This window comes from Rhodococcus sp. Z13, assembly GCF_025837095.1.
Classification (GTDB): Bacteria; Actinomycetota; Actinomycetes; order Mycobacteriales; family Mycobacteriaceae; genus Rhodococcus; species Rhodococcus sacchari.
Map to the genome: position 1 here is coordinate 689,761 of NZ_CP107551.1, position 113,548 is coordinate 803,308.

At 69.5% G+C, this 113,548-nt stretch carries 107 protein-coding genes, 5 tRNA genes, 2 pseudogenes and 1 riboswitch (2 of these 115 running past the window's edge); of the genes and pseudogenes, 55 read left to right on the forward strand and 59 right to left on the reverse strand.

Annotated elements, in window-relative coordinates; all coding sequences use genetic code 11:
* The 5 genes and pseudogenes from OED52_RS03230 to cydC all read left to right on the forward strand — a co-directional run.
* Positions 1 to 255 carry the end of an aminodeoxychorismate lyase gene (locus OED52_RS03230; protein ID WP_264153262.1) on the forward strand. The gene continues 600 nt to the left of window position 1, outside the view, so the window shows 255 of its 855 coding nt (coding positions 601-855); its start codon lies off the left edge, out of view; the stop codon is at positions 253 to 255.
* A gap of 213 nt (positions 256 to 468) precedes the next feature.
* Positions 469 to 1,967 (forward strand): annotated as a pseudogene (locus tag OED52_RS03235) (cytochrome ubiquinol oxidase subunit I).
* 12 nt (positions 1,968 to 1,979) lie between these two features.
* Entirely contained in the window at positions 1,980 to 3,017 is a 1,038-nt protein-coding gene (gene cydB, locus OED52_RS03240) for a cytochrome d ubiquinol oxidase subunit II (RefSeq protein ID WP_264153263.1), read from the forward strand.
* Positions 3,014 to 4,762, forward strand: coding sequence for a thiol reductant ABC exporter subunit CydD (gene cydD, locus OED52_RS03245; RefSeq protein ID WP_264153264.1), 1,749 nt, complete (start codon positions 3,014 to 3,016; stop codon positions 4,760 to 4,762). Before cydB ends, cydD begins: the two co-directional genes overlap by 4 nt.
* Positions 4,759 to 6,426 (forward strand): thiol reductant ABC exporter subunit CydC, encoded by a 1,668-nt coding sequence (cydC, locus tag OED52_RS03250; protein ID WP_264153265.1) that lies wholly within the window; start codon positions 4,759 to 4,761, stop codon positions 6,424 to 6,426. Before cydD ends, cydC begins: the two co-directional genes overlap by 4 nt.
* A 290-nt stretch (positions 6,427 to 6,716) precedes the next feature.
* On the opposite strand, the gene OED52_RS03255 is transcribed toward cydC, so the two are convergent.
* The 7 genes from OED52_RS03255 to OED52_RS03280 form a co-directional block, all read right to left on the reverse strand.
* Entirely contained in the window at positions 6,717 to 7,382 is a 666-nt protein-coding gene (locus tag OED52_RS03255; RefSeq protein WP_264153266.1) for a heme-binding beta-barrel domain-containing protein, read from the reverse strand.
* Positions 7,383 to 7,565: 183 nt separating this feature from the next.
* Positions 7,566 to 7,871: a DUF1416 domain-containing protein gene (locus OED52_RS03260; protein ID WP_264153267.1), complete on the reverse strand. Its 306-nt coding sequence runs from the start codon at positions 7,869 to 7,871 to the stop codon at positions 7,566 to 7,568.
* Positions 7,872 to 7,873: 2 nt separating this feature from the next.
* A complete protein-coding gene (locus tag OED52_RS03265; RefSeq protein ID WP_264153268.1) occupies positions 7,874 to 8,710 on the reverse strand; it encodes a sulfurtransferase in 837 nt (278 codons plus the stop codon).
* A 102-nt stretch (positions 8,711 to 8,812) separates the two neighbouring features.
* The gene (locus OED52_RS03270; RefSeq protein ID WP_264153269.1) at positions 8,813 to 9,277 is read right to left on the reverse strand and encodes a DUF4395 domain-containing protein; all 465 of its coding nucleotides are present in this window, start codon (positions 9,275 to 9,277) and stop codon (positions 8,813 to 8,815) included.
* Positions 9,278 to 9,388: 111 nt separating this feature from the next.
* Positions 9,389 to 9,475, reverse strand: coding sequence for a putative leader peptide (locus OED52_RS20790; RefSeq protein ID WP_374112298.1), 87 nt, complete (start codon positions 9,473 to 9,475; stop codon positions 9,389 to 9,391).
* A gap of 45 nt (positions 9,476 to 9,520) precedes the next feature.
* Positions 9,521 to 9,940 (reverse strand): thioredoxin family protein, encoded by a 420-nt coding sequence (locus tag OED52_RS03275; RefSeq protein ID WP_264153270.1) that lies wholly within the window; start codon positions 9,938 to 9,940, stop codon positions 9,521 to 9,523.
* The gene (locus tag OED52_RS03280) at positions 9,937 to 10,719 is read right to left on the reverse strand and encodes an LmeA family phospholipid-binding protein (protein ID WP_264153271.1); all 783 of its coding nucleotides are present in this window, start codon (positions 10,717 to 10,719) and stop codon (positions 9,937 to 9,939) included. Before OED52_RS03280 ends, OED52_RS03275 begins: the two co-directional genes overlap by 4 nt.
* Before the next feature lie 166 nt (positions 10,720 to 10,885).
* On the opposite strand from OED52_RS03280, the gene OED52_RS03285 reads away from it, so the two are divergent.
* From OED52_RS03285 to pstB, 6 genes are all read left to right on the forward strand, one after another.
* On the forward strand, positions 10,886 to 11,683 hold the full coding sequence (locus tag OED52_RS03285) for a winged helix-turn-helix transcriptional regulator (RefSeq protein WP_264153272.1): 798 nt from the start codon (positions 10,886 to 10,888) through the stop codon (positions 11,681 to 11,683).
* Positions 11,680 to 12,591, forward strand: a complete 912-nt coding sequence (gene mshD / locus OED52_RS03290; RefSeq protein WP_264153273.1) for a mycothiol synthase — start codon at positions 11,680 to 11,682, stop codon at positions 12,589 to 12,591. Before OED52_RS03285 ends, mshD begins: the two co-directional genes overlap by 4 nt.
* Before the next feature lie 194 nt (positions 12,592 to 12,785).
* Entirely contained in the window at positions 12,786 to 13,910 is a 1,125-nt protein-coding gene (gene pstS, locus OED52_RS03295) for a phosphate ABC transporter substrate-binding protein PstS (RefSeq protein WP_264153274.1), read from the forward strand.
* Positions 13,911 to 13,970: 60 nt separating this feature from the next.
* Positions 13,971 to 15,023: a phosphate ABC transporter permease subunit PstC gene (gene pstC / locus OED52_RS03300; protein WP_264153275.1), complete on the forward strand. Its 1,053-nt coding sequence runs from the start codon at positions 13,971 to 13,973 to the stop codon at positions 15,021 to 15,023.
* 4 nt (positions 15,024 to 15,027) lie between these two features.
* A complete protein-coding gene (pstA, locus tag OED52_RS03305) occupies positions 15,028 to 15,939 on the forward strand; it encodes a phosphate ABC transporter permease PstA (RefSeq protein ID WP_264153276.1) in 912 nt (303 codons plus the stop codon).
* A gap of 49 nt (positions 15,940 to 15,988) precedes the next feature.
* Positions 15,989 to 16,765, forward strand: coding sequence for a phosphate ABC transporter ATP-binding protein PstB (gene pstB / locus OED52_RS03310; RefSeq protein WP_264153277.1), 777 nt, complete (start codon positions 15,989 to 15,991; stop codon positions 16,763 to 16,765).
* Positions 16,766 to 16,839: 74 nt separating this feature from the next.
* On the opposite strand, the gene phoU is transcribed toward pstB, so the two are convergent.
* The 6 genes from phoU to OED52_RS03340 form a co-directional block, all read right to left on the reverse strand.
* Positions 16,840 to 17,547, reverse strand: coding sequence for a phosphate signaling complex protein PhoU (gene phoU / locus OED52_RS03315; RefSeq protein ID WP_264153278.1), 708 nt, complete (start codon positions 17,545 to 17,547; stop codon positions 16,840 to 16,842).
* Between the two features lie 98 nt (positions 17,548 to 17,645).
* Positions 17,646 to 19,460, reverse strand: a complete 1,815-nt coding sequence (locus tag OED52_RS03320) for an LCP family protein (protein WP_264153279.1) — start codon at positions 19,458 to 19,460, stop codon at positions 17,646 to 17,648.
* Between the two features lie 808 nt (positions 19,461 to 20,268).
* Positions 20,269 to 21,411, reverse strand: coding sequence for a tRNA dihydrouridine synthase DusB (dusB, locus tag OED52_RS03325; RefSeq protein WP_264153280.1), 1,143 nt, complete (start codon positions 21,409 to 21,411; stop codon positions 20,269 to 20,271).
* 201 nt (positions 21,412 to 21,612) lie between these two features.
* Positions 21,613 to 22,566, reverse strand: coding sequence for an acyl-ACP desaturase (locus tag OED52_RS03330; protein WP_264153281.1), 954 nt, complete (start codon positions 22,564 to 22,566; stop codon positions 21,613 to 21,615).
* A gap of 225 nt (positions 22,567 to 22,791) precedes the next feature.
* A complete protein-coding gene (locus OED52_RS03335; protein WP_264153282.1) occupies positions 22,792 to 23,388 on the reverse strand; it encodes a DUF937 domain-containing protein in 597 nt (198 codons plus the stop codon).
* Between the two features lie 86 nt (positions 23,389 to 23,474).
* Positions 23,475 to 23,936: a hypothetical protein gene (locus tag OED52_RS03340; RefSeq protein ID WP_264153283.1), complete on the reverse strand. Its 462-nt coding sequence runs from the start codon at positions 23,934 to 23,936 to the stop codon at positions 23,475 to 23,477.
* Between the two features lie 168 nt (positions 23,937 to 24,104).
* On the opposite strand from OED52_RS03340, the gene OED52_RS03345 reads away from it, so the two are divergent.
* Positions 24,105 to 24,749, forward strand: a complete 645-nt coding sequence (locus OED52_RS03345) for a hypothetical protein (RefSeq protein ID WP_264153284.1) — start codon at positions 24,105 to 24,107, stop codon at positions 24,747 to 24,749.
* 54 nt (positions 24,750 to 24,803) lie between these two features.
* Here the strand turns inward: OED52_RS03345 and OED52_RS03350 are convergent.
* Positions 24,804 to 24,876, reverse strand: a tRNA-Lys gene (locus tag OED52_RS03350).
* A 362-nt stretch (positions 24,877 to 25,238) separates the two neighbouring features.
* On the opposite strand from OED52_RS03350, the gene OED52_RS03355 reads away from it, so the two are divergent.
* The 8 genes from OED52_RS03355 (at position 25,239) to OED52_RS03390 (ending at position 29,726) form a co-directional block, all read left to right on the forward strand.
* Positions 25,239 to 25,898: a TetR/AcrR family transcriptional regulator gene (locus tag OED52_RS03355; RefSeq protein ID WP_264153285.1), complete on the forward strand. Its 660-nt coding sequence runs from the start codon at positions 25,239 to 25,241 to the stop codon at positions 25,896 to 25,898.
* 100 nt (positions 25,899 to 25,998) lie between these two features.
* Positions 25,999 to 26,071: transfer RNA gene (locus OED52_RS03360), tRNA-Glu, on the forward strand.
* Between the two features lie 54 nt (positions 26,072 to 26,125).
* Positions 26,126 to 26,199: transfer RNA gene (locus OED52_RS03365), tRNA-Asp, on the forward strand.
* Positions 26,200 to 26,236: 37 nt separating this feature from the next.
* Positions 26,237 to 26,313 (forward strand) — tRNA-Phe (locus tag OED52_RS03370).
* An 85-nt stretch (positions 26,314 to 26,398) separates the two neighbouring features.
* Positions 26,399 to 26,472, forward strand: a tRNA-Asp gene (locus tag OED52_RS03375).
* Positions 26,473 to 26,687: 215 nt separating this feature from the next.
* The gene (locus OED52_RS03380; protein WP_264153286.1) at positions 26,688 to 27,923 is read left to right on the forward strand and encodes a glycosyltransferase family 4 protein; all 1,236 of its coding nucleotides are present in this window, start codon (positions 26,688 to 26,690) and stop codon (positions 27,921 to 27,923) included.
* Positions 27,917 to 28,651 carry a class I SAM-dependent methyltransferase gene (locus OED52_RS03385; protein WP_264153287.1) on the forward strand — a complete coding sequence of 245 codons (735 nt, stop codon included), beginning with the start codon at positions 27,917 to 27,919 and terminating at the stop codon, positions 28,649 to 28,651. The genes OED52_RS03380 and OED52_RS03385 overlap by 7 nt, the downstream gene beginning before the upstream one ends.
* A gap of 16 nt (positions 28,652 to 28,667) precedes the next feature.
* Positions 28,668 to 29,726, forward strand: a complete 1,059-nt coding sequence (locus OED52_RS03390; protein WP_264154564.1) for a glucosidase family protein — start codon at positions 28,668 to 28,670, stop codon at positions 29,724 to 29,726.
* A gap of 13 nt (positions 29,727 to 29,739) precedes the next feature.
* Here OED52_RS03390 and OED52_RS03395 read toward each other — a convergent pair whose 3' ends face one another.
* The 9 genes from OED52_RS03395 to OED52_RS03435 all read right to left on the reverse strand — a co-directional run bounded on the left by OED52_RS03395 (position 29,740) and on the right by OED52_RS03435 (position 37,750).
* A complete protein-coding gene (locus tag OED52_RS03395) occupies positions 29,740 to 30,402 on the reverse strand; it encodes a class I SAM-dependent methyltransferase (protein WP_264153288.1) in 663 nt (220 codons plus the stop codon).
* A 43-nt stretch (positions 30,403 to 30,445) separates the two neighbouring features.
* Positions 30,446 to 31,522 carry an ecdysteroid 22-kinase family protein gene (locus OED52_RS03400; RefSeq protein ID WP_264153289.1) on the reverse strand — a complete coding sequence of 359 codons (1,077 nt, stop codon included), beginning with the start codon at positions 31,520 to 31,522 and terminating at the stop codon, positions 30,446 to 30,448.
* Positions 31,519 to 32,628, reverse strand: coding sequence for a TIGR03857 family LLM class F420-dependent oxidoreductase (locus tag OED52_RS03405; RefSeq protein WP_264153290.1), 1,110 nt, complete (start codon positions 32,626 to 32,628; stop codon positions 31,519 to 31,521). Before OED52_RS03405 ends, OED52_RS03400 begins: the two co-directional genes overlap by 4 nt.
* Entirely contained in the window at positions 32,625 to 32,993 is a 369-nt protein-coding gene (locus tag OED52_RS03410; RefSeq protein ID WP_264153291.1) for a carboxymuconolactone decarboxylase family protein, read from the reverse strand. Before OED52_RS03410 ends, OED52_RS03405 begins: the two co-directional genes overlap by 4 nt.
* The gene (locus OED52_RS03415; RefSeq protein WP_264153292.1) at positions 32,990 to 33,889 is read right to left on the reverse strand and encodes an NAD(P)-dependent oxidoreductase; all 900 of its coding nucleotides are present in this window, start codon (positions 33,887 to 33,889) and stop codon (positions 32,990 to 32,992) included. Before OED52_RS03415 ends, OED52_RS03410 begins: the two co-directional genes overlap by 4 nt.
* Entirely contained in the window at positions 33,886 to 34,635 is a 750-nt protein-coding gene (locus OED52_RS03420) for an SDR family oxidoreductase (protein WP_264153293.1), read from the reverse strand. Before OED52_RS03420 ends, OED52_RS03415 begins: the two co-directional genes overlap by 4 nt.
* A 13-nt stretch (positions 34,636 to 34,648) precedes the next feature.
* A complete protein-coding gene (locus tag OED52_RS03425) occupies positions 34,649 to 36,121 on the reverse strand; it encodes an aldehyde dehydrogenase (RefSeq protein ID WP_264153294.1) in 1,473 nt (490 codons plus the stop codon).
* Positions 36,122 to 36,277: 156 nt separating this feature from the next.
* Positions 36,278 to 37,108, reverse strand: a complete 831-nt coding sequence (locus OED52_RS03430) for an oxygenase MpaB family protein (protein ID WP_264153295.1) — start codon at positions 37,106 to 37,108, stop codon at positions 36,278 to 36,280.
* A gap of 45 nt (positions 37,109 to 37,153) precedes the next feature.
* A complete protein-coding gene (locus tag OED52_RS03435) occupies positions 37,154 to 37,750 on the reverse strand; it encodes a TetR/AcrR family transcriptional regulator (protein WP_264153296.1) in 597 nt (198 codons plus the stop codon).
* An 89-nt stretch (positions 37,751 to 37,839) separates the two neighbouring features.
* Here OED52_RS03435 and OED52_RS03440 point away from each other — a divergent pair, with 89 nt between their 5' ends.
* From OED52_RS03440 to OED52_RS03480, 9 genes are all read left to right on the forward strand, one after another.
* The gene (locus OED52_RS03440) at positions 37,840 to 39,066 is read left to right on the forward strand and encodes a cytochrome P450 (RefSeq protein WP_264153297.1); all 1,227 of its coding nucleotides are present in this window, start codon (positions 37,840 to 37,842) and stop codon (positions 39,064 to 39,066) included.
* A 76-nt stretch (positions 39,067 to 39,142) separates the two neighbouring features.
* Positions 39,143 to 39,712 (forward strand): TetR/AcrR family transcriptional regulator, encoded by a 570-nt coding sequence (locus OED52_RS03445; RefSeq protein WP_264154565.1) that lies wholly within the window; start codon positions 39,143 to 39,145, stop codon positions 39,710 to 39,712.
* Between the two features lie 3 nt (positions 39,713 to 39,715).
* Positions 39,716 to 40,975: a cytochrome P450 gene (locus tag OED52_RS03450; protein WP_264153298.1), complete on the forward strand. Its 1,260-nt coding sequence runs from the start codon at positions 39,716 to 39,718 to the stop codon at positions 40,973 to 40,975.
* Positions 40,968 to 41,753: an SDR family oxidoreductase gene (locus tag OED52_RS03455; protein WP_264153299.1), complete on the forward strand. Its 786-nt coding sequence runs from the start codon at positions 40,968 to 40,970 to the stop codon at positions 41,751 to 41,753. The genes OED52_RS03450 and OED52_RS03455 overlap by 8 nt, the downstream gene beginning before the upstream one ends.
* A complete protein-coding gene (locus OED52_RS03460; protein WP_264153300.1) occupies positions 41,750 to 43,108 on the forward strand; it encodes a cytochrome P450 in 1,359 nt (452 codons plus the stop codon). Before OED52_RS03455 ends, OED52_RS03460 begins: the two co-directional genes overlap by 4 nt.
* A gap of 10 nt (positions 43,109 to 43,118) precedes the next feature.
* Positions 43,119 to 43,313: a ferredoxin gene (locus OED52_RS03465; RefSeq protein ID WP_264153301.1), complete on the forward strand. Its 195-nt coding sequence runs from the start codon at positions 43,119 to 43,121 to the stop codon at positions 43,311 to 43,313.
* A 14-nt stretch (positions 43,314 to 43,327) separates the two neighbouring features.
* Positions 43,328 to 43,879, forward strand: a complete 552-nt coding sequence (locus tag OED52_RS03470) for a nuclear transport factor 2 family protein (RefSeq protein ID WP_264153302.1) — start codon at positions 43,328 to 43,330, stop codon at positions 43,877 to 43,879.
* On the forward strand, positions 43,873 to 45,147 hold the full coding sequence (locus OED52_RS03475; protein ID WP_264153303.1) for a hypothetical protein: 1,275 nt from the start codon (positions 43,873 to 43,875) through the stop codon (positions 45,145 to 45,147). The genes OED52_RS03470 and OED52_RS03475 overlap by 7 nt, the downstream gene beginning before the upstream one ends.
* 19 nt (positions 45,148 to 45,166) lie before the next feature.
* Positions 45,167 to 46,762: a GMC oxidoreductase gene (locus OED52_RS03480; protein WP_264153304.1), complete on the forward strand. Its 1,596-nt coding sequence runs from the start codon at positions 45,167 to 45,169 to the stop codon at positions 46,760 to 46,762.
* Positions 46,763 to 46,817: 55 nt separating this feature from the next.
* On the opposite strand, the gene OED52_RS03485 is transcribed toward OED52_RS03480, so the two are convergent.
* Both OED52_RS03485 and OED52_RS03490 read right to left on the reverse strand, forming a co-directional pair.
* Complete coding sequence (locus OED52_RS03485; RefSeq protein WP_264153305.1) at positions 46,818 to 48,281, reverse strand: FAD-dependent oxidoreductase; 1,464 nt, start codon at positions 48,279 to 48,281, stop codon at positions 46,818 to 46,820.
* Between the two features lie 54 nt (positions 48,282 to 48,335).
* Positions 48,336 to 49,181 (reverse strand): LLM class F420-dependent oxidoreductase, encoded by an 846-nt coding sequence (locus tag OED52_RS03490; protein WP_264153306.1) that lies wholly within the window; start codon positions 49,179 to 49,181, stop codon positions 48,336 to 48,338.
* Positions 49,182 to 49,346: 165 nt separating this feature from the next.
* Here OED52_RS03490 and OED52_RS03495 point away from each other — a divergent pair, with 165 nt between their 5' ends.
* The gene (locus OED52_RS03495; protein ID WP_264153307.1) at positions 49,347 to 50,000 is read left to right on the forward strand and encodes a TetR family transcriptional regulator; all 654 of its coding nucleotides are present in this window, start codon (positions 49,347 to 49,349) and stop codon (positions 49,998 to 50,000) included.
* 36 nt (positions 50,001 to 50,036) lie between these two features.
* Here the strand turns inward: OED52_RS03495 and OED52_RS03500 are convergent, their stop codons facing one another.
* The 6 genes from OED52_RS03500 to OED52_RS03525 form a co-directional block, all read right to left on the reverse strand.
* Entirely contained in the window at positions 50,037 to 50,858 is an 822-nt protein-coding gene (locus OED52_RS03500) for a hypothetical protein (protein ID WP_264153308.1), read from the reverse strand.
* Between the two features lie 167 nt (positions 50,859 to 51,025).
* Positions 51,026 to 51,136, reverse strand: a complete 111-nt coding sequence (locus OED52_RS03505) for a methionine/alanine import family NSS transporter small subunit (protein ID WP_264153309.1) — start codon at positions 51,134 to 51,136, stop codon at positions 51,026 to 51,028.
* Complete coding sequence (locus OED52_RS03510; RefSeq protein ID WP_264153310.1) at positions 51,133 to 52,707, reverse strand: sodium-dependent transporter; 1,575 nt, start codon at positions 52,705 to 52,707, stop codon at positions 51,133 to 51,135. Before OED52_RS03510 ends, OED52_RS03505 begins: the two co-directional genes overlap by 4 nt.
* Before the next feature lie 99 nt (positions 52,708 to 52,806).
* Complete coding sequence (locus OED52_RS03515) at positions 52,807 to 53,946, reverse strand: lysylphosphatidylglycerol synthase transmembrane domain-containing protein (RefSeq protein ID WP_264153311.1); 1,140 nt, start codon at positions 53,944 to 53,946, stop codon at positions 52,807 to 52,809.
* The gene (locus tag OED52_RS03520; RefSeq protein WP_264153312.1) at positions 53,947 to 55,377 is read right to left on the reverse strand and encodes an HAD-IB family hydrolase; all 1,431 of its coding nucleotides are present in this window, start codon (positions 55,375 to 55,377) and stop codon (positions 53,947 to 53,949) included. It abuts the gene before it with no gap.
* A complete protein-coding gene (locus OED52_RS03525; RefSeq protein ID WP_264153313.1) occupies positions 55,374 to 57,719 on the reverse strand; it encodes a glycerol-3-phosphate 1-O-acyltransferase in 2,346 nt (781 codons plus the stop codon). The genes OED52_RS03520 and OED52_RS03525 overlap by 4 nt, the downstream gene beginning before the upstream one ends.
* Before the next feature lie 243 nt (positions 57,720 to 57,962).
* Here OED52_RS03525 and OED52_RS03530 point away from each other — a divergent pair, with 243 nt between their 5' ends.
* Complete coding sequence (locus OED52_RS03530; protein ID WP_264154566.1) at positions 57,963 to 59,402, forward strand: bifunctional aminoglycoside phosphotransferase/ATP-binding protein; 1,440 nt, start codon at positions 57,963 to 57,965, stop codon at positions 59,400 to 59,402.
* 75 nt (positions 59,403 to 59,477) lie between these two features.
* Here OED52_RS03530 and OED52_RS03535 read toward each other — a convergent pair whose 3' ends face one another.
* Complete coding sequence (locus OED52_RS03535; protein ID WP_264153314.1) at positions 59,478 to 60,371, reverse strand: universal stress protein; 894 nt, start codon at positions 60,369 to 60,371, stop codon at positions 59,478 to 59,480.
* Between the two features lie 92 nt (positions 60,372 to 60,463).
* A complete protein-coding gene (locus OED52_RS03540) occupies positions 60,464 to 61,996 on the reverse strand; it encodes a CYTH and CHAD domain-containing protein (RefSeq protein ID WP_264153315.1) in 1,533 nt (510 codons plus the stop codon).
* A 167-nt stretch (positions 61,997 to 62,163) separates the two neighbouring features.
* Here OED52_RS03540 and OED52_RS03545 point away from each other — a divergent pair, with 167 nt between their 5' ends.
* A complete protein-coding gene (locus OED52_RS03545; RefSeq protein WP_264153316.1) occupies positions 62,164 to 62,754 on the forward strand; it encodes a flavodoxin domain-containing protein in 591 nt (196 codons plus the stop codon).
* A gap of 55 nt (positions 62,755 to 62,809) precedes the next feature.
* Here OED52_RS03545 and OED52_RS03550 read toward each other — a convergent pair whose 3' ends face one another.
* Positions 62,810 to 63,316 (reverse strand): SRPBCC family protein, encoded by a 507-nt coding sequence (locus tag OED52_RS03550; protein WP_264153317.1) that lies wholly within the window; start codon positions 63,314 to 63,316, stop codon positions 62,810 to 62,812.
* 28 nt (positions 63,317 to 63,344) lie between these two features.
* Positions 63,345 to 64,265: a pseudouridine synthase gene (locus OED52_RS03555; protein WP_264153318.1), complete on the reverse strand. Its 921-nt coding sequence runs from the start codon at positions 64,263 to 64,265 to the stop codon at positions 63,345 to 63,347.
* 197 nt (positions 64,266 to 64,462) lie between these two features.
* On the opposite strand from OED52_RS03555, the gene OED52_RS03560 reads away from it, so the two are divergent.
* Both OED52_RS03560 and OED52_RS03565 read left to right on the forward strand, forming a co-directional pair.
* Entirely contained in the window at positions 64,463 to 65,407 is a 945-nt protein-coding gene (locus tag OED52_RS03560) for an alpha/beta hydrolase (protein WP_413247709.1), read from the forward strand.
* On the forward strand, positions 65,397 to 66,263 hold the full coding sequence (locus OED52_RS03565) for an oxidoreductase (protein ID WP_264153320.1): 867 nt from the start codon (positions 65,397 to 65,399) through the stop codon (positions 66,261 to 66,263). Before OED52_RS03560 ends, OED52_RS03565 begins: the two co-directional genes overlap by 11 nt.
* Positions 66,264 to 66,346: 83 nt before the next feature.
* Here the strand turns inward: OED52_RS03565 and OED52_RS03570 are convergent, their stop codons facing one another.
* The 4 genes from OED52_RS03570 to OED52_RS03585 all read right to left on the reverse strand — a co-directional run bounded on the left by OED52_RS03570 (position 66,347) and on the right by OED52_RS03585 (position 69,943).
* Positions 66,347 to 66,781, reverse strand: a complete 435-nt coding sequence (locus OED52_RS03570; protein ID WP_264153321.1) for a GNAT family N-acetyltransferase — start codon at positions 66,779 to 66,781, stop codon at positions 66,347 to 66,349.
* A 21-nt stretch (positions 66,782 to 66,802) separates the two neighbouring features.
* Positions 66,803 to 67,537 (reverse strand): aspartate/glutamate racemase family protein, encoded by a 735-nt coding sequence (locus tag OED52_RS03575; RefSeq protein ID WP_264153322.1) that lies wholly within the window; start codon positions 67,535 to 67,537, stop codon positions 66,803 to 66,805.
* A 6-nt stretch (positions 67,538 to 67,543) separates the two neighbouring features.
* Positions 67,544 to 69,061 (reverse strand): NCS1 family nucleobase:cation symporter-1, encoded by a 1,518-nt coding sequence (locus tag OED52_RS03580; protein WP_264153323.1) that lies wholly within the window; start codon positions 69,059 to 69,061, stop codon positions 67,544 to 67,546.
* A 135-nt stretch (positions 69,062 to 69,196) separates the two neighbouring features.
* A complete protein-coding gene (locus OED52_RS03585; protein ID WP_264153324.1) occupies positions 69,197 to 69,943 on the reverse strand; it encodes a GntR family transcriptional regulator in 747 nt (248 codons plus the stop codon).
* 207 nt (positions 69,944 to 70,150) lie between these two features.
* Here OED52_RS03585 and OED52_RS03590 point away from each other — a divergent pair, with 207 nt between their 5' ends.
* On the forward strand, positions 70,151 to 71,038 hold the full coding sequence (locus OED52_RS03590) for an oxidoreductase (RefSeq protein WP_264153325.1): 888 nt from the start codon (positions 70,151 to 70,153) through the stop codon (positions 71,036 to 71,038).
* 7 nt (positions 71,039 to 71,045) lie between these two features.
* Here the strand turns inward: OED52_RS03590 and OED52_RS03595 are convergent, their stop codons facing one another.
* The 3 genes from OED52_RS03595 to OED52_RS03605 form a co-directional block, all read right to left on the reverse strand.
* Positions 71,046 to 73,337: a DEAD/DEAH box helicase gene (locus OED52_RS03595; protein ID WP_264153326.1), complete on the reverse strand. Its 2,292-nt coding sequence runs from the start codon at positions 73,335 to 73,337 to the stop codon at positions 71,046 to 71,048.
* 109 nt (positions 73,338 to 73,446) lie between these two features.
* A complete protein-coding gene (locus tag OED52_RS03600) occupies positions 73,447 to 73,869 on the reverse strand; it encodes an organic hydroperoxide resistance protein (protein WP_264153327.1) in 423 nt (140 codons plus the stop codon).
* Positions 73,866 to 74,330: a MarR family winged helix-turn-helix transcriptional regulator gene (locus OED52_RS03605; protein ID WP_264153328.1), complete on the reverse strand. Its 465-nt coding sequence runs from the start codon at positions 74,328 to 74,330 to the stop codon at positions 73,866 to 73,868. The genes OED52_RS03600 and OED52_RS03605 overlap by 4 nt, the downstream gene beginning before the upstream one ends.
* Positions 74,331 to 74,480: 150 nt before the next feature.
* Here OED52_RS03605 and OED52_RS03610 point away from each other — a divergent pair, with 150 nt between their 5' ends.
* On the forward strand, positions 74,481 to 76,934 hold the full coding sequence (locus tag OED52_RS03610; RefSeq protein WP_264153329.1) for an ATP-dependent Clp protease ATP-binding subunit: 2,454 nt from the start codon (positions 74,481 to 74,483) through the stop codon (positions 76,932 to 76,934).
* A gap of 98 nt (positions 76,935 to 77,032) precedes the next feature.
* Here the strand turns inward: OED52_RS03610 and OED52_RS03615 are convergent, their stop codons facing one another.
* Positions 77,033 to 78,424, reverse strand: a complete 1,392-nt coding sequence (locus tag OED52_RS03615; RefSeq protein WP_264153330.1) for a maltokinase N-terminal cap-like domain-containing protein — start codon at positions 78,422 to 78,424, stop codon at positions 77,033 to 77,035.
* The gene (gene treS / locus OED52_RS03620; RefSeq protein WP_264154567.1) at positions 78,421 to 80,142 is read right to left on the reverse strand and encodes a maltose alpha-D-glucosyltransferase; all 1,722 of its coding nucleotides are present in this window, start codon (positions 80,140 to 80,142) and stop codon (positions 78,421 to 78,423) included. The genes OED52_RS03615 and treS overlap by 4 nt, the downstream gene beginning before the upstream one ends.
* 320 nt (positions 80,143 to 80,462) lie before the next feature.
* Here treS and OED52_RS03625 point away from each other — a divergent pair, with 320 nt between their 5' ends.
* The 3 genes from OED52_RS03625 (at position 80,463) to OED52_RS03635 (ending at position 83,831) form a co-directional block, all read left to right on the forward strand.
* Positions 80,463 to 81,647, forward strand: a complete 1,185-nt coding sequence (locus OED52_RS03625; RefSeq protein ID WP_264153331.1) for an acyl-CoA dehydrogenase family protein — start codon at positions 80,463 to 80,465, stop codon at positions 81,645 to 81,647.
* Between the two features lie 118 nt (positions 81,648 to 81,765).
* Complete coding sequence (locus OED52_RS03630; RefSeq protein WP_229580977.1) at positions 81,766 to 82,497, forward strand: siderophore-interacting protein; 732 nt, start codon at positions 81,766 to 81,768, stop codon at positions 82,495 to 82,497.
* A 233-nt stretch (positions 82,498 to 82,730) separates the two neighbouring features.
* Positions 82,731 to 83,831, forward strand: a complete 1,101-nt coding sequence (locus OED52_RS03635; RefSeq protein WP_264153332.1) for a 3-deoxy-7-phosphoheptulonate synthase — start codon at positions 82,731 to 82,733, stop codon at positions 83,829 to 83,831.
* A 195-nt stretch (positions 83,832 to 84,026) separates the two neighbouring features.
* On the opposite strand, the gene thpD is transcribed toward OED52_RS03635, so the two are convergent.
* The 3 genes from thpD to OED52_RS03650 form a co-directional block, all read right to left on the reverse strand.
* Positions 84,027 to 84,917, reverse strand: coding sequence for an ectoine hydroxylase (gene thpD / locus OED52_RS03640; RefSeq protein ID WP_264153333.1), 891 nt, complete (start codon positions 84,915 to 84,917; stop codon positions 84,027 to 84,029).
* Between the two features lie 189 nt (positions 84,918 to 85,106).
* Positions 85,107 to 86,111 (reverse strand): AraC family transcriptional regulator, encoded by a 1,005-nt coding sequence (locus tag OED52_RS03645; protein ID WP_264153334.1) that lies wholly within the window; start codon positions 86,109 to 86,111, stop codon positions 85,107 to 85,109.
* A 3-nt stretch (positions 86,112 to 86,114) separates the two neighbouring features.
* Positions 86,115 to 87,308 carry a pyridoxal phosphate-dependent aminotransferase gene (locus OED52_RS03650; RefSeq protein ID WP_264153335.1) on the reverse strand — a complete coding sequence of 398 codons (1,194 nt, stop codon included), beginning with the start codon at positions 87,306 to 87,308 and terminating at the stop codon, positions 86,115 to 86,117.
* A 114-nt stretch (positions 87,309 to 87,422) separates the two neighbouring features.
* On the opposite strand from OED52_RS03650, the gene OED52_RS03655 reads away from it, so the two are divergent.
* Positions 87,423 to 88,034, forward strand: coding sequence for a carboxymuconolactone decarboxylase family protein (locus OED52_RS03655; protein WP_264153336.1), 612 nt, complete (start codon positions 87,423 to 87,425; stop codon positions 88,032 to 88,034).
* Between the two features lie 4 nt (positions 88,035 to 88,038).
* Here OED52_RS03655 and OED52_RS03660 read toward each other — a convergent pair whose 3' ends face one another.
* Entirely contained in the window at positions 88,039 to 88,986 is a 948-nt protein-coding gene (locus OED52_RS03660) for a sigma-70 family RNA polymerase sigma factor (RefSeq protein ID WP_264153337.1), read from the reverse strand.
* 73 nt (positions 88,987 to 89,059) lie between these two features.
* On the opposite strand from OED52_RS03660, the gene OED52_RS03665 reads away from it, so the two are divergent.
* The gene (locus OED52_RS03665; protein WP_264153338.1) at positions 89,060 to 89,692 is read left to right on the forward strand and encodes a GyrI-like domain-containing protein; all 633 of its coding nucleotides are present in this window, start codon (positions 89,060 to 89,062) and stop codon (positions 89,690 to 89,692) included.
* A gap of 10 nt (positions 89,693 to 89,702) precedes the next feature.
* Positions 89,703 to 90,194 (forward strand): NUDIX domain-containing protein, encoded by a 492-nt coding sequence (locus tag OED52_RS03670; protein ID WP_264153339.1) that lies wholly within the window; start codon positions 89,703 to 89,705, stop codon positions 90,192 to 90,194.
* Here the strand turns inward: OED52_RS03670 and OED52_RS03675 are convergent.
* On the reverse strand, positions 90,179 to 90,865 hold the full coding sequence (locus OED52_RS03675) for a TetR/AcrR family transcriptional regulator (protein WP_413247743.1): 687 nt from the start codon (positions 90,863 to 90,865) through the stop codon (positions 90,179 to 90,181). The genes OED52_RS03670 and OED52_RS03675 overlap by 16 nt on opposite strands.
* Before the next feature lie 208 nt (positions 90,866 to 91,073).
* On the opposite strand from OED52_RS03675, the gene OED52_RS03680 reads away from it, so the two are divergent.
* From OED52_RS03680 to OED52_RS03710, 6 genes are all read left to right on the forward strand, one after another.
* A complete protein-coding gene (locus tag OED52_RS03680; protein ID WP_264153340.1) occupies positions 91,074 to 92,300 on the forward strand; it encodes an oxygenase MpaB family protein in 1,227 nt (408 codons plus the stop codon).
* Between the two features lie 368 nt (positions 92,301 to 92,668).
* Positions 92,669 to 93,754 (forward strand): ABC transporter substrate-binding protein, encoded by a 1,086-nt coding sequence (locus OED52_RS03685; RefSeq protein ID WP_264153341.1) that lies wholly within the window; start codon positions 92,669 to 92,671, stop codon positions 93,752 to 93,754.
* Positions 93,751 to 94,578 carry an ABC transporter ATP-binding protein gene (locus tag OED52_RS03690; protein ID WP_264153342.1) on the forward strand — a complete coding sequence of 276 codons (828 nt, stop codon included), beginning with the start codon at positions 93,751 to 93,753 and terminating at the stop codon, positions 94,576 to 94,578. Before OED52_RS03685 ends, OED52_RS03690 begins: the two co-directional genes overlap by 4 nt.
* Positions 94,565 to 95,434: an ABC transporter permease gene (locus tag OED52_RS03695; protein WP_264153343.1), complete on the forward strand. Its 870-nt coding sequence runs from the start codon at positions 94,565 to 94,567 to the stop codon at positions 95,432 to 95,434. The genes OED52_RS03690 and OED52_RS03695 overlap by 14 nt, the downstream gene beginning before the upstream one ends.
* A 34-nt stretch (positions 95,435 to 95,468) precedes the next feature.
* Entirely contained in the window at positions 95,469 to 96,821 is a 1,353-nt protein-coding gene (locus OED52_RS03700) for an LLM class flavin-dependent oxidoreductase (protein WP_264153344.1), read from the forward strand.
* Between the two features lie 387 nt (positions 96,822 to 97,208).
* The gene (locus OED52_RS03710; RefSeq protein ID WP_264153345.1) at positions 97,209 to 98,195 is read left to right on the forward strand and encodes an LLM class F420-dependent oxidoreductase; all 987 of its coding nucleotides are present in this window, start codon (positions 97,209 to 97,211) and stop codon (positions 98,193 to 98,195) included.
* Here the strand turns inward: OED52_RS03710 and OED52_RS03715 are convergent.
* Positions 98,188 to 98,772, reverse strand: a complete 585-nt coding sequence (locus tag OED52_RS03715; RefSeq protein ID WP_264153346.1) for a GNAT family N-acetyltransferase — start codon at positions 98,770 to 98,772, stop codon at positions 98,188 to 98,190. The two genes, OED52_RS03710 and OED52_RS03715, sit on opposite strands and share 8 nt — an antisense overlap.
* A gap of 35 nt (positions 98,773 to 98,807) precedes the next feature.
* Entirely contained in the window at positions 98,808 to 99,476 is a 669-nt protein-coding gene (locus tag OED52_RS03720) for a DUF3239 domain-containing protein (protein WP_264153347.1), read from the reverse strand.
* Between the two features lie 162 nt (positions 99,477 to 99,638).
* Here OED52_RS03720 and OED52_RS03725 point away from each other — a divergent pair, with 162 nt between their 5' ends.
* The 3 genes and pseudogenes from OED52_RS03725 to OED52_RS03735 all read left to right on the forward strand — a co-directional run bounded on the left by OED52_RS03725 (position 99,639) and on the right by OED52_RS03735 (position 103,371).
* The gene (locus OED52_RS03725; protein WP_264153348.1) at positions 99,639 to 101,009 is read left to right on the forward strand and encodes a CitMHS family transporter; all 1,371 of its coding nucleotides are present in this window, start codon (positions 99,639 to 99,641) and stop codon (positions 101,007 to 101,009) included.
* 48 nt (positions 101,010 to 101,057) lie between these two features.
* A pseudogene (locus tag OED52_RS03730) lies at positions 101,058 to 102,727 on the forward strand (ATP-binding protein).
* Entirely contained in the window at positions 102,709 to 103,371 is a 663-nt protein-coding gene (locus tag OED52_RS03735) for a response regulator (protein ID WP_264153349.1), read from the forward strand. The pseudogene OED52_RS03730 and the gene OED52_RS03735 overlap by 19 nt, the downstream one beginning before the upstream one ends.
* A gap of 18 nt (positions 103,372 to 103,389) precedes the next feature.
* Here OED52_RS03735 and OED52_RS03740 read toward each other — a convergent pair whose 3' ends face one another.
* The 3 genes from OED52_RS03740 to OED52_RS03750 form a co-directional block, all read right to left on the reverse strand.
* The gene (locus OED52_RS03740; RefSeq protein WP_264153350.1) at positions 103,390 to 105,048 is read right to left on the reverse strand and encodes a DNA repair helicase XPB; all 1,659 of its coding nucleotides are present in this window, start codon (positions 105,046 to 105,048) and stop codon (positions 103,390 to 103,392) included.
* Between the two features lie 198 nt (positions 105,049 to 105,246).
* Positions 105,247 to 105,405 (reverse strand): hypothetical protein, encoded by a 159-nt coding sequence (locus tag OED52_RS03745; protein WP_264153351.1) that lies wholly within the window; start codon positions 105,403 to 105,405, stop codon positions 105,247 to 105,249.
* A 23-nt stretch (positions 105,406 to 105,428) separates the two neighbouring features.
* A complete protein-coding gene (locus OED52_RS03750; protein WP_264153352.1) occupies positions 105,429 to 105,596 on the reverse strand; it encodes a hypothetical protein in 168 nt (55 codons plus the stop codon).
* 327 nt (positions 105,597 to 105,923) lie between these two features.
* On the opposite strand from OED52_RS03750, the gene OED52_RS03755 reads away from it, so the two are divergent.
* Together OED52_RS03755 and OED52_RS03760 are read left to right on the forward strand one after the other, a co-directional pair.
* Positions 105,924 to 107,531, forward strand: a complete 1,608-nt coding sequence (locus tag OED52_RS03755) for a GMC oxidoreductase (RefSeq protein WP_264153353.1) — start codon at positions 105,924 to 105,926, stop codon at positions 107,529 to 107,531.
* On the forward strand, positions 107,528 to 108,001 hold the full coding sequence (locus tag OED52_RS03760; RefSeq protein WP_264153354.1) for a hypothetical protein: 474 nt from the start codon (positions 107,528 to 107,530) through the stop codon (positions 107,999 to 108,001). The genes OED52_RS03755 and OED52_RS03760 overlap by 4 nt, the downstream gene beginning before the upstream one ends.
* Positions 108,002 to 108,012: 11 nt before the next feature.
* Here OED52_RS03760 and OED52_RS03765 read toward each other — a convergent pair whose 3' ends face one another.
* Positions 108,013 to 110,292 carry a helicase C-terminal domain-containing protein gene (locus OED52_RS03765; protein ID WP_264153355.1) on the reverse strand — a complete coding sequence of 760 codons (2,280 nt, stop codon included), beginning with the start codon at positions 110,290 to 110,292 and terminating at the stop codon, positions 108,013 to 108,015.
* Between the two features lie 59 nt (positions 110,293 to 110,351).
* Between OED52_RS03765 and OED52_RS03770 the strand changes: the two genes are divergently transcribed.
* A complete protein-coding gene (locus tag OED52_RS03770; protein ID WP_264153356.1) occupies positions 110,352 to 110,540 on the forward strand; it encodes a hypothetical protein in 189 nt (62 codons plus the stop codon).
* 177 nt (positions 110,541 to 110,717) lie between these two features.
* Here OED52_RS03770 and OED52_RS03775 read toward each other — a convergent pair whose 3' ends face one another.
* From OED52_RS03775 to OED52_RS03785, 3 genes are all read right to left on the reverse strand, one after another.
* Positions 110,718 to 111,314 carry a transglycosylase family protein gene (locus OED52_RS03775; protein ID WP_264153357.1) on the reverse strand — a complete coding sequence of 199 codons (597 nt, stop codon included), beginning with the start codon at positions 111,312 to 111,314 and terminating at the stop codon, positions 110,718 to 110,720.
* 10 nt (positions 111,315 to 111,324) lie between these two features.
* A riboswitch (cyclic di-AMP (ydaO/yuaA leader) is annotated at positions 111,325 to 111,451 on the reverse strand.
* Positions 111,452 to 111,779: 328 nt separating this feature from the next.
* The gene (locus OED52_RS03780) at positions 111,780 to 112,172 is read right to left on the reverse strand and encodes a YccF domain-containing protein (protein WP_264153358.1); all 393 of its coding nucleotides are present in this window, start codon (positions 112,170 to 112,172) and stop codon (positions 111,780 to 111,782) included.
* On the reverse strand, positions 112,169 to 112,411 hold the full coding sequence (locus tag OED52_RS03785) for a hypothetical protein (protein ID WP_264153359.1): 243 nt from the start codon (positions 112,409 to 112,411) through the stop codon (positions 112,169 to 112,171). Before OED52_RS03785 ends, OED52_RS03780 begins: the two co-directional genes overlap by 4 nt.
* A 188-nt stretch (positions 112,412 to 112,599) precedes the next feature.
* Between OED52_RS03785 and OED52_RS03790 the strand changes: the two genes are divergently transcribed.
* Entirely contained in the window at positions 112,600 to 113,007 is a 408-nt protein-coding gene (locus OED52_RS03790) for a cold-shock protein (protein WP_264154569.1), read from the forward strand.
* Positions 113,008 to 113,070: 63 nt separating this feature from the next.
* Here OED52_RS03790 and OED52_RS03795 read toward each other — a convergent pair whose 3' ends face one another.
* Positions 113,071 to 113,548: the 3' portion of a DUF2771 domain-containing protein gene (locus OED52_RS03795; protein WP_318841924.1), read on the reverse strand. 11 nt of this gene lie beyond the right edge of the window; 478 of the gene's 489 nt are visible here — the last part of the coding sequence; its start codon lies off the right edge, out of view; its stop codon occupies positions 113,071 to 113,073.

Below are 113,548 nucleotides of genomic sequence, written 5' to 3' on the forward strand. Positions count from 1 at the left end.
CCGCCGCCCGAGCAGGGCATCCTGCCCGGCACGACGCAGCAGGCGCTGTTCGACCTTGCGGGGGAGCGGGATCTGGTGGCGCGGTACGAGCCGCTGCGCCCGGCGGATCTGGTGGTCGCCGACGGGGTGTGGCTGATCTCGAGTGTGGCTCTGGCGGTGCGCGTGCACACCCTCGACGGGCACGCGCTGACGCCGCGCTTCCCTGTGGGGGAGCTCGAGAAGCTGGTGGACGAGGCGGTCGACGCGGCGCGCTGAGCGCGATTGTGCTGTCGCGGGGGGGACGGCGCACGATGTGATGTGTGTCCGATGTGTCCGGCGACACGAACGGGTTCCCCTCCACCCTTTCGCTACTACATTCGGTAGTAGCGGGTCGGCCTCCGAGCGAGGCGTACCCGTGCGACCGAGAACCGGAGCGTAGGCCCGCGCTCCGGATTCCCTCTGTACTCGGGGCCTCACCTCGGAGTGGCAATGGACGTGTTGGATCTGTCCCGGTGGCAGTTCGGGATCACGACGGTGTATCACTTCATCCTCGTGCCGCTGACGATCGGCCTCGCGCCGCTCGTCGCGATCATGCAGACGATGTGGGTGGTCACCGGCAAGGACCACTGGTACCGCCTCACGAAGTTCTTCGGGAAGATGTTCCTCATCAACTTCGCGCTCGGTGTCGCCACCGGCATCGTGCAGGAGTTCCAGTTCGGCATGAACTGGAGCGAGTACTCCCGGTTCGTGGGGGACGTCTTCGGCGCACCCTCGCACTCGAAGGCCTCGTCGCCTTCTTCATGGAGTCGACCTTCCTCGGCCTGTGGATCTTCGGCTGGACGCGCCTGCCGAAACTCGTTCACCTCGCGACGATCTGGTTCGTCGCGATCGGCGTGAACGCCTCCGCCTTCTTCATCATCGCGGCGAACTCGTTCATGCAGCATCCCGTCGGGGCCACCTACAACCCCGAGACCGGACGCGCCGAGCTGACGAGCATCTGGGAACTGCTCACCAACAACACCGCGCTGGCCGCGTTCCCTCACGCCGCCACCGGCGGATTCCTCACCGCCGCAACGTTCATCGCCGGCATCGGTGGATGGTGGATGGTCCGCAACATGCGTCGCGCCGCCGCGATCCGCGCCACCGAACCCGGTGAGGCCCAGCGACTCGAGGACGACGCCCGCGGGCTGTTCCGCCCCGCCACCCGCCTCGGCCTGATGGTCATGATCATCTCCGGCATCGGACTCTTCGTCACTGGCGACATCCAGGCCAAGCTCATGTTCGAGCAGCAGCCGATGAAGATGGCCTCGGCCGAATCCCTGTGCCACACCGAGACGGATCCCAACTTCTCGATCCTCACCATCGGTACGCACAACGACTGCGACGGCGTGATCCACGTCCTCGACGTGCCCTACGTGCTGCCCTTCCTCGCGCAGGGCGAATTCACCGATGTGACCCTCGAAGGTGTCGAGGACCTGCAGGCGCAGTACGAGGAGCAATTCGGCCCCGGCAACTACAAGCCCAACCTGTTCGTCACCTACTGGTCGTTCCGCGCGATGATCGGCCTCGCCGCCGGATCCGCGGCACTGGCCCTGGCCGGGCTGTGGGTCACCCGCGGCGGCCGGGTCCCCGACCAGAAGTGGTTCTCGCGGCTGTCGATCATCGCGATCCCCACGCCCTTCCTCGCCAACAGCGCCGGCTGGATCTTCACCGAGATGGGCCGCCAGCCCTGGGTGGTGCACCCGAATCCGACCGGCGTGGACATGATCCGGCTGACCGTCGATCAGGGTGTCTCCGACCACGCGGCCGGAGCGGTGCTCACCTCGCTGATCGCCTTCACCCTCGTCTACGCGGCGCTCGGCGTGGTGTGGTTCTGGCTCATCCGCAAGTACGCGATGGAAGGCCCGCAGGAGCACGACGCCCAGCCGCCGGGCACCGACGACGACACCGACGACACGCAGCCCAAGCAGCTGTCCTTCGCGTACTAGGAGAGTGCGGACATGGGACTCCAGGAAGTCTGGTTCATCCTCATCGCAGTTCTGTTCACGGGCTACTTCGTCCTCGAAGGCTTCGACTTCGGCGTCGGCATGCACTTCCCCGTCCTCGGCCGGGGCAGCAGCCCGGAGGCGGACACCCGCCGCCGGGTGCTGCTCAACACAATCGGCCCGGTCTGGGACGGCAACGAGGTCTGGCTCATCACCGCCGGCGGTGCCCTGTTCGCCGCGTTCCCCGAGTGGTACGCCACCCTGTTCTCCGGTTTCTACCTGCCGCTGTTGCTGATCCTGCTCGCCCTGATCGTGCGGGTGTGCGCCATCGAATGGCGCGGCAAGATCGACGACCCGGCCTGGCGTCGCCGCTGCGATCTGGGCATCATGTTCGGCTCGTGGGTGCCCGCCGTGCTGTGGGGTGTCGCCTTCGCGAACATCGTGCGCGGCGTCGCGATCGACGCCGACAAGCAGTACGTCGGCGGCTTCTTCGACCTGCTCAATCCCTACGCCCTGCTCGGCGGCGCGACCACCGCGATCGTCTTCGCCCTGCACGGTGCGGTCTTCATCGCACTGAAGACCGAGGGGCCGGTCCGCACCGACGCGGTGGCTCTGTCCCGGAAGCTGGCCGTGCCGGCGGTCCTCGTCGCCGGTGCGTTCGTGGTGTGGACCCAGATCGCCTACGGCAAGGGCTGGACGATCGCGCTCGTCGCCGTGGCAGGAGTCTCCCTGCTCGCGGTGGTCGCACTGACCGCCGCCGCACGGGAGGGCTGGGCGTTCGTGTTCACCACCGTCGCGATCGTCGCGACCTCGGTGCTGCTGTTCGCGTCGCTCTTCCCGAACGTCATGCCCTCGACACTCGACCCGTCCTGGTCGCTGACCATCGAGAACGCCTCGTCGAGCCCCTACACTCTGAAGGTCATGACGTGGGCCGCCGCATTCATGACGCCGGTCGTCCTGGCCTACCAGGGTTGGACCTACTGGGTGTTCCGTCAGCGTCTGTCGACCGACCACATCCCGCACTCGATCGGGCTGAAGATCGGCTCGAAGTGACCCTCACCCGCCCGGCCGATCCGTCCGTCACCCCCGCCGGCGCCACCGCGCGCCGGCGGGGGCCGGTGGATCCGCGGTTGTGGCGCCGCTCCGCCTCGGCGCGCGGATATCTCGCGCTGTCCGTGCTCACCTCGGTGGTCGACGTCGTGATGGTCGTGGTCACCGCCCTGGTGATCGGCCGGGTGCTCGCGGGCGTCATCACCACCGACGCCCGGTCCGTCGGCGACTGGTCCCGCGATCTGGCGGTGCTCGCCGGGGCGATCGCCGTGCGGGTCGCGGTGACGTGGCTGCAGTCGCGGTTCGCGCACCGCTCGGCGACCCGCGTCGTCACCGAACTCGAACACGCCGTGCTGACCGCGGCCGCGGATCTCCCGCCCCGCGAACTCGATCCACGCCGCGACGAGATCGCCGTCGTCCTCACCCGCGGACTCGACGGGCTGAAGGACTATCTCACCGGCTACATCCCGGCGCTGATCCTCGCCGTGATCCTCACCCCGGTGACGATCGTCGTCATCGCCCTGCACGACCTCACGTCGGCGATCATCGTCGTCGTCACCCTGCCGCTCATCCCGATCTTCATGATCCTCATCGGCCTGCTCACCAAGGGGAAGGCCGACCGCACGCTGCGCGCGATGACCACCCTGTCGTCGCAACTGCTCGACCTGCTCGCCGGACTGCCGACGCTGCGCGCCCTCGGCAGGGAGAAGGGCCCGGCCGCCCGGGTCCGCGAACTCGGCGACGACCACCGGAAGACCACGATGTCCGCGTTGCGCGTCGCCTTCCTGTCCGGGACGGTGCTGGAGTTCCTGGCGACCCTGTCGGTCGCGTTGGTCGCGGTGAGCATCGGCATGCGGCTGGTGAACGGTTCCATGCCGCTCGAGGCCGGGATCGTCGCGCTGATCCTCGCCCCCGAGGCGTACCTGCCGCTGCGCACCGTGGGCAGCAGGTTCCACGCCGCCGAGGACGGGATGGCCGCCGCCGAGAAGGCGTTCGCCGTGCTCGACGCCGTCCCGCCCGCCGACCGGGCGGACCCGGGCCCGGAAGCGCAGCCCGCCGGCCCCGCCACGGCCTGCGAGATCGTCCTCGCCGGTGTGTCCGTCGCCGGTCGCGACGGGCACGCACCGCACCGGCTCGACGCCGTGTGCCGGCCCGGCCGGATCACCGCGCTCACCGGCGCCAACGGCGCCGGCAAGTCCTCGACCCTGCTCGCCGTGCTCGGCCTCGCCGACCTCGCGGAGGGCTCGGTCACCGTCGACGGCACCCCCGTCCACGGCGACGAGGCGTGGTGGAGCCGCGTCGCGTGGCTGCCGCAGCGACCGGTGCTGCTGCCCGGCACCCTCGCCGACAACCTGCGGCTCACCGGCGCCGACCCCGACTCGGACCTTCTCGACGAGGTTTGTGCCGCAACGGGATTCGACGCGGTTCTGGCCGAGCTACCGGACGGCTGGGACACCCGCGTCGGAACGGGCGGAACCGGACTGTCACTCGGGCAGCGTCAGCGGCTCGCCCTCACCCGCACTCTCGCGTCGCCACGCTCGGTGCTGCTGCTCGACGAGCCCACCGCCCATCTCGACCCCGACTCCGAGGCCACCGTGCTCGCCACCCTGCGCGAACTCGCCCGTGCCGGTCGCACCGTGGTGGTGGTCGCGCACCGACCCACCCTGCTCTCGATCGCCGACGAGATCGTCACCGTCCACTCCGAGCGTGCGGACGCCGCACGGGCGGGCGAGGAGGTGTCCCGATGAACGATCTGCGTCGCGCCATGGCCCTGCTCGAACTCGAATCCCGGCGTGTCCTGACGGCCGTCGCCGCCGGCGTCGCGACCCTCGGCAGCGCCCTGCTGCTGGCGGGCCTGTCGGCCTGGCTGATCGTCCGCGCCTGGGAGATGCCGCCGGTGCTCGACCTGACCGTCGCCGTCGTCGCCGTGCGCGCCCTGGGCATCTCCCGCGGGCTGTTCCGCTACTTCGAGCGACTGGCCACCCACGAGACCGCGCTGCGCGGCACCACCTCGGCTCGCGCGAACCTCTACCGGCGACTCGCCGAGGGCGATCCCGCCGCCGCGGCCGGACTGGGCCGCGGCGACCTGCTCGCCCGCACCGGATCCGACGTCGACGCGCTCGGGGACGTGGTGGTCCGCGCCCTCGTGCCCATCGCCGTGGCCGCGGTGCTGTCCGTCGCGGCGGTGGTGACCCTCGCGGTCATCACACCCGCCGCCGGGGCGGTGCTCGCCGTCGCCCTGCTCGTCGCGGGAGTGCTGGCACCCTGGCTGTCCGCGCGGGCGGCCGCCACCGCCGACGCCCGCGCCGACGCCGCACGCACCCGGTTCACCGAGGACGCCGTCACCGTCCTCGACCACGCGGCGGAACTGCGGGTCGCGGGACGGCTGGCGCCGCTCGCACGCCGGGCCCGCGCCTCGAACGTCGCGTCGGTCCGCGCCACCGACCGGTCGGCGGTTCCCTCGGCGTTCGCCGACGCCGCGGCACCCCTCGCCGTCGGGGCGAGCGTCCTCGGGTCGCTGCTGATCGGCATCACCGTCTTCGGCTCCGCCCCCGACGCGATGAGCCCGACCACCCTGGGTGTGCTCGTGCTGCTGCCGCTGTCGGCCTTCGAGGCCACCTCCGTGCTCCCGGCTGCGGCCCAGACCCTCAACCGGGCCCGCTCGGCGGCCGGGCGGATCGTGGACCTGCTCGACCGGGCGGATCGCCCGGTGCCGCGCGGCACCGCACCGGCCGACGGGCCGGGCCGGCTGCAGGCCGTGGGGTTGTGCAGCGGCTGGCCGGACGGGACGGTCACCGCACCGCTAGATCTCGACGTGCCCTCCGGCAGCCGGATCGCGATCGTCGGGAGCAGCGGCAGCGGCAAGACCACCGCCCTGATGACCCTGGCGGGACTGCTCCCGCCCCGCGCCGGGGCGGTCACCCTCGACGGCACCGACCTCGTCGACGTGGATCCGGACGCCCTGCGCCGCCGCATCGGTTTCTTCGCCGAGGACGCGCACCTGTTCGACACGTCGATCCTCGAGAACCTGCGGGTCGCGCGGGGGGACATCGACGAGGACGAGGCACGCACCGCCCTCGCCGCGGTCGGGCTGGGGGAGTGGGTGGACGGGTTGCCGGACGGCGTCCACACCGTGCTCGGTGCGGGAGCCCGGACGGTCTCCGGTGGTCAGCGGAGACGCATCCTGCTGGCCCGGGCGCTGCTGTCGCCGGCACAGATCCTGCTGCTCGACGAACCCACCGAGCATCTCGACGACGAGGCGGCGGAGCAGTTGCAGCGCCGGCTCCTCGACCGGGAGGCCGGTCTCGTGGACCCGGATCGCAGTGTCGTGGTCGTCACGCACCGGCTGCCCTGTGACACCGCAGCCGACCGGGTTGTTCGCGTCGAGAAAAATGCGTTGCCCGCCTCGTGAACCGAGCGTAGTTTCGCTGGTACACGAGGAAGGAGGTGGTCTGAAAGTGGTAGATATTCGGACGCGTGAGGTGGCTACCCGCTAGCTGCTCGCCGACGACGGAATTCACCGACCGCGCGTGCGGCTGGCGAATCCCAGGTAGTCACCCGGCCCCCGAGTCCCCGATCCGTCCGATCGGGATCACCGGTACGACGGAGCGATCCGTCCCGGCGACACGGCTCGGGGGTCGTCCGCGTTCGGGGAAGCGTTCCCGGCGGTGTGTTCGCGGAGGGAGTGCGGAGCCGCCGCGGTCAGCCGACGTAGCGCGTCAGCCGCGCGGACATTCGGGGCTTCAGCTCGCCGTCGGCGGTGACCCGCTCCTCGACGTAGGCCAGATCGCCGCCGTCCACGATGCCGTAGAGACGCTTGGCGCCGCCGACGACCTCACCGGACTTGGTACGGATGACGACGTCGGTCGCGACCTCCCAGGAGGACTGCGTCAGCGCGGTGCCGTAGTACAGCTCGACCACACCGGAGCTGTGCGTCAGCAGCAGCTCCAGGGTCTCGGGATCGTCGCTGCCGGGAGCACCCTTGCCGGACACCCGCCAGAAGCCGCTCTCACGACGGTCCTCGGCGACGTACGCCCCGGACTCGTCGAGACGCCACGACCGGGCCTCCCAGGTGAGGAACTCCCCGCCGTTGTGTGCGACGACGATCTGCTGACCGAACGGGTAGTCGCCGGTCTCGGGATCGTTGGCCTCGCCCTCGCCGCGCCACACGCCGACCATCGGCAGGACCGCGAGCAGGGCGGGGTTCAGATCCGGACCGAGCCGCAGGTTCGCGGTGTCCTCGGCGCCCGGCAGTCCCTCGAGAACGGGGATGTTGAGCTCTGCGGTGACGCGTGCGCGTTCGGCCGCCCGAGCGATGGCCTCGTCGCCGCTACGTCGCGCGCCGCCGTCCGATCCGGCGCCGGTCACGATCCGTCGGTGACGACGCGGTAGATGGTGTACAGCGCGAACCAGGTGATGAGCACCGCCGCGACGACCAGGAGAATTTCGAAGAAGATGACCACGCGGTCATTCTAGACGGCGTACTTTCCACCGCACGACGAAGGGCCCCGCTCCACCGGAGCGGGGCCCTTCGGTCGGTCGTCCGTGTGACTACTTGGCGACCGTCACGTCGACGTTGTGCACGCCGGGAGCCGTCGGGCTCACGGTCGCGGTGCCGTTGCCGGAGCTCGACAGCGCACGGACCTTCCAGTCGCCGGGGGCGGCGAAGAAACGGAAGTCGCCGGTCGCCGAGGCGACGACCTCGGCGGTGAACTCGTCGGTGCTGTCGAGCAGACGCACGAAGGCGCCGCCCACGGGCTCACCGTCGGCGTTCAGGACACGGCCGGTGATGACCGTCTCCTTCTCGGTGTCCACGCCGGCGGGCAGGGTCTGGGTCTGGACGGGGGCTCCGCACATGATCAGTTGACCTCCAGTTCGATCGGGGCGCCGACGAGCGAGCCGTACTCGACCCAGCTGCCGTCGTAGTTCTTGACGTTCTTCTTGCCGAGGATCTCCTGCAGCACGAACCAGGTGTGGCTCGAGCGCTCGCCGATACGGCAGTAGGCGATGGTCTCCTTGCTGTCGTCGAAGCCCTTCTCGGCGTACAGCTTCTCGAGTTCCTCGTCGGACTTGAAGGTGCCGTCCTCGTTGGCGGTGGTGCTCCACGGGATGTTGATGGCACCGGGGACGTGGCCGCGCTGCTGGGCCTGCTCCTGCGGGAGGTGGGCCGGGGCGAGGATCTTGCCGGAGAACTCGTCGGGCGAGCGCACGTCGACGATGTTCTTGGTGCCGATCGAGTCGATCACCTCGTCGCGGAAGGCGCGGATCGAGTGGTCGGGCTCGGCGGCCTTGTACTCGGTGGCCGGGCGGGTGACCTCGTCCTTCGACAGCGGACGGCCGTCGAGCTCCCACTTCTTGCGGCCACCGTCGATGAGCTTGACGTCCTTGTGCCCGTAGATCTTGAAGTACCAGTAGGCGTAGGCGGCGAACCAGTTGTTGTTACCGCCGTAGAGCACGACGGTGTCGTCGTTGGCGATGCCCTTGCGGGAGAGCAGCTCGGAGAACTGCTCGCGGTTCAGGAAGTCGCGGCGGACGCCGTCCTGCAGGTCCTTGCGCCAGTCGAGCTTGACGGCACCCTCGATGTGCCCACCGTCGTAGGCGCTGGTGTCCTCGTCGACCTCGACGAAGACGACCTTCGGGGTGCCGAGGTTCTGCTCGGCCCAGTCGGCGGAGACCAGGACGTCGGAGCGAGCCATGGATGTTCCTTTCGGGTGATGGATCTGCGAGTTTCTGTCCCGGCACGCGGAGGATCCCCCGCGCCGGTGAGGATGTACGGGATGTCGGTCGGTGACCGCCGGTCAGGCGGCCACGCGACGCATTCGGGCGATCAGCGGGTAGATACGGCAGCCCAGGCAGACACCGAAAGCGGCGTTGAGCAGTGCCGCGAACAGGGCGAACCCTGCGGCGACCGCCCCCAGAACGACCGCGCCGGTGAGGAACCCGACGGTTCCGACGGCGGCGAAGACGAATCCGACCAGCTGCGCGAACCGCAGCGGCTCCACCGGCTCGGTCTCGGTCGGAGCACCGAGGCGGGGAGCGACGAGACGGGCGAAGAGCGCACCGTACGGGCTGCGGCGCGGCCCGAGCGCTGCTCCGAGCGCGAACACGATCGTCTGGACGGCCAGGATCACGGCCGCCGCGACGGGAGAGAACGCAGCGGCGACCAGGGCGACGACGAGGACACCGGTGGTGATCCAGGCTGCGAAACGGGGACCTCGAACGTCGACCTGTCGGACGGGCGTTCCGGAGGTGGTACCGGACATGGGGAAACTCCTGCTGGAATCGATATCGCTGGGCGGTGATCGACGGTGGACCGCGGGCGATTCGTGTGTGGGGCGGTACGGGCCGCCGCTACGGAAAGGTCGCCGGAACGGTCAACAGCAGGGACAACAACAGCCACCGAGGCGGCACAGATCGACTGCGCGGCGTCGGGTGAGCATCAGCTCGTGGCGGTTCTGCACGTGTGGCAGTTTAGCCGACTTGCCGCAGGAGAGAACCCCCGGGGATCACAGGGAGGCGAGGGCCGTGCGCAGGTCCTCCGCGGTCGGCACACCCGACGCGCGGAACCGCTCCCGGCCCGCTCCGTCGAAGACGAACGTCGTGGGCAGCGACAGCACACCGAGTTTCCTTGCCGGCAGCGGGTTCTCGTCGAGATCCAGTTCGACGTCGCGGGCGCTGCCCGGTGCGGTGTCGAGTACCTGCGTGACCACGCGGCGCACCGCCGCGCAGGGTCCGCACCAGGACGCGGAGAAGTGCAGGACCACCGGTACGCCGACCCCGACCCCGACCGCGGCGAGCACCGGATCGAGTTCGGGGGCCGCGGCGCCGGCGTCGACGGCGCGGAAGGTGCCCGACCGGACGCGCAGGAGCATCCCGGCGCCGAGTGTGGCGACAATCACGACGAGAAGAACGACGAGTGCGATCATGCCGGCGTCTGCACCTCCTGCAGATCGATGACGGTGTCGTGGACCTCGCCCTCGACGACGATGCGCGACCCGCGCGCCTCGACCGACGTGGGCCGGACCCCGAAGGGCAGATTCTGCGGCTCGATCGTGGTGGTGAACAGACCGAGCACGGTGGGCTTCAGGATCTCCGGGACCGTGAAGTCGGCACGGCCCTCGGGCCCGAAGTACAGATCCGACGCGACGATGTGGACGCGGTCGCCGTCGAGGATCAGATCGGCCTGGACGCTGACCGTCGCCTCCTCCGGTCCGATGGGCACCGTGCCGGTGAGGACGACGCCGCCGGCGGTGGTCGGGCCGGACCCGCCGGAGCCGCCCGTGCCGTCGGACTTGTTCTCGGGCGGGGCGGAAACCTGCAGGTCAGGGATGCCGTAGAGCTGTCCGAGTTCGGTCGCGTCGATCAGGATGCGGCCGTAGAGCAGGTCGACGGGAACGGACCGGATCGACCCGTCGAGCACGTCGCCGGCCGCGGCGTGCGCACCGATGAGATTGGCCTCGACCGTGATGTCCCCGAGCAGCTCGGTGTGGAAGTTGTCGGCCACGATCTCGACGTTCTCGTAGTGGCCGTTGCGGGCCTGGAGGAGGAACGGGAAACCGTGGATCGTCACGGCCGGATCGGCCTCCAGCGTCCCGCCCTCGCGCAGCGCGCGGGAGACGCGGTACTCGGACCAGGCCGCCGCCCCGCAGTCGGCGAGGACGGCGAGGCCGAGCAGGACGACGAGACCGAAGAGGAGTTTGCGCACGCCCCCATTGTGTCGGACGCGCGCGGACGGGTGCCGTGGCCGTACGCTGCTGGCGTCGTACCCGGGAATTCTTCTGCTTACATGCCGGTAACAAAAGGAGCGTTACTGTGTACCACAACGTAGACGACCACGATCCGCGCAGGTCGCGCGAAGAAATGGAGGCCCAGTGGAGCTGCTCCTTCTGACCTCCGACCCGAATCCGGACGCCGTCCTTCCGTCGCTCGCACTGCTCGCGCACACGGTCAGGCCGGCCCCGACAGAGGTGTCCTCCCTGCTGGAGGCGGGTTCCGCGGACATCGCCATCGTCGATGCCCGATCCGACCTCGCGGCAGCGCGGGGACTGTGTCGGTTGCTCGGAAGCACGGGCTCGGCAATTCCTGTGGTCGCGGTGCTCACCGAAGGTGGCCTGGTCGCCGTCAACCCCGAATGGGGCCTCGACGACATTCTGCTCTCCACGACGGGACCGGCCGAACTCGACGCGCGTCTGCGACTGCTGATCGGACGGACCGGCGGTCCGGTGGGGCCGGAGCACACCGGCAAGATCACCCTCGGCGAACTCACCATCGACGAGGGCACCTACACCGCCCGACTGCGGGGACGCCCCCTCGACCTGACCTACAAGGAATTCGAGCTCCTGAAGTACCTCGCGCAGCACGCCGGCCGGGTGTTCACCCGCGCCCAGCTGCTGCAGGAGGTGTGGGGCTACGACTTCTTCGGCGGCACCCGCACCGTCGACGTGCACGTCCGTCGTCTGCGCGCCAAGCTCGGCCCCGAGCACGAGGCGCTGATCGGCACCGTCCGCAACGTCGGTTACAAGGCGGTCCGCCCCTCCACCCGAGCCGGCAAGGGCGGCAGCACCGTGGCCGACGCCGACGCCGACGCCGACGCCGACGACATCGATCTCGACGACACCTTCCTCGACGACGCCGAGCCGGGGGATTCCGGGGCACAATTCGTGGAATGAGCCTCTCCCCGGATTTCGTCGTCCGTCCCTCCGCCGATCACGTCGACGCCGTGCGCGCCCTGCTGGCGCGCGCCACGGAGACCGACGGCACCGCGCCGATCTCCGAGCAGGCGGTGCACTCGCTCACCCGCGATCTCGGCGCGCGGCACCTCGTCGCCGTGGCCGAGGACGGCACCGTCACCGGCTATGCCAACGTCGTGCCCGCGCAGGACGGGCATCCCGCGATGGCCGAGGTCGTCGTCGACCCGCCGCGCCGCGGCCACGGCCTCGGCCGGGACCTCGTGGCGCGGGCGCTCGACGAGGGCGGCGACGGCACCCGGGTCTGGGCGCACGGCGACCTGCCCGCCGCGCAGGCGGTCGCACGGCATCTCGGCCTGACCGGGGTGCGCGAGCTGCTGCAGATGCGCCGGTCGCTCACCGAACCCGACCTGCCCGCACTCGAGGTCCCGGACTCGGTGCTGCTGCGCACCTACGCCGGCCCGCAGGACGACGCCGAACTGCTCCGTGTCAACGCCGCCGCCTTCTCCTGGCATCCCGAGCAGGGCCGGTGGACCGCCTCCGACGTCGAGGACCGCCGCCGCGAGTCGTGGTTCGACCCGGAGGGCCTGTTCCTCGCGTTCGACCCCGCCGACCCCGACCGGCTGCTGGGCTTCCACTGGACCAAGGTGCACCCCGCCACCGCCTCCGACCCGGAGCTCGGCGAGGTGTACGTCGTGGGCATCGACCCGGAGGCGCAGGGCCGGGGACTCGGGCGCCTGCTCACCCTCGCCGGCCTGCACCACCTGCGCGACCGCGGGCTGCCCACGGTGCTGCTGTACGTCGAGGGCGACAACACCGCCGCTCTGAACACCTACGGCAAGCTCGGCTTCGAGCGGTTCCACGTCGACGTCGCGTACGCGCGGACATAGTCCTGCTCGCTCCGCGAGCGGTTCCGGGTGATCGTCGACACACCATCGCCAGGTGTATCCGTCCTGTTCACGTTCCGTTCACCTTCGGTCGTCCGGTTGGCCACCGGACGCTTCTAGCTTCTTCTTCGGGCCGGGGATCAGCCCCGGCCCGCGCCCATCGGCGCGGTCGTGGAGCGACGTCCGAAGGAGAACAGGTGAATCTCGAGCGCAAGGTTGCTCTGCTCGGTGCGGTGGCCGCGGGTGCCCTCACCCTCGCCGCGTGCGGTACCGACGACAACTCCGGCTCCGTGGACGTCGACGCGTCCGCCTCCGCCGCCACCTGCGACGGCAAGGCCAACCTGTCGTCCGCGGGGTCCTCGGCGCAGAAGAACGCCATGGACCAGTTCGTGTCCACCTACATCGCGGTGTGCAATCAGAAGGGCGCGAACGTCAACGTCGCGTACAACCCCACCGGTTCCGGCGACGGCCGCACCCAGTTCGCCGCGAAGCAGATCGACTTCGCCGGTTCCGACTCCGCGATCACGGGGGAGCAGGCCGCGCAGGCCGCCGAGCGCTGCGCAGGCAACCCCGCCTGGAACCTGCCGCTGGTCTTCGGCCCGGTCGCCCTGGCCTACAACATCGACGGTGTCGACGACCTCGTGCTCGACGCCGAGACCACAGCGAAGATCTTCAACGGCTCGATCACGAAGTGGAACGACCCGGCCATCGCCGCCCTCAACGAGGGGATCGAGCTGCCGGACGCCGGCATCACCCCGATCGTGCGGTCCGACTCGTCGGGCACCACCGACAACTTCCAGCAGTACCTCGAGACCGCGTCGAACGGCGCCTGGACCAGCGGTGCCGGATCCGACTTCACCGGCGGGGTCGGAGAGGGCGCGAAGGGCTCGGCCGGTGTCGCCCAGGCCGTGGCCGGTTCACCGAACTCCATCACCTACGTCGAGAAGTCCTTCGCCGACCAGAACGGTCTGTCCGTCGCGCGGATCGACAACGGCTCCGGCCCCGTCGAGCTGACCGAGGAGACCGCCGGCAAGGCGATCGAGGGCGCCGAGTTCGTCCCGGCCTCCGAGGGCGACCTGACTCTGGACCTGTCGTCGATCTTCGGCAGCTCCGAGGAGGGCGCCTACCCGCTGGTGCTCGCCACCTACGAGATCGTCTGCTCCGCCGGATACGACGCCGACACCGCTGCCGCCGTGAAGTCCTTCCTGATCTCCGCCGCGACCGAAGGCCAGGACGGGCTCGCCGAGCAGGGCTACGTCCCGCTGCCGGAGACCTTCAAGACCCGGCTCACCGAGTCGATCGACGCGATCACTGCAGAGTGACCAACCGATCATCGACCCGACCGTCGCTGCCGAATACGCTGAGAAGGATTGAGAGCGCACATGAGTGACGCGCCTGTCACGTCGGTTCCTCTCTCGACCGACGAACCGACCCGCTCGGGAACGGGCGGCCCCACCGGCAGCACGGAGGACACGATCGGTACCCCACCCTCACCGGAACGCACCCGCAAGACGGTCGTGCGCCCGGGCGACAGGATCTTCGGTTCACTGGCCACCGGCTCGGCCGTCCTGATCTCCGTGATCATCGGCGCCATCGCCGTCTTCCTGGTGTGGCGCGCCGTGCCCGCCCTGGAACGCAACCAGGTCAACTTCCTCACCAGCCGCGAATGGATCACCCAGGACGTCGCCGACATGGCGTTCGGTGTCCTCGACCTGTTCCAGGTGACGGTCCTCGTCTCGCTCTTCGCGCTGGCCCTGGCGATGCCCGTCGCCCTCGGCATCGCGATCTTCCTGACGATGTACTGCCCGGATCGCGTCCGGAAACCGCTCGCGTACGTGATCGACCTGCTCGCCGCGGTCCCGTCCATCGTCTACGGCCTGTGGGGCATGCTCGTCCTCGCACCCTTCCTGCGTCCCGTCGCGGAATGGCTCAACACCAACCTCGGCTGGTTCCCGCTGTTCGCGACCGGAAGCGGCTCCATCATGGGTGGCGGCACGATCTTCACCGCGGGCATCGTCCTGGCCGTGATGATCCTGCCGACGATCGCCGCGGTCAGCCGCGAGGTGTTCGTGCAGACTCCCGTCTCCCACGTCGAGGCCGCCCTCGCGCTCGGCGCCACCCGCTGGGAAGTGGTGCGCACCGCCGTCATCCCGTTCGGCAAGTCCGGCTACATCAGCGGGTCGATGCTCGGTCTCGGCCGCGCGCTCGGCGAGACCATGGCGCTCTACCTCATCCTGCGCACCACCTCGCAGCCGTTCTCGTGGTCGCTGTTCGACGGCGGCGCGACCATCGCCTCCAAGATCGCCCTCGGCTATGCCGAGTTCAACAACGACATCCAGGCCGGCGCCTACATCGCCGCCGGTCTCGTACTGTTCGTGCTCACCTTCGTGGTCAACGCCGCCGCGCGCATGATCGTCGCAGGAAAGAAGGACTGACCCCGTGTCGACCACCACGCTCGTCTCTCCGGTCAAGACCCCCACCTTCCAGAAGGTCGGCGGCCGCCGCCGGATCAAGGACGTCGCCGCCACCGTGCTGGTGACCCTGTCGGTCCTCGTCGCGCTCGTGCCGCTGGCCTGGGTGCTGATCACCGTGATCGCGAAGGGCCTGCCGGCGCTGTTGTCGGCGACCTGGTTCACGCACTCGCTCAGCGGCCTGACGGCCTCCTCGACGGGCGGTGGCATCTACCACGCGCTGGTCGGCACCCTGCTGCAGGGACTGGTCTGCGCGGTCATCTCGATCCCGCTCGGTGTGTTCGTCGCGATCTACCTCGTCGAGTACGCGGGCGGGTCGAAGCTGGGGCGGATCACCACGTTCATGGTCGACATCCTCAGCGGTGTCCCTTCGATCGTCGCGGCGCTGTTCGTCTACGCCCTGTGGGTGTCGACCTTTGGCATGCCCAAGTCGGGTTTCGCGGTGGCCCTCGCCCTGGTGCTGCTGATGGTGCCGGTCGTGGTGCGCAGCACGGAAGAGATGCTGCGGATCGTGCCGCAGGATCTGCGCGAGGCGTCCTACGCCCTCGGCGTGCCGAAGTGGAAGACCATCGCCCGGATCGTGCTGCCCACCTCGCTCGCCGGCATCGTCACCGGCATCATGCTGGCCCTGGCCCGCGTCATGGGTGAGACCGCGCCGCTGCTGATCCTCGTGGGCTACGCCCCCTTCATCAATTTCGACCTGTTCGGCGGTGAGCAGGGCACCCTCCCGGGTGTCATGGTCGCCGAGATGAACAACCCGACCGCCGCCGGTTCCCAGCGCATCTGGGGTGCCGCGCTCACCCTGATCCTCGTCATCGCGGTCCTCAACATCGCCGCGAAGCTGATCAGCCGGTACTCGCAGGTCGGTTCCCGGAAGTAACCCTTTCAGACCTCTTCTCACCCCCGATACACCAGTAGGGAGCCGGTTCATGGCCAAGCGCCTGGATCTCAAGGACGTCAACATCTACTACGGGAAGTTCCACGCCGTGGCCGACGTGACGCTGTCCGTGCCGCCGCGCAGCGTCACCGCGTTCATCGGCCCGTCCGGCTGCGGCAAGTCCACTGTGCTGCGGTCCATCAACCGCATGCACGAGGTGACGCCCGGCGCCCGCGTCGAGGGTTCGATCCTCCTCGACGGCGAGGACATCTACGGCTCGAACGTCGACCCGGTGGGTGTACGCAAGACGATCGGCATGGTCTTCCAGCGCCCCAACCCGTTCCCCACGATGTCCATCCGCGACAACGTCGTCGCCGGCCTCAAGCTCCAGGGGGTCCGCGACCGGAAGACCCTCGACGAGGTCGCCGAGAAGTCGCTGCGCGGCGCCAACCTGTGGAACGAGGTCAAAGACCGTCTCGACAAGCCCGGTGGTGGCCTGTCCGGGGGACAGCAGCAGCGTCTGTGCATCGCCCGAGCCATCGCGGTCCAGCCCGACGTGCTGCTCATGGACGAGCCCTGCTCGGCTCTCGACCCGATCTCGACGCTGGCCATCGAGGATCTGATCGGGGAGCTGAAGAAGGACTTCACGATCGTCATCGTCACGCACAACATGCAGCAGGCCGCGCGTGTCAGCGACCAGACGGCGTTCTTCAACCTCGAGGCCACCGGTCGCCCGGGCGGCCTCGTGGAGATCGACGACACCGAGAAGATCTTCTCGAACCCGAGCAAGAAGGCCACCGAGGACTACATCTCGGGCCGCTTCGGATAGGCCACGCGACCACCACTCCTGCGAAAGGGCCCCGACCGGAACTCGTCCGGCCGGGGCCCTTTCGCAGCAGGGGATCAGGAGTTCTCGGGATATACCGCGAGACGGTCGGCCTTCTCGCCGAGGCGGTGGATCTCCTCCTCGGTGGGCAGCTTGCCGGTGACCAGGAAGATGACCCGGCGGCCCACCTCCACGGCGTGGTCGGCGAACCGCTCGTAGTAGCGGCCGAGCAGGGTGACGTCGACGGCCGCGGCGACACCGTGCTCCCACTCCCGGTCCATGAGCACGGTGAACAGATGCCGGTGCAGATCGTCCATCGCCTCGTCCTCGTGGTGGAGGCGGGCGGCCCGCGCCGGATCGCGCGTCTCGAGGATCTCGCGGGTCGCGGCGCCGAGGGCCACGGCGATCCGTCCCATCTCCGCGAAGTAACCCTTCACCTCGTCCGGCAGGACGTGCTGGGGATGGCGGCGGCGGGTGGCCTTCGCGATGTGCAGGGCCAGGGCGCCCATGCGGTCGATGTCGGCGACGATCTGGATGCCGCTGACCACCGCCCGCAGGTCGCCGGCGACCGGCCCTTGCAGGGCGAGCAGCTGGAACGCCTTCTCCTCACAGGTCGCGCCGAGGGTGGTGATCTTCTCGTGCTCGTCGATCACCTGCTCGGCGACGGCGAGATCGGCTTCGAGAAGGGCTCGGGTGGACCGCTCCATCGCGGTTCCGGCGAGCCCGGCCATCTCACCGAGGAGATTCCCGAGCTCGACCATCTGTTCGTTGTAGGCGACGCGCATAATGGCACAGCCTACGACCCGGACGGGTCCGGTCAGCGAGCATCGGATGAACCGGAGATGAACACGAGGCGGCCTCGGCGGATCGCCCGACCACCCCGCTACGTGCAGAGATCGTCGGCGGCGTTGGTGATCGCGAGGTCCGCGGGCAGCTCCACGGCCGAGTCGGTCTGCGACTGGATCTCCAGCGGCCCGAGCTGCGTGCCGGCCTCGGCGGGAGGGACGACGGTGCCGTCGAAGCTGGTGCCGAGCACGATCTCGATGATGCTGCCCAGCTGCGCGGAGGCCGGAGCCTCCTGCAGGACCGCGCCGGGGAAGGCGGAGGCGACCGTCGCGGCCTCGACCTCGTTGCCCGCGGCGAACCGGATCACCGTCCTGGTGCTGGTTCCCGACGCGTAGTTGCCCACCGAGTAGACGGGGAAGCCGTAGGCCGCGACGGTCTCCGCGGTCTGCGCCGCGAGACCGGAGACACCGGAGGCGTTCGAGACCTGCACCGGGATGATCGACGGGTCGACGGCGACCTGCGGCGGAAGCGGTTCGGCGGGGGCCGCCGACGTGGCCGCGTCGTCGTCCACTTCCCGCTTCTCACCGGGCAGCGGCAGGTCGTCGATGATGGCGGTGAAGATCGCCTCGATGTCGTCGAGGCGGGGGATCTCGTTGCCCCAGTCGTTGGTGCCGGCCGTGGGGACGGTCAGGAACGACACCGCGCCGGCGTCGACGTTCTGCATCGACCGGGCCAGCTTCACGAGCGACTCGGCGTTGACGTTCTCGACGAAGGTCGCGCGGGTGAAAGCACCGACGAGGCCGTTGAGCTTGCCGGGGTCGAGCAGCACCTTGTTCGACAAGGTCGACCGCAGCAGCGAGGAGAGGAACTTCTGCTGGCGGGTGATGCGCCCGTAGTCGCTGTTGCCCTCCGAGTCGATCTTGCGGGCGCGCACGTAGTTCAGGGCGTCGCGACCGCCGAGGGTGTGCCGGCCGGGGGTCTCGATGACGGTGCCGAGCTCGTTGTCGATGAGCGGGATCGGGGTGCACACCTCGACACCGCCGATCTCGTCGACCATCGATTCGAAGCCGGCGAAGTCGATTCCCACGAAGTGCCCGATCTTCAGGCCGGACATCTTCTGGATCACCTTGACCAGGCACTTCGGTCCGCCCAGCGCGTAGGTGGCGTTGAGCTTGTCGCCGTCGGCGGCGGGATACAGTTCGCTGCCGTACTCGCCGGTGTTGCTGTCCCACTCGCGGCAGACCGGACGTTCGACGTCGAGGTCGCGGGGGAACGAGACCGCGACCACGCGGCTGCGGTCGGCCGGGATGTTCACGAGGATCACGGTGTCGGCGCGGGCGCCCTCGGCGTCCTCGACGGTACCGGCACCCATCTCACCGCTGGCGCCTGCGCGGGTGTCGGTGCCGACGATCAGATAGGTCTCGTCACCGGTCTGCCCGATGGGGTCGACGATGTCGCTCGAGTCGGTGTCCAGGGCGGCGATCTGGGACAGACCGGCCTCGGTGGACCGCACGTAACTCCACACCGACCCGGTGCCGACGAGGGCCACGACCGACACGAACGCGACGGCGGCCCGCGCCGCCGTGCGCCACCGGCGTTGCTTGCGCTGCTTGCTCTGGGCGAGACGGCTGACGTCGCTGCGGCCCACCGGCCGGGGACGCGCGGCACGGTGTGCGGTCGTTCCGGAGTCGGCGGCCGGTGCCGGATCCTCGTCGGGCGCGGGAACGGCCGCGGCGGGTACGGCTTCGGCTGAGTCGATCGCTGCAACAGGGTCGATCGCTGCAGCAGGGTCGATCGCTGCAGCGGGGTCGATCGCCGCAGCGGGGTCGATCTTCACCGTGGGACTGTCGTCCGACGGGATCGCGGCGCGGGGCGGGGCGACCGGCGGCGGAACCGGGGGAGCGGACGGCACCTGCGGAGGCTGTGAAGCCTGCGGTACACGCGTGGGCTGCGGGCCCGGCGGGGGAACCGGGACGGAAGCCTGCGACGGGGGCGCAGCAGGAGGCCGCGGAGGGGTCTGGATCCGCGGCGGAACCGGCGCCGCCGGATGCTGCGGTGCCGCGGGTCCGGGTGGTGCCGAGGTTCCGGGCGGTACCACCGGTGACTGCGCCGCAGCGGGAGGCTGTGGGGCCGGTGACTGTGTGGTCGGAGGTTGGGTGGTCGGAGGTTGGGGAGCCGGGGTCCGCGGGCGTACCGGGGGCAACCCGGAGGTCGCGGTCCGCGGCGGCTCGGCGGGAGCCTCAGGCGGCTCGGGGGACAGGGCGTCCGACCGCCGGCCCATCTTGTTCAACAGCTCCGCGACGGTGAGCTGCTCCGGATCGTCCGCGTCGGCCGCCCGCCGGCTGCGCGCACTCTCCGACCGCTGCGACCCGAGGCCGTCGTCGGCGGATCGATGCGCACCACCTGGCCGGTGGGAGCGGTTGGACCGGGAGTCCCGGTAGGTCGGGTCGGCTATCGGACGTTCCCAAGGAGCGCGAGGGTCCGGGGACCCTTTGTCGTGCTCCTCGTCCACCGATACCAACCTCTCTGCGGGTCTGCCCGCATTCGTACGTGCTGCGGGTCTTCCCGCACTCGTTCGTGCCCGTCGCACACGGCACCGCTCGCAGGCAGCCGTCGTGACGACTCCGTAATGATACTGATCGTCTGTTACGTGTGACGGCTACACGACGGGCGTGGCTCACACTCCGGCGCGCCGCCGCGCCGGTCGATCATGCCCGACCTCAGCCGCCCGAATGCATGATGTCGGCGCCCACCGGGACGCAGGTGTCCTCGGGGTCGTCGAGCCAGCCGTCCGGAAGAGCGACGCTGCTCGGGGAACCCTGACGTCCCCGCGGGCCCTCGGCGTCGGCCGGGAACGGCACGTCGTGGTCGAGCTTGCCCAGCAGGTCGTCGAGCTCGGCGAGCGTCGACACCCGCGCCAGGCCGTTGCGGATCTCGGAACCGGCCGGGAAGCCGCGCAGGTACCACGCGATGTGCTTGCGCATGTCGCGCAGACCACGGTCCTCGCCGTGGTGGTCGGCGAGCAGCTCGGCGTGCCGCCGCATGATCTGCGCCACTTCACCGAGATTCGGCGGGGTCGGGATCGGACGGCCGTTGAGGGCGGCGCTGAGCTCGGCGAAGAGCCAGGGACGGCCGAGGCAGCCGCGACCCACGACGACGCCGTCACATCCGGTCTGCGTCATCATGCGCTCGGCGTCCGAAGCGTCGAAGATGTCGCCGTTACCGAGCACCGGGACGTCCGTGACGTGCTCTTTCAGCCGCGCGATCTCGTTCCAGTCCGCCTCACCCGAATACCGCTGCGCGGCGGTCCGGGCGTGCAGGGCCACGGCCGCGGCACCCTCGGCGGCCGCGATCCGGCCGGCGTCGAGGTGGGTGTGGTGCTCGTCGTCGATCCCGATGCGGAACTTGACGGTGACCGGGATGTCGGTGCCCTCGGTGGCGCGCACCGCCGCCGCCACGATCTGCCCGAACAACCGGCGCTTGTAGGGCAGGGCCGAACCGCCGCCCTTCCTGGTCACCTTCGGCACCGGGCAGCCGAAGTTCATGTCGATGTGGTCGGCGAGATCCTCGTCGACGATCATCTTCGCCGCCGCGTAGGTGGTGTCCGGGTCCACGGTGTACAGCTGCAGCGACCGAGGCGTCTCCGTCGGACCGAAGGTCGTCATGTGCATGGTGACCGGGTGCCGCTCGACGAGAGCGCGGGCGGTGACCATCTCGCACACGTACAGCCCCGAGGTGCTGCCGGCCCGCTCGAGTTCGAGCTCGCGGCACAGCGTGCGGAATGCGACGTTCGTCACTCCGGCCATCGGCGCCAGCACCACCGGGCTGTTCAGTTCGAGCGAGCCGATGCGGAGCGAAGACATGAGTACCTCTGGCAAACGTTGTGACGAAGAAATCGGTTGTGCGGCAGTCGAATCGAGGGGCCCGAATGCGGTTCGCCGCAGGAACGGCCGTGCCCGGCACCGAAACCGGTACCGGGCACAGGATAACCGTTGTGGCAGGTCGGGCCCGAATCCCGACCGCGGGGCGTGATATCGGACTCAGGCCCCGGCGCCGATCGGGACTCAGGCGTCCGCGCCGACCTTCTCGCGCTTGGCGGCCTCACGAGCGAGCATGCGGTCGCGCATCCCCTCGAACTTCTCGGCCTGCCGGCCGAGGTCCTCGAGGAAGACACCGAGCTCCTCGAGGCTCTGCTGGGCGTCGCTGCCGAGATCGCGCTCGAAGACCTTCCACTTGCGCAGCACCGGCATGACCACGTCGTCGAGATGCTGACGCAGGTCGTAGATGCCGTGCTTGGCCATGAGCACACCGTTGCGGCGGAAGTTGGGCATCCCGGCGCCGGGCATCTGGAAGTTCTTCAGAACCTCCACGATCGCCGCGAGCGTCTGCGCGGGCGCCAGTTCGAGCGCCGCCTCGCAGATGTTGCGGTAGAAGATCATGTGCAGGTTCTCGTCGGCCGCGATGCGCTGCAGCATCTTGTCGGCGATCGGGTCGTTGCAGGCCCGGCCGGTGTTCCGGTGCGACACGCGGGTCGCGAGCTCCTGGAAGGTCACGTAGGCGACGGAGTGGAGCATGCCGGTGGAGTTCGGCGACGCGAAGCCATTGGTCATGTGTTCCATACGGGCGTTCTCCAGCGCGACCGGATCCACGCCGCGGGTGACCACCAGGTAATCGCGCATGACGATGCCGTGACGGTTCTCCTCGGCGGTCCACCGGCCCACCCAGGTGCCCCACGCGCCGTCGCGGGAGAAGCTCTCCGCGATCTCGCGGTGGTAGGACGGCAGGTTGTCCTCGGTGAGGAGATTGGTGATCATCGCGGCCTTGGCGACCTCGTCGAGCCGTGACTGCTCGGGCTCCCAGTCCACGCCACCCAGCGCGGCGAAGTTCCGTCCCTCGTCCCACGGCACGTAGTCGTGGGGGTGCCAGTCCTTCGCCATCGAGAGGTGGCGGTTGACGTTCTCCTCGGCCACGGGTTCCAGTTCGCGCAGCAACTCCAGCTGCGTCAGAACTCGCGTCATCCTCTGATACCCCTCACGTCGTGTCGCATCTGCTCTGCCAGGCTACGGATGTACGGATCGGGTCCTGGTCCGGGCGGTTCGGCGATGTACTGAAGATGTACTGAACCCCCCGGACAGTGGCCGCCCTCACATTCGTCCGCACCACCGTACAGGTCCACCCGGGAGGTCGGCAGCACGGTCCCGATCCGCGCCGCAGCTCCCGGGTGGGGACACCCGTGGGCCGTCTCAGCGCTTGCCGCCCCCGAGCAGTCCGCCGAGCAGGCCACCGAGGCCGCCGCCGGAGTTGCCGCCGAGCACGCTTCCGAGCAGGTCGCCGATGCCGCCCGCCCCGCCGCTGTTGCCTCCCGCCTGCTTCAGCAGCCCGCCGAGAAGGTCGCCGAGACCGCCCTGGGAGGCGCCGGAGGCGCTCGGCGACGCACCACCACCGATCTGCTTGGCGAGATAGGACAGCACGACCGGCGCGATGATCGGGAGCACCTTGGCGATCAGGTCGTTGCCGCCGGCCCCGTTGACGGAACCGAGGGTGCTGATCACCTGGTCCTTCTTGTCCCCGAAGACGTTGGAGACGATCCGGTCGCCGTCCTCGGTGTCGATCGCGTCGACGTCCACCCCGCCCTCGGCCAGCGGGGACCCGGAGTGCTTGTCCAGGGCCGAGAGCAGCGACGCGGCGCCCTCGGGGTGCTGCGCGTTGGCGTCGAGGCCACCGACCAGGGTGGGAAGCGCCGCGCGGATGGCGGTCTCCGCAGTCGGGGTGTCGACGCCGAGGCGCTGAGCGACCTGGTCGACGGGGATGCGGGACATGAGTTCGTCGAGGCTTGCCATCGTTCCTGCCTTGGCTTCGGGGGCATCCGGTGCGGTCGCCCGATGCGCCGAGAGTAGCGACAACCGGGCTGCCGGAGGGTGCGCTTTCAGTCCAGCGTGGCGCGGGTGCCCGGCGACCGGCGCAACGCCACGAGACAGCACAGCAACGCGACGATCGTGCCGCTGAGCAACAGGACGGTCCCGTTCTGGTTCGTCAGGGTCGTGCTGCGGTTGAGTTGTACGTACTCGCCGTGCGCCTGGAACAGCCGCGTCCAGAACACCGCTGCGGTCGCGAGTCCGACCAGGGTGCCCGCCCAGCCGGTGGGGACGGAGTCGAACAGGGCCGCCACGAGCAGCAGGACCGCGGCGACGACGAGCGGCACCGCCAGCGACTGGTGGAGCGGCAGATCGGAGGTCGCGATGCTCGCCAGGTCGCCGTCGGGGAAACCGTCGCGCAGCGCCGTCAGCGGGATCTCCGTGGGGCGGATGCCGCCGACCACCGGCAGAACCGAACCGATGCCCAGCGCCACGGCCGCCAGGAACAGTCCCAGATCGACGAAACTGCGCATGTTCCTCCCCAGGTCTGCGAACGGACTGTCGGCTCCTGAGGGGTCACCGTATACAAAGTCGCGCTCGCGCACCGGGTGAAAATGCCGAGACCGAATCCGCTCCTGCCGAATCGGTGAACCGTAGGCTGAGATCCGTACGGCTGCTGTCGGTACGTGGAGAGGTGCGGGATGACGGACGTGGGGGCCGGCGAAGGGCAGGCGCGGCAGGGTCTGCCGCCCTGGGCGAAGAAGACGATCGCCGTCGTCGCGACGATCGTGGTGCTCGTCGTCGCGTACTACGTGCTCGCGGCCTTCGTGCCCCGCTGGTGGGCGCAGCGTGTCGCCGGACTCGCTGACGGCGGTTTCGTGCGCGGAGTGCTGTGGGGTCTGCTGTTCGGCATCCTGTGCACCGCGATCCCGCTCGCGCTGCTCGCGTGGATCTGGCAGGTCCGCAGCTGGAAGTACCACCGGGTCCTGCAGATCGGCATGGCGGCCCTCGCGCTGCTCGTGGTCCTGCCGAACCTCATGACGCTCAGCATCGTGCTCGGCAACGGGAACGCCGCGCACGCGGGGGAGCGGATCCTCGACGTCGACGCCCCCGGTTTCCGGGGTGCCTCGCTGGTCGGCGCGATCGTCGGCGCCGTCCTCGCGGTGGTGTTCGTCGTGGGGTTGTACCGCTACCGCAAGCGCGGCCGGGATCTGACACAGGCCCGGGAGAGTCTCGAACAGCGCCGGCTCGAGGAGCAACGGCTCGAAGCGCGGCGCGAGGCGGAACGCGAACTCGGCCGTGAGGGCGGGGACGTTCCGCCCGGTTCGCACAGCGCGAAGGGATAGGAACCCGGAGACGAGGAACGCCGGCGTCGCATCGACGCCGGCGTTCTCCGTACGTGCCCCCAGCAGGGCTCGAACCTGCGACCTGCGGATTAAAAGTCCGTAGCTCTACCAACTGAGCTATAGGGGCGTGGGCGCACAGTGTAACCACAGTCCGCGATGTGATCGTAGACGACACGGCCGGGTCGGTGCAGCCTGCGCGTCGCGCGTTCCGGACCGTCGCATGTGAGGTCGGGCCGACCGGCCCGGAAGACGTGTGTGGCTCGGGTGCCCACCCCCTGCTTCGCACCCGAGCCGCCCGAATCATACCATTCGGTGTGTTCCGTGGGTAGCCGAGCTGCACGCGTCAAGGCCGCTGTGCCACGGAGTGGCACGGGACGTCCGATGGGCCGCGGAACGGAGACCGGACCGCTACCTGCATGCGGGGGAACGGGCGCAGACTAGAGTTGTCGTTCGTGGGGGATCACCGAACATGGAAGGCTGTATTTCCCCATGGCTCGTCAACAGGAACGTGCGCGTCGTACCCGAGCAGCAATCGTCCGGTCGGCCGCCGCGGAGTTCGCGAAGCGAGGATTCGCCGCGGCGTCGATCAACGCGATCCTGGAGCAGTCCAACGCGACCAAGGGCGCGATGTACTTCCACTTCGCGTCCAAGGAGGATCTCGCCAGGGCGGTGCTCGACGAGGGCATCGAGCACTACCGCGCGATCGTCGACAAGTGGATGGACGCACCGGGACTCGATCCCTTCCAGCGTCTGCGCGGCATGGTCGGTGACCTCGGCGCCGCCCTGCACGACGATGTGATCATCGCGGCGGAGTTCCGCCTGGTCACCGAGCCGGAGTTCATCGGTGAGGCCCGGTTGCGCGGCAGCACCGTGTGGGGCCGGGCGGGCTACCAGCTCGCGGTGCAGGCGCAGGAGCAGGGCTTGTTCAAGCCGGGCGTCGACCTCCGCCGTTTCGTCGAGGCGGTGGCCTCCTCGCTCGCCGGCCAGCGGTACCTCGTCGACCTCACCTCGCCCGTGGTCGACGTGCGGGCCCGCTTCGAGGCGTGCCTCGAGGTCCCGCTCGAGGCGATGGCGTCGGAGGAGTGGCTGGCGAAATGGCGTGAACACGGCTGGCCGGAGATCTCTCCGGAGGCCGGATCGATGCCCTGAGCTGCTGATTTGTGATTCAGGAATGCCGTGGCATAAGCTGTGCAAGCTCCCAACGGAACGCCAAACCCGTTGAGGGTGCGGTTCGGAGGAATCCGATCGGGCCCCCTTCGTCTAGCGGCCTAGGACGCCGCCCTTTCAAGGCGGTAGCGCGGGTTCGAATCCCGTAGGGGGTACGTTTCGACCCGGTCGAAGCGTGCAGTACCTTGGTACGAGAAGTGAATATGCATGGCCCTGTGGCGCAGTTGGTTAGCGCGCCGCCCTGTCACGGCGGAGGTCGCGGGTTCGAGTCCCGTCAGGGTCGCTTCCAGAACGATCGGCATTCGGTTCGGGTGCCGTCCGGCCAGGTAGCTCAGTTGGTACGAGCGTCCGCCTGAAAAGCGGAAGGTCGCCGGTTCGATCCCGGCCCTGGCCACCACGGTTGCCCGGCAAGCAGCCATGAATTGAATATAGACGGCCCACCTTCGGGTGGGTCCTACTGTGGAAACTCCAAAGTTTCTCATGGCCCTGTGGCGCAGTTGGTTAGCGCGCCGCCCTGTCACGGCGGAGGTCGCGGGTTCGAGTCCCGTCAGGGTCGCTCCAGGCGAAGCCCCGGTATCGATGGATACCGGGGCTTCGTCGCGTCCCGGATCCGTTGTCTTCCGGTCCTCCTGTTCCGGCCCCGTATCGTCCGCCGGGGAACGGGAGTGTCCGTTGGCGTGAGCGCCCGATACGTGTTCTAGTGTGTGTTCTACGTAACTTGTGGACACTTGTCCGAGCGACCCTGTCCCTCCGAGCGATCCGAGGTGGAATGTGCGCGTAGCTCTGTTGTCGTATCGGAGCAAGCCGCATTGCGGGGGCCAGGGCGTCTACGTCCGCCATCTCAGTCGCGAACTCGTCGCGCAGGGGCACACCGTCGAGGTGTTCTCGGGGCAGCCCTATCCCGAACTCGATCCCGGCGTGCTCCTCACCAAGGTGCCCAGCCTGGATCTCTACCGCGACGACGATCCCTTCCGCACCCCGCGGCCGAGCGAGTTCCGCGACCTGATCGACGTCCTCGAGGTCGCCACCATGTGGACCGCCGGCTTCCCCGAACCACGCACCTTCGGGCTGCGCGTTGCGCGGCTGCTGCGCGAGCGGGCCGCCGACTTCGACGTCGTGCACGACAACCAGTCGCTCGGCTCCGGTCTGCTGAAGATCGCCGAGGACCTGCCCCTGGTGGCGACGATCCACCATCCGATCACCCGCGACCGCGAACTCGACCTCGCCTCGGCCGGTTCCTGGCGTCGCCGCATCACCCTCCGCCGCTGGTACGGCTTCCTGCGCATGCAGGAACGGGTCGCGCGACGGATCCCCACGCTGCTGACCGTCTCGGAGAACTCCGCCGCCGACATCCGGTCCGCCTTCGGTATCGAGGCCGACCGCATCCACACCGTCCCGCTCGGGGTGGACACCGACACCTTCGCGCCCGCCGACGAGCGCGTCCCGGGACGCATCGTGTGCGTCGCCAGCGCCGACGCCCCGCTCAAGGGTGTACCGACCCTGCTCGAGGCGGTCGCGAAGCTGCGCACCGAACGTGAGGTCGAACTCGTCCTCGTCTCCAGGCTGGCACCCGGCGGGGCCACCGAGAAACTCATCGACGAACTCGCGATCGGCGACGTCGTCCGCACGGTCTCCGGGATCGACGACGCGGAACTCGCGGGGCTGCTCGCGTCCGCCGAGATCGCCGCGGTGCCGTCCCTCTACGAGGGGTTCTCGCTGCCGGCCGTCGAGGCGATGTCCTGCGGCACACCGCTCGTCGCCAGCCGCGCCGGTGCCATCCCCGAGGTGGTGGGCGACGCCGGGGTGCTCGTGCCGCCGGGTGACGCGCAGCAGCTGGCCGCGGCGCTGGCGGACCTGTTCGACGATCCGGAAGCACGCCGGCGGCTCGGCACGAAGGGTCGGGACCGGGTGCTCGAAAGATACAGCTGGGCGGCTGTCGCCTCGCAGACCGCCGCCCTCTACGAGCGGGCGATCACCGCGCACCGAGAGGGGAAGAACGGATGCTGACCGTCGACTTCGACCGCCTGGGCGTCCGGCCCGGGATGCGCGCCATCGACATCGGGGCCGGGCAGGGCCGCCACTCCTTCGAGCTGTACCGCCGCGGGGCGGACGTCGTGGCGTTCGACCAGAGCGCCGACGACATGAAGGCCGTGGCCGACATGTTCGTCGCGATGGAACTCGAGGGCGAGGTGCCCGAGGGTGCGCTGGCCCGCGCCGAGGTCGGCGACGCCCTGGCCCTGCCTTACGAGGACGCGACCTTCGACCTCGTGCTGATCTCGGAGGTGCTCGAGCACGTCCCCGAGGACGAGCGGGCGATCGCGGAACTCGTCCGCGTCCTCAAGCCCGGTGGTGTCGCCGCAGTGACGGTGCCCCGCTGGCTGCCGGAGCGTATCTGCTGGGCCCTGTCCGACGCCTACCACGAGGTGGAGGGCGGGCACGTCCGCATCTACAAGGCCGACGAACTCGCCGCCGAACTCACGAGGGCCGGTCTCGTCGTCACCGGCACCGACCACGCGCACGCTCTGCACTCGCCCTACTGGTGGCTCAAGTGCGCGGTGGGCGTCGACAACGACGACAACCCGCTCACCAAGGCCTACCACCAGCTGCTGGTGTGGGATCTGATGAAGGCGCCGTGGATCACCCGCACCGCCGAGAAGCTGCTCGCCCCCCTCATCGGCAAGTCGGTCGTGTTCTATCTCGAGAAGCCGGGTCCCGCCGGTGCTGCGGCGCGGTGACTCTGCGCCCGCGGTGATGCCGTCGGTGCCGGGCGTGCTGTCACCGGAACAGTGCCTGGACACCGGCCGCGCCATCGCGCGCATGCAGCAATCGTCCGGTGCGATCCCGTGGTTCCCCGGCGGGCACACCGACCCCTGGGACCACATCGAGTCCGCGATGGCGTTGACCGTCACCGGGCTGCGCGAGGAAGCGGAGGCCGCTTTCGAGTGGTGCCGCCGCACGCAGCGGCCCGACGGGTCGTGGCCCGTCCGTTTCCGCGGCGACACGATCGAGAACCACGACACCGACAGTAATTTCACCGCCTACATCGCGGTGGGGGTGTGGCACCACCATCTCGTCACCGGGGACCGGCAGTTCGTCGAGCACATGTGGCCGACGGTGCGTGCCGCGCTCGACCTCGTCGTCGACATGCAGCTGCCGGGCGGCCAGATCGCCTGGGCCCGAGGCGAGGGCGGGTTGTGCGACGAGGCGCTGCTGACGGGTTGTTCGAGCATCCACCAGAGCCTCGGCTGCGGACTCCGGCTCGCCGAACTGGTGGGTGAGTCGCAACCCGACTGGGAGGTCGCGCTGATCCGCCTCGGGCACGCGCTGCGCCGGCACCCCGAGGTGTTCACCCCGAAGCCCGAGTACTCGATGGACTGGTACTACCCGATCCTCGGCGGTGCGTTGCGGGGACCCGAAGCGCACGAACGGATCCGGGACCGATGGGTGGACTTCGTGGTCGACGGGCTCGGGATCCGGTGCGTCGACCACCGTCCCTGGGTCACCGGAGCCGAGACCTGCGAACTGGTGCTGGCCCTCGACACCCTCGGCTACACGGGCCGGGCACGCGGATTGTTCGCCGCCATGCAGCATCTGCGCGATCCGGACGGCTCCTACTGGACCGGCCTGGTCTACGCGGACGGTAAACGCTGGCCGGTGGAACTGAGTTCGTGGACCAGCGCGGCGGTCGTGCTGGCCGCCGACGCCCTGTCGCGAACGACCGGCGGCAACTCGATCTTCCGCGACGCGGCGGCACCCGCCCGGCGGCTGGGCGCCGACCGCTGCACGGAGCACTGCCCGGTGCTGGTCTGAGCTCCCGCGGATCTCAGCTGCCCGGCAGGACACCCACCGTGCCGGAGACGCGTTCGAGGACGCGGAGCGAGTCGGTCACCGACTTCTCGACGAACTCACCGCTTTCCAGTGCGCGGCAGTAGATCTCGTAGGGAGGCCGGCCGCCGTCCCTCGGGTCGGGGAAGACGTCGTGGATGATGAGCGCACCGCCGATCACCACCCACCGGGCCCAGCCCTCGTAGTCGGCCTGCGCGGCCTCGCTGCTGTGCCCGCCGTCGATGAACACGAACGACGCGGGGGTGCGCCAGAACGATGCCACGAGAGGGGAATTGCCGACCACCGCGACGACGTGCGATTCGAGGTCGCCGTCGGCGAGGGTGTGCCGGAGCGCACCGACGGTGTCGAGACGCCCGGTGTGCGGATCGACCAGCGACGCGTCGTGGTACTCCCAGCCTGGCTGGTGTTCCTCGGAACCGTGGTGGTGGTCGACGGTGACGACGGTGCCCCCGGTGGCCTTCGCGGCGGCACCGAGGTAGACGGTCGAGCGACCGCAGTAGGTGCCGATCTCGATACCGACCCCCTCCCCGAGATACCGCACGGCGGCCGCGTGCAACGCGATGCCTTCGTGATGGGGCATGAAACCGGCTGTGGCTTCGGCGAGTTCGACCATCTCGCGGGGCAGCGTGGTGCGGGTCATCGGATGGGCTCCGTCCTTCTCGCGTACTGCGGTGTCTCCCGCGTCACATTACCCGCGCGTCGTCGCCGTCGACGTCCGCGGTCACCACGGTGAGACCGTCCAGGTCGCGGATCGCCGCGCACGACCGCGCGACCATCGTCGCGAACATGCGGTCACCACGCGGTGTCCGGACACCGTAGGCACACCCGAACACGGCGACGAGCGGCCCCTGCAGCAGGGCGAACCGGTAGTCGTCCCAGCACTGCTCGAACGAGTACCCGACCACGCCGTGGCCGAGCAGCGCACGATGGTAGGTCGCGACGAGGTCCCGTTCGTGGGCGCGGCGTACCTCCGGCGGCAGGCTCGTGGCGACGAAGTACGCCAGGTCGCGGGCCGGCAATCCCACGGTCAGGGTCTGCCAGTCCACCGCCGTCACGCCCGCCGCGCCGTCGGGCGGGAACAGCAGGTTGTCGAGCCGGTAGTCGCCGTGCAGCAACGCGAACCGCTGCGAGCGGGCGAGGATCCACCGCTCGGTGACCTCCGCGCACGCCCGCAGGAGGGCGTGGTCCTCCGCGGAGACGAGGTCGCCGAGATCGTCGGCGAAGGTCTCGATCGCCGGGCCGTACAGCTCCGCGAGGAGCCGGGCCTGCGCCGCGTCGGTGGGGGTGAGGAAGTCGAGCTCGTGCAGGCTCTCGTCGCACCAGCGCGGGCCGTGCAGCCCGGCCAGATTGCGGACGGCGTCGTGCGCCTGCTCGACGGTGCACCCGGTGAGCTGATCGCCCGGCGCGGCCGGAGCGGCATCCTCGAGCAGAAGGGTGAACTCGCCGTCGTCGCCGAGCGCCGCGTGGTGGCAGACCGGCGTCCGGACCGCGACGGTCGCCGCGATATCGGTGTAGAAGTGCACCTCGCCGCGGTAGGCACCGGCGAGCATCCGCCGCGTGCCCGGATCCGCGATCGGCAGTTTGACGATCACCGACACCGGCACGTCCTCACCGGAGAGCACCGCCCGGTGACATGTCCCGATCTGACCGGTGCCGATCCGCTCGACCGTCACGGCCCGCACGGTCCCGCCCAGCAGCTCGGACAGGCGATCGGGAGTGAGATCGTCGGCGCACGACAGCAACTCGGGCGTCGAGGTCATGGGGTCCTCCATCCGGGATTCGCGGGCAGGGACGAGAAACGCTGCGGGTCGCGCCGGGATCGCCACGCGGCGACGACGGGGGCGAGCTCGGCCGGTGTCGCCCCGTGCAGGATCACGCTGTCGGCGCCCGCACCGAACTGGTCGGCGATGCGCGACGCGCAGTGACCGGCGCTGCCGGTCGCGCAGGCGGCGAGCCACTCGTCGGGTAGCAGTGACCCGATCCGCTCCAGCGTCGCGGCCGGTGCCGCATCCAACGGGCCGGGGTGGTCGCGCACGAGCGGATCGTCGCGGAAACGCTTCAGTACGCCCGGGTCCCAGCCGTTGACGCGGACGAGCACGTCGCCGTAGCCCTGCAGATAGGTGGCGAGCCGGCCGGTGATCTTCCGCAGCCGCAGTTCCTCGGGCACGCTCTCCTCGACGGTCGCGAGCACCGCCCAGATCCGTACCGAACCCGGATCGCGTCCGGCCCGCTCGGCGGCGTGCCGCACGGTGCGCACCGCCCGGGCGAGGGTGTCGTCGGTGAAGAAGGTGTGCAGCACGACGCCGTCGGCGATCCGCCCCGCCAGCTCCAGAGTGCGCTCACCCAGCGCGACCATCAGCACCGGGATGCGGTCCTCGCCGGTGGCGGTGCGGCGCAGGTACGGGAAGTCCCCGGCGGCGCCGTGGTGGTCGGCCACGGCCTCGCCGCGCCACAGGGTGCGCAGCAGGGCGACGGTGTCCTCGAGCCGTGCCGAGGTCACCCGCGGCAGGCCTATGAGGTCGGACAACGCGTCGAAGCCGCGGCCGAGTCCGAGAGCGTAGCGGCCGCGGCTGAGCCGGTGCAGGGTGGTCGCCGCCGTGGCGGTGACGAGCGGGTGCCGCGTGTGTGGGTTGGTCGCCGCGGTTCCGATGCCGAGGCGGTGACTCGCGGCGGCGGCCGCACCCGCGAGGGCCACGGCGTCCTTCGTGTCGAAACGCTCCGACAGGAACACCGCGCCGAGCCCGGTCCGCTCGGCGTCGGCGATCTCGTCGAGCAGGTCGTGCGGGTCGTCGGTGTGTCCGGCGAGACCGTAGAACCCGAGTTCCGGACAGTCCGGCTCGGGTGCGGGCCCACCGGGGCGGCTCACGTGCGCGCCGCCGCCTTCCTCCGCTGCAGCACGGCACCGACCGCGTTGTCGAGCTTCGAGCCCAGCGGCCAGCCCACGTAGTGGCACAGGAACAGGGCGATCTCGCGGAGCTGCTGCTCGTCGAGTTCCTCGTTCTTCAGGGCCGCCTCGATCTGGATCTCGGCGATGTCGGTGGCGCCCTGCGCGGTGAGCGCCCCGAGCAGCAGCAGCCGGCGGTCGCGGATGGTCAGCCCCGGCCGGGTCCAGATGTTCGCGAACAGGTGGTCGGCGGTGACGGCGAAGTGCTCGCCGGGACCGTCCTGCATCTCCCAGCCGTAGACCTTGGACATCATCTCCAGGCCGCGGCGGCGGGTCTCGTCGGTCATGCGTGCTCCTTCCGGGAACGGGTCTGCGCGATCTCACCCGTGCCGACCCCGAGACCGGGGCCGAGATCGGACAGCGCCCGGGCGCCGAGCGGCAGGTCGACCCCGAGCCGGTCGGCGAGATCCAGGGCCAGCGCGAGATCCTTCTCGCCCAGGACGCGCACGCGCGAGAAGATCGGGAACCAGGAATCGTCCTCCACGAGCGGGGAGGTGGTGTCGCGCCACATGATCGAGCCGGCGCCACCGGTGATCGCGTCGGTGTGCCGGACCACCTTGCCGAGTTCGGTGATGTCGAGACCCGCTGCCTCGGCCAGCCGCTGCGCCTCGGTCGCCGCGGTGAACGAGACGAAGTGGAGCAGGTTGCGGGCGAGCTTCATCCGGGTTCCGGCACCGACCGGCCCGGCGTGCACGACCAGCGAGGCGAAGGTGCCGAACGGCTCGCGGATGCGGGCGAAGACCTCGTCGCTCGCCCCGACCATCACCGCGAGGGCGCCGTTCCTCGCACCGCCGGCCCCGCCGCTGACGGGTGCATCGACGAGATCGACACCCTTGTCGGCGCACAGTCCGGCGAGTTCGACGGCGGTGGTGTCGGAGATGGTCGAGTGCACGGCGACCACCGTGCCGGGCCGGGCGGCCGACAGCACTCCGTCGGGGCCGGTGACGACCTCGCGGACCTGCGCGTCGTCGAGGACGGTCACGCACACCAGGTCGCATTCGGCGGCGAGTCCGGCCGGGGACGAGGCGGCGGTGGCGCCCTTGTCGGTGAAGGGGGTCATGGCCTCGGGCAGCACGTCGAAGACGGTGAGCCCGGCGGGCCGGTCGAGCAGCCGCTCGGCCATGGGGGAGCCCATGTTGCCGAGACCGATGTACCCGGCCCGCCCGATCGTGGAGGCGGTCACGAGCGGATCACCTGCCCGCCGTCGACGTTGAAGATCTGTCCGGTGATCCAGCCCGCCTCGTCGGAGAGCAGGAACAGGCACATGCCCACGAGGTCCTGGGGGGTGCCCATCCGCTTGAGCGGCAGCTGCTTCACCATGTCGGCGACCATGTTCGCGGGCGTGGTGGTGCGGGTCGCCTCGGTGTCGATCGGGCCCGGGGCGATGGCGTTGATACGGATGTTCGACCCGCCGAGTTCGACGGCGAGCTGCTGGGTGAGACCGTTGATGCCGACCTTCGCGAGCCCGTAGAAGCCCGAGTAGAGCCACGCCGCGGTGGAGGACTGATTGACGATCGAACCGCCCTTCTTCGTCATGTGGGGCCACACGGCGCGGGTGACGTTGAGAGCGCCGTCGAGGTTCACGCTCATGAACTTCTTGTAGTAGTCCCACGGAACCGTCAGCAGCAGGTCTAGTTTCATGCCGCCGTAGATCGCGGCGTTGTTGACGAGATGGTCGACGCCGCCGTAGGTCTCCACGGTCGAGGCAGCGAGAGCCTCGGCCGAGCCGGGATCGGAGACGTCGACCGCCGTGAAGGTGGCGACACCGCCGTCGGCGACGATCTGTTTGGCGACCTGCTCGCCGAGTTCGGCGTTCAGATCGGCGACCACCACGTTCGCACCCTCGGCGGCCAGCGCACGCGCGTACGCCTCGCCGATCCCCTGGGCGGCTCCCGTGACGATCGCAGTGCGATCGGTGAAACGTGCCATCGGACAGATCCTTTCAGGAAGTGGCGGGTTCGGCGACGAGCTTGGTCTCCAGGTACTCCTCGAAACCGGCCACGCCCATCTCGCGGCCGATCCCGGACTGCTTGTAACCACCGAACGGCGCGTCGGCGGCGTACCAGATGCCGCCGTTGACGCCGAGCGTGCCGGTGCGCACCCCGGCGACGACCTTCGCGATGCGGTCCGGGTCGGTGCCGTAGACCGCGCCGGACAGGCCGTAGGGGGAGTCGTTGGCGATGCGGACGGCGTCGTCGTCGCCGTCGTGGGGGAGTATCACCAGCACCGGGCCGAAGATCTCCTCCTGCGCGGCCCGCGCCGTGTTGTCGAGACCGGTGATCAGGGTGGGTTCGACGTAGAAGCCGCGGTCGTGCTCGGCGGGCCGGCCGCCGCCGGTGACGATCGTGCCGCCCTCCTCGACGGCGAGGCGGATGTAGCCCTCCACCCGCTGCCGCTGCTTCTCGGAGATGAGCGGTCCGCACACGGTGCCGGGATCGCGCGGATCGTCGGGCCGGATCCCGCTCATGGACTTCGCGGTGAGTGCGACGGCCTCGTCGTAGCGCTCGCGGGGGACGACCAGGCGGGTGGTGATGGCGCAGCCCTGGCCCGCGTGGGTGCAGACGGTGAAGGCGGCCATCGAACACGCGCTGCGCAGGTCGGCGTCGTCGAGGACGAGGAAGGCCGACTTGCCGCCGAGTTCGAGGAAGACCTTCTTGAGCGTGCCGGAGGCCGCGCGCATCACGGCGCGGCCGGTCGCGGTGGACCCGGTGAACGAGATCAGGTCGACGCGCGGATCCTCGCTCAGTTGCGCGCCGAGAGCGTGGTCGCTGGAGGTGACGATGTTCAGCACCCCGGGCGGGATGTCGGTCTCCTCCGCGGCGATCCTCCCCACGAGCGCGGCGCACCAGGGGGTGTCGGGTGCGGGCTTGAGGACGACGGTGCTGCCGGCGGCCAGAGCCGGGCCGAGCTTGGCGAAGTTGATCTGGTGCGGGAAGTTCCACGGCGTGATCGCCCCGACGACCCCCACGGCTTCCTTGAGCAGGTAGCGGTGTGTCGGGATGCCCATGGGCGCGGCGTTGCCGAGGTCCTGCCGCCACTCGTAGTTCTCGGCGAGATCGGCGAAGTAGAGCAGGTCGTCGATCGGGCCCTCGAGATGCGCTGCGCTCGTGAGGAATCGGGGTGCGCCGACCTCGGCGATGGTGATCTCGCGCAGTTCCTCGATGTGCTCGCGCAGGGCGTCGCGCAGCTGCCGCAGGCACCGGGCGCGGAAGGCGTGGTCCCGGGACCAGTCGGTGTCGTCGAAGGCGCGCCGCGCGGCGGCGATCGCCGCATCCATGTCGGCGGCGGTGCCCTCCGCGGCGTACCCGAGGAGTTCCTCGTTGCTCGGGTCGGTGACGGCGAAGGTGCCGCCGCTGCCGGGGACGAGTTTGCCGTCGATCAGGAGAGTGGAGCTGTCGGTGGGGCGAAGTGTCATCGGACTTCCCTCAGTTCTGGACAGGTGTCTGGACTATAGTTCGACACCGCGACCGAAGGCAACGGTTCGCCCGGAAAAGAGCGAAACCGGTGTTGTTCGCGAAAAATTCGAGAATATCGCGAACAACACCGGTCTCGATAGGTCCCGGCGGGGCGGTCAGAACACGCGCAGACCGAGCCGTCGTCGCGTCCGCATGTCCACGAGGTAGATCTTCCACAGCAGCGGCCAGAACCACGGGGTCATGCGGTGGATCCGGCGCACCGCGGCGAGATACCGGTCGAAGCGGCGCTGGTCGTCGGGGGTCCACTCGTAGTGCATGAGGTCGCGGAACTCCGGTGGCAGGGCTCCGCGGGTGACGAGTTCGAAGGGCCTGCCGAGCAGCCGGTGCAGCAGCCGGCCGAGCCGGCCGAGACGGATCTCGAGGAAGCTCAGATCGCACAGGGCCGTGAGGTATTCGCGTACCTGGTCGTTCATCGAGATGTCGGCGGCGCCGGCCTTCCACAGTTCCTCGTACTCCTCGCGGGTCGTGGGCCACGACTCCGGGCGGACGTTCAGGGTGGTGGCGAGGGGCGCGCCGGCGCGCAGGACCCGTGTGTACTGCTCGTCGGTGAGCGGGCCGTAGAGGAACTCGTGCTGGTCGACGAAGTACTTGAAGAGGCAGACCGCCACCCACAACTGCAGAGTGGGGGAGTTGGCGCTGTAGCGCACCGGGGAGCCCGGCCTGGAGGTGACCCGGGCGTGGATCCTCCGAACCGACTGTCGCACGAAGTCGCGGTCGTCGTCGTTGCCGAACACCGCGACCGCGAGATAGGTGCCGGTGGTGCGGGCCCGCTTGACCGGGCGGAGGTCGGCCCGGCCGGAATCGACCTCGCTCTCCACCACGCCTTGGCCGACACCGGGATGCGCCAGCTGCATGATCACGTTGGCGGCGTTGATCGTGCCCCCGAGGGGTGAGACGAGGTCGCCGAGAGTGTCGATCGTCCGCATGGCTGCCTCCATCTGAAGACGGACGTGTTCAGTTCTGCTGCCACTCTAACGCGAACGGGTGGTGTCCGGGCAAGCCCCGGCGAGCGCGCCGCGCACGACGGTCTCGTAGATGCGGTCGAGTTCGACCTCGTCGCCGAGGAAACCGCTGCTCTCGAGCACCGCGAATCCGTGCAGGGCGGCGAACATGCCGACGGCCGTCTCGAGGGTGCGTTCCTCGGGAACGCCGCAGGAGGCGAGCATCGTGCGCAGGGCGACGTTGGCGTCGAGAGCGGCCGCGAGGAGGCCGTCGCGGTCCACCGGGGCCGTGGTCAGGGCCCGGTACCGCTGGGGATGGCCGGTGGCCCACGCGCGGTGGGCGTCGATGAGGGCGCGCAGTCCCTCCGGGCCGCTGCGCCCCATGGCGACCTCGCGCAGGTGTGCGCCCAGTTCGGTCATGGCGGCGATCTGCACGGCGGCACGGACGTCGTCGAGATTGCGGACGTGGTTGTAGAGCGAGGCGGCGACGACGCCCAGGCGCGACGACAGGGTACTCATCGTCAGCGCTTCCCAGCCGAGTTCGTCGACGATCTCCACGGCGGCGGCGACCACCTTGTCTCGGGTGAGCGTGCGCCGGCGGACCGGTCGCGAACTGTCACGTGCCATGAAACGAGTCTAAGGGTCTTCCATTCCAAACGAATGTGAGTAGCTTGTAAACGAATGGTATTCGTAAACCCGTCCACGAGGGTGCATCCATGACCACATCCCACATCCGTCTCGACGACGCCGACGTCTACACCCGGGGCGTCCCCCACGAACACTTCGCCGAACTGCGCCGCACCTGCCCGGTCCACCGGCAGCACAGCGAGAACGGTTCCGACTTCTGGGCGGTCACCCGCCACGCCGATGTGATCGCCGTGTCCCGCGACAGTGCCACCTTCTCCTCCGCGCTCGGCACGACCCAGATCGACGACTTCGACGAGGAGACCCGGCTCAAGCAGGCCGCGATGCTGCTCAATCTCGATCCGCCCGACCACACCCGGTTGCGGCAGCTCGTCAGCCGCGGTTTCACCCCGCGGACGATCAAGACGCTCGAGGATCGGATCCGCGAGATCTGCGACCGCACCGTGGGCGAGGCGGTCGAGGCCGCCCGCGACGGTGCGGTGATCGACTTCGTGCCCGCGATCTCCGCGCCTCTGCCGCTCGAGGTGATCGCGGCGCTGCTCGGAGCCCCCGCCGAGGATGTCGGCAAGCTCTACGACTGGTCCAACCGGATGATCGGCTGGGACGATCCCGAATACGGCACCACCCAGGAGGACGGCGAACTCGCCGCCGCCGAGATCTTCCTGTACGCCAACGAGATCGCGGCGCAACGGCGTGCCGAACCGCGCGACGACATCGTCTCGAAGCTGGTGCTCCCCGACGAGCACGGGGACACGCTCACCGAGATGGAATTCGACATGTTCTTCGTGCTGCTCGTCATCGCGGGTAACGAGACCACACGCAACGCCATCTCCGGTGGCATGCAGGCCTTCGTCGACCACCCGGACCAGTGGCGGCGACTGCAGGAGCATCCCGAGCTGATCCCGAACGCGGTGGAGGAGATCCTGCGCTGGGTGACTCCCGTGGTCGGTTTCCGGCGTACCCCGACCTGCCCGGCCCGCATCGGCGACCAGCAGGTCGAACGGGGCGACAAGGTGATCCTGTACTACCCGAGCGCGAACCGTGACGAGGAGGCCTTCGAGGATCCGGACGTCTTCGACATCGGGCGCGACCACAATCCGCACGTCGCCTTCGGTGGCACCGGGGTCCACTTCTGCCTCGGCGCCCACCTGGCGCGTCTCGAGCTGCGGGTGATGTTCGAGACCCTGATCGACCGCATCGACCGGGTCGAGCCCGCGGGGGAGCCGAGTCGGCTGCGGTCCAATTTCATCAACGGCATCAAGTCCATGCCGGTGCGGATACATCCGCGGCAGACGTGAATTCGCCGCTCGGGCCGGATTCGGGCATTGCCGACCCCGCATGGCTGTAGTAATGTCCAGACACGTGTCCAGAAACGTGAATCTCGAATCGACCCGCCGCCGCCTGACCGAGAGGCAGGCCGACACGGTTGCGCGACTCACGCAGGCCGCCGTCGAAGTGCTGCGCGAGGAGAAGTTCACGGGTCTGACCGTCCGGATGGTCGCCGCTCGTGCGGGGGTGGCCCCGGCCACCGCCTACACCTACTTCTCGTCCAAGGAACACCTGATCGCCGAGGTGTTCTGGCGGCGGCTGGCCACCGCACCCACCGCCGACGCGGCGGAAGCGGAGGGCACCGACCGCGCCGATCGCGTGGTGGCCGTACTGAGGGGTATCGCCCTGCTGTTGGCCGACGAACCCGAGCTCGCGGCGGCCGTCACCAGCGCACTGCTCGGGCAGGACCCCGACGTCGAACACCTTCGCGGGCGCATCGGCCTGGACATCCGCAACCGGATCGCCGAGGCCCTCGGCCCCGACCACGACCCGGACGAACTCGAAGCACTCGAACTGCTCTACGCCGGCGCTCTCGTCCGCGCCGGAATGGGTTACGGCACATACGAAAGGCTCGCCGACAGGCTGGAGAGATCAGCCCGACTGTTATTGGAGTGATCCATGATTCAGGCCTTCCCGGACTCCGCGCCCGCCGCGGGGTCCGCCTCGCTCGACCCGCCCACGTTCGACCCTCTCGTCTTCAATCCCTACGACTACTCCTTCCACGACGACCCGTATCCCACCTACCGGCGCCTCCGTGAGGAGGCTCCGCTCTACTACAACCCCGACCTCGACTTCTGGGCCCTGTCCCGGCACGCCGACGTGGTGGCCGCCTTCCGCGACAACATCCGCCTCTCCAGCGCCAACGGCGTCTCGCTCGATCCCGCCGCCTACGGCCCGAACGCGCACAAGGTCATGTCCTTCCTTGCGATGGACGACCCGCGCCACATGCGCATGCGCCGCCTCGTCTCCAAGGGGTTCACCCCCCGCCGCGTCGCCGATCTCGAGGACCGCATCCTCGAACTGACGCTCCGCTATCTCGAACCCGCCCTCAGTGCAGGCGAATTCGACTGGATCGCCGAGGTCGCCGGCAAACTTCCCATGGACGTCATCTCGGAACTCCTGGGGGTACCCGAGGCGGACCGGGCGGAGATCCGCCGGCTGGCCGACCTCGTCGTCCACCGCGAGGAGGGCGTGCTCGACGTGCCGGTCGCGGCGATGGAGGCGTCCCTGCATCTGGTGGGTTACTACGCCGACATGCTCGCCGAGCGTCGCAGGAAGGAGGCTTCCGACCTCACCTCGGCCTTGCTCGCCGCCGAGATCGACGGCGACCGCCTCACCGACGACGAGATCATCGGTTTCATGTTCCTCATGGTGGTCGCCGGCAACGAGACCACCACCAAACTCCTCGGCAACGCCCTCTACTGGGGGGCGCACAACAAGGACGAAGTGGCACAGGTCCTCTCGACCCCGGACCGCGCCCCGGACTGGGTCGAGGAAACCCTCCGCTACGACACCTCCAGCCAGATCGTCGCCCGCACCGCGGTCGAGGACATCACCCTGTACGACAGCACCATCCGCGCCGGCGACAAGGTACTGTTGCTCATCGGCTCGGCCAACCGCGACTCCGAGGTGTTCGACGCCGCCGACGACTTCCGGATCGGCCGCGACAGCTCCCAGAAGATCGCCAGCTTCGGCGGGGGAGTGCACTTCTGCCTCGGCGCCCACCTCGCGCGACTCGAGGCGAACATCGCGCTCGAGCAGTTCGCCCGTCGCGTCGCCGACTACGAGATCGACGAAGAGAACTGCGTCCGAGTGCATTCCACGAACGTTCGAGGCTTCGCAGCCCTACCTGTAAAGGTCACCGCACGCCATGCCTAGATTCGAACCCCATCCCGCCCGGCGCCCCGCACTCATCGCCGGGGCGTCCTCCGGAATCGGCACCGCCACGGCCTACGCCCTCGCGGAGGCCGGGCATCCCGTCGCCCTCGGTGCGCGCCGCGTCGACGAGTGCGAGGCCATCGCCGCCAAGATCCGTGACGAGGGAGGCGAGGCCTTTGCGCACTTCCTCGACGTCTCGTCCACCGACTCGGTCGACGAGTTCGTCATCGCCGCCGAGCAGGCCCTCGGCCCGGCGGAGATCGTCGTCTCCGGTGCCGGCGACATGGACTTCGCGTTGCCCCACGAGATGGACCCGGATCGCTTCGCCTTCCAGGTGAACGTCCACCTCATGGGCACACAGCGCCTGGCGCACCGGGTGCTGCCCGGCATGATCGAACGCACCCGCGGCGACTTCGTCGTCATCGGATCCGACTGCGCCGTGATCCCCCGACCCTGGATGGGTGCCTACAACGCCGCCAAGACCGGGCTCGAAGCCCTCGTCCGCGAGATGCGGATGGAACTCGAGGGCACCGGCGTCCGCGCATCGGTGGTGCGCCCGGGCCCGACGCAGACCGGAGCCGGCATGAACGCCCCGGCGGAGGTCCTCGAACCGATGCTCGAGGACTGGGGGCACTGGGGTTTCGCACGTCACCCCTACTTCCTGCGCGCATCCGACATCGCCGCGGCCGCCCTCACGGTCGTCTCCGCCCCCCGCGGCGCCCACATCGTGCTCATCGAGGTGCAACCCGAAGCACCCCTGCGGAAGGACAATCCATGACCACACTCGTCGAACCCCGGAGTGTGTCCGGCGGCGAACACGAACACGGCCACCTCGAAGAACTGCGCACCGACCCGATCGGGCTCATGCGCCGCGTCCGGGAGGAGTGCGGCGACGTCGGGGTCTTCCGGCTCGCCGACAAGAAGGTCGTGCTGCTCTCCGGCGCGGAGGCCAACGAGTTCTTCTTCCGGGCCGGAGACGAGGAACTCGACCAGTCGGCCGCCTACCCGTTCATGAAACCGGTCTTCGGCGAGGGCGTCGTCTTCGACGCCAGCCCGGAACGCCGCAAGGAGATGCTGCACAACTCGGCGCTGCGTGGTGAACAGATGCGAGGCCACGCCGCCACCATCGACCGCGAGGTGCAGGACATGGTGGCCGGCTGGGGCGAGGAGGGAGAGATCGACCTCCTCGAATTCTTCGCCGAACTGACCATCTACACCTCGTCGGCCTGCCTGATCGGCAAGAAGTTCCGCGACCAGCTCGACGGCCGGTTCGCCCGGCTCTACCACGATCTGGAGAAGGGAACGGACGCACTGGCGTTCGTCGACCCCTACGCTCCCATCGAGACCTTCCGGCGACGCGACGAGGCGCGCCGCGGGCTCGTCGCGCTCGTGCAGGAGATCATGTACGACCGCATCGCGAATCCGCCGCAGGGCAAGGAGGATCGCGACATGCTCGACGTCCTCGTCTCCATCAAGGACGAGAACGGCAAGGAACGGTTCAGCGCCGACGAGATCACCGGCATCTTCATCTCGATGATGTTCGCCGGGCACCACACCACCTCGGGCACCGCGGCGTGGGCGCTCATCGAGCTGCTGCGCCATCCCGAGTACATGCAGAAGGTCACCGAGGAGCTCGACGATCTGTACGCCGATGGGAAGAGCGTCAGTTTCCATGCGCTGCGGCAGATCCCGGTGCTCGAAGCGGTGCTGAAGGAGACGCTGCGTCTGCACCCGCCGCTGATTCTGTTGCTGAGGGTCGCGCGCGACGACTTCGAGGTCGCCGGATACCGGATCGCCGCGGGCGATCTCGTGGGAGCGACACCGGCGATCTCCAACCGGATCCCGGAGGACTTCCCGGATCCCGACGCCTTCGATCCCGGCCGCTACATCGATCCCCGCCAGGAGGACATCGTCAACCGGTGGACGTGGATCCCGTTCGGTGCCGGCCGGCACCGTTGTGTGGGAGCGGCGTTCGCGCTCATGCAGTTGAAGGCCGTATTCTCGGTTCTGCTGCGCGACTACGAGTTCGAACTGTCGCAGCCACCCGAGTCCTATCGGAACGACCATTCCAAGATGGTCGTCCAGCTCGCCCAGCCGTGTGCCGTCCGGTACCGGCGCCGCCGGGGGAAGTGAGGGCCACGCCGTGAGGATCGAAGCAGATCTCGACCTGTGCCAGGGACACGCCATGTGTTCGATGGAGGCCCCCGACGTCTTCGAGGTCCCGAAACACGGTGTGGTCCGGGTTCTTCTCGATCCCGTGCCCGAGGACCTGCGTCCGGATGCCGAGGCAGCCGTGAAGTACTGCCCCACCCAAGCGCTTCGCATCGTCGAAGACTGACACCAGGAGAAGACATGGCCACGTTCGATCGTGCCGAGCTCGACGAGATGATCGCCCGCTGGATCGACGCGAACAAGCGGGCGGAGGCCGAGGGCGACTGGAAGCCGCTCGCGGACATGTACACCGAGGACGCCACCTACGGCTGGAACTACGGACCCAAGGACGAGTTCATGGCCGTCGGCCGCGAGGAGATCCGCGAACTCGCGCTGGGGCAGGAGATGGACGGTCTGCAGGGCTGGCAGTATCCCTACCAGCAGTTCGTGGTGGACGACCGCACCGGCGACGTGATCGGTTTCTGGAAGCAGATCGCCGACGCCACCCGCGACAACGGCGAGCACTACACCGTGCAGGGTATCGGCGGCAGCTGGTTCCGCTACGGCGGCAACTTCCAGTGGTCCTGGCAGCGCGACTTCTTCGACTTCGGCAACGTCTCACACCTGTTCCTCGAGATGATCACCGCGGACGCGTTGACGGACGGGATGAAGAAGCGCATCGAGCGGTCGACCTCCGGTACCCGCCTGCCCGGCTGGTACCGGGTCGGCGAGTCCCCGGTACCGCTGTGGTGAGTGCCGCGGGCACACGGCAGCCGGGCACGGGGGAGTCCTTCGCGGCGCTCTCCCGTGCCGACCTCGCCGTGCTGGTGCCCGAACTGCTGCTGTGCGGGCAGCTCATCGACCGCTCCGGCATGGCGCACCTGATCTCGGCGTTCGGGCGGGAGGGGATGACCGCCGTCGCGATCGAGGAGTGGCAGGCCGCCTCGCCCTGGTACACCCGGCGGATGCAGCGTGCCCTCGGCTTCGAGGGCGACGACGTGGTCACGATCTTCAAGGGCATGCAGCTCGACATCGGGGCGCCGCCGCAGTTCATGGACTTCCGCTATCGCGTCCACGACCGCGACCACGGTGAGTTCCGGCTCGACCACTGCGGGGCTCTCATGGACGTGGAGCCGCTCGGCGACGCGTACGTCACTGCGATGTGCCACGACATCGAGGACCCCACCTTCGACGCCACCGCGCTGGCCACCAACCCGCACGCCCGTGTGAGGCCGATCCACCGGCCGCCGCGCCGCCCGGCCGACCGGCACCCGCACTGCGCGTGGACCGTCACCATCGACCCGACCTACGACCCACCGCCGGTCGAGCCGCACACCGAGGCGATGGGCCGGACCGCGGCGGTCGCCGTGGAGCTGAGCCCGATCGTCCGGGAAGGTGAGGGCCGGCACGACTATTCGGGTCCGCTGCTCGCCGACCTGCGGTTCGCGGACTTCTCGAGGTCCGCGCTCGTACGGATCGCCGAGGAGGTGTGTCTGCAGCACCACATGCTCGCCCTCGGTTTCCTCATGGCCGTGCGCAAACGCACCGACGAGGATGCGGCGCTCGACCTCACCCGCAAACAGCTCACCGGCGTCGCGGGCATCACCTCCGAGCGCATCCGCGACGCCCTCGGCCTGCCGCGCTCGTTCACCGGGCTGGCCACGCTGCTCGACATCCACCCGCTGTTCGCCCCCCGCCGGTACGTCGAGCGGGAGATCCGGCTCGACGGCGACGGCCTCGTCCTCACGATCGACCGGCGCGGCGGCGCCTTCGACGACGGTTCCTGGCCGAAAATGATCGACTCCGATCACCTCGGTCCCCTGAATGCACTGGCACGTGGGCTGGACCCGCACTTCTCCACCCGGGTGGTCGCGGAGGACGAGGACGCCCTGGTCGTCGAGGTGGTCCGGGAGGCCCGGCCGACGAAGGACTGCCCGGAAGTGGCGGTAACACGTTACAGTTCCGGCGCGTACTTCGAGTTCGCCGATCGAGGGATACCCCTGCCACTGACCGTCCTCTGAACCGTCCAGGAGACCATTCGTGAATGTCGAGCACGGGAGTCCGTCCCGCGCCCACCCGGTGTCGCGCCGTTCCTTCCTGCGCGGCGCCGTCGTCGGCGGCACCGCGGTCGCCGCCCTGTCGCTGTCGCAGATCCCGCGGGCCCGCGCCGAGGTCACCGAGGAACGGCACCGCGCCGTCGTCGTCGGTACCGGTTTCGGTGGCGCTGTCACCGCGATGCACCTCGGGCGCGCCGGGGTGCAGACCCTGGTCCTCGAACGCGGCATCCGCTGGCCCACGGGACCGAACTCCGAGACCTTCCCTCACATGCTGCAGCCGGATCGCCGCATGTCGTGGCTGGCACCGGCCCCGGTGATGCCCGGCGTGCCACCCCTGCCGACCGAGCCGTTCACCGGGCTCATCGAGCGCATCCCCGGCAACGGGATGGACGTCATGTGCGGCGCCGGGGTCGGCGGCAGTTCCCTGACCTACCACGGTGTGACACTGCAGCCCGAGGGCCGGTACTTCGCGGCGTCGGTCTCCGAGTCGATCGACTACGACCTGCTCGACGCCGATCACTACCGACGCGTCGAACGCATGTTGCGGATCTCCACGATTCCCGACGATCTGCTCGGGCACGAGCGGTACCGGTCGTCGCGCCAGTTCGTGGAGCGGGCCGCCGCCGAGGGGTACGAGCCGGTCCGGTCGCCGATGTGCATCGACTGGGACGTCCCGCGGCGGGAGCTCACCGGGGAACTGAAGCCCTCCTACACCACGGGCGACGTCATCTTCGGCGCCAACAACGGCGGCAAGTTCTCGGTCGACGTCACCTATCTCGCCGAGGCCGAGCGCACCGGGCACGTCACGGTGGCGCCGCTGCACCGTGTCAACGACATCGAACGGGCGCCCGACGGCACCTGGATCGTCCACGTCGACCGGATCCACACCGACGGCACCGTTCTCGAACGCAAGCGGATCCTCACCCCGTCGCTGTTCCTCGGTGCCGGTTCGGCCGGCACCACCCGTCTGCTGGTGAAGGCCAGGGCCAGGGGACTCGTGCCGGATCTCCCGGAGGGTGTCGGCACGGGCTGGGGCAACAACGGCGACCGGGTCTTCGCGGTGACCACACCGCTGCTGAGCCCCGGCGACCACCAGGGCGGCCCGGCCTGTGTGGGGGCCCGCGACCACTCCGACACCGCCGGCCCGGTCATGATCATCTCCGGTCCGGTGCCGTTCCCGCTCGACCTCGGCACCACGACGATGATCGGTCTCGGTCTCGTGGAGGGCCGGGGCACATGGCATTACGACGCGGTCCGCGACGATGCGGTGCTGAACTGGGATCAGACCTACGACCGTGAGCTGACCCGGGCGATCGAGGAGCGCATCCGCCGGATCGCAGGTCCTGCGGCGGTCGTGATCGACATCAACGCCGTCGACGTCAACACCTTCCACCCGCTCGGCGGGGCGCCCTTCGGGTCGGTGTGCGACGACGCGGGCCGCGTGCACGGCCAGCGCGGGCTCTACGTCGTGGACGGCGCGAAGGTGCCCGGCTCGACGGGGGCGTGCAACCCGTCGATGACGATCGCGGCGCTCGCCGAATACGGGGCCGACGACATCCTGCGGCGCGACTTCGCCTGAACCCGAACGAGTGTGGGTCCGGTGGCGATCACCACCGGCCCCACACCTCCGGGGTTCAGCCCTTGGCTGCGGAGGCTCCGGCGCGGCGGCCGAAGAAGCTGCCGTCACCGAGCGAGGTGCCGCTCGCATAACCCCATGCGCACACGCCCGAGGTGCAGCGGCCCGCGGCGAACAGACCCGGGATCGGCTCACCCGAGACGTGCAGGACCTCCGAGTTCACCGAGGTGCGCAGGCCCCCGAGCGTGAAACCGGCGGTGCAGTTGCGCAGGTCGAGCGCCGCGATCGGGCTGCCGATCGGCTTGACCCACTCGCCCTTCTTGCCGAGCACCGGATCCTCACCGTGCGCGGCGTGCTTGTTGTACACCTCGACGGTGGTCTGCAGGGTTCCCTCCGGCAGTCCCATGTCGGATTCGAGTTCGGCGACTGTCTCCGCCACCCACTTGGGCTGGAATCGGAAGAACGGAGTGGAACTCGTTGCCGCGCAGCCTTCCTCGTAGGACTTCTCGTCGATGATCAGGAACGCCTGGTTGTCGTTCTTGAGCAGGGTGAGCTGGCCGATGCGTCCCGGATAGGTGTCCTCGGGGACGTACCGCTGGCCGCGGCCGTTGACGAGGATGCCGCGCGCCATGAGCTGCGGGTCGCCGAAGAAGGCGACCTCGGTCGCGTCCATGTGGGCGAGATCGGCGCCGAGGGCCTGTGCCATCCGGATCGCACGGCCGTCGTGCTCCTCGATCGCCGCGCCCGGCCGGCCCGCGAGTTGCGGGGCGTAGGCCTGCACCATCTCCTTGTTGTACGCGAAGCTGCCGGTCGCGAGGACGACACCGCGGCGGGCCTTCACGTGGATCTCCTTGCCGTACTGCTTGGCGACGAGACCGACGACGCGGCCGCCGGAGGCGACGATCAGCCGCTGGACGCGCACGTCGTATTCGGCCCGGACACCCAGGCTCTCCGCCACCTGCGCGAGCGGCTGCATGAGCATGAAGCCACCGCCCTTCTCGCCGGTCCGCTTGTCCGTCATCTGCGGAACATGGCCGCGCGGAGCTGGTTTCGCGATCTCGTTGAAGGGCGCCGAGTTCTCCCCGCCGGAGTACATCAGCCCGTCGTCGCCCGGGATCTCCCAGCCCGGCTCACCCCAGAAGCTCTCCTTGAACACCACACCGTTGTCGACGAGCCACTCGTAGTGTTCGACGCTGCCGTTGCAGTACTCGGTGATCTTCTCCTCGTCGGCACCCGGCCCGAGTGCGGCGAGCATGAAGGTCTTCATGTTCTCGGGGGTGTCGTCGAAACCGAGCGCTTTCTGCAGCGGGGTACCGCCACCGAGATAGACGATCCCGCCGGACAGCGATGCGGCTCCACCCCACCCGCCGGTGCGTTCGAGCACGAGGACCTCGGCGCCGGCCCGGGCCGCCTCGATGGAGGCGGACACGCCGGCGATGCCGAAGCCCGCGACGACGACGTCGGCCTCGTGGTCCCAACTGGTGACGCGGTCGGCGGGGAGGGGATGCAGGTCGCTTGTCATGGTGGTCCGTTCTGGTCGGTGATCGGGGATCTCGGTGATCGGTGATCTCGGTGATCAGTGGTGGAGCTTGGTGGCGAGCCGGTCGAGATAGGCGAGGACGTCCTCCTCGGAGCGGTCGGGGAGTCCGAAGATCACCTCGGTGACACCGGCATCCGCCCACATCGCGAGCTGGTCCGCGTCGTAGCGACCCGCGAGAGCGAGCACCTCGGGGGTGCCGCTGCGACCGGCCTCCGCCCAGGCCTTGTGGAGACGCTGGACGTTCTCGACGACCTCGCGTTCGGTGGGGGTGGTGATCCATCCGTCGGCGTGGCGCACGATCCAGTCGAAGTTGCGGTCGGTCGAACCGGCGCCGAGGAAGATCGGGGGGCGGGGCTGCTGAACCGGTTTGGGCCAGGCCCAGCTCGGGCCGAAGCTGACGAAGGTGCCGTCGTAGGACGCCTCCTCTTCGGTCCACAACGCCTGCATCGCCTCGAGATACTCGCGCAGGGCGGTGCGCTTCTTCTTCGGGGGCACTCCATGGTCGGCGAGTTCCTCTGCGTTCCAACCGAATCCGACACCGAAGCGCACGCGGCCGCCGGAGAGATGGTCGAGGCTCGCGATCGTCTTGGCGAGCGTGATGGGATCGTGTTCGAGGGGGAGCGCGACGGAGGTGCCCAGCTCGATCGTCGAGGTCACCGCCGCTGCGAGTCCCAGTGCCACCCAGGGGTCGAGGGTGCGCATGTAACGGTCGTCGGGCAGGGTCTCGTTGCCCGTCCCCGGGTGGGCGGATTCGCGCCTGACCGGGATGTGGGTGTGTTCGGGAACGTGGAAGCTGTCGAATCCGCACTTCTCGGCGGCTTCGGCGGCGACCTGGGGTCGGATCCCTCGGTCACTGGTGAACAGGGTGATTCCGTGGCGCACTATGGCCCCTCTCCTGGTGGCGACGCAAAAAATGTAACGCGTTCTATCTCGGGAGGGAAGAGGTTTTCCGGACAGGTGTCCGGAAAAATCGGACAAAAGGTACGAAACACGCCCGATGGCTGCCTGAACTATCCTCGATGCGGGTAGGGAACGGAAGGTGGCGTGATGACGGAACAGTCGACGACGGTGGCAGCGACCGAGGGGCGGCTGTCGACGTCGTCACCCGGATCGGATCTGCGCCCCGCCCAGCGTGCGCGCTACATGCGGATCATCGCGTCCGCCCGCGAACTGGCGGCCGAGGGTGGCTACGACGCCGTGCAGATGCGCGCGGTGGCCGACCGCTCCGGTGTCGCCCTGGGGACCGTCTACCGTTACTTTCCATCGAAGAACCACCTGCTCGTCGTGGCTCTCGTCCTCGAGTTCGAGGCGGCCACGGAACGCTTCACGGGCGGCGACATCCCGGGGGACGGTTCCGCCGAGCGCATCATGAACGTGCTGCGTGCCGCGGTGAGCCGCCTGGCCGAGCGTCCGCTGCTGTACGACGCGCTGGTGCGCGCGGCGATGTTCGCCGACGCCACCTCGGCTCCCGAACTCGACCGGCTCGGCCAGGTCCTCACGGAGCTGTTCGCCAAGGCCGCCGACATCGAGGTCGTCACCGAGGAGGTCCTCAACGCGGTCCGCATCGTCGCCGACGTGTGGATGTCGTCGCTGGTGTCCTGGGCGGCGGGCCGGCAGTCGGCCGAGGCGATGCTGGACCACATGGACACCACCGTCACGCTCGTCTTCGACCGTCTGGAACGGCTGCAGCGGGCGAGCTGACGCCCGCCCGCTGCACGCGGACTCGCCGAGAGGTGATCAGCCCTCGGTGGCGGGGACGTTCACGATCCCGATCGTGGGCAGGAAGAAACACGACGTCTCGCTGTTGCGGACGTTGCCGAAGATCGCCGAGAGCACGGTGCCCGAACCGGTCTCGACCGGCGCGACCCGCGCTCCTCCCGCAGGCAGGGTGCCGGAGACGAACTCCTCGATCGCCTTCTGGACGGTGGGCCGGAGTGCCTCCGGAACGATGTCCGGCACCGATGCGGCCGCGACCTCACCGATCGTGCCCATCGGGACGATGCCGCCCTGGAAGGTGTTGATGTTGAACCAGGCGAGCTGGACGCCGGCGGTGTCGGCCTCGGCATCGAGCCCGAGCGGCACGAAGGCGAACAGGGTCTCGGCCGGATCGACGGCGTTCAGATCGAACCCTGCCACCTGCAGGTTCGGCCAGGGGCCGGGCACCGCACCTGCCGCCGCCGGGACGACGCCCAGCGGCAGGTTGCCGTCCGCCGCGCAGAAGGGTGCCACGGTGGGGTAGAGGAACGGCTCGATGCCGAGCGTGCGGAGGAACTCGATCCCGTCCTCGTAGGCAGCGAGCGGGGAGTCCTCGGCGACGTCGGTCAGGCTTCCGTGAGCGTTCGCGATCGCCTCCGCCGCGGTGAGCGCCGCCGGATCGGCGTCCGGAACACCGCGGAGGGCCTCGAGTGCGGCTGTCAGCGGGTTCTCGGCGGGGGCGGCCGGCAACTCGACAGGTGCGGGCTCCGCCGTGGCGGCGGTGGGCAGTGCGAGCCCGGCGGCGAGGCCGAGGGCTGCGACCGCGGCGACACGGCGCGAGCGGGGGAGGTGTCTGCGGCTCATGTGGCTTCTCCTGTACGTGGGTCGTGACACCCGGTCGGTGCCCCCACCTGAATCTAAAGTAGAGGTTTAGAGTCTGGCCGGTCCAGGAGACCACAGGGGCGGCGCCCTTCCGGTGCGCCGCCCCGCGGTGTTATCGAACGGTGACCGACCGTGCGGCCGGTGACCGACTATGCGTCGGGATCGTCCGGATGTCTCCGGAGATGGAGGATGCTCAGCACCAGACCACCCCAGAGGGTGATGAGGGCGAGAAGCATCATGCCGATGGCGGCTCCGCTCACTGGGTACCTCCTGCAGACGTGCCGTCGGTCACCGACGGGGTGAGGGGACGGTTCTCGTCGAGCTCGTATTCGAGATCGATGCCCTTCCGCCACGGGATGAACGACAACACCACCGCCAGCACGATGACGGCTGCCTGCACACTCCAGCCGAAAGCGAGAACCAGGCTGTCGGGCAGGCCACCGTAACCGTCGCGGATGCGGTCGCGGATCTCGCTGAACAGCATGTAGGCGAGGAGGATCGGCGTGAGGATGCCGGTGAAGAACATCCACCCGGCACCGACCTTGAACGACGACACCGAGTTCAGATGGTCGCGCAGTTCGGGCAGGCGCCGGTAGATCCACGCCACCACCACCAGGGCCACGAACGCGACGCCCACGATGCCGAACTGGTTCGCGAACCGGTCCACCACGTCGAGCGTGTTCAGGCCGGTGGTGGTGGGGAACAGCAGCAGCGACACCAGCGCCGACACCCCACCGACGGCGAGCACCGCCGGCACCTTGTCCATGCCCGTCTTGTCCTGGAACGCCGAGACGGTCACCTGGATGATGCTGATCATCGAGGTGAAGCCGGCGAAGACGAGCGAGCCGAAGAACATCACGCCGAAGAACGCGCCGCCCGGCATGCTCGAGATGATAGTCGGGAACGCGATGAACGCGAGCCCGATGCCCCCGGCCACCACTTCACCGACCTCGACGCCCTGCGCCTGTGCCATGAAGCCCAGCGCCGAGAAGACGCCGATACCCGCGAGGACCTCGAAGCTCGAGTTCGAGAAGCCCACCACCAGACCGGAACCGGTGAGGTTGGTCTTGCGCTTCAGATACGACGAGTAGGTCACCATGATGCCGAACGCGACGGACAGCGAGAAGAAGATCTGCCCGTACGCTGAGATCCACACCCCGGTGTCGGTCAGCGCCGACCAGTTGGGGCTGAAGAAAGCGTTCAGGCCGTCCGTCGCACCCTCCAGGGTCAGCGACCGCACGACGAGAACGGCGAACAGCAGGACCAGCAGCGGAACGAAGAACCGGTTCGCGTTGCCGATGCCGCGCTGGACCCCGAGCGCGAGGACTCCGAGCACCAGCACCCAGACCAGCAGCAGCGTCCAGGCGACGCCGGGGACGAAGCTCAGGCCGAAGGTCGCGTCACCGTCCTGCCGGAGGAAGTCCTCGATGAGGAAGCTCTCCGGGTCGTCTCCCCAGGCTTCGGTGATCGAGAAGAAGGTGTAGCGCAGGGCCCACGCGACGATCACGGCGTAGTACACGCCGATGACGAAGCAGACCAGCACCTGCCACCAGCCGATGAACTCCGCGCCGCGGCGCAACCGGCGGAACGCCAGGGGAGGCGCTCCCCGGAACTTGTGCCCGATCGCGTAGTCCAGGAACAGCAGCGGGATGCCCGCAGTGAGCAGTGCGACCAGATACGGGATCAGGAACGCGCCGCCGCCGTTCTCGTAGGCGATGTAGGGGAACCGCCAGATGTTACCGAGGCCGACGGCCGAACCGATCGCGGCCATGATGAAGACCGACCGGCCCGACCAGACCTCCCGTTTACGTGTGACGTCCTGTTCTGTCACGGACCATGTCCCTCCACTCGAACGAATGGAGTCACGCTATCGCCCGGCGCAGCTACCGGTGTGGCGTTTCCGGCGCGACACGCGAGCCGCTCGACCGGATCAGCCGTCGTCCCAGATCCGAAGGTCCGGTCCGGCCTCGTCGTCCTCTTCGGGAGCCCCGCGGTAGCGGAGGGCGAACACGATCCACCCCACCACCGCCACCAGCACGAAGCTGATCAACCGGTACACCACGACCGCGGACAGTGCCTGCGCGCCGGTCATCCCGCTGGCGGTCAGAGCGGGGACCAGCACCGCGTCCATCACGCCGAGACCGGCCGGTAGCAGGGGGATGGCGCGGCTCGTGGCGGTGCCGGCCGCGTAGGCGACCGCGATGCCCGCCAGGCTCGGTGCACCACCCACGGCGTAGGCGGCGAAGGCCAGGCACGCCCCGTCGCACACCCAGTTGCTCAGCGACCAGCCGAACGCGCGGGCCGTGTGCGGGCGGTCGAGCTGCACCGCGCTCAGCTGGGCGACGATCTTGCGCCACGCCCGCGCGCCGGCGTTCTGTGGCTTCTTGCGGATCCGGTTCACGTTCCGCAACGCGATCAGGCCGATCGACTCGAACGACCCGGGATTGCCCGCTGCGTACTGGACCAGCACGACGAGGGCGAGCAATGCACCGAGGGAGAAGATCAGCGAGAAGGGGTTGTTGGTGGCTCCCACGAGCAGCGCACCGACCAGGCCCAGCACCGCCAGCCCGGCCGCCTGCAGCAGACCGGCCATGACGAGCTGCCAGGTGGCCACCACCGGGGTCGCACCCCAGTTGCGCATCTGCCGGTAGGTGAACGTCGTGCCCACCACCGGCCCACCCGGCAGTGTCACGCTCATCGAGTTCGCCGCGAGCGCCACCGACAGCGACTGCCGCTGCGAGACCTTCACCCCGGCCGCGGACAGCAGGGCCCGCTGCACCCGCGCGAAGGTCGACATCTCGGCCATCGACGCGCAGATCGCCGCGGCCACCCAACCCCAGTGCAGGTCGTCGAGACGCTTCACGCTGTCGCGGAGTTCGGGCCACACCAGCACGATCTCGACGGTGAGCACCGCGACGAGCAGGACACCGATGATCCACTTGAGATGCCGGCGCCGCTTCGGGGTGAGCGCACCGTTCCCGCTCCCGTTGTTCTCGCCGCCGCCGTTCCCGCCGTTGCTGCTGCCGTTCTCGTTGCCGGGGGTCTCCTCACGGCTCACTTCGTCGTTCATCTACTCGCTGGGCCAGTCCGACAGGGTCCGACGGTAGAGGTCCTCGATCTCGGCGATGTGCTCGTCGAGGTTCTCCTTCGACCAGCCGCTCACGTCGATCGGCTCGAGCACGGCGACGTCGACGGTACCCGGCCGCACCAGCGTCGAGTGCTTCCACAGGATCTCGCCGGCGTTGCGGATCACCACGGGCACGATGGGGACCTGCGCCTGCATCGCGATGTGGAAGGCGCCCTTCTTGAACCGGCCGATCGCCGGGGTCAGCGACCGGGTGCCCTCCGGGGCGATCACGATCGACGTCCCCTGCCGAAGTGTCTCGACCACCGGCTCCAGCGCCGCCACCGCACGTTTCGTGTCGGTGCGGTCGACGAAGGTCGCGCCGACGAACCGCAGCAGCGGGCCGAAGAGCGGGTCGTTGGCCATCTCCTTCTTGGTCACGCCGGTGAAGTCCTGCCGCAGCACCTTCGCCAGCACGACCGGGTCGAGCTGGCTCTGATGGTTGAAGATGAACACCGCCGGGCGCGCGGCCCACGCGTTGGCCTCCCCGACGATCCGCACGTCCACCCCCGCCAGCGCCAGCGAGACCTCGGTGCCGATGCCGATGATCGAATCCAGCGCGGTCTTGCGGCTGCGGTTGATCAGGCCGAGGCCCAGGCCGGTCCACACCGAACCGAACAGGCCGCCGTAGGCGGCGGCCGTGCGCACCAGCTCCTTCACCCCCGGGGTGCCGCGCGGGCGGAAACGCAGGATCGGCCAGTCCCGTTCACGGGCGACGGCTTCGAGCCTGCGGTCCGGGTTGGTGGCGGTGGGGTTGCCGGTGGTCGCGAGGAACTCGACGTCCTCCCCACCGTTGGAGTAGGTGTAGCTGTTCTCCTCGTCGATACCGTGCGTGGCGATGAAGTTGCGGGTGGCCTCGGCCTTCCCGCTGCGCCACAACGACTTTCCGTCGACCCGTCCGGTGAGCACCCCGTCCTCCACCTCGAGTGGGGTGAACAGCAGGTGCTCGATGCCCAGTGCGTCGCCCGCGGCCTGGATCTGGTAGCGCGACGCCGACGAGGCGATCACCACCGTGTGACCCGCGTTCTGGTGCGCGCCGACGAGCTGCCAGGCCTCCGGGTAGAGATGCCCCGCGATGGTGGTCATGAACAGCCGTTGCCCGATCTCGTACAGCTCGTCCTCGGTGTGGCCGCGCCAGGCCTTGAACGCGACGGCGACGAACCGCTCGAAGTCGTCCTCGGTCTCGGTACCGCGCAGCCCGTTGATCATGGTGGCGGCGAGTTCGGAGGCGGAGACCTTGCCGGCGAGCACCCGGTCGCGGAAGAAGTGGACTCCCGAGAAGCCGTGCACGATGGTGCCGTCGAAGTCGAAGAACGCCGCGATCTCCGGTCCCTGCGGTCCGTTCCGGACCCGTGCGAGCGCCTGCTCGATGTTCACCGTTCCACCTTCCTGTTCGACACGTCGAGCGATTCGGCGAACGCCACCCGATCGGCCAGTGCGACCAGTTCCGCCGCGAACGCCTGCCGGTGTTCCCGGACCGTCCCGCTCTCGTCGTCGTCCCGATCGAGCAGACCCCGATTGCGGGCGAGTTCGAGGGCCGTCGCGAACAACTCCGACGACACCGATTCCGGCCCGTGCAACCGGTTCTGCAGCAACATCTGCCGGCCCACCGCGACGCACTCGGCGAGGAAGGCCTCACGGTCGATCTCGAGCCGGGGATCGCGGACCGCGAGCCGCTCGGCGACGACGAGCTGCGCGTCGAAGAACGACCGCAGCGTGCGGTGCGACATGAAGAAACCCGTCTCCACAAGCCCGGTGAGGGCCTGTTCCTTCGTCGGCAGCGTGTCGCCCCAGGACGGGACGAGCAGGGCGAGCTCGTCGCGCATCTGGGCCTCGAAGGTATCGCGGTCGGGAAAGAAGAACTCGAACTTGAGCAGGTCGCGCAGGTTCTTCGCCTCCTCCCACGCCGCCCGCACCGGATCCTCGCCGGGATTGGCGTGCGCGTAGAGGATCGACAGTTCCATGATCGACCGGTTGACGAACCAATGGATACCGCTGTTGCGGTAGAAGGCCGCGACGAGATGCTGGCCCGGCTGGATCGAGTAGACCGGCTCCACACCACCGGCATAGGTGGTGACCACCCCCGCATGGGTCAGGGACTCCAGAACGTGCTCGAGGCCGCCCTCGACGTCGAGCACCCGCATCTCGCCCTGCGGGATGCCGCGGCGGTCCATGTACCGGCGAACCGGGGCGATGACCGCGCGGACCTCCTCGAGTGTCAGCGAGCGGTCGCGCACGCCGAGCAGAGCCAGGGTGACCAGGCAGTTGACGGTCACCGGTGTCCTGGCGTTGATCCCGACCGCCACCTCGAAGGCGACCTTCTGCAGGGCCTTGCGCTGCAGGGCCCGCCGTTCCTCCTCGTCGGCCTCGGTCCCGGTCAGATCCGGGTCCCCACCGGCGGACAGCAGGTCGCGCATCGACAGCGGCGAACCGAACCGCACGTAGACGTTGCCGGCCCGCTTGCGCTGGTTGCGGGCGTAGCGGGCGAGCCAGGTCAGGCCCTCGGGCTTCTTGGTGGCACCGGTCTGTTCGGCGGCCACGGCCGCGACCTCCGCGAGCCCCTCGTAGGTGATCGACACCGGCACCAGCATCGCGTCCTCGACCCGGCCGCTGCGGATCGCGTTGGCCACGTAGTTGAGCAGGCCGTAGCGCGGGGGACGCAGCTTGCCCGTCCGGGTGCGGCCCCCCTCGAAGTACCACTCGAGGTTGAACCGCTTGGTCAACAGGAACGCGAAATACTCCTCGAGCGCGGCCTTGTACACGGCGTCGTCGGCGAAACTGCGGCGGATGAACACCGTTCCGGTGCGCCGGGCGACGGGGCCGATCGGCCAGAACGTCAGATTGGCGCCGCCCATGATGTGGTTGGCGGGGAAGTCGTTCTCCGCCAGGATGTCACCGAGGACGAAGGAGTCCGCGTACGAGCGGTGCGACGGCAGGAACACCAGCGACCGCTTGCGATTGGACTCCCGCAGGGCGTGGAGGCCGGAGACGTCCGCGCGTACCGTCCACGCCGCCGAGTGCAGCGGCCGCATCGCCTGGGTGAACAGGTCGGTGACGAGCCGCGACTGCACGGCGACGAGCTCGTCGAGCGAGGCGCGGGCGCGGGTCTCCACCTCCGAGCGAGGCATGCCGTACTCGTCCGAGATCGCGTCGAGCCGGCGCCGGAAGGTCGGCGAGTCCATGATCTGCGCGGCCACCAGCCGCGGCACCTTGTAGCGATCGCCGATCACGGACCGTTCGGAACGTTCGAGTGCCACCACGGCACGGCGGGTGATGTACCGGGCCAGCGCGTGGTCGTCGGCGTCACCGGCCTCCCTCACCAGGGACTCCCGCAGCTCGGACAGGCGGGCCGGTTCGGCGCACACGATCCGGTACCGGTCACCGCCCTGGCGGACGAGCCATTTCTGCAGCAGCAGGTTCGGATTCCGGGGGTTGGTGAGGGCCAGCAGGTCGGAGAACCGGACCCGGCGCGTACCGTCGCGCTCGGCCGGCAGCCACACGACCCGGACCGGGAGCATCAGCGGGTCGTCGGTGCGGGTGACGAGCCGGTCGGCGAGCACACGGGAGTCGAGATCGAGGGACTCCGGTGGCACCTCCGTACGGTAGTCGGCCGGCAGATTCTCCGAACGCAGCCACTCCTCGATCATGTCCCGTTCGAGGGCGGTCCGGTAGGCGACGAGGGCCACGACCGGACCCTTCTCCTGCTCCTGATTCGTCATCTCACCCCGTCCCGATGTCGCTTCGATGTGAAAGCTACCCGGACCGGACCGTTCGTTCCGGGTGATCCGGGCGAGAACACGCTGTGATCTCACGGGTACACGGGGATCTCACGGGTGCACGGGCAGGACCGGTGGACGACAATGTGAGGGATGCACACGAGCCCGGGCGGCACGGACCCGGGAGCAGGGAGGAACCCAGTGGGCACAGGCACCGGAACCGGAACCGAGGGCGGATACGCCGGGATGAAGGAGACCCACTCGTCGGTGGTGTTCTTCGTGGGGAACCGCGTGCACAAGATGAAGAAGCCGATCGACCTGGGATTCCTCGACAACCGCAGCCGCGAGGCCCGGCAGCGGATCTGCCACCGTGAGGTCGAACTCAACCGCCGCCTCGCCCCGGACGTGTACCTGGGCGTCGCCGACCTGCACGGCCCGGACGGCGAGGTGTGCGAGCACTTCGTGGTGATGAAGCGCCTTCCCGACGAACGCCGGCTCGCCGCGGTGATCGCCCGGGGCGAGGACGTCTCGGCGACGATCGACGAGGTGGCCCGGAGGGTCGCGGAACTGCACGCCGCGTCGCCGCGTACCCCGGAGATCGACCGGTGCGCCACCGCCGAGTTCGTCGGTGGGCTGTGGACCGAGAGCCTGGACCACCTCGACCGTCTCGAGGTGGGGGCGCAGGTGGCACCGGCCTCGGCTCGGATCCGGGAGTCGGTGCGCCGCTTCGTCACCGGCTGCTCCACCCTGTTCGACGAACGCATCGCGGACGGGCGGGCGGTGGACGGTCACGGCGACCTGCTGGCCGACGACATCTTCTGCCTCGACGACGGCCCCCGCATCATCGACTGCCTCGAATTCAACGACGAATTCCGCTACGGCGACGCACTTCTCGACATCGCTTTTCTCGCCATGGATCTCGAACGCATCGGCGCCGAGGAGTATGCGCGCCGACTGCTGCGGACGTACACCGAGGTCTCCGGGGACCACCCGCCCGCCTCGCTGGTGCACCACTACATCGCCTACCGGGCGCTGGTGCGCGCCAAGGTGACCGCCGTGCGCCACGAACAGGGCGACGGTGCCGCCCGGGAGCAGGCACTGCGGTTCGTGGAGCGGATCGAGGACCATCTCGACCGAGGCCGGGTGCGGATGGTGCTCGTCGGGGGAGTCGCTGCGACCGGCAAGACCACACTGTCCCGCACCGTCGGAACACATCTCGCCGCCGAAGTGCTGCGCAGCGACGTGATCCGCAAGGAACTCGCCGGCCTGGCCCCCACCGACCGCACGGGCGACGGACTCGACGCCGGTCTGTATTCGCCGAGGCACTCCGAGACCACCTACGGTGAGTTGCTGCGCCGCGCCGACGAGACACTGGCCCGGGGTCGATCGGTGGTGCTGGACGCGACGTGGCTGTCCGCGCCGCGCCGCGACGCCGCCCGGAAGGTCGCCGAACGGCGGGGGAGCGAGGTCGTCGAGATCGAGTGCCGGGCCGACCGCGCCGTCCTGCTGGAACGCCTCGCCGCCCGGGCCGCGCGCGGCGACGACGCCTCGGACGCGACGCCCGCCGTACTCGAGGAACAGCTGCGGCGCCGTGATCCGTGGCCCGAGGCGGTCCCGTTGGACACCGCCGCCGAGGCCGTCGACGCCGCGTGGCTCGGCCGGGTTCTCGGCCCGGCGCCCTGGTGACCGCACCGGAGGGCACGAAGAGGGCCGCTCCCGTGGGAGCGGCCCCTCTTCATGTCGTGGGGATCGTCGCGAAGGTCAGGGCTTGCGGGCGATCAGCACCGGACAGGGCGCCTTGTGCAGCAGGTTCTGGCTCGTCGAACCGAGCAGGGCGGCCCGGAACTGACCGCGGCCGTGGCTGCCGACCACCACGAGCTGGGCGTCGTCGAGATGCGACAGCAGCACCTTCGCGGCCGGACCCCGGTCGATGATCCGCTCGACCTTCACCTCGGGGTACTGGTCACCCAGTCCGGCGAGGGTCTCGGCGAGCACCGCGGACTCGGAGGTGGCCACCGCGTCCCAGTCGACGAGCGCGGCCGTGGCACCCACGCCGAGCGCAGCATCGCCGACCCACGAGTGCACCGCCCGCAGCGGGACGTCCAAGGTCGAGGCGAGCTTGAAGGCGTGGCCCACGGCGGCAGCGGACAGCTCGCTGCCGTCCACGCCGACGACGATCGGCCGGTCGCTCGGCAGCGGGGCGTTCACATCGCCGCGCCAGACCGCCACGGGGCACGGCGCGTGGTTGGCGACCCGCAGGACCGTCGAACCGAGCAGGAAGTTCTCGAGCGCGCCCGCGCCGGTGGCGCCGAGCACCACGAGGCGGGCGTCCTCGGCGGCTTCGAGCAGGGACTTCGCGGCCGGTCCGGGGCCGATGAAGCTGTTGATCTCGAGGTCGGGATGATCGGCGCGGACCTTCTCCGTGGCGTCGGCGAGGAGCTTCTTGCCGTCCTCCTCGAGCTGCTGGACCATCTGGGACTGGATCAGCACCGCGGCTTCGCTGTAGAAGATGCCCTCGGGCGGGAGCGAGTGCACCAGGTGCAGGGGAGCCCCCAGACGCGAGGCGAGATCGCCGGCCCACCGCGCGGCGGCGACGGCCGTATCGGACCCGTCCACACCTGCGACGACGGCCTTGCGGGTGCTCGGTGTGCTCATCATCTCTCCTTGTCGTCAGCCCGGCGTCGTTGCCCCGACCAAGCTCATGGTGCCCGATCCAGGGATCGTCTGCCAGAGTCTTCGGACCCCCATCAGGACCACAGTCCCCGGGTGGCCCGCAGGGTCTTCTTCCACGCCCCGTCGAGTTGCCCGGCGAGTTGCTCGCCGATCCCGGCCTCGAGGTGGAACAGGATGCCGAGCCCGAAACTAGTCTCGGCGGTGTGGCCCTGCTCGGAGACCATGTCGAGAAGATGACCGCGCGCGACCACCGAATCCTGGAACTCGCCGAGCAGGTCCTGGAAGGCGTCGAACCGGTCGAGGATCCCTTCCACCTCGCCGGGGTGCAGCGGGGCGATCGCTTCGGTGGCGTAACGCAGTCGCTTCGCGCCCTTGCGGACGCGGTGGATCGCCTCGTCGCGCCGTGCGGGATCCGTTGCCGCACCGACCTTCGCGACCCGCCGGCCCACCTTCTCCGCCACCTTCTCGACGGCGCGTGTGAGGTCCTTCGACGCGACCTTCCGCGGCCCGGTTCCCTTGCCGGGGGTGGATTCGAGGCCCGCCACCGCGGCATCGAGACGCCGGAGCAGGTCGAGATACCGTGCGGAGTCCAGGGTGTCGAGGACTTCGGTCCGGGCGGCCTCCGAACGCGCCGAGAAGTACTCGTCGATGCGGGCGCGGGTGGCCTCCCGGTGTGCCTCGAGAGGGATCTGTTCGACCCGGCCGGCCAGTCGTTCCCACTGCACCTCCAGATCGCGGGATGCGCTGAGACGCCTTCCCAGCCAACGCAGTTCGTCCACGAGATCGTGGTCGGCGGGGATGCGCCCCGCGTAGGTCTGCAGGGCGCTGCGCAACCGTCGCGCGGCCTTGCGCATGCTGTGCACCGAGTCGGCCTCGTCGCGGCGCACGGCGACGTCGGCCAGTGCGAGCGTGCGCAACTCGCCTGCGAGATAGTCGTGTACGGCAGCGAGACCCTTGGGGAGCCGGGGCGTGCCGGGGACGAGGTCGCCCAGCGCGCGGTGCAACTTCGAGGGACTGTCGGCGCGGGTGATCCCCGCTGCCTCGAAACGCGACTCGACGGCCTCCAGGAAACGGGCCACCTTCTTGCCGCCGCGCTCCGGATTCCATTCGATCTCGATCTCGCGCCAGGTGATCTCGCCGGCGTCCGGACCCCGCACCGCGACGACGTCGTCCACGACGATCTCGGCGACGAGGTCGCCGTCGGCGGTGCGGAGGCGATGGCGCTCCCGGTTCGTCGTCAGCAGCGCGGCGAGGGTGAGCGGGGCATCCCTGCGGATCCCGCGCAGCAACCCGGCGAGTTCGTCCGGTACGTTCTCGGTGCCGGACCCGAGGGGGAAGTGCAGTTCCGTACGGGTGTCCTGTCCCGCGGGGAGTTTGAGGTGCCAGCCGGCGTCGTCGCCACCCTCCCTCCGGCGCAACGTGATCCCCGAACGCAGCAACCGCAGGTCGGCGGTGTCGTGGTACTGCGCGGACAGTTCGACGCGATCGACGTCGATCGTCTCCGTGCCCGGCAGGCCGCGCAGATCCGGGACGGGCCGGTCCGCGGAGGTGGCGTACTTGCGTTCGGATTCGTCCGCCGCGGTGGGAACCGATCCGGGTGACGGCATCGACGTTCTCCTGTTCGGTCGAGGGTTCCTCCACCATGCCACGCTGCCCGTTATGCCGTGAATCCTCTGTTACGTATCTGCCGATACCCGGCAAAGGGAACTTGTGCCCTGGCCAAGGGCTGCTCGTCCGGGTGATCATGGTTCGACGCGGGCAGCGGAGGATGGTCATGAGAGTTCTGGTTTCGGTGGCGAGCAAGCACGGGTCCACCGCGGAGATCGCCACGGCACTGGCGGCCGCCATGCGTCACCACGGGGCGCAGGTGGACGTGTGCCCACCGCACCGTGTCGACGACGTCGACGGCTACGACGTCGTGGTGCTCGGCAGCGCCGTCTACCGCGGACGGTGGCTGCGCACGGCTCGCGAGTTCGCCGAACGGTACGCATCGCCGCTGCGCGGGCGCGCCGTCTACCTCTTCTCGTCCGGGCCCGTCGTCCCCGGCGACCGTCCGGTGAACACGCCCTACGACGCGTGCGCCGTCGCCGAGCGCCTCGACGCCCGGGAGCACCGCACCTTCCCGGGCAAACTGGATCCGGCGGTGCTCAACACCGGTGAGCGGATGGTCGTGCGGATGGTCGGCGCACCTCCCGGGGACTTCCGCGACTGGGACGCCGTGGGGTCGTGGGGCGCGCACATCGTGGCGAGCACGACCGCCGGGCACGAGGAGTCCGGGCGCGAGGAGTCCGGGCGCGAGGAGTCCGGGCACGAGGAGTCCGAGGCGGCCGGGACGGCACCGGCACAGCAGAAGGCGGGCCGGTAGGGAACCACCGACCTGCCCCCGCTGTGCGGGATCGACCCGGGACGGCCGCTCGCCCTCAGCCCGCTTCGTGCTGGTAGTGCGCGGCCAGTTCGGCGGCGCGTTCCCAGGGGGACCAGTCGATCGGCCGGCCCTCGAGCTGGGCCTCCACCACCTCGAAGCCGGCGTGCCAGCCGGCGCCGTGCGCCAGGGCGTCCTCCTCGTCGTCGGTGGTGTGGGTGAGGGTGAGCCAGCAGCCGCCCGATCCGTCCGGGGTCAGTTCCCAGTGCAGGACATCGCTGTCCCAGAGGTACTCGAGCACGCGTCCCGGCTGTACCGTCAGCACGGTGCCGGTGGTGGTGTGTCCCTCGGGGAGGCCGAAGCGGCGGATCTGCTCCTCGGTGGTGCGGAACTCGAGTTCCGCACCCGGTTGCAGGGCTATCTCCACTTTCGCCGGGAACCATTGTCGGAGGCACTCCGGATCGGTGAGGACGCTCCACACCCTCTCCGGGGAATGGGGGAACGCACGTTCGAAGCGCAGGGCCACCCTCCCGTCGTAGGTACGCGAGATGCTGCCGATGTCCATGGGAACCTCCAAGACGTGAACCCGCTGGTCAGCGGGGTCCTGGTGTGCTGTCACTCCATGCTGCCAGGTTTCGTCGGCTCACGAAGCGAGTCCGCAGACCCGAGATGGGATCGTCGAACTCCACGGACCGGGCGAGAAGCTGCAACGGATTCGAATAATCCTGTGGCCCAACCTCGTACACCTTCGGATAGAAGTTGTCGCCGAGGAGGGGGATTCCCAGCGAGTTCATGTGCACGCGGAGCTGATGGGTCCGGCCGGTCTCCGGGCGCAATCGGTACCGGGCGAGGTCCCCGGCGGTGCCGAGGAGCTCGATGCGGGTCACGGCGTTGACGGGGCCCTCCACCTCGCGGGCCTGCAGCACCCCGCGTTCCTTGACGATGCGGCTGCGCACCTCGAGCGGGAAGGAGAGATGGGGCGCGGCGGGGGCCACGGCCTCGTACTCCTTCTCGACCAGCCGCCGGTCGAACAGCATCTGGTAGTCGCGCCGGGCCTCCTTCCGGACGGTGAACACCAGGACCCCGGCGGTGAGCCGGTCGAGCCGGTGCGCCGGCGACAGCTCCGGCAGGTCCAGTTCCCGCCGCAGGCGCACGAGTGCGGTCTCGGCCACCCACGAGCCGCGCGGCGTGGTCGCGAGGAAATGGGGTTTGTCGACCACGAGCAGGGTGTCGTCGCGATGGAGGATGTCGATCTCGAAGGGCACCCGGGTCTCGACCGGCGGGTCTCGGTAGAGATACACGAAGCCGCGCGGGAGGTAGGGCGTGGACGGGGAGATCACGGTTCCGTCGTGCATGACCACTTCGCCCCGTTCGACCTTTTCCGCGATGCGGACGGCGTCGTCCGGGAACCGGGCGAGGAGGAACTCCGAAACCGTATCCCAGCAGGCGTTCTCCGGGAGGCGGAGGCGCGTGGGATTGAGTCCGTCGCGGACGGGGAGCGGGGCGTCGGGCACGGCTCGTACGGTAGCCGCCGGTCCCGTGAAGCATTTCCCCGGCTTTTCACGATAACGATTGTGTGCAAGCCTTCAGGAGGTTTCCGTCACACGGATAACCTGGGGCGGAAGTGACGAATGATGTTCGAGTTGCAGGGGAGCATGGAGTGACGACGTCGGTACGAACCCGAACACGTCCGAGGGGGGCGCGCACTCTCGTGCGGCTGTTGGTGGCGGCACTGGTGCTGCCGCTGGCGCTGGTGTTCACCGGTCTCGGTGCGGGCACGGCGTCGGCCGATCCGTACAGCCGGCTGCGTGAGGACTGGGTTCCCGCGCCCGGCGGTGTCGGAGCGATCAAGGTACGCATCTGGCTGGCGAACAACGGCAGCAACAAGGCCGTCTATCTGCTCGACGGCCTGCGGGCCACCGACGACGTCAGTGGCTGGGAGCACGAGACCAACGCGGCCTGGCTGTCCGATCACGGCGTGAACGTGATCATGCCGGTGGGCGGGCAGTCCAGCTTCTATGCCGACTGGTACGCCCCGAGCAACTTCAACGGACAGCCCTACACCTACAAGTGGGAGTCCTTCCTCACGCAGAACCTGCCCGATCATCTGGCGCGCACCTACGGCATCGACCGCAGCAGCAACGCCGTGGTGGGTCTGTCGATGGGCGGCAACGCGGCGCTGATCCTCGCCGCCTACCACCGCGACCAGTTCCGGTTCGCCGGGTCGCTGTCGGGTTACCTGAACCTCTCCGCCCCGGGCATGCGGGAGGCCATCCGTCTCGCGATGCTCGACGCCGGTGGCTACAACGCCGACGCCATGTGGGGTCCGCCCTGGGATCCGGCCTGGCTGCGCCACGACCCGTTCGTCGCGGCCCCGCAGATGCGCGGTCTGCCGATGTGGATCTCCTCGGCCAGCGGCCTGCCCGGCCAGTACGACCGGCCCGACTCGCTGATCGGCAGCTTCAACACCGGCAGCGCCATGGGACTCGAGACCCTCGCCCGCGTGCAGAACCGCGCGTTCCAGATCCGCCTGCTGTCCCTGGGGATCGACACCGCGCACTTCTCGTACCCGATCGCCGGCACCCACTCGTGGGGTTACTGGCAGGACGAGTTGTGGGCGATGCTCCCGATGCTCAAGGCCTCCATTGGCGCCTGAGGCCACCACGCCGCTGAACGGCCACACCGTCGTCGTGACGGGAGCCACCAGTGGCGTGGGGGAAGCAACGGCACGTGCTCTCGGCGCCGCCGGAGCCCACGTCGTCCTCGCCGGACGCAACGTCGACAAGGGCCGCCGCATCGCGGAGGAGATCGGTCCACGGGCCGAGACGAAGGCCCTCGACCTCGCCGACCTGAAGTCCGTCCGCGCCTTCGCGGAGTCCTTCACGGACCGGCGGATCGACGTGCTCGTCAACAACGCCGGCGTCATGGCCGTCCCGCTGCGGCGTACCGCGGACGGGTTCGAGATGCAGATGGGCACGAACCATCTCGGGCACTTCGCCCTGACGGGTCTGCTCCTGCCGAGGATCACCGGGCGTGTCGTCACGGTGTCCAGTGCTGCGCACCTGATCGGCCGGCTCGACCTCGACGACCTGAACTGGGAGCAGCGCCGCTACAGCCGGGCCGCGGGCTACGCCCAGTCGAAGCTCGCGAACCTGCTGTTCAGTCTCGAACTGGAACGCCGGCTGGCTGCGGCCCGCTCACCGCTGCGGGCCGTCGCCGCCCATCCGGGCTACGCGGCGACCGAGGTGGGCAGCCACACCGGGACGTGGTTCGACCGGCTGTTCGGCTTCGGCAAGCGGATCCTGCAGCGCACCCCAGACCAGGGTGCGGAATCCGTCGTGCTCGCCGCCTCGGATCCGACCCTCTCGGGCGGATACGTCGGGCCCCGGTTCCTGCTGTACGGCCCGCCCGGCGTCGCCCGCGTGGGGCGCCGCGCCCGCGACCGCGAGACCGCGGCGCGGCTGTGGGAGCTGTCAGAGAAGCTCACCGGAGTGCACTTCGACATCCGCTGAGCGGATGTCGGTGGTGACGGACATCCGCTGAGCGGATGTCGGTCGCGGCAGGGATCCGCCGATACGGATCTCCGATGCGCCGGTCAGCGCGACCGGCGCATCGGCACGTGGTCGATACCGGCCTCGATGTAGTTCGGGCCGGTCCGCACGAAACCGAAACGGGCGTACCAGTTCTCCAGATGGGCCTGGGCGGAGATGTCGACGATGCCCGGGCAGGTCGCCAGCGCCGCCTCGAGCAGCTCACCGGCCAGGCCGCGTCCGCGGGTGTGGCGGGCCGTGGCGACGCGGCCGATGTGCGCGATGTCCTCGCTGTCGTGGAGCACCCGCAGGGTCGCGAGGACCTCGTCGCCCTCCTGCGTCCAGAACAGTTCCGTGGTCGGTTCGAGATCGCGGCCGTCGAGCTCCGGTTCGCAGGTGATGCCCTGCTCGTGGACGAACACGTCGGTGCGCAGCGCGACGATCCGGTAGAGGCTCTCGGGGTCGATCTTCCTCAGCGGTGCGTGATGAACGGACGGCACCCGTCCGATCCTAGGGGGAGCTCACCCCTCTGTGGTGAACCCTTCGAGCAGACCCGAATACCGCTTCGGCGGGGGCGGGGCGAACTCGCCGCGCTTTCCGGTCGCCAGGCCCATCGTCACCATCGACTGCACGGTCAGTGTCGCGGCCGCGACCCCGTCGACCACCGGCACGCCGATCTCGGCGGAGATCTGCGCACACAGATCGGCCATGCCGGCGCAGCCGAGGACGATCACGTCGGAGCCGTCCGCGTACAGCGCGTCGAGGCACGCCTCGGTGACGATCTTGCGGGCGTCGGGGTCGTTGTCGAGGGCCAGCACCGGCAGGTCGCAGGCGTGCACGCCCCGGCATGCGTCGCGCATGCCGTAGCGGTGGGCCAGCTCCCAGGCGCGGCCCGTCGTGCGGGCCAGGGTGGTGACGACGGAGAAGCTGCGGCCCAGCATGCTCGCGGTGTGCATCGCCGCCTCGGCGATCCCCACCACCGGTCCGCTCGCGACCTCGCGGGCTGCGTCCAGCCCCGGATCTCCGAAGCACGCGATCACGTAGCCGTCGGCGCCCTCGCGTTCTCCCTTCGCGATCTCGGTGAGGATGCCCGGGACGGCGAGCGACTCGTCGTAGTGGCTCTCGATGGACGGTGGTCCCATCGACGGGCTGACCGCCTCGACACGTGTGCCCGGGCCGGCGACGGCCCGGGCACACGCCTCGATCGTGGCGGTCATCGACCACGTGGTGTTCGGGTTGACGACCTTGACGAACATGGAGGATCAGGCTGCTTCCTGTGCGACGGGATCGGGGAGACGGACCGCGAGGCGCGTACGCGTCGCGAGCACGAAGTAGGTGAGGAATCCGAGACCGCACCCGATGAACCAGCTGTACTGGGCAGCGGTGTGCATGCCGGGGGCGTTGTTGAACAGCACCGGGACCACCGCCACGGCGGCACCGACGACCGTTGCGATCACCGCGGCGGGGTTGTATCCCTTGCGGTACCAGTAGGTGCCCTTCTCCGACATGGTGAACAGGTCGTCGACGATCACCTTCTGCTTGCGCACCAGGTAGTAGTCGGCGATGAGGATGCCGAACAGCGGGCCGATGAACGCGCCGAGCGTCTCGAGCGTGTAGTGGATGACGTCGGGGTTGTTGTACAGATTCCACGGAGTGATGAGCACCGAACCGACGGCCGCGATCATGCCGCCCATCCGCCAGCTGATCCGCTGCGGGCTGACGTTGGAGAAGTCGAAGGCGGGCGAGATGAAGTTGGCGACGATGTTGATGCCGATGGTGGCGATCGCGAAGGTCAGCGCGCCGAGGACGATGGCGAAGGTGGAGTCGATGCGGGCGACCGTCTCGACCGGATCGGTGATCAGCTCACCGTAGACCGGCATGGTCAGCGAGGCGGTGACCACGACGAGCAGGGAGAACACCAGGAAGTTGACGGGCAGCCCGAGGAAGTTGCCCTGCTTCACCGCCGCGTACGTCCGTCCGTAGCGGGAGAAGTCGCCGAAGTTGAGCATGGGGCCGGAGAAGTACGACACGACCAGCGCGATGGCGCCGAGCATGACGGGCACCGAGGCCCAGCCGGTGTGGGTGACGGCACCGAGGTTCAGGTCGATCGCGCCCCAGCCGGCCTTCGAGATCAGGTAGCCGCACAGCAGGAACATCACGACGTAGACGGCGGGACCGCAGAAGTCGATGAAGCGCCGGATCGACTCCATGCCGCGCCAGAAGACACAGGCCTGCAGCACCCACAGGGTCAGGAAGCTGACCCAGCCGAGCGCGGACAGCCCGGCGAAACCGTAGTCCTCGACCACCGCGTAGGGAGCGAGCGAGGGGAACAGCTTGATCAGGACGACGTCCAGGGCCGCGGAGGCGAGGAAGGTCTGGATCCCGTACCAGGCCACCGCGATCAGGCCGCGGATGATCGCCGGGATGTTCGCGCCCAGGACACCGAACACGCTGCGGCAGATCACCGGATAGGGGACACCCGTGACCTGGCTCGGCTTCGCGACGAGATTGCAGAAGAAGTAGACGATGGTGATGCCCACGAGCAGGGCCACGAGCACCTGCCAGCTCGCCAGGCCCAGCGCGAACAGGCTGCCGGCCGTGACGTATCCGCCGACGCTGTGCACGTCGGACATCCAGAACGCGAAGATGTTGTACGACCCCCACCGCTGGTTCTTCAGCGGGGCGAGGTCCTCGTTGGTCAGTCGCGGGTCGTACGCGGCTGCGGCCGGAGGTGGTGCGACGGGGACGCTACCGGCGCTCGGTGTCAGCACTTCGGTCATGCCTGCTCCTGTGCGAAGGGGAGCCGCCCGGATCCCGTGGGAGGAGAGGGGCGGAATCGAATCGATCGACGGAAGATCAACGGCGATGGTGAATTCCGATGCATCGAACGCTATCGGGGCGATATTGCCGGAGAGTTACCCGAACTGTATATCTTCCGGCCGGAGCGGGTCGTCCTCGTCGGCGGCCAACAATCCCGCCTCGACGGAGAGACCGGCGATGGCCTCGTCGAGCCGCCGGTTGTGGTGTTCGGACGCCGCGAGCAGCGCCTCGGTGTCGCGCGCGAGGAAGGCCTCGAGCATGACCTCGTGCTCGTGGTGCAACTCGGCCCGTTCGGCGTCGCCGACGTGCACCATGGGCTGGACCGGCTCGGTCATGTTCCAGGTGTAGTCGAGCATGTGCAGCAGACGGTGCATCCGCGACGGCCGGGTCAACGCCATGTGGAAGGTGCGGCTCTCCCGATGGTAAGTGAGCGAATCACATTCGAGCACCGCCTTTTCGAGGATCGCGTGGGTCTCGCGGACCCGCCGGTCGTCCTCCTCGGTGGCGTTGCGCACCGCCGCGGCGAGCGACGCGGACTCGAGTGTCTCGCGGACGAGATAGAGCTCGCGCAGTTCCGCGGCGGTCAGCTGGGCCACGGTGTACCCGTGGTTGCGGCGATGCGAGACCAGGCCCTCGCCGATGAGGGTCTTGAGCGCCTCGCGCACGGGGATGCGGCTCACGCCGAACAGTTCGGCGATGTCCCCGACGGGGATCGGGGTGCCCGGTGGGGCGGCCCCGGAGAGGAAGGCACGCCGGAGCTCGTCGAGGATCGCGTCCTGCGGTCGTCCCGGCGCGTCCACGCGGAGCCGGTCGAGCAGGATCGATCTGCGACGTGGCGGCACGCTCGCGCTCCTTTCCGTCCGTATGGGTCCCGGCTGTGGGGACCTCGCGACGTGGGGACCTCGCGCAGGTCACCCTGCCGACCTCGCGACGGTAGGGCGGCGATGTTACGTCCACGTCTCGGGTGCGTGACGGCGCGGAGTCGCGCATGACGGGCAATCCGGACAAGGCCTGTCGCGATGGCGCGGACGACCGTAGGGTGTCGAGACATGGGGTGGACTACGAAGGATGTTCCGGACCTCACGGGTCGCACCGCCGTGGTGACGGGGGCGAACAGCGGACTCGGCGCCGAGACGGCACGCGCCCTGGCCCGCGCCGGTGCCACCGTCGTCCTCGCCTGTCGCGACGTCGCGAAGGGGCGGACCGTCGCCGGCGAACTCGGCGACCGGGCGCAGGTGCGCGCACTCGACCTCGCCGATCTGGCGTCCGTGCGGGCCTTCGCGGAGGGCGTGCGCGCCGAGCACGAACGCATCGACGTGCTCGTCAACAACGCCGGGGTCATGGCGGTACCACTGCGCCGCACCGCCGACGGGTTCGAGATGCAGATCGGCACCAACCATTTCGGGCACTTCGCGCTCACCGCGTTGCTGCTCGACCGCATCACCGATCGGGTGGTCACGGTCAGCAGTGCGATGCACCGCATCGGGAGGATCGATCTCGACGACATCGACTGGGAACGCCGACGCTACGAGCGGTGGCTCGCCTACGGGCAGTCCAAGCTGGCGAACCTGCTCTTCGCGTACGAACTGCACCGGCGCCTCACCGCCGCAGGGTCGGACGTGAAATCCCTTGCTGCGCACCCAGGTTTCTCGTCGACCAATCTGCAGTACCGCAGTGAGGCGTGGTACGGGAAGATCATGGAGCTCACCACACCGTTCCTCGGCCAGCCGCCGGATCAGGGTGCCCTGCCGTCGCTGTACGCCGCGACCGCGCCGGAGGCCGAATCGGGCGCCTTCTACGGCCCCGACGGGCCGTTCGAAATGCGCGGACACCCGAAGCGGGTGCAGTCCTCGGCCCGGTCGCGCGATCCGGAACTCGCCCGCCGGCTGTGGGAACTGTCCGAGCAGCTGTGCGGGGTGAGCTTCCCCGTCTCCTGAGCCCGGATCAGGTGGGGGAGAAGGACACCGGCGGCAGCGCGTCGCGCCGGCACAGCCCGGTCTGGTCGACGAGATCGAGGGTGCGCAGATAACGGCGGACCAGATCGCCCGCCGACAGCCCGCCCTCGGACGCGACCCGCAGGGCTGCGGCGAGCCCGTCACCCCGCGCCCAGCGGTGGATCGCGGCGACCGCCACGGGATCCGGATCGGGACTCACCCGCAGGCCGTGGTGCTCCTCCCGTGCGGCCAGCTCGCTCCACAACCGCATCGTGGCGCGCAGCGCCTCGTCGATGGCGGGGCTGGTGCGGCCCGGCACCCCAGGGGTGCGGCGCCGGCTCTCCCCGAGTGCGCTCGAGGCGACGGCGGCGAGTTCGGCCGGGTCGAGACCCGACCACGCGCCGGTCCGCACGCACTCGGCGACGAGAAGGTCGTTGGTGCAGTAGATCCGGCCCAGACGCCGACCGTCGTCGGTGACGTGGACGGACTCCCCGTAGGGGTCGAGCAGCACGTAGCCGCGCTCGTCGAGCAGCGCCAGGGTGCGGTCGAGGGTCTCCACCAGACGGCCGGTCGCCGCGGTGATCCGGTCGCGCATCCGTTCGGTGTCCTCGTGTACGGCCGCGCGTCGCGCCGCGACGGCGAGCAGCCGGTCGCGGTCACCGCGGCGGTGCGCCGGATGCGACCGCACGGCCCGCGCCAGCGCGGTGACGGTCCCGGCGTCCGCGCCGCGTCGCGCCGCCGCGAGCCGTTCGCACAGCTGCCGGTACTCGGTGAAACCCTCCACCTCGGTGAGTTCGGCGTCGAGATCGCGCAGCAGGGCGGTGTTGGCGCGGACCGCGTCGTCGAGGGCGGCCACCGACCGTTCGGCCTGGAACTGGGCGAAGGAACGGTGCAGGAGCGCTCGGGCCCCGGCGATCCCGCGCCTGGAGACCAGGTTGATCGCGGTGTTGTAGCCGACGCGCAGGGAACTGTGCAGCGGATAGGAACGCGCCCCGGCGAGCCCGGCCACCGTCGCGGGAGCCGACTCGGGGGTCCACAGCACCACGGCGTGTCCCTCGTCGTCGATGCCGCGGCGACCCGCGCGGCCCGTGAGCTGGGTGTACTCCCCGGGGGTGAGGCGCACAGGCCCGTCGGCGGTGGGTTTGACGAGACGTTCGAGCACCACGGTGCGGGCGGGCATGTTCACGCCGACGGCGAGGGTCTCGGTGGCGAACACGACCCGCACCAGTCCCCGGGCGAACAGTTCCTCGACGGCGTGCCGGAAGGCAGGGACCAGGCCGGCGTGGTGGGCGGCGAAACCGCGCTCGAGACCGTCGAGCCATTCGGTGTGCCCGATCGCGTCGAGGTCGGCGGGCGGCAGTGCGGCCGTGTGACGTTCGGCGATCGCGCGGATCGCGGCGGTGTCGGCGGCCTCGGTGAGCCGCACCGACGCGTGGAGGCATTCGGCGACGGCCTCGTCGCATCCCTTGCGGCTGAACCGGAACCAGATGGCGGGCAGCAGCTGTTCGGCCTCGAGGCGGGTGACGGTGCCGGGCAGGTCGCCGGCCCCGGACGTCTCGGCGCCGCGCCGGCGTCGCCGTCGCCGGGTGGACGGTCCGGGGGCGGCTTCGACCAGCTGGCGGTGCGCGATGTACCGGTCGAGGGTCTCGTCGACCCGGCCGGAGGGGGAGAGCAGGTCGAACAGGCGGCCACCGGCGAGCATGTGCTGGGTGAGGGGGACCGGGCGGGTCTCCTCGACGACGATCGCGAGATCACCGCGGAGCCCGCGCAGCCACCCGCCGAACTCTTCGGCGTTGCTCACCGTCGCCGACAGGCTCGTCAGCCGCACGTCGCCGGGCAGCGACAGGATGGTCTCCTCCCACACCGCGCCGCGCTCGCGGTCGGCGAGATAGTGGACCTCGTCCATCACGACGTGGGTCAGCCCGTCCAGGAGCGGGGACCGGCCGTGCAGCATGCTGCGGAGCACCTCGGTGGTCATGACCACGACGGGTGCGTGGGAGTCGAGGGAGACGTCGCCGGTGAGCAGCCCGACCCGGTCGTCGCCGAAGCGGCGGGACAGGTCGAGATACTTCTGGTTGCTCAGCGCCTTGACGGGGGTGGTGTAGAAGCAGCGTCCGCCCGCCCCGAGCGCGAGATACGCCGCGAACTCGCCGACGACGGTCTTCCCGGCGCCGGTGGGGGCGCAGACCAGCACGTCGCGGTCGTCCTCGAGTGCGCGGCAGGCCTGCGACTGGAAGTCGTCGAGGGAGAAACCGAGTTCGGTCGAGAACGTTGAGAGCTGCGACCGGTCCTGCGTGCGCACGTGTCCACGCTACGGGGTGGCGCGGACACGTGCGCAGACGGCGTGTTCCTCGAGGACTCGATCCTCGGTGAGGTTCGGAGGACTCGGTCCTCGGTGGAACTTCGAGGACTCAGTCCTCGGTGACCTCGAGGGTGACGTCGATGTTGCCGCGGGTGGCGTTGGAATACGGGCACACCTGATGGGCCTTCTCGGTCAGCTCGAGGGCCTTCTCACGGGGGAGGTCGGGCAGCGTCACCTCGAGGGTGACGGCGAGACCGAACCCGCCGCCGTCGGTCGGGCCGATGCCGACGCGGGCGCCGACCGCGGAGTCGGAGACGTCGGCCTTCTCCTGACGGGCGACCAGCTGCAGCGCGGAGTGGAAGCAGGCGGCGTAGCCCGCGGCGAACAGCTGCTCGGGATTGGTGCCCTTGCCACTGCCGCCCATCTCCACCGGCAGGGCCAGGTCGAGGTCGAGCTTTCCGTCGCTGGTGCGGGCATGGCCGTCGCGGCCGGCTCCGGTGGCGAGTGCTTCGGCGGTGTAGAGGATCTTCACGGTGTCCTGCCTTTCGTGGGGGTGTCGCCGGGTGCGTCCTGCAGCGCGGCGGTCAGGCGATGGAGCATGTCGCGCAGCGCGACCAGTTCGTCGAGGTCGAACCGACTGGCCTGCGCCACACAGCCGGGGATGTCCTCGGCCTCTGCCCGGAGTGCTCGGCCGGCCTCGGTGAGATGGACGACGACGCGGCGTTCGTCGGTCCGTTGCCGCCGGCGTTCGACGTAGCCGGCGGCTTCGAGGCGTTTGAGCAGTGGGGAGAGTGTGCCGGTGTCCAGGTCGAGAGCCGTGCACAGATCGTGCACGCCGCGTCCGTCGCGTTCCCACAGGGCCAGGAGCACCAGGTACTGCGGGTAGGTGATGCCCAACCGGTCGAGCAGGGTCCGGTAGAGCGCGGTGGTGGCGCGCGACGCGCGGTAGAGCGCGAAGCACACCTGCTGATCGAGATCGAGATGGGACGGCACGGAAATCAAAGTAGCGCACAGTTTTGTTGCGCACAATATAAATGCCCACCGCCTATCAGGTGATCCACATCACTCGGGACCGGGAATTGACCGCGGGGTCGGCACGTTAGTTGAGTGAGAAAGACTCAACCTGGAGAGGGAGGCTTCGGAATGCCGGCATTCTTCGGGCCTGGTGGCCCTGGCCGAATCGACATCACGCGTTTCATGAGCCGTGGGACCCAGGACCTGCTGGCCCGCGCGGCGCAACACGCCACCGAGCGCGGCGATGCCGAACTCGACGCACTGCACGTCCTGCGCGCGATGGCGGAGCAGGATCCGGTCCGCACGGTCATGCAGCGGGCCGGTGCCGACCCCGCCGCGGTGATCGCGGCGGTCGAGCAGGGTCTGCCCGCGGGCCGTAGCGGCGAAACGGTCGCCGCACCCGCGCTGACCGGCGCCATGCGCACCGCGCTGCTCGAGGCGCACCAGCTGTCGCGGGCGCTCGGATCCACCTACATCGATCCCGAGCACCTGTTCTTCGCCCTGGCCGCGGACCAGACCCGCGCCCCCGGGCGGCTGCTCGCGTCCCTCGGCGTCACCCCGCAGTCGCTGCAGACGGCGCTGCAGCCCGTGCCCGCGGTCGCCGAGCAGACGGAATCGTCGACCCCGATGCTCGACAAGTTCGGCATCGACCTGACCGAACGCGCCCGCACCGGCGGAATCGACCCGGTGATCGGGCGGGCCGAGGAGATCGAACAGACCGTCGAGATCCTGTCGCGCCGCACCAAGAACAACCCCGTCCTCGTGGGCGAGGCCGGTGTCGGCAAGACCGCGATCGTCGAGGGCCTCGCACAGCGCATCGTCGACGGCGACGTCCCCGACGTCCTGAAGGACAAGCGCATCGTCCAGCTCGACCTCACCGGCATGGTCGCCGGCACCCGCTACCGCGGGGACTTCGAGGAGCGGCTCACCACCGTCCTCGACGAGATCACCGCGCAGGACGGGCAGCTGGTCGTCTTCGTCGACGAGATCCACACGGTCGTCGGGGCCGGTGCGGGCAACGACGGCGCCATGGACGCGGCGAACATCCTCAAGCCGAAACTGGCGCGCGGCGAACTGCACGTCGTGGGTGCGACGACCCTCGACGAGTACCGCAAACACATCGAGAAGGACCCGGCGCTCGAGCGGCGCTTCCAGCCCGTCACCGTCGGGGAACCGCAACGGGACGACGCCGTCGCCATCCTGCGCGGACTCGCCGACCGGTACGCCGAGTTCCACGGTGTCCGTTACTCGGACGCCGCGCTCGAGGCAGCCGTCGACCTGTCGATGCGGTACCTGCCCGACCGGCACCTGCCGGACAAGGCGATCGACCTCGTCGACCAGGCCGGTGCCCGGCTGCGGCTGCGGACCCCGCGTGCGGACGTCGCACAGCTGCAGGCGCAGCTCGCCGAGTGCGAGGAGCAGAAGGACCGCGCGGTCGCCGAGGAGCGCTACGAGGATGCCTCGCGTCTGCGCGACGAGATCGTGCGGCTGCAGGAACGCATCGAGAAGGGCGCCGACGGGGCGGGGGAGACCCCGACCGTCGAACCGGACCTGATCGCCGAGATCGTCTCGCGGGCCACCGGAATCCCGGCCACGCAGATGACCCGGGTCGAGAAGGAACGGCTGCGCACCCTCGAGGACGAGCTGCACCGGCGCGTCGTCGGCCAGGACGAGGCGGTCCACGCGGTGGCCCGCGCCGTCCGGCGCAGCCGCTCCGGCATGGGCGACCCGAGCCGGCCGGTGGGCAGCTTCCTGTTCCTCGGCCCGACCGGTGTCGGTAAGACCGAACTCGCGAAGGCGTTGGCGGAGGCGCTGTTCGGCGACGAACGGACCCTGCTGCGCGTCGACATGAGCGAGTTCGGCGAACGGCACACCGTCAGCCGGCTCGTCGGCGCCCCTCCGGGTTACGTCGGTTACGGCGAGGCCGGTCAGCTCACCGAACAGGTGCGCCGGCATCCCTACTCGGTGGTGCTGCTCGACGAGATCGAGAAGGCACATCCGGACGTCTTCGACACGCTGCTGCAGGTCCTCGACGACGGTCGCCTGACCGACGGTGAGGGACGCACGGTGGACTTCACCAACACCGTCGTCATCATGACCAGCAACATCGGGTCCGACATCGTCTCGAGCAAGGGCGGGGCACTCGGCTTCACCACCGGTGACGCCGAGGCCGACGAGAAGCCGCTGCGCGACCGGGTGATGAGCCGGCTGCGCGAGTCCATGCGGCCGGAGTTCCTCAACCGCATCGACGAGATCGTGATGTTCCGCAAGCTGGACGACGACCAGCTGCACCGCATCACCGACCTCATGCTCGACGACAGCCGGAAGCGGTTGCGGGCGCAGGGGATCGATATCGAGTTCACCCCCGAGGCGGTGGACTGGATCGCCCGCCACGGGCATCAGCCCGAGTTCGGTGCCCGGCCGCTGCGCCGGTCGATCGCCCGCGTGGTCGACGACCGGATCGCGGACATGCTGCTCGACGACCGGATCGCCGAGGGCGACCGGATCCTGGTCGACGTCCGCGACGCCGAACTGGAGATGCAGGTGACCCGCGACGCCGAACCGGCGCTGCAGACGCACTGATCCCCCGCAACCGCACCGGTTCCCGGAACCGACCGGAGGGGAGGCACATTCGATGTGCCTCCCCTCCGGTCGTGCCGGTGCGGCGGTGTGGCGTGCGCTCAGTCCTCGGTGAGACGTCGGATCGCGTCGAGGGGCAACCGCAGCCAGGACGGCCGGTTGCGCGCCTCGTAGACCACCTCGTAGACGGCCTTGTCGAGTTCGTAGGCCCGCAGCAGTACATTCGACTCGCGCGGGTCGAGACCCGCTGCGGCGGCGTACCCTTCGCAGAAGGCGGCGCAGTTGCGTTCGGCCCACTCCTTCGCCCGGAACCCGCGCTGGGAGGACACCTCGGTGGACTCGCCCTCGTCCACCGAATGGTGTGCGGCGTAGTCGAACGACCGCATCATCCCGGCCACGTCCCGGAGCGGGCTGTCGGGACGGCGCCGCTCCTCCAGCGATTTCGCCGGCTCGCCCTCGAAGTCGATGACGAGCCACCGCTCCGGGGTGCGCAGCACCTGACCCAGGTGCAGGTCGCCGTGGATCCGGTGGACAGGTATCCGGCCCAGGCTCGCGACCTGCTCGAAGGCGGCCCGCACCGCCCCGGCCGGTTCGGCGAGATCGGGCACCTCGGCCGCGGCCGCCTCCAGCCGGGCCGTCATCTCGCCGGCCAGTTCCACGGCCGGTCGTTCCGACGAACCCAGCGCCGACGCCAGATGCGCGTGCACGTCGGCGACCGCCGCGCCGATCCGGTGGGACTCCCCGGCGAAGTCGGTGCCCACCTCGTCGGCCCGCAGATCGCCCTCGATCATCAGGTCGCGCACACTGCCGAGCGCCATCGACCAGCCGTCCGCCGAGTTCGCGGCGAAGTCCTGCACCATCGCGAGAGTGGTGCGCACCCCGTCGATCTCCGCCTCGATCCACGCCCGGATCGGGGCGATCGACCGGCATCCCGACTCGCCGAGCGCCAGCGGCAGCTCCACGTCGGGATTGACGCCGAGCGTCACCCGGCGGAACAGCTTGAGCAGCAACTGCTCTCCGAGCACCACCGAGGTGTTGGACTGTTCCGCGTTCAGTGCCCGGCCCCGCAGGCCCTCCTCGATCGTCGACCCGGGGACGTGGTGCAGTTCGAGCGTGCCGTGCGTACCGCCGGTCGCGAGACTGTGCGCGTAGCGATCGAGGATCTCCTGATCCCGCAGACCGTCGTAGACGAAGAGGGACCGTCCGGCCGGACCATCGGGCCCGGTGATCGCCCACTGCTGCAGCTCGTCGACCGTGCGACGGCGGAATCCCAACGGCACCTGGTAGATCTGAGCGGGAGCCGAGGTGAACGACACCCGCACCAGCAGATGGTCGGCCGCGAGATCGCCCTCGTCGACGACGGCGTTCCGCAGCACCACCTCGACGTCCTCGATCGTCTGCCCCTTCGCAGCGAACCACCGCTGGTGCGGCAGCCACTCGCGCAGATCCGCCACCAGGACCTCGTCCGGATACGCCTCGCCCGCGCCGCTCACGGCCGGACCGCCGCTTCGGCCTCGCTGCTCACCGGATGATCGCCCGGCCCCTCCTTCGTCGGATCCGGTTGCAGGGCGAACCAGAAGAATCCGTGGCCGGGCAGCGTGATCATGTAGCCCTCCTCCGTGATGGGCGGGAACGGCACCGAACCGGTCAGCTCCACCGGGATCCACCCCGCGAAACGGGACAGATCCAGCACCACACCCTGCGGATAGCGCGACAGATTGTTCACACACAGGATGACGTCGCTGTAATTGCGTTCCGGCCCGGGCGGCATCTCGCGCAGATAGGTCAGGATCGCGGGATTGGCGCTGCCCAGCTCGGTGAACGCCGCCTTCCCGAAGGCCGGATGCTGCTTGCGCACCTGGATCATCCGGCGGGTCCAGTGCAACAGCGAATTCGTCGAGTTCAACTGGGATTCGACGTTCACCGCCTGGTAACCGTAGGTGGGGTCCATGATCGCCGGCAGATACAGCCGGGCCGGATCGGCGCGGGAGAAACCGGCGTTGCGGTCGGGTGTCCACTGCATCGGGGTGCGCACCGAGTCGCGGTCGCCCAGCCAGATGTTGTCGCCCATCCCGATCTCGTCCCCGTAGTACAGGACGGGGGAGCCGGGCAGGCTCAGCAGCAGCGCGGTGAACAGTTCGAGCTGGTTGCGGTCGTTCTCGAGCAGCGGCGCCAGTCGGCGCCGGATCCCGATGTTGGCGCGCATCCGCGGATCGGTGACGTACTCGGCGTACATGTAGTCGCGTTCCTCGTCCGTCACCATCTCGAGCGTCAGCTCGTCGTGGTTGCGCAGGAAGATGCCCCACTGGGCGGTCTTCGGGATCGGCGGGGTCTGCGCCAGGATCTCCGAGATCGGGAAACGATTCTGCCGCCGCACCGCCATGAAGATCCGCGGCATGAGCGGGAAGTGGAAGGCCATGTGGCACTCGTCGCCGACATCCGGTTCACCGAAGTACTCCACGACGTCACTCGGCCACTGATTGGCCTCCGCCAGCATCACCCGGCCCGGATACTCCGAGTCCATCACCTTGCGGCACTTCTTGAGGAAGGCATGCGTCTCCGGAAGGTTCTCGCAGTTGGTGCCTTCCCGTTCGAACAGATAGGGCACGGCGTCGAGCCGGAAACCGTCGATGCCGAGATCGAGCCAGAAACGCAGCACGTCGAGCATCGCCTCCTGCACCGCCGGATTGTCGTAGTTCAGATCCGGCTGGTGCGAGAAGAACCGGTGCCAGTAGTACTGCCCCCGCACCGGATCCCACGTCCAGTTCGACGTCTCGGTGTCGACGAAGATGATCCGGGCGTCCCGGTAGCGATCGTCGGAATCGGACCACACGTAGAAGTCGCCGTACGGACCATCGGGATCCCGGCGGGACTCCTGGAACCACGCATGGGTGTCGGAGGTGTGGTTCATGACCAGGTCCGTGATGACCCGGATGCCCCGCTTGTGGGCCTCGTCGAGGAACGTCACGAAATCGTCGACTGTCCCGAACTCCGGTAACACGCAACGGAAATCGCGGATGTCGTAGCCGCCGTCGCGGAGCGGGGAATCGTAGAACGGCGGCAGCCACACGCAATCGGCACCCAGCCAGGCGATGTAGTCGAGCTTCTCGGTCAGGCCCCGCAGGTCACCGGTGCCGTCGTTGTCCGAATCGTTGAAGGCCCGCACGAGAACCTCGTAGAACACCGCCGTCTTGAACCAGTCCGGATCCACCGGCAGGCTGCGCGCGTGCGCGTAGTCCTCGGACTGCGTCTCCACGAGATGTCCGTCGGCCGTGTGTTCGTGTTCGGTGACCGCCGCCTCCGGCGGGGCGGCCCCACCGCCGTGCAATGAGGCGGCCCCGCCGCCGTGCAATGAGGCGGCCCCGCCGCCGTGCAATGAGGCGGGCCCACCGCCGTGCATCTCTGGCATGGCACCTCCGTGCTCGTGTCGCCGGGCAGACTGCCCCCAGAGTGCCCCGCTCGCCCGGTTCCCACACCCGGAGCGAGCCGAACCCCATGTGAGCGCGAGTGTGCGCGGATAGATTGGCGGGCATGACTGCGAACCTCCTCGAAGGGCGAGTCGCCGACCTGCGCGACCGCATGCGTTCGTTCATCGACGACGAGGTCGTCCCGCTCGAACCGGTCCTTGCCGGCCACGACGAGGAGAGCGCCGTCGCGCTCGCGTCCCTGAAGGCCCGCGCGAAGGAACTCGGTCTGTGGGCGCTCGGCCACCCCGAGGAGATGGGTGGCGGGGGAGTGTCCTTCCTCGACTTCGTCTACCTCAACGAGATCATCGGCCGCTCCGAATACGGGCAGCTCGCCGTCGGGTCCGTCTCCATGCAGGACGCCCTCATGATCCAGCGCCACGGCACCGCCGAACAGAAACAGCGCTGGATCCCCGACCTCGTCTCCGGCGACATCCTGCCCTCCGTCGGGATGACCGAACCGGAGGTCGCCGGCTCCGACCCCGTCCTCGTCCGCACCACCGCACGGCTCGACGGCGACGAATGGGTGATCAACGGCCACAAGTGGTTCACCACCGGTGCCCGCCAGGCCGGCTACTGCACCGTCTTCGCTCGGACCGAACCCGAGTCCACCCCGATGCACCACAGCATCAGCGCGATCATCGTGCCGATGGACACTCCCGGACTGGAGATCGTCCGGTCGATCCCCACGATGGGCCACGAACCCAGCGACCACTACGAGGTGCGCTACACCGACGTGCGGGTCCCCGCCGAGAACCTCCTCGGTGAACGCGGCAACGGGTTCGTCGTCGCGCAGGACCGACTCGGTCCCGGCCGGATCTTCCACTGTATGCGCTGGCTCGGGCAGGCGCAGCGGGCCTTCGAGCTGATGTGCGCGCGGGCCAACAGCCGCTTCGCGCACGGCTCGCTGCTGGCGGAGAAGGGGGAGATCCAGCGGTACATCGCGGAATCGGCCGCCGACATCCAGGCCGCGCGGCTCATGACCCTCGACGCCGCCCGGCTGATGGACGCGGGTGAGGACGCCCGGGTGCAGATCGGGCTGATCAAGTTCCGCGGCGCGAAGATGCTCCACGACGTCGTCGACCGCGCCATCCAGGTGCACGGCGCGCTGGGGCTCACCTCCGACACGCCGCTCGAGGGGATGTACCGCCGGGCCCGTTACGCGCGGATCTACGACGGGCCCGACGAGGTTCACCGCATGTCGACGGCGCGGCGCATCCTGCGCGACCCGGAGCGGGTGCCGTGGCGATGACGGTCGCCGGGTCGTCGGTGCGGTGACGTCCCGCCGCGCTGTCGGCACGTAACCAAGGTAAGGCTGCCCTATCCGGGTTACGATGGCGCGCACATCCGACCGGCAACCAGGGGGCGTCATGGAAGAGCAGACACGGACCAACTACTCGCGCGGATTCCAGGGGGCGGTGCTCAGCCTGCTCGGAGCCTCGGACTACGAACTCACCGTCACGGGCCGCCGCGAGATCAGCGACCACTACGTGCGGATCGACTTCACCGACGGCGGCCTGCTCGGCGCACACCCCGTGCACCCCACGATGTGGATCCGTATGTGGTTCCCCGACGGCCGCAAGGTCCACCAGCGTGGCTACACGCTCGTCGACCCGGACCCCGAGGCCGGCACCTTCTCCGTCGAGTTCGCCCTCCACGACGGCCTGGCCGCGAACTGGGCGCGCACCGCGCAGGCCGGGCAGGTCATCGCCGCCACCGTCATGGGCTCGAAGTTCGCCCTGCCCGAACCCGCCCCCGAGGGATATCTCGTCGTCGGCGACCCCGCCGCCCTCCCGGCCGTCAACTCGCTGCTCGACGCCATCGGCGACGCCACCGCGCGCGTGTGGCTCGAATGGTCCCACGACGACGACCGCAGCCTGCCCCTGCACGCCGGACCGAACACCACCGTCACGTGGATCGAACGCACCGACGGCGGGCAGGGGCTGGTGCAGGCGATCGACGCCGCGGCCTTCGACGCGCAGCGCTGGCACGCCTGGGTGGCCGTCGAGGCGAAGTCCACCCGCGCCATCGTCGCCCTGATGAAGAAGAAGTTCGCGCTGCCCCGCAAGCAGATCACCGCCCAGGCCTACTGGACGGCGTGAGCTGCAGCGACGAGGGGAGCGGAGCCCGTGGCGAGGCGGGTTCCGGGGGATCTGATACAGTGCTCTGTCATGCAGCGCGCATATTTCTGGTTTAGCAGGCCGGCCCGAGGTGGGTCGGTCGGCGTGAACCAGCGCTGACCTCTTCACCTACGAGCCGGAGCACGACCGGCTCGGAGGGAATCCAGGTTCTTCTCGGGTCGGACTCCGAACCACCGAGAACAGGAACCGTCTTCATGAGCCCCAGCACCGGAACCACCGCCGGAATCTCCACGTCGAATCTCGACGAACAGCGCACCGTCAAGGTCAGCCCCCTCGTCGCACCGTCCACGATCCGCGCCGAGTACGCGCCCGACGCCGTCGTCGCCGCCACCGTCCGCTCCGGCCGCGCCGACACCGTCAACATCCTCGACGGCACCGACGACCGCCTCGTCGTCGTGGTCGGCCCCTGCTCCGTGCACGACCCGGCGGCCGCGATGGACTACGCCCGCCGCCTCGCCGCGAAGGCCGACGAACTGCGCGACGACCTGCACATCGTGATGCGCGTGTACTTCGAGAAGCCGCGCACCACGCTGGGCTGGAAGGGCCTGCTCAACGACCCGCACCTCGACGGCACCTTCGACATCAACACCGGCCTGCGCATCGGCCGCAAGCTGCTGCTCGACGTCTCCGGTCTCGGTCTCCCGGTCGGCTGCGAGTTCCTCGACCCGATCCTGCCGCAGTACTACGCCGACCTGGTCACCTACGGCGCCATCGGTGCCCGCACCGCCGCCAGCCAGGTGCACCGGCAGCTGTGCAGCGCGCTGTCCATGCCCGTCGGCATCAAGAACTCCACCGAGGGCGACGTGCAGGTCGCGGTCGACGGCACCCGTGCCGCCGCCGCCAGCCACGTCTTCCCCGGCACCGACCTCGACGGTCAGGCCGCGCTCATCGAGACCGTCGGCAACCCCGACTGCCACGTGATCCTCCGCGGCGGCAGCGCCGGCCCCAACTACGACGCCGAGACCGTCGCCGACACCCTCGCCCGTCTCCGCAAGGCCGGCCTGCCCGAGCGCGTCGTCGTCGACGCCAGCCACGGCAACAGCCGCAAGGACCACAACAAGCAGGTCGACGTCGTCACCGACATCGCGGAGCGCCTCGAGGCCGGCGAACAGGGTGTCGTCGGCATGATGCTCGAGAGCTTCATCGAGGCCGGACGTCAGGACCTCACCCTCGGCAAGGCCGACGAGCTCGAATACGGCAAGTCGATCACCGACGCGTGCCTCGACTGGAACACCACCGTCGCGCAGCTCGACCGTCTCGCCCGCGCCGTGCGCGTGCGCCGCGAGCGGAACTGACACCCCGCCCCAGCGGCACGAGCCGTGGCCGGGCTGTGTGGAAATGGCCCCGTGGCCGGGCTGTGTGGAAATGGCCCCGTGGCCGGGCTGTGTGGAAATGGCCCCGTGGCCGGGCAGAGCCCTCCGGGAGATCGCTCACCGGAGGGCTTCGCCCGTGTGGGACACCGGATCCGGCCGCGCCGATCCGGTCGTGGGTCACCGGAGCGGCGTGAAGTCCCTGCTCCCCAGATAGGAGGGGCGGGGCCGGGCCGCGGCGAACGGCTCGACGAGGGTGTTCTCGACACTGTTGAACACCACGAACAGGTTCGACCGCGGGAACGGCGTGATGTTCCCGTTCGATCCGTGCATGCAGTTCGAGTCGAACACCGTTGCCGAACCGGCCGATCCGGTGAACGTCGCGATGCCGTGCTCGGCGGCCATGCGCGTCAGGGTGTCCTCGTCGGGCGACCCGGTCGGGGGCACGTGCGTCACCAGCGACTGGCGGAAGTAGTCGTCCGGAGTCTCGCCCGCACACGACACGTAGGTGCGGTGCGAACCCGGCATGATCATCAAACCGCCGTTGTAGCCGTAGTTCTCGGTCAGGGCGATCGAGATGCTCAGTGCGCGCGGACGCGGCATCCCGTCCTCGGCGTGCCAGGTCTCGAAGTCCGAGTGCCAGTAGAAGGGGCCACCGCGGAAGCCGGGCTTGACGTTGAGCCGGGACTGATGGACGTACACCTCGGAACCGAGCAGTTGCCTTGCGATTCCGACGATCTCGGGCCTGCGGATGATCGAGTCGACGAGTCCGCTCAGCCGGTGGACGTCGAAGATGGACCGTACGTCGCCGCTGCCCTGCTCCCGGACGACGCGGTCGTCGTCGCCGAGTTCGCGGCCCAGGCGGGCGGTCTCCTCCAGGAGGTTGCCGACATCCTGCGCCGCGAGAATGCCTTCCGCGGTGTGGAATCCGCGACGGTCGTAATCCGCCACCGCCTCCGCGCCGAGGGGGCCGTCGCCGGTCGCTCCCCACACGACCGGGTCCTTTCGTTCGATGGACTCGCAGGTCGTGCGGCCACGGGTCGGGTACTCGTCGTGAACGATCGTGTGCATGGCTCGTGAATCACCCTCTCGAAGATCGATGACGGTTCGTCTCCGACGGTCCCACTACGAACGCGTTGATGCAACCCGCATCGGATGTGTAACGGCGGGGTCTCGTGGGTAAGGGCGGGCGCACCGGGCCGGGCCGTGTCCGATTCCGTCCGTATCCGGTGGTGTCCCAGCGGTGCTCGCGCGGTTGTCTCAGCGATGCTCGCGGTACGCCCGGGGGGTGTTGCCCGTCCACCGTTTGAACGCCCGCCGGAACGCGCTCGGCTCGGAGAACCCGAGACGCGCCGACAGGTCGTCCACCGCCTCCCCGCGGCGAAGGCCCGCGATGGCCAGATCGCGCAGCACCTCCTCGCGCAACTGCCCGAGCGAGGTGCCCTCCTGGCGCAGCAGCCGCCGCAGGTGCGGCGGGCTGACCGCGAGCCGGCTCGCGATGTCCTCCGCCGTGGCGGTGCGGCCCTCGATGCCGGACTCGAAGATCCGGCGCACCTGCGCCGACACGGTGGATTCGTAATCACGTTCGGACAGAATGAGATTGGGGGAGTCGCGCAGATACTCCTCGAGGCTCTCCTCGGTCTGCACCAGCGGCGACTTCAGTGCGGCGTTGTCGATCTCCAGTGCGGCCCGCCCGGCCCCGAAGGTAACCGGCACGCCGAAGATCGCGTCGTAACTGCGGGCCAGCACGGGATCCGGTTCGGTGTACGGCAGGAAGGCCGATTCGAGACGGACCCGCCCACCGACCAGCCAGGCCGCGAAGCGGTGCAGCAGCATCAGCAGGAAGTCCACGACCACACGGGTCTTGTCGTCCACCGTCTCCGGCACTTCCACGTCGAGGAAGGTCGTCTCCGCGCCCGGCGTCAGACTCAGCTGTGGAAGCGACCGGAGGACGTGGTTGACCTCGATCATGCGCCGCAGGGCATGATCCAGATCGGGACGGTGGATGAGGGTCAGGCACATCACCCGGAAAGTGCCCCGCGGCACGGGAGCCGGAGCGAGACCGAACAGTTCGTCGTCGGTGATCTGCCAGACGGTCTGGGTGAACCGGCTGACCTGCGCCGGCGTCAGGCGTGCGTGGGGATGCACCAGCACGGCGCGGCTGATACGCGCCGCCTCGAGGGCCGGTTGCAGGTCGATGCCCTGCTCCGCACCCACACGGATCGCCCGCGAGACGAAGTCGGACGGGATCGTGGGCCGCGACATGATCTACCGGGCCTCCTGCAGTGCGCTCAGACGGCGGACCGCCTCGGTGAGCACCTCGTCGCGCTTGCAGAACGCGAAGCGCACCAAATGGTTCCACGACGGTGCGTCGTCGACGAACACGCTCACCGGTACCGCCGCGACACCGATCCGGGCGGGCAACTCGCGGCAGAACGCCACCCCGTCGGTGTGGCCGAAGGGGGTCAGATCGGCGATCACGAAATAGGTTCCGGCGGAATCGAACACCTTCAGTCCCGCATCGGACAGCGCATTCGACAGCAGAGACCGCTTGCGCTGCAGCTCGTTCCGCATCGACACGATCCAGTCCTGCTCGTGTTCGAGCGCATATGCCACGGCCGGCTGGAAGGGAGCACCGCCCACATAGGTCAGGAACTGCTTGGCGGCGCGCACCCCGTCGATCAGCTCGCGCGGCCCCAGGGCCCAGCCGATCTTCCAGCCGGTGACGTTGAAGGTCTTCGCGGCGCTCGAGACCGTGACCGTCCGCTCCGCCATACCCGGCAGCGAGGCCAGCGGGACATGGGTGCGCCCGTCGAACACCAGGTGCTCGTACACCTCGTCGGACAGCACCAGCAGGTCGCGCTCGCAGGCCAGCTCGGCCAGCGCGGTCAGCGACTCGCGGTCGTAGACGGTGCCGGTGGGATTGTGCGGGCTGTTCACGACCAGCATGCGGGTGCGGTCGGTGACGGCCGCGCGCAACGCATCGACGTCGAGCACGAAACCGTTCCCGGACCGCGCCAGCGGCACCGTGCGGCGGGTCGCGCCGGCCAGGGCGACCGACGCCGCGTAGGAGTCGTAGTACGGCTCGGTGAGCAGCACCTCCTCGCCGGGCTCGACCAGCCCGAGGATCGCCGCGCTGATGGCCTCGGTCGCGCCGACGGTGACGAGCACCTCGGTGTCCGGGTCGTACTCCAGCCCGTAGCGGGCGGCCCGATCGGCGGCGACGGCCCGGCGCAGGTCCGGCATCCCGGAGCCGGGCGGATACTGGTTCACACCCTCAGCGATGGCCCGACGTGCGGTTTCGAGCATCGCCGGTGGCCCGTCCACATCCGGGAAGCCCTGCCCCAGATTGATCGCGCCGTGACGGACGGCGAGGTCGGTCATCTCGGCGAAGATCGTCGAGGCGAACGGCCGGAGTCGGGAGACCGTAGGCACCCGCCGCGGAGTCGTCGAATCAGCCATTCCTGCAGCGTAGCGCCCGCGCTGTCACACCCGGGCCACCTGCCTCGTCTCCACTGTGAAGGCACCCGCGGAACCGGTGAGGTGTTCCGCGGCTCACACGGAAGGAAAGCAGTCATGGCTCGACTCCGTCCCGTCACCCCCGAGCAGGCCGGCCCGATGACCCGTGCGACCTACGCGATGGCGCGTCGCCGGTTCGGATCGGTGCCCGAACCGTTCGCCGTCCTGGCCCACCACCCGGCGCTGATGCGCACGAGCGGAGTGCACGAACTGCTCGCCGAGCGGGCGTCGAACACCCTGCCCGCCGCGATCCGCGAGATCGCCGTCTACCGCGTGGCCTGGACGATCGGCTGTTCGTGGTGCATCGACTTCGGCACCATGCTGCAGCGGCTCGACGGTCTCGACACCGACCGGCTCGCCCACATCGCCGAGTACGAGACGTCGGATCTGTACAGCGACGACGAGAAGGCCGCGATCGCCTACGCCGACGCGATGACCGGCGACGTGGCCACGGCAGTGACCGACGAGCAGATCGCGGACCTCGAACGCCGCTTCGGGCCCGCCGGGGTGGTGGAGCTGACCTATCAGATCGCGCTCGAGAACATGCGTGCCCGGATGAACTCCGCGCTCGGGATCCACGATCAGGGGTTCAGCACGGACGCCTGCCGCGTGCCCTGGGCCGACGCCGACACCGACACCGATGCGAAAGGATCGTCCACGGCGTCCTAGGAGATCACCGGGTGGACTCCCGACCGGCCTCGAACAGTCCGGCCCCCAGCCGGGTCCCGCGGCGCAGCTTGGCGGGATTGGCCAGGTCGTAGGCGGCCCAGACCCGCCCCTCGCGCACCGTGCACGCCAGCACGCGGGGCGGGAAGCCCGGCCGGTCGCCGTCACCCGGGGCGCCGCGGTTGAGCAGCCCGAGTTCGCCGTTGACGAGGATCGGCTCCACCGCCGTGAGCGAGTCGGTGCCGTAGCGGCGGGACAGACCGAGGAAGAAGCGCGCGAACCTGTCCGGGCCCACGACGACGTTGAGCGCGGTACGGGTCGTGCCACCGGCGTCGCCGACGGCGTGAGCGTCGGGATGCAGGGCGGCGGTCACCGCGTCGAGGTCGGCGTCGGCGAAGGCGGCCAGCAACCGCTCGACGGCCTCCGCGTGTTCCTCGGAGGGGACGGGCGGAGGTGTGTGCGCCACCGCCCGCCGCCCGCGGGACGCCAGCTGGCGCGCGGTCGGGACGGTGATGTCGAGGATGCGGGAGATCTCGTCGAAGGGCACGTCGAAGGCGTCGTGGAGGACGAACGCGACGCGTTGGGCGGGTGGGAGGGTGTCGAGCACGACGAGGGCGGCCAGCCGGTTGTCCTCGTCCTGCACGATCCGTTCCAGCGGGTCTGGGGGAGTGCAGCCGCCGAGTGGGGTGAGGACCGGTTCCGGCAGCCACTGCCCGACATAGGTCTCGCGGCGCACCGCGGCCGAGCGCAACCGGTCCAGACACAACCGTCCCACCACGGTGGTCAGCCAGGCCCGCAGGTCGACGATCCGGTCGGCGTCGACCCCGGCCAGACGCAACCACGCGTCCTGCACGGCGTCCTCGGCGTCGGCGACGCTCCCGGTCAGCCGGTACGCCACACCCAGCAGGTGGGTGCGGTGCTCCTCGAAGGACTCCACCGCGCTCGCGTCGAGCATGCCCCGATGCTACGTCCGTTCCCGCCTTCCCCGAGGCGCCGTGGGCATATCCTCGTCCTCGACGGAGGGTGATGTGGACAAGTACGACATCAAGCGCGAGTACCGCGGGCTGTACACCTGTTCCGCCGAGGACTTCACGGAAGTGCAGGTGCCGGAGTTCCGGTACGTCGCGATCGACGGCGTGGACGATCCGAACACCGCACCGGCCTACACCGAAGCCGTCGAGGCGCTCTACGCGGTGTCCTACGCCCTGAAGTTCGCCTCGAAGACCCTGCTGCAGCGAGACTTCGTCGTCGGGCCGCTCGAAGGACAGTGGTGGAGCGACGACATGTCGGCCTTCGTCCGGGGCGACAAGTCGTCGTGGGAGTGGCGGATGATGATCGCCCAGCCGCCGTGGGTCACCGACGAGATGGTGACCGAGGCGGTCGAGACCGCGGCGAAGAAGGCGGCCGCGAAGGGGAAACCGTTGCCGGCCCTGCCGAAGCTGCGGCCGTTCCGGCTCACCGAGGGACGGTGCCTGCAGATCCTGCACGTCGGGCCCTACGACGACGAGGCGCCCGTCCTCGAACGGCTGCACACGCAGGTGATGCCCGAACGCGGTCTGACCTTCGCGGGTGAACACCACGAGATCTACCTGAACGATCCGCGCCGCACCGAACCTGCGAAGCTGAGAACCGTCCTGCGGCAACCCGTCACGCCGGAATAGGAGCACCACGATGGCCGTCACGAGCGCGGGACTGCTCCTCTACCGCATCGACGACACCGGGCTGCTCGGCCTGTGGCTCGTCCACCCGGGTGGTCCGTTCTGGAAGGGCAAGGACGAAGCGGCCTGGTCGGTCCCCAAGGGGGAGTACGGGCCCGAGGAGGATCCCCGCGAGGTGGCGGTGCGCGAGTTCACCGAGGAGTGCGGGTTCGCTCCGCCGGACGTGCCGCTGTCGCTGCTGGGACGCTACCGGCAGGCCTCCGGCAAGATCGTCAGCGTCTACGCCGGGGAGACGACCGAGGACATGACCTTCGTGGAGAGCAACACCTGCGAGGTGGAGTGGCCACCGCGCTCCGGCCGGCGCATCACCGTCCCGGAGGTCGACGACGCGCGTTGGGTCGCGGCCGCCGATGCGGAGTGGATGCTGGTCAAGGGGCAGCGCCCGGTGGTCGAGGCCCTGCGGGCACGACTCGACGAGGTGGGCCGCTACTACCGCGTGGAGTGATCCGGCAGCACCATCGGAACGAGGAACTGCCGTGCGACGGCGGCCAATTCGTCGTCGTCGTCGATGTCCACCACCCGGCTCGGGGTGGCGAGGAAGGACGCCGAGATACGCACGAGTATCTCGGCCACCAGGTCGACGTCCAGATCCGCGGAGATCGTGCCCGCGAGCTGTTCCCGGCGCAACTGGCCCGCGACGAACCGCCGGACGGTGGCGAGCATCGTGCCGTCATCACCCCCGATGGCGCCGGCGAACAGCACCGGTTCGGTCTCGAGCAGCGTGGCGATGAGCCGGTTGGTGCGGATGGCCCGCAGGGCACTCACGAAGCCGAGGACCACCCGGTCGGCGACCGTGTCGGCGGTGCGGATGTCCTCGAGGAACTGCACGAAGTAGCGCCGGAACTCGCGCAGGATGACCTGTTCGACCAGTGCGTCCTTCGTCTCGAACCTGCGGTACAGGGTGATCCGGGACAGGTCCGCGCGGCGTGCGATCTCCTCCATGGACGATCGCTGGATGCCGGTGCGGCAGAACTGTTCGTACGCCGCGTCGAGCAGGCGGGTGCGGGTCTCGTCCGTCTCGCAGGGATCCGCGGCGGCGCCGGGAGGGACCAGCGCGTCGCGGAACGCCCGGTCGAGCAGTGAGTCCGATTCCCGGTTCCGGTCCTGGTCGGGCACACCGCCGGACGTCGGTGGCGGGGCCGACGATGCAGGGTCCACGGGTCCTCCTGGGGCCGGAGTCTACGGGTCCGGATCTCCACCTTAAGGGGACGGGAGGCCGATTCGGCGGAAGTGGTTGTGACCGGCACCACAGTGTGTTTCCCTGATACAGGGAAACAGTCACTGTTTCAGTGCTCCACCCGCTGCGTCGTATGGGAGCGACCGCATGGAAAATCCGGCCAGACGCGACATTCTGAAAGCCGGGGGGTTACTGGGGGCGTTGGGGGCTTTCGCTGCGGCGGCCCCCGCCCGGGCGAGACCGTGGAGATGGTCACCGTCCGGGTCGGTACCCGGCACGGGCAGCGGTGCGGACCCCCGCACCGTGTGGGACGACGAGGCCGATCCGCTCGTGGCCTCACTGCTCGATCGCGGGGACGTGCCCCGCGTCAACGAACTGCTCCGCAGCTGGACGAAGAACGGGCAGCCGCTGCCGGACGGGCTGCCGGACGATCTGCGGGACTTCCTCGAACACGCACGGCGACTGCCGCCCTGGGCCGATCCGGGACTCCTCGAGACGGCGGTGCGGTTCAACGAGAAACGGGGCCTGTACCTCGGGGTCCTCTACGGCTTCGTGAGCGGGATGATGAGCACCGTCATCCCCGAGGAGGCCCTCGCCGTCTACTACTCCAAGGGCGGCGCGAACATGAAACGCCGCATCTCCCGGACCGCGAAACTGGGCTACGACATCGGTTCCCGCAATGCCTACCGGCCCGACGGCGAGATGATCGTCACCTCGGTCAAGACCAGGCTCGCGCACGCCGGGGTACGGAACCTGCTGCCACGGTCGTCGCACTGGGCGAACCTCGCGCCCGAGGACGTGCCCATCAGTCAGCACGACATGATGGTCACCTGGCACAGTCTGCCCACCAGCGTGATGCGCACGCTGCGGCAGTGGCAGGTGCCGATCCCCGAGGACGAGTCCCGCGCCTTCCTGCATTCCTGGCAGGTGAGCGCGCACATGCTCGGCATCCGGGACGAGTACATCCCCGCCACCTGGGACGACGCCGAGTCCCAGGCCCGGGAGGTGCTCGACCCGATCCTGGCGCCCACCCCCGAGGGGCAGAAGCTCGCCGACATGCTGCTCGACCTCGGCCGCGGCCTCGACTTCACCCTGCTGACCCGCCCGATCCTCGGCGCACTGACCCGGTTCGCCCTCGGCGACGAGATCGCCGACTGGCTGCACATCCCCCGGGAACCGGTGTGGGGCACGCTGCTCGACGTCGCATGGGGGCCGTTCATCGCGGTTCGCGAAGGGCTGCTGCCACTTCCGCCGGCACCCGAGGCGTACTGGACGTTCGACGAGTTCCTGCGCCAGTTCGTCCTGCTCTACATGTCGGAACTGCGCCCGATCAGCATCGAGATCCCCGAACACAACAACCCGAACCATCCCTGAGTCACCGTCACCGAGCGGTGACCATCCGCGCCGTTCCGTGGAGAGGCCGGCGCAGCCGATGCGCCGGCCCTTCGGCGTGTCCGAGGTCCGTGCGCTCCGAACGACCTCCGAGCCCGGCCGACTTCCGATCAGGATGCGCCCAATCGTTGTCGCACGGGCGCCCCGGCCGGGATGCTGTCACGGTCACAGAACGTCGAAGGGGGATCGATCGTGGCCGAGTGTCGGAGCTGTCGTCTCTGAACGATCGTCGCCGCACCGAAACGGTGCGTGATACGACTTCACAACCATCCGGCCCGCCGTGCTCACATCCGCTCGGGACGGATCCACCGCGCCGCACTTGCGGGCCGATACGAGGACTTACGAAGCCGATGTCGAAGTCGACTCTGCGCGGCGGACTCCTGCGTGCATTCGCAGCCGCCGCAACACTGCTCACACTCGCATCCGCCGCGACCGCCTGCGCGGGATCCGAGGCCACCACCACCGCGGACGGACGCACCGTGCTGCGCTACGAAGGCGCCGCCGGTCAGGTCCTGTTCCCCGAACTCGCCGAAGCCCTCGGTTATTACGAGGACATCGACCTCGAGTGGATCGGCGACAACGGCAACGGGCCGCAGTCGCTGCAGAACACCGCCACGAAACAGATCGAGTTCGGCAGTGCCTTCAACGGTGCCGTGATCAAGGCCCAGGCCGGGAACTCACCGCTGACCTCGGTGCTCGCCTCCTACGGTTCGGACACCGAGAGCTTCAGCGGCTACTACGTGCTCGAGGGCAGCCCGATCCGCACCGCACGCGACCTGATCGGCAAGAAGGTCGGCATGAACACCCTCGGTGCGCACCACGAGTTCCTCGTCCGGGAATGGCTGTCCCGGCAGGGACTTTCCCCGGAGGAGATCTCGCAGGTCGAGCTGATCGTGGTGCCTCCGGTCAGCACCGAGCAGGCCTTGCGCGAAGGCCGGATCGACGTGGGTACGCTCGGCAGCGTCTTCCGTGAGACCGCACTCGAACGCGGCGGGATCCGCCCGTTGTTCACCGACGAGTCGCTCTTCGGGTCGTTCTCGTACGGCACCTACGCCTTCCGCACCGACTTCATCGAACGGAACCGCGACGCCGTCGAGGATTTCGTGCAGGGCACCGCGCGGGCCATCCGCTGGGCCCAGGTCGTGCCCCGCGAGGAGGTGATCGCCAAGTTCGAGGAGATCATCGAGGGACGCGGCCGCAACGAGACCACCGATCTCGTCGGCTACTGGCGCAGTCCCGGTGTCGCCGGGCCGGGCGGCGTGATCACCGATCAGGAGATCTCGACCTGGATCGACTGGCTCGTCCGCAACGGCGAACTCGAGGAAGGCGCGATCGAGGTCTCCGAGGTCTACACCAACGAGTTCAACCCTTATTCCAACGGCACCTACGAACCCACCAGCGGCCCCGACGGTGGGCCCATCGAGGAGGCGAAGTGAGTACCCCCAAGCTCCGGATCGAACACGTCACCAAGCGTTTTCCCGTCCGCGGCACCAAGGACACCTTCACTGCGCTCGACGACATCGGCATCGACCTGGCCGACGGCGAGTTCCTCGTGCTGGTCGGCCCGAGTGGATGCGGCAAATCCACACTGCTCGACCTGCTCGGCGGGCTGAGCGAACCGACCTCGGGACGGATCCTCCTCGACGGCCGGCCCGTCTGCGGGCCGGGACTCGACCGCGGCATCGTCTTCCAGCAGTACGCCCTGCTGCCCTGGCGAACCGCCCGCGCCAACATCGAGTTCGGTCTCGAGGCCAAGGGGATTCCGAAGCGGGAACGCCGCGCCCTCGCCGAGCACTACCTCGAACTGGTCGGCCTGCACGGCTTCGGCGACCGCTATCCGCACGAGTTGTCGGGCGGCATGAAGCAGCGCGTCGCCATCGCACGCAGCCTCGCCTTCGACCCCGAGGTGCTGCTCATGGACGAACCCTTCGCCGCCCTCGACGCCCAGACCCGCGAATCCCTCCAGGACGAACTGCTGCGCATCTGGCGGGAGACCGGCAAGACCATCCTGTTCATCACCCACGGCATCGACGAAGCCGTGTATCTCGGGCAGCGCGTCGCGATCCTCACCTCGCGCCCGGGCCGGATCAAGACGATCGTCGACGTCGACATCGACCGGACCGTCGACGACGTCCGCTCGAGCGAGGCCTTCCGCGTTCTGCGGCACGACATCTGGTCGCTGCTGCACTCGGAGGTGGCCCGCGCGCACGACCTCGAACTCGCCACCGCAACGGAAGAGGTTCAGCATGTCCAGCACTAGCGCCACCCTCACGAAGCCCCGGCCCGCCACCCTGCCGGAACCCGCCGTCACCGCGGTACCCGCACCCGCACCGGAACCGGGCCTCGGGCACCGGATCGGGGCGTCGGCGTGGCATCTGGCCAGGCCGGCCGTCGCGATCGTCGCCTTCCTCGCCCTGTGGGAGACGGCCCCGCGGATCGGGCTCGTCGACGAGGTGTTCCTGCCGCCCTTCACGACCGTGCTCGGTGCATTCTTCGACCTGGTCGGCAACGGGCGGCTCGTCGACCACCTCGCGGCCAGCCTTTCCCGCGCCCTCGTCGGCTTCGCCGTCGCCGTCGCGATCGCCGTCCCGCTCGGCGTGGCCATCGGCTGGTACAAGCCCGTCGCCGACCTGCTGAACCCGATCCTCGAGGTCTTCCGCAACACCGCCGCCCTCGCGCTGCTGCCGGTGTTCATCCTCATCCTCGGCATCGGGGAGACCTCGAAGGTGGCACTGGTGATCTACGCGTGCACCTTCCCGATCCTGCTCAACACCATCTCCGGGGTACGCACGGTCGATCCGCTGCTCGTGAAGTCGGCGCGCTCGCTGGGACTTCCGGCCCACCGGTTGTTCCAGAAGGTCGTGCTGCCGGCCGCTGTCCCCACCATCTTCACCGGTATCCGCATGGCGGCGGCCTCGTCGATCCTCGTGCTCATCGCCGCCGAGATGGTCGGTGCCAAGGCCGGTCTCGGCTATCTCATCACCGCCTCCCAGCTGAACTTCCAGATCCCCGACATGTACGCGGGCATCATCGCGATCTCGCTCGTCGGCCTGGTCTTCAACGGCATCCTCGTCACCATCGAAGGCCGTCTGTCGCGGTGGCGCTCCGATCGATAGATCCCTCGAAAGAAGCAGAACGGTAGGATATTCCATGTCATCGTCTTCGAACCAGCTGCACCTCAACGCGTTCCTGATGGGCGTCGGACACCACGAGGCCGCCTGGCGGAACCCGCGCACCGACGCGCACCGCGTGCTCGACATCGAGCACTTCCAGGAACTCGCCCGGATCGCCGAATGCGGCCGGCTCGACTCGGTGTTCTTCGCCGACGGACTCGCGGTGGGTCCGCGCGTCGAGCACAACCCCCAGGCGATCTTCGAACCGATCACCCTGTTGTCGGCGATGGCGGTGGTCACCGAGTACGTGGGTCTCATCGCCACCGCATCCACCGGTTACAACGATCCCTACAACCTCGCACGGAAGTTCGCCTCCCTCGACCACATCAGCAAGGGACGCGCGGGCTGGAACATCGTCACCTCCGGCGGTGCCGACGAGGCCCGGAACTTCGGCTACGACGACACCCCCGACCACGCCGGCCGCTACGAACGCGCCGCCGAGTTCGTCGACGTCGCGATCTCCCTGTGGGACAGCTGGGAGGACGACGCCATCGAATTCGACGTCGAGTCCGGCCGGTTCGCCGATCCCGCCAAGGTCCACACCATCGACCACGTCGGTGAGCGGTTCCGGGTCCGCGGCCCGCTCGACACCCCGCGGCCCCCGCAGGGGCGCCCCGTGCTGGTGCAGGCCGGATCGTCCGAGAGCGGGAAGAACTTCGCGGCGCAGTACGCCGAGGCCGTGTTCACCGCGCAGCGCACCCTCGAGGAGGGGCAGGCGTTCTACCGGGATCTGAAGGTCCGGGTGATCAAGGCGGGCCGCGACCCGCGGTCGCTGAAGATCCTGCCCGGCATCGTCCCGTTCATCGGCGACACCGAGGCCGAGGCCCGGTCCCTCGAGCAGGAGTTCACCGACCTCATCTCGCCCGCCTACTCGCTGCGGCAGCTGTCGACCGTGCTCGGCGTCGATCTCACCGAGCACTCCCTCGACGCTCCGCTGCCGCCGCTGCCGCCGATCGACCGCATCCAGGGCAACAAGAGCCGTTACCAGCTCGTCAAGGATCTCGCGGAGAAGGAGAACCTCACGGTCCGGCAGCTCATCGGCAAGCTCGGCGGCGGGCGCGGGCACCGCACCTTCGCGGGTACTCCCGAGCAGATCGCCGACGAGATCCAGCTCTGGTTCGAGAACGAGGCGGCGGACGGCTTCAACGTCATGCCCCCCTATCTGCCGGGTGGGCTCGAGGACTTCACGACCCGGGTCGTGCCGATCCTGCAGGAGCGCGGTCTGTTCCGCACCGAGTACACCGCGACCACCCTGCGCGGACACTACGGCCTCGACCGTCCGGTGGGCCGGTTCGCGGCGGAGGCGGAACCCCTCGTCGTGACCGCGTGACGACGGAGCTCGACCAGGGCGGCCCCACCTCGACCGATCCCACCTCGACCGGAAGAGCCTCGTCACCACCGTCTACCTCCCATCCGCGGTCTTCGGGATCGGTGGGGCCGTCGACCTGCTGTGCTCGTATCCGGCCGGTCAACTGAGGGACCGGTTCGGGCGGCGCGTCGTCGCGGTGCCCTCGCTGGTCGTCCTCGCCGCCGCGTTCCTGTGCCTGCCGGCCGCCGACGATCTCGCTTCGCTGACCGTCGGCGGCCTCGCCCTGCTGGGGGCGGCCTGCATGTTCCGCTGGATTCCGCGATACTCACCCTGGCCGCGTCGTGCACCGCAGACGGCGGTGCCGGCCGGACCACCGACGGACCCTGTCCCTTCGACCCGAGGACCCACATGCGTTTCGGACTGTTCGTTCCCCAAGGCTGGCGACTGGACCTCGTCGGCATCGACCCCGCCGACCAGTGGCGGGTGATGCGCGACCTCGCGGTGCGCGCCGACGAGGGCCCCTGGGAGTCGATCTGGGTGTACGACCACTTCCACACGGTCCCCGAGCCCACCGACGAGGCCACCCACGAGGCCTGGACGCTGGTCTCGGCCTTCGCGGCGGTCACCGAGCGGGTACGGATCGGGCAGATGTGCACCGCGATGGCCTACCGCAACCCCGCCTACCTCGCGAAGGTCGCCGCGACCGCCGACATCGTCTCCGGCGGACGCATCGAGATGGGTATCGGTGGCGGCTGGTACGAACACGAATGGCGCGCCTACGGTTACGGTTTCCCGTCGGCGGGGGAGCGGCTGAAGCGCCTCGACGAGGGCGTGCAGATCTTCCGGCAGGCCTGGACCACCGGCACCGCCACCCTCGACGGGAAGTACTACACCGTCGACGGCGCGATCGTGCGTCCGCTGCCCCTGCAGGAGGGCGGCCTCCCGCTGTGGATCGCCGGCGGCGGTGAGAAGGTGACGCTGCGGATCGCCGCGAAGTACGCGCAGTACACCAACTTCGACGGCACCCCGGAGGGATTCGCGCGCAAGTCCGAGATCCTGCGGCAGCACTGCGCGGAGGTGGGCACCGACTTCGACGCGATCGTCCGGTCGGCGAACTACAACGTGGCGATCGGGCGCACCGAGGCCGAGGTACAGGACCGCCTCGAGGCACTGCGGGCCCGCCTCGAACCGATCGTCGGAGCGGAGAAGGCCGACGGAGCCCTCGACCCCTTCCGGGGCATGCCCGCGGTGGGGACCCCCGAACAGATCGTCGAGAACCTCACGGCGCTGAAGAAGCAGGGGCTCGAGTACGCGATCTTCTACTTCCCGGAGGCCGCCTACGACACCTCCGGCATCGAACTGTTCGAGAAGGAAGTGCTGCCGCACCTCACCTGAGCCGGCGCTCGGGTCGGAGCGGCCAGCCGTCCGCGGGACCCGGTGGGTCGTCGGCCGACAGACCGGCGACCCACACGTCCCGCGGTACACCACGCTGGAGCAGTCCTGCCGGGGTGATCCCCTCGAACCGGAAACCCACCCGTCGTGCGACCGCCGCGGATGCGTGGTTGCCGACGAACGCGCGCCATCCGATCCGCCGCACTCCCATTCCGTCGGCGGCGAAGGCGAATCCGCACGCCAGACGTACCGCGGCGGTGGCCAGGCCGCGACCGCGAGCCGTCGATGCGATCCAGTAACCGATCTCCAGGTCGTCGCCCTCGCGCGGCACGAAACCGACCATGCCGCACACCCTTCCGTCCGGCTCGGTGCGAACCGCCCAGTCGGGGAAGCCCTTCGCCCACTTGTCGGGCACCACCGTCCCGACGAAGTGCACCGCGTCGGCGCGGGTGTAGGGATCGGGCACGGTGGTCCACCGGGCGATCTCCGGGTCCCGGCACGCCTCGGTGATCGCGTCCACGTCCGCCGCCCGCGGTGGTGAGAGCACCACCGTGCCGTCGGTCAGGATGCGTTCGTGCATGTCACGAGGGTTCCGGGTCAGTGCAGGGTTCCGGGTCAGCGCAGTTCGGGGGGAAGGTCCTTGCTGTCGAGCTCGAGCCGGCGGTCGGTGGTGGCATCGATCTCGTCGACCTTCTTCACCTGTTCCTTCAGCACCCGCCACTCGGCCTCGGGGATCTGCGCGGCCGCGTCGGCGATGACCTTCCGGTCGCGGGTGCCCCACGCGATCGGCATCGGGCCGACCATCTGCCACATCCCGGAATCGTTGCGGGTGGTGCGGTCGGACAGCACCGCCACGCACGGCACCCGCTCACCGATCACCGCGCGGTGACCGGGGATCGCCTCCATCTTGCGGGTGACGAGCGCGAAATGCCTGCCCTGCGTGTCCGGTTTCGCGATGTCCACCAGGGCGAGAAGCGTCAGACCGCGCGCGCGGGTGGCCGCGACGATGGCCGGGACCAGCGGACTGTCGTGGTACAGCTGCTCGATCGTGCCCACCTTGCGCGGCGCCCACAGCGCCACCCACAGCGAGGTCAGCGCCGCGACCGCGAGCACCGCGGCGACGATGTAGGACCAGGTCTGACCGAGCAGGACGAGACCGACCGTGCCGGCGGCACACAACAGGCCGACGACCACCGCGGACCAGCGCAGGCGGCGGACGTCGGCGAGGGTCTGGTTGACAGCCTTCGCGTGGGGCAGGTCGACGGGGAACTCGAAACGACGCACGCCCCCAGCTTATGGGAACCCCTCCGGCGGCCCGATCGCGATGCACCACGCTCGAGCAGAATGCGCAGAACGGTGCTATCGCGCTCAACGGTGACTCGGCGCAGGCGGGCTCACACACTCTGCTGTAGCAGAGATCACACCCCGTCCGAAAGTGGGCACCGCATGCTCGTCGTCCTCGGCTTCCTGATGGTCGCCACCTTCATGTACCTGATCATGTCGAAACGGGCCACACCGGTCGTCGGCCTGATCCTGGTCCCCGTCGCGTTCGGGCTGATCGCCGGTGCCGGCACCGGGATCGGCGACATGATCGTCGACGGCGTCGAAAGTCTCGCCCCCACGGCGGCACTGCTGTTCTTCGCGATCATCTTCTTCGGGATCATGATCGACGTGGGTCTGTTCGACCCGCTCGTCCGGCTCATCCTGCGGCTCGTGCGCGACGACCCGACGCGGCTGGTGGTCGGCACCGCGGTGCTGGCGATGATCGTCTCCCTCGACGGGGACGGGTCCACGACCTTCATCATCACCACCTCCGCGCTGCTGCCCCTCTACCTGAAACTGAAGGTCAGCCCCGTCGTCCTCACCGTCGTCGCCGGCCTGGCGAACGCCACGATGAACATCATCCCGTGGGGTGGGCCGACGGTCCGTGCGGCCAGCGCGCTCGGACTGTCCCCGTCCGAGGTGTTCGTCCCGATGATCCCCTCGCTCGTCGTCGGCCTCCTCGTCGTGCTCGGCTTCGCCGCCCATCTGGGTGTCGTCGAACGCCGCCGCATCGGCCGGCTCACGTGGAAGCCCGACACGATGCCGCTCGGTGCCGGCCCGTCCGGGGTGGGCACGACCCTCGGCAGGGACGCCGCCGGAACCGACGGGGAGATCGGGCGGTTCGCCGCCGGACTCGACCCCGACCGCCCCACTCTGCGCCCGCGGTTGCTGCCCTTCAACGCGATCCTCACGGTGGCGCTGCTCGTCGTCCTCGTCCTCGACGTCCTGCTGATCCCCGTGCTGTTCATGATCGCCGCGGGTCTCGCGCTGGCCGTGAACTTCCCGCGCGTCGCCGACCAGTCCGCCGCGATCGCCCGGCATTCGTCGAGCATCGTGTCGGTCGTCGCGATGGTGCTCGCCGCGGCCGTGCTGACCGGTGTGTTCCAGGGCACCGGCATGGTCGAGTCCATGGCGCTGTGGCTCACCGGTGTCATCCCCGACGCGCTCGGCCCGTTCCTCGCCGTCATCGCCGGTCTGCTCAGCATCCCCATGACCTTCTTCATGACCAACGACGCCTTCTACTTCGGTGTGCTGCCCGTCCTGGCGGAGACGGCGACGCAGTACGGCATCGAACCGGTCGAGATGGCCCGCGCGTCGATCACCGGACAGCCCGTGCACATGCAGAGCCCCCTCGTCCCCGCGATCCTGCTGCTGGTGACCCTCGCCGGGGTGCCGCTGGCCGACCACCACCGCAAGGTGCTGTGGCGTGCCGGGATCGTCTCGGTGGTGATGCTCGTCGTCGGTGTGCTGCTCGGGCAGATCCCGCTCGGCTGAGACGGGCCCGGGCCACACTGGACGGATGGGACGAACAGGAGCGACGCGGTGAAACTCCGCACCCAGGTACTGCTGCTCCAGTCCGCGGTGGTGGCGGTGGCGCTCGGCATCGGATTCACGGTGTTCGCCACCACCACCGAGGACCGCGTCACCGGCGAGCACGGGGAGCGGGCACTCGCGATCGCGCGGGCCGTTTCCGCCGACCCGGCCCTTCGGGACGAGGTCGTCCGCTACTCGGCCGCCGACGACGGCGTGGTCTCCCCGGGCAATCCCGAACTCGCCTCCGGCGCGGTGCAGCAGGCCGCCGAATCCGTCCGGGTCGCCACCGGCGCGTTGTTCGTCGTGGTCACCGACGACCGGGGACTGCGGCTGGCCCACCCCGAGCCGGACCAGCTCGGGCGGAGGGTCAGCACCGATCCCACCGAGGCCCTCGCCGGACGGGAGGTCGTCACCAGCGAGTCGGGCACCCTCGGCGACTCGGTGCGGGCCAAGGTGCCGGTGACCGATCCCGCCTCCGACCGGGTGGTGGGGGAGGTGAGCGTCGGTATCGCCACCGACAGCGTGCGCGCCGACCTGCGCAGCGATCTCGGCGACGCAGTCCTGATCGCGCTCGCGGCACTCGCGTGCGGCGCCGCGGGGTCGTGGCTGCTCGCCAACCGCTGGAAGCGGCTCACCCTGGGACTCGAGCCCGAACAGCTCACCGAACTGGTCCGGGAACAGGAGGTCGTGCTGCACGGCATCTCCGACGGTGTCGTCGGCACCGACGCCCACGGTGTCGTCACCGTCGTCAACGCCGAGGCGCGGCGCCTGCTCGGTCTCGACGACGGGATCGGCCGCCCCGTCGACACTCTCGGGATGACCCCGCGGCTGCTCGACGTGCTGCGCGCCGCGGACGGCATCCCGGTCGCGGCGACCACCGGCGACCGGGTCGTCGTCGCCGTCTCGCGCCGCGTCGTGCGCGACGGCGCGACCTCGGCACCGTGATGTCGGTCCGCGACCGCACCGACATCGAGACGCTCACCCGCGAACTCGACGCGGTCCGGTCGATGAGCACAGCGCTGCGGGCCCAGCGGCACGAGTTCGCGAACCGGCTGCACCTGCTCGACGGACTGCTCCGCCAGGGGCGTGCCGAACAGGCCCTCGAATACATCGAACAGATCCTCGGCTCGGGCCCGCTCGGCGAGCAGCTCGAGGGTGCCGACGCGCTCGCCGACCCGTATCTGCACGCCTTCCTCGCCGCCAAGGCGGCCCACGCACGCGAACAGGGCGTGACGCTCGTGCTCGGCGAGAACACCTGGGTGCACTCCACCCTGCGGGTGCCGGTCGACGTCACCACGGTCCTCGGCAACCTCCTCGACAACGCCGTCGAAGCGGCCCGCACCAGCGCGCACAGCCCGGCCGAGGTCGAGGTGGAACTGATCGAGGACGGACCGGACCTGCACGTGAGCGTTGCGGACACCGGCGCCGGCGTCGACCCCGGCCTGCCGGACGTCTTCGCCGAGGGCGCGACGACCCACCCCGAGCCGGCCGTGCCCGGCGGCCGCGGGATGGGACTGGCGCTGGCCCGGCGCGTGGCGCGGCTGCACGGCGGCGACGTGGTGCTCGCGGACCGCGGTGGGCGGCGCACGCCGGACAATCCGACGGGAGGCGCGGTGTTCGTGGCGACGATGGCCGGGGTGCTCGACGAAGGGGACACGGGATGGGCGGAACGGATCTGAGGGTGCTCGTCGTCGAGGACGACTTCCGGGTCGCGGAACTGCACGCGTCCGTGGTGTCGGGAGTGCCCGGCTTCACGGTCACCGCGGTCGCCGGGAGCATCGCCGCGGCCCGCGACGCGATCCGGGACGCGCCCGTCGACCTCGCCCTCGTCGACGTGTACCTGCCGGACGGCTGCGGCGTCGACCTGATCCGCAGTCTCGACTGCGACAGCTTCGTGCTCGGCGCCGCCGGCGACGGCACGACGGTGCGGGCCGCGCTCGCCGCCGGCACCCTGGTGTATCTGGTCAAACCGTTCGCGAGCACCGAGCTGGCCCGGCGCCTCGCGGCCTACGCACAGTACCGCCGGGTCGTCGCGGGCGACGAACTCACCCAGACCGAAATCGACACGGCGCTGGCCTCTTTGCGTCCGGTTCTGCCGACCGCCCGGACCCCGGCCTCGCAGTCGGTGACCAAAGACCTCGTGCTGCAAGCACTCCGGGAATCCTCGCAACCCCTGTCGGCGGGGGAGGTGGCCGCGACCATCGGGGTGTCGCGCGCCACGGCCCAGCGTTATCTCGCGGCGCTCGTCGCGAAGGGACAGCTGCGAATGCAGTTGCGCTACGGCACGACCGGCCGCCCCGAGCAGGAATACCTCCTCCGCTGACCCCCGCCGGGCGAAGCGTCAGCCGATCTGCGGTCCGAGCAGATCGTCGGCATCGGTGATGCGGTAGGCGTAACCCTGCTCGGCGAGGAACCGCTGCCGGTGCGCGGCGTACTCCGCGTCGAGGGTGTCGCGCGAGACGACCGAGTAGAAGTGCGCCTGCCCGCCGTCGTGCTTGGGACGCAACAGCCGTCCGAGCCGCTGCGCCTCCTCCTGCCGCGACCCGAAGGTGCCCGACACCTGGATCGCGACCGACGCCTCCGGCAGGTCGATGGAGAAGTTCGCGACCTTCGACACGACGAGCACCTTCAGTTCCCCGGCACGGAACCGGTCGAACAGCGCCTCGCGTTCCTTCGTCTTCGTCGACCCCTTGATCACGGGAGCGTCGAGGGCCTCGCCGAGCTCGTCGAGCTGGTCGATGTAGGCGCCGATGATCAGTGTCGGGGCGTCCTGGTGCTGCGCGAGGATCGACTTCACCACCGGGATCTTGGTGCGCGCGGTCGAGCACAGCTTGTACCGCTCCTCCGGCTCCGCGACGGCGTAGGCCATGCGCTCGGCGTCGGTGAGGGTCACCCGGACCTCCACGCAGTCGGCCGGGGCGATCCAGCCCTGCGCCTCGATGTCCTTCCACGGGGCGTCGAACCGCTTGGGGCCGATGAGTGAGAACACGTCGCCCTCGCGGCCGTCCTCGCGCACGAGCGTCGCGGTCAGGCCGAGGCGGCGCCGCGACTGCAGGTCGGCGGTCATCCGGAAGACCGGCGCCGGCAGCAGGTGCACCTCGTCGTAGATCATCAGGCCCCAGTCGCGCGAGTCGAACAACTCGAGATTGCGGTACTCGCCCTTCGACTTGCGGGTGATGACCTGATAGGTGGCGATGGTCACCGGGCGGATCTCCTTCTTCTCGCCCGAGTACTCGCCGATCTCGTCCTCGGTGAGCGAGGTGCGGGCGATCAGCTCACGCTTCCACTGGCGGCCGGCGACGGTGTTCGTCACCAGGATCAGGGTGGTCGCGCCGGCCTTCGCCATCGCCGCGGCACCCACCATCGTCTTGCCGGCGCCGCAGGGCAGCACCACCACACCGGAGCCGCCGTCCCAGAACGAGTCGGCGGCCATCTCCTGGTAGTCGCGCAGCTTCCACGGGTGGGTCTCGAAGTCCAGGGAGATCGGGTGCGCCTCGCCGTCGACGTAACCGGCGAGGTCCTCGGCGGGCCAGCCGATCTTGAGCAGCAGCTGCTTGACGCGGCCACGTTCGCTGGGATGCACCAGCACCGTGTCGTCGTCGATGCGGGCCCCGAGCATCGGGGCCATCTTCTTGTTGCGCATCACCTCCTCGAGCACCGCGCGGTCGAGGCTGACCAGGCACAGCCCGTGCGCGGGATGCTTGACCAACTGCAGGCGGCCGTAGCGGCTCATCGTGTCGACGATGTCGACGAGCAGGGCCTGCGGGACCGCGAAGCGCGAATGGGTGACCAGCGCGTCGACGACCTGCTCGGCGTCGTGACCGGCGGCGCGGGCGTTCCACAGGGCCAGCGGGGTGATCCGGTAGGTGTGGATGTGCTCGGGGGCACGTTCGAGCTCGGCGAACGGCGCGATCGCCTGCCGTGCCTGGTTCGCCCGTTCGTGGTCGACCTCGAGGAGCACGGTCTTGTCGGATTGGACGATCAGCGGCCCGTCGGCCATGAGTGCCTCCTGGGATGGAAAGTAGAACTTTCCCATTCTCCAGGCCTCGGCCGGGCCGCGCCACCCGCCGGATGCGGGAAACCGTGCGCCCACCGCACCCGGCGGTGATCGCGCACGGCTTCCCGCATCCCCTGTGTCCCGGCCCGGAGGGGCCGATGTGTGCCGCCCGGAGGGGCGATGCGGACCGACCCCGGAGGATCAGCGCGTCAGCGACCGCCGCACCTCCATGACGCACACCAGCGCCTCGGAGATCCCGGACCGATATCCGGCGTCCTTCTCGGAGGCGACCTGCCTCGCATCGAGTTCCGATTCCAGTCGCTCCTGGATCCTGTCCAGGGCGTGCAGAGTCCGCTTCATTTCCCGCTTCGTCTTCTCGTCTCTCAGGCCGGTTGTCGCATCGCACCGGCGCGCTCGTCGAGAACGAACACACGGGCACGCGCCAATGCGGCTCGATATCCGAGCCGATACGCGTCGGTGCCCGTTTCGCGTTCCGACAATTCACTGATCTTCTCGTACAGAACTTCCAGCGTCCCGATTTCGATGTCCATGGCGTGCAGTTGTTTTCATCCCCGCTTGCGCTTGGGGAGAAATTCGCCGGACTCGACGATCCTTCGACGTTTCTCCTGTCGCCGTTCCTTCAGGGTTTTCACGGGTTTTTTCGGGCTTTTCCGCTTGTCGGCCATCGCACCCCTCCTTTTCGACGGGCGAATCACTCAACAGGTCCACACCATACGTCATTTCGGAAAAAATGCCAGTAATGCAGAAAATCGCCGTGCGACAGGCGAACACGTGACGAAAACCCGCCGCAGGGAAGAGGTCCCGGTCACCACCGGCTCGCCGATCGGCACGGGTCACATCCCTCTATGCTCGGCCTCATGTCAGCACAGACCCAGGCCGACGCCGCGGACGTGATCGTGGTCGGCAGCGGATTCGGTGGCGCCGTCACGGCGCTGCGATTGGCCGAACAGGGCCGCCGCGTCCTCGTCCTCGAACAGGGACGCCGGCACACCCGCGACGACTTCCGGGCGGCCCGCCGCGACCCGCGCCGCTACCTCTGGATGCCCGAACTGGGCCTGCGCGGCTTCTTCTCCCAGCGCGTCCTCGCTCATGTCGGCATCATCGGGGGCGTCGGGGTGGGCGGCGGCAGCATCGTCTGGGCCGGTGTGCTGCTCGAGCCGAAGGACGCCTTCTTCACCGATCCCGCCTGGCCGTCCGTGACGTCGGGCTGGCGCGCGCAACTCGCCGAGCACTACCGCACCGCCGCGCGGATGCTCGGCCGCGCCACCGCCCCGATCGAGGGCCCCATGGACCGGCACCTCGGCATCGTCGCGACACGCATGGGGGCGGGGGAAACGTACGGTCCGACCCCGATGGCAATCTGGTTCGGGGAGGAGGGCGTCACCGTCCCCGATCCCTTCTTCGGGGGTGAGGGCCCGGAGCGCACCGGCTGCGTGATGTGCGGCGGCTGCCTCGTCGGCTGCCCCTACGGCAGCAAGAACACCCTCGACCTCAACTACCTGTGGCTCGCGCAGCGGCGCGGCGCCCGGATCCGCCCCGACAGCCGCGTGGACTCCGTCGCCGCCCTGCCCGGCGGTGGCTACGAGGTGCGGCTCGCCGGCGGCGAGAGCCTGCGCGCCCCGGAGGTCGTGCTCGCCGCCGGTGTCCTCGGCACCGTCGAGCTGCTGTTTCGGTCCAAGGAGAACGGGGGGCTGCCGCACGTCTCCGACCGCCTCGGCGTCGGGGTGCGCACCAACTCGGAGGCCATCACCGCCGTCCTCGCCGACGACGTCGACGCCGACCTGACCCGCGGCCCGACGATCTCGAGCGAGTTCTATCCCGACGAGCGCACCCACGTCACCCAGAACCGCTACGTCGGCGGGTGGCACATGCGCTTCCAGCTCGGGCCGCTCGTCGACGGCGACGACCCGCGCCGTCGCCGCCGGGAGACCCTGCGGGCACTGCTCGCCCGTCCCGACCTGCAGCTGCGAACGATGTTCGCGCGCAACTTCATCCGACGTCTCAGTGCGTTCACCGTGATGCAGAACGTGGAGAACGAGATCCGCCTCGTGTTCGACCGGTCGCCGGTACGGCCGTGGCGCCGGGTCCTGCGCTCGCGCGGTGTGGACGGTCGGCAGGCACCGAGCTACCTGCCGCAGGCGAACGCGGTGGCCCGCGAGTTCGCCGACTCCATCGGCGGACGGCCGCTGAACCTGCTGCTCGAGAGCGTCGGCGGCAAGTCCATCACCGCGCACGTCCTCGGCGGGGCCGCGATCGGTACCGACGCGACCACCGGGGTGATCGACACCGACCACCAGGTCTTCGGCCACCCCGGCCTCTACGTGGTGGACGGCTCCGCCATCCCCGCCAACGTGGGGGTGAACCCGTCCCTGACCATCGCCGCGATGGCCGAACGATTCGCGGCCCGCTACGCCGAACGGCACCGCACCGGTACCGCTCGCCCGACCGTGACGGAGGCGTCATGACCACCTCGAACCACAGCGCCCTCGACGGCCTGCCCGGATCGCTGCGCGGTCTGCGCGCGTTGTTCCGCTCCCTGCCCGCCGCCGGCGCACCGCCCGTCCCGGGCGCCTACCGGGTCACCTTCGTCGGGCCCGCAGCCCTGCGGATCGCCGCGCCCCGCGTGATCGCCCTCGGCGGCATGCCGAACTGGTACGGCAAGCGTTTCGACCCCGACGGCACCGCGGTGAACCTGCTGGGGGAGGGGGCTGCGCTGCGTGAGGTGCTGCCGATGTGCGTCGCCGCCGAGGCGTCCTGGCTCGACGGCCGGCCGGCGACCGTCGTCTCCTACGGTGCCGACGGTCCGGTGCCGTGGCGGTGGGTGCGCGACGAGTTCCGGCCGCTCGATGCCTCCACGCTGCTCGGGCTGACCTTCGCCGTCGCCCCGGCTTCACGGGTGCTGGCGTCCCCGTTCGTGCTCGTGCGGCAGGACTGATCCGGTCCGGCTCAGTCGACCAGGGACACCGAACTGACCCGGTGCAGCACGAAGGTGCGCACCGAACCGGTCGCGGGATCGAAGGCCTGCAACTGGCCCCCGCCCACCGACACCGGATCGACGATCCGCCGCGTCGCGACCCCCTGTGCGTCCACGTAGCCGAGGGAGACGCTGCGCTTGGCGTGCACGGCCAGCTGCAGCAGGGCGAGGGTCGCGGCACCACCCGAACGGCTGCCGTCCCCCCGCGCCGACGCCGTCGACGACGCCGACTCGGCACGGTCCCCGGCCCGCAACGTGCGCACGAGCGTGTCGAGCTGCTCGTCGCTGGGGACGGTCGGGCCGCCGTACCGGGCCCGGGGCCGCGGCACGGACACCCGCGCGCCGCGCGGCCGCAGATCCACCACCGCGCCCGAGGCGTCCTCACCGGCCGGGGCGAAGCCCGCGGCCCGCAGCTCGGTGAGCACATCGGCCAGCGGCGCCTGCGAGATCGCGACGGTCGGCGCCACGGCCCGCAACGCCAGTGTCGCGGCGACGGGGGAGGACAGCACCTCCGCGAGCAGGGCGGGATCGTCGGCGCGCACGAACGAACTCGCCACCCCCGCCCGCAGGCGGCCGTGCCGGCGCGCGACGTCGTCGATGAGATAGGTGAGCGACTGCGGCACCGGTGTGCGCGAATGGTTCGCGAACAGGGTGTGCAGGTCGCTCGCGCCGAGACCGGCGTCGAGGGCGCGGCGCACGCTGGCGTCGCCGATGCGGTAGACCGTGGCGGCGCCCGCCGACTCGATGTCGGCCACCAGCGCGATCCGTTCGGCGAGTTCGGGGACGAGCGGGCCGGGTGCGACCACCGTCAGATCGGCCTGGACGAGCACGTGGTCGACGGGTTCGGGCAGTACCGCGGTCATCTCGGCCTCCGCGTCGCCGCCGTGGAGCAGCGCCTTGCCGGGCGATGCGAGGCAGCCGTGCGCGACGAGTCCGAGGAAGGTCGCCTCGCGGACGGTCTCGACCACCGAGACGGTGTCGAACCGCCCGGCCCAGCGGGGCCGCCGCCAGGCCGCGGCCGCCCGCAGCGCGCTCACGTCCGGACCGTCCGCGGGGATCTCGGACAGCACGTCGAGCAGCAGCCGCCGGTCGCGGGCGGCGGTCGGGGACTTCACCTCGTCGGACAGCGCGGCGATCGGCTTGTCGTTCGGGTCGCGGCGGCCGACGAGCCACGGCCGCCGCCCCAGATCGAGCCACGCCCCGGCGAGGACCGCCCATCGGTAGGCGGGGGAGGCGGCGAGCCAGGCGTCCGTCGCGGTGGTGGGCGCCCAGTGGTCGTCGTCGGAGGCCGGGGGCGGATCGGGCAGACCCCGCGCGATCAGTCCCGCGCCGGCCAGGACCTCGACGAGCAGCGCCGTCTCCTGGTCGTCGAGCCCGACCCCCTTGCCGAGACGGTGCAGTTCACGAACGCCGAGCCCACCGGCCCGCAGGACCGGCGCGGGTTGCTCGCCGAGCACCTCGAGCAGGTTCTCGCAGTGCCGCAGCAGTTCCAGGGCGGCACCGGCCGCGGTGGCGTTGACGTCGGTGGCCGCACGGGTGCGTTTCGGGGCGCGCGGCGGTGTGAGGGCGGCGGGTTCGAAGGGCGCGTCGTCGCGCAGGGCCTGACCCACCCGGTGGGGCAGTTCGACGGTCTCGTCGTCGAGGCGCAGCAGCAGACCGGCCGCGAGCAACTGCTGGACGGGCCGGTCGGCGGGAGTATCCGGCGCCGCGTCGCGGGTGCGACCCACCGGAGAGGTGCGCGAGAGGGTCTCGAGGATGCTGCGCTGCTCCGGCGGAAGTGCAACGAGCAGGTCGTCGAGCTCCGTGCCGGCCGGGACCGCGGTGTCCTCACCGCGTCCCACCCGCCACGGCACGGCGTCGACGGCGGCGGGAACGAGCCGCAGGGCGTCGTTCGGCCCCCACACCAGCAGCAGGGAACGGAGGGTGGCGAGGATGCGGTCGAGATTCTTCGCGCTGGTCCGTCCCGCGATCTCCTCGAGGACGGCGGCGCGCGGGACGGGAGTGTCGACGGCGCCGGCCCGGGCCAGCAGCTCGATGATCCCGAACTCGGCGGTGGTCAGTTCGTCGGCGGCCCGGAACACCGAGGCGCGTTGCTGGGCGCGACTCGCGAGGACCGACATACTCGCAGGTGGCGGCACCACGAGGTCGGGGCGGGCGCGCAGCGCGGCGGCCAGTTCGGAGTCGCGGCGACCGGCCAGCCAGAGGGCGAGCGAGTCCGGGACGGAGTCGGGAGCGGGCGTGGTCGGGGGCATCGGTTACAGATTAGAGACCTGCGGTAGCACGCCCCGAACTCACCTGACAAAATGAGCGCATGGCTACCTCTTCGAAAAAGCATTACGTGGACCACGGATGGCCCGAGCTGGTCGACGGCGAGCACGCCGTCACCGAGTTGTCGTCCACTCGCTCCGGCCCGCTCTCGCCCTACGGTGAGGACATGGAGTTCCCGCTTCCCGTCGAGGACCTGCCCTACACGCATCCCTACACGGTGATCAACCGCTGATCTCCGCGGACGGCGGTTCCCGCCGATCCCGATGCGAGCCGGACGCCCGGCCCCTCTCCCCGGAGAAGGGTCGGGCGTCCGTCGTATGAAACCGCGGTGAGGGCCGGACGGGCCCGGATACGGAAGGACCCCGCACCGGCCCGGTGCGGGGTCCTTCGTGAAGACGCTGGTGCCGGATTACTGCGCGGCCAGAACGGTGCGCACGGCGTCGAGGATGTTCGGGTCGAGCTCGATGCCCGCATCCTGCAGAGCGGTGACACCCTGCTCGAAACCGGCGAGGAGGTTCTGGACCTCGGCCGGGAGCTGAGCGACGTCGATGCCCGCGGGGAGCTGCGGGGTGACGGCCGGTGCGGGGGTCTCGACGATCGGCGCGGCCGGGACGGCGTCGACGGTGCGCGGCGTCGCGGCGCTGGTCAGGCCCAGGCTGGACGAGCAGGAGGGCCATGCGCCCCAGCCCTGGCCGGCGAGCACGCGCTCGGCGACGGCGATCTGCTGCTCACGGGTGGCCTGGTTGGCGGTGGGGGCGTACTGCGAGCCGCCGTAGGCGTTCCAGGTGCTCGGCGAGAACTGCAGGCCACCGTGGTAGCCGTTGCCGGTGTTGATGGCCCAGTTGCCGCCGGACTCGCACTGTGCGAGGCGGTCCCAGTCGGAGTCGGGAGCGGCGTTCGCGGTGCCGCTGAACGTGACACCGGTGACACCGAGGACGGCTCCGGTCAGCGCGAACTTGGCGACGGTACGACCGGTATTGGTGGGCTTGCGATGGCGTCCGCTCATGTCGGTTCCGTGTTCCTCTCCGTACGCGCCTACGAGGTCAGCTGTCGGGTTCGGGCTGAAGAGGTCGCCCGGCCGTCCTGCTCCGTGGAGCTGTCCGGCTTCACCCCGAGAACCGTCGCGAGCGGCGGTTCGGGCCTCCTGGACACCCGGCGGCGGTAGCCGCCCGGTTCCTGGGAGACCGGTGGGTCCCCCGTTTCCTGTCCCCGTGGATCGTTCGTCGGGACTTCCGGAACCGCGGGACAGGAATTTGGCGCGGCAGTTCCGGACCGGCCGAGCCAGGCGGTTCGGCCGGAAACGACGGTAACGGCTCGAGGCCCGAAGTGTCACCAATTGATAACGCACGCCCTCGCGGGCGTGCGTCGGTGTCCGGGATGGACCGATTTGCGAAGCTGCAGGTAGTGACCTTCGGGCACCCGAAAAGTCGTCCCGAGACCTGCTCGTTATGCCGCCGTTATGTGACCAACCTCACAGGTAACCTGGACGGCTGTCCACGGAGACGATGTCCTTGCCGAGCGGCATGAGGGAGATCGGCACCATCTTCAGATTCGCGACGGCGAGGGGGATGCCGATGATGGTGATCGCCATCGCGATCGCGGAGGCGATGTGCCCCAGAGCCAGCCAGATCCCCGCGACGAGGATCCAGATGACGTTGCCGATGAGCGAGGCCGCACCGGCCGTCGGCTTGTCGACCGTCGTCTTCCCGAACGGCCACAGCGCATAGACCCCGATCCGGAACGAGGCGATACCGAACGGGATGGTGATGATGAGGATGCAGCAGATCACCCCGGCGGCGAAGTAACCCAGGGCCAGCCACAGACCACCGAAGATCAGCCAGATGATGTTGAGCAGGACCCTCATGTGCGGTCTCCGTTCCGGGCGCGGCGGCCCGAGCGCAGGGCGAAGGCGATCGCCAGCACGAAGCCCAGGGGCCAGGCCAGCGTCAGCAGATACAGGACGAGGCCGGGCGTGCCGTCGGTGACCACGGGAGTGAGGAAGATGGCGGCGACGGCCAGCACACCGACGAAGAAGCAGACGATCGCGGCCTTCAGGAGGCCGTTATCCGGTGCGGCAGACGAATCCGAAGCAGATGTACCCACGTCACCACGGTAGTCCGCCCACGCCCGGTCGTGGCCGTCCGGTGCGCCGAGACGATCCGGGAGCGACGGGTGCGGCCGGGTACACTGGCATCGTCTACGCGTCCCACTCCGCCGAGTCGGGGCGCGTTGTTTTGCATGTGTCCATGGTGTCCGACGAGGGCACCAACGTCGAGGAGCGGGTGAGCGCGGTGCCGACCGGCAGGGTGAAGTGGTACGACGTCGAGAAGGGCTTCGGCTTCCTGTCCCAGGACGAGGGAGAGGACGTGTATGTGCGCGCCTCCGCGCTGCCGGAGGGAGTCGAGGCGCTGAAACCGGGTCAGCGCGTCGAGTTCGGCATGGCGGTGGGCCGTCGCGGGCCGCAGGCCCTGAAGGTGGAGATCCTCGAGCAGCCCACGCTGCGGCAGGGCCGCCGGGAGGCACCGGCCCAGCAGAAGCGGCGCACGCCCGACGAGCTGCACGGGATGATCGAGGACATGATCAAGCTGCTCGAGGCGGCGGTCCAGCCCGACCTGCGTCGCGGCCGCTATCCCGACCGCAAGACCGGGCAGCGGATCTCCGAGGTCATGCGGGCCATCGCTCGCGAACTCGACCACTAGAGCACCAACGGCAGCGGTCGCCGTCGCACGACGCGACGGCGGCCCGCTGCCGTTGTGGGGAGCTCAGAACGTCCGGATGGCCCAGACGGCGTGCGCGATCGGCTCGCCCGCCTCGTCGACCACGGCCGACGGCAGCTGGATCTCGACGCCGAGCAGCTGCAGCGCCGGGTCGCTGGGGACGGTCACCGCGCGCTGGGCACCCGCCTCGAACATCTGCCCGTCGAGGAAGGTCTGGCCGGTCCGCGTGTCGCCGTAGACGGTGATCATCCGCCACGGGGCGTCGGAGATCTCCGCCGGCAGCGACAGCTGCAGCGGGTAGCCGGCGGGAACGTAGAGCTCGCCGAGGGGGTGCTCCACACAGTCCTCGAGGTAGAGATTGCAGTGCTGGGCGGGGGCGACGGTCACCGTCTCGCCGTACGCGTAGGCCGTGATGGTCGGAAGGGCGGGCTCGGCCGAGTCGACCAGCTTCCAGACCGTGGCGGCCACACCGGCGGCCACGACCACCAGGGCCACCAGCAGCAGCGCAAGAGTCTTCTTCGTC

Bases quoted from the DNA above. Each gene is read 5' to 3' on its own strand.
- cydB (WP_264153263.1), top strand. From the start codon at position 1,980: ATGGGACTCCAGGAAGTCTGGTTCATCCTCATCGCAGTTCTGTTCACG.
- cydC (WP_264153265.1), top strand. From the start codon at position 4,759: ATGAACGATCTGCGTCGCGCCATGGCCCTGCTCGAACTCGAATCCCGG.
- OED52_RS03260 (WP_264153267.1), bottom strand. From the start codon at position 7,871: ATGTGCGGAGCCCCCGTCCAGACCCAGACCCTGCCCGCCGGCGTGGAC.
- OED52_RS03265 (WP_264153268.1), bottom strand. From the start codon at position 8,710: ATGGCTCGCTCCGACGTCCTGGTCTCCGCCGACTGGGCCGAGCAGAAC.
- OED52_RS03270 (WP_264153269.1), bottom strand. From the start codon at position 9,277: ATGTCCGGTACCACCTCCGGAACGCCCGTCCGACAGGTCGACGTTCGA.
- OED52_RS03275 (WP_264153270.1), bottom strand. From the start codon at position 9,940: ATGATCGCACTCGTCGTTCTTCTCGTCGTGATTGTCGCCACACTCGGC.
- mshD (WP_264153273.1), top strand. From the start codon at position 11,680: ATGAGCCTCTCCCCGGATTTCGTCGTCCGTCCCTCCGCCGATCACGTC.
- pstC (WP_264153275.1), top strand. From the start codon at position 13,971: ATGAGTGACGCGCCTGTCACGTCGGTTCCTCTCTCGACCGACGAACCG.
- pstB (WP_264153277.1), top strand. From the start codon at position 15,989: ATGGCCAAGCGCCTGGATCTCAAGGACGTCAACATCTACTACGGGAAG.
- phoU (WP_264153278.1), bottom strand. From the start codon at position 17,547: ATGCGCGTCGCCTACAACGAACAGATGGTCGAGCTCGGGAATCTCCTC.
- dusB (WP_264153280.1), bottom strand. From the start codon at position 21,411: ATGTCTTCGCTCCGCATCGGCTCGCTCGAACTGAACAGCCCGGTGGTG.
- OED52_RS03330 (WP_264153281.1), bottom strand. From the start codon at position 22,566: ATGACGCGAGTTCTGACGCAGCTGGAGTTGCTGCGCGAACTGGAACCC.
- OED52_RS03335 (WP_264153282.1), bottom strand. From the start codon at position 23,388: ATGGCAAGCCTCGACGAACTCATGTCCCGCATCCCCGTCGACCAGGTC.
- OED52_RS03340 (WP_264153283.1), bottom strand. From the start codon at position 23,936: ATGCGCAGTTTCGTCGATCTGGGACTGTTCCTGGCGGCCGTGGCGCTG.
- OED52_RS03345 (WP_264153284.1), top strand. From the start codon at position 24,105: ATGACGGACGTGGGGGCCGGCGAAGGGCAGGCGCGGCAGGGTCTGCCG.
- OED52_RS03355 (WP_264153285.1), top strand. From the start codon at position 25,239: ATGGCTCGTCAACAGGAACGTGCGCGTCGTACCCGAGCAGCAATCGTC.
- OED52_RS03385 (WP_264153287.1), top strand. From the start codon at position 27,917: ATGCTGACCGTCGACTTCGACCGCCTGGGCGTCCGGCCCGGGATGCGC.
- OED52_RS03390 (WP_264154564.1), top strand. From the start codon at position 28,668: ATGCCGTCGGTGCCGGGCGTGCTGTCACCGGAACAGTGCCTGGACACC.
- OED52_RS03395 (WP_264153288.1), bottom strand. From the start codon at position 30,402: ATGACCCGCACCACGCTGCCCCGCGAGATGGTCGAACTCGCCGAAGCC.
- OED52_RS03400 (WP_264153289.1), bottom strand. From the start codon at position 31,522: ATGACCTCGACGCCCGAGTTGCTGTCGTGCGCCGACGATCTCACTCCC.
- OED52_RS03410 (WP_264153291.1), bottom strand. From the start codon at position 32,993: ATGACCGACGAGACCCGCCGCCGCGGCCTGGAGATGATGTCCAAGGTC.
- OED52_RS03420 (WP_264153293.1), bottom strand. From the start codon at position 34,635: ATGGCACGTTTCACCGATCGCACTGCGATCGTCACGGGAGCCGCCCAG.
- OED52_RS03425 (WP_264153294.1), bottom strand. From the start codon at position 36,121: ATGACACTTCGCCCCACCGACAGCTCCACTCTCCTGATCGACGGCAAA.
- OED52_RS03430 (WP_264153295.1), bottom strand. From the start codon at position 37,108: ATGCGGACGATCGACACTCTCGGCGACCTCGTCTCACCCCTCGGGGGC.
- OED52_RS03435 (WP_264153296.1), bottom strand. From the start codon at position 37,750: ATGGCACGTGACAGTTCGCGACCGGTCCGCCGGCGCACGCTCACCCGA.
- OED52_RS03440 (WP_264153297.1), top strand. From the start codon at position 37,840: ATGACCACATCCCACATCCGTCTCGACGACGCCGACGTCTACACCCGG.
- OED52_RS03450 (WP_264153298.1), top strand. From the start codon at position 39,716: ATGATTCAGGCCTTCCCGGACTCCGCGCCCGCCGCGGGGTCCGCCTCG.
- OED52_RS03455 (WP_264153299.1), top strand. From the start codon at position 40,968: ATGCCTAGATTCGAACCCCATCCCGCCCGGCGCCCCGCACTCATCGCC.
- OED52_RS03460 (WP_264153300.1), top strand. From the start codon at position 41,750: ATGACCACACTCGTCGAACCCCGGAGTGTGTCCGGCGGCGAACACGAA.
- OED52_RS03470 (WP_264153302.1), top strand. From the start codon at position 43,328: ATGGCCACGTTCGATCGTGCCGAGCTCGACGAGATGATCGCCCGCTGG.
- OED52_RS03485 (WP_264153305.1), bottom strand. From the start codon at position 48,281: ATGACAAGCGACCTGCATCCCCTCCCCGCCGACCGCGTCACCAGTTGG.
- OED52_RS03495 (WP_264153307.1), top strand. From the start codon at position 49,347: ATGACGGAACAGTCGACGACGGTGGCAGCGACCGAGGGGCGGCTGTCG.
- OED52_RS03500 (WP_264153308.1), bottom strand. From the start codon at position 50,858: ATGAGCCGCAGACACCTCCCCCGCTCGCGCCGTGTCGCCGCGGTCGCA.
- OED52_RS03515 (WP_264153311.1), bottom strand. From the start codon at position 53,946: ATGAACGACGAAGTGAGCCGTGAGGAGACCCCCGGCAACGAGAACGGC.
- OED52_RS03525 (WP_264153313.1), bottom strand. From the start codon at position 57,719: ATGACGAATCAGGAGCAGGAGAAGGGTCCGGTCGTGGCCCTCGTCGCC.
- OED52_RS03530 (WP_264154566.1), top strand. From the start codon at position 57,963: ATGAAGGAGACCCACTCGTCGGTGGTGTTCTTCGTGGGGAACCGCGTG.
- OED52_RS03535 (WP_264153314.1), bottom strand. From the start codon at position 60,371: ATGAGCACACCGAGCACCCGCAAGGCCGTCGTCGCAGGTGTGGACGGG.
- OED52_RS03540 (WP_264153315.1), bottom strand. From the start codon at position 61,996: ATGCCGTCACCCGGATCGGTTCCCACCGCGGCGGACGAATCCGAACGC.
- OED52_RS03545 (WP_264153316.1), top strand. From the start codon at position 62,164: ATGAGAGTTCTGGTTTCGGTGGCGAGCAAGCACGGGTCCACCGCGGAG.
- OED52_RS03550 (WP_264153317.1), bottom strand. From the start codon at position 63,316: ATGGACATCGGCAGCATCTCGCGTACCTACGACGGGAGGGTGGCCCTG.
- OED52_RS03575 (WP_264153322.1), bottom strand. From the start codon at position 67,537: ATGTTCGTCAAGGTCGTCAACCCGAACACCACGTGGTCGATGACCGCC.
- OED52_RS03580 (WP_264153323.1), bottom strand. From the start codon at position 69,061: ATGACCGAAGTGCTGACACCGAGCGCCGGTAGCGTCCCCGTCGCACCA.
- OED52_RS03590 (WP_264153325.1), top strand. From the start codon at position 70,151: ATGGGGTGGACTACGAAGGATGTTCCGGACCTCACGGGTCGCACCGCC.
- OED52_RS03610 (WP_264153329.1), top strand. From the start codon at position 74,481: ATGCCGGCATTCTTCGGGCCTGGTGGCCCTGGCCGAATCGACATCACG.
- OED52_RS03625 (WP_264153331.1), top strand. From the start codon at position 80,463: ATGACTGCGAACCTCCTCGAAGGGCGAGTCGCCGACCTGCGCGACCGC.
- OED52_RS03630 (WP_229580977.1), top strand. From the start codon at position 81,766: ATGGAAGAGCAGACACGGACCAACTACTCGCGCGGATTCCAGGGGGCG.
- OED52_RS03635 (WP_264153332.1), top strand. From the start codon at position 82,731: ATGAGCCCCAGCACCGGAACCACCGCCGGAATCTCCACGTCGAATCTC.
- thpD (WP_264153333.1), bottom strand. From the start codon at position 84,917: ATGCACACGATCGTTCACGACGAGTACCCGACCCGTGGCCGCACGACC.
- OED52_RS03645 (WP_264153334.1), bottom strand. From the start codon at position 86,111: ATGTCGCGGCCCACGATCCCGTCCGACTTCGTCTCGCGGGCGATCCGT.
- OED52_RS03650 (WP_264153335.1), bottom strand. From the start codon at position 87,308: ATGGCTGATTCGACGACTCCGCGGCGGGTGCCTACGGTCTCCCGACTC.
- OED52_RS03655 (WP_264153336.1), top strand. From the start codon at position 87,423: ATGGCTCGACTCCGTCCCGTCACCCCCGAGCAGGCCGGCCCGATGACC.
- OED52_RS03660 (WP_264153337.1), bottom strand. From the start codon at position 88,986: ATGCTCGACGCGAGCGCGGTGGAGTCCTTCGAGGAGCACCGCACCCAC.
- OED52_RS03670 (WP_264153339.1), top strand. From the start codon at position 89,703: ATGGCCGTCACGAGCGCGGGACTGCTCCTCTACCGCATCGACGACACC.
- OED52_RS03680 (WP_264153340.1), top strand. From the start codon at position 91,074: ATGGAAAATCCGGCCAGACGCGACATTCTGAAAGCCGGGGGGTTACTG.
- OED52_RS03685 (WP_264153341.1), top strand. From the start codon at position 92,669: ATGTCGAAGTCGACTCTGCGCGGCGGACTCCTGCGTGCATTCGCAGCC.
- OED52_RS03695 (WP_264153343.1), top strand. From the start codon at position 94,565: ATGTCCAGCACTAGCGCCACCCTCACGAAGCCCCGGCCCGCCACCCTG.
- OED52_RS03700 (WP_264153344.1), top strand. From the start codon at position 95,469: ATGTCATCGTCTTCGAACCAGCTGCACCTCAACGCGTTCCTGATGGGC.
- OED52_RS03710 (WP_264153345.1), top strand. From the start codon at position 97,209: ATGCGTTTCGGACTGTTCGTTCCCCAAGGCTGGCGACTGGACCTCGTC.
- OED52_RS03715 (WP_264153346.1), bottom strand. From the start codon at position 98,772: ATGCACGAACGCATCCTGACCGACGGCACGGTGGTGCTCTCACCACCG.
- OED52_RS03725 (WP_264153348.1), top strand. From the start codon at position 99,639: ATGCTCGTCGTCCTCGGCTTCCTGATGGTCGCCACCTTCATGTACCTG.
- OED52_RS03735 (WP_264153349.1), top strand. From the start codon at position 102,709: ATGGGCGGAACGGATCTGAGGGTGCTCGTCGTCGAGGACGACTTCCGG.
- OED52_RS03740 (WP_264153350.1), bottom strand. From the start codon at position 105,048: ATGGCCGACGGGCCGCTGATCGTCCAATCCGACAAGACCGTGCTCCTC.
- OED52_RS03745 (WP_264153351.1), bottom strand. From the start codon at position 105,405: ATGAAGCGGACTCTGCACGCCCTGGACAGGATCCAGGAGCGACTGGAA.
- OED52_RS03750 (WP_264153352.1), bottom strand. From the start codon at position 105,596: ATGGACATCGAAATCGGGACGCTGGAAGTTCTGTACGAGAAGATCAGT.
- OED52_RS03755 (WP_264153353.1), top strand. From the start codon at position 105,924: ATGTCAGCACAGACCCAGGCCGACGCCGCGGACGTGATCGTGGTCGGC.
- OED52_RS03760 (WP_264153354.1), top strand. From the start codon at position 107,528: ATGACCACCTCGAACCACAGCGCCCTCGACGGCCTGCCCGGATCGCTG.
- OED52_RS03765 (WP_264153355.1), bottom strand. From the start codon at position 110,292: ATGCCCCCGACCACGCCCGCTCCCGACTCCGTCCCGGACTCGCTCGCC.
- OED52_RS03770 (WP_264153356.1), top strand. From the start codon at position 110,352: ATGGCTACCTCTTCGAAAAAGCATTACGTGGACCACGGATGGCCCGAG.
- OED52_RS03775 (WP_264153357.1), bottom strand. From the start codon at position 111,314: ATGAGCGGACGCCATCGCAAGCCCACCAATACCGGTCGTACCGTCGCC.
- OED52_RS03780 (WP_264153358.1), bottom strand. From the start codon at position 112,172: ATGAGGGTCCTGCTCAACATCATCTGGCTGATCTTCGGTGGTCTGTGG.